Annotated in this window: 103 protein-coding genes and 3 pseudogenes (2 of these 106 only partly in view); 52 read left to right on the top strand and 54 right to left on the bottom strand. The window is 71.3% G+C overall.

Going from position 1 to position 114725, the window contains the following annotated elements; translation table 11 throughout:
- Positions 1 to 580, bottom strand: the 5' portion of a protein-coding gene (locus tag AHOG_RS21090; protein ID WP_093942890.1) for a hypothetical protein. 113 nt of this gene lie to the left of the window's left edge; only the first 580 of its 693 coding nucleotides appear in the window; the start codon lies at positions 578 to 580; its stop codon lies beyond the left edge, outside the window.
- 234 nt (positions 581 to 814) lie between these two features.
- On the opposite strand from AHOG_RS21090, the gene AHOG_RS21085 reads away from it, so the two are divergent.
- The 14 genes from AHOG_RS21085 to AHOG_RS21025 all read left to right on the top strand — a co-directional run bounded on the left by AHOG_RS21085 (position 815) and on the right by AHOG_RS21025 (position 16194).
- Positions 815 to 1033: an RNA-binding S4 domain-containing protein gene (locus AHOG_RS21085; RefSeq protein ID WP_093942889.1), complete on the top strand. Its 219-nt coding sequence runs from the start codon at positions 815 to 817 to the stop codon at positions 1031 to 1033.
- 153 nt (positions 1034 to 1186) lie between these two features.
- Entirely contained in the window at positions 1187 to 3847 is a 2661-nt protein-coding gene (locus AHOG_RS21080) for a CRISPR-associated endonuclease Cas3'' (RefSeq protein WP_157736958.1), read from the top strand.
- Positions 3834 to 4238, top strand: coding sequence for a hypothetical protein (locus AHOG_RS21075; protein ID WP_093942887.1), 405 nt, complete (start codon positions 3834 to 3836; stop codon positions 4236 to 4238). Before AHOG_RS21080 ends, AHOG_RS21075 begins: the two co-directional genes overlap by 14 nt.
- 133 nt (positions 4239 to 4371) lie before the next feature.
- The gene (casA, locus tag AHOG_RS21070; protein WP_093942886.1) at positions 4372 to 6051 is read left to right on the top strand and encodes a type I-E CRISPR-associated protein Cse1/CasA; all 1680 of its coding nucleotides are present in this window, start codon (positions 4372 to 4374) and stop codon (positions 6049 to 6051) included.
- Positions 6048 to 6710, top strand: a complete 663-nt coding sequence (casB, locus tag AHOG_RS21065) for a type I-E CRISPR-associated protein Cse2/CasB (RefSeq protein ID WP_093942885.1) — start codon at positions 6048 to 6050, stop codon at positions 6708 to 6710. The genes casA and casB overlap by 4 nt, the downstream gene beginning before the upstream one ends.
- Complete coding sequence (gene cas7e / locus AHOG_RS21060; protein ID WP_093942884.1) at positions 6711 to 7943, top strand: type I-E CRISPR-associated protein Cas7/Cse4/CasC; 1233 nt, start codon at positions 6711 to 6713, stop codon at positions 7941 to 7943. It abuts the gene before it with no gap.
- Positions 7940 to 8710: a type I-E CRISPR-associated protein Cas5/CasD gene (gene cas5e, locus AHOG_RS21055; RefSeq protein ID WP_093942883.1), complete on the top strand. Its 771-nt coding sequence runs from the start codon at positions 7940 to 7942 to the stop codon at positions 8708 to 8710. The genes cas7e and cas5e overlap by 4 nt, the downstream gene beginning before the upstream one ends.
- Entirely contained in the window at positions 8701 to 9381 is a 681-nt protein-coding gene (cas6e, locus tag AHOG_RS21050) for a type I-E CRISPR-associated protein Cas6/Cse3/CasE (RefSeq protein WP_093942882.1), read from the top strand. The genes cas5e and cas6e overlap by 10 nt, the downstream gene beginning before the upstream one ends.
- 266 nt (positions 9382 to 9647) lie before the next feature.
- On the top strand, positions 9648 to 10613 hold the full coding sequence (locus tag AHOG_RS21045; RefSeq protein ID WP_157736957.1) for an NB-ARC domain-containing protein: 966 nt from the start codon (positions 9648 to 9650) through the stop codon (positions 10611 to 10613).
- 275 nt (positions 10614 to 10888) lie between these two features.
- A complete protein-coding gene (locus tag AHOG_RS28810) occupies positions 10889 to 11254 on the top strand; it encodes a hypothetical protein (protein WP_157736956.1) in 366 nt (121 codons plus the stop codon).
- Positions 11255 to 11279: 25 nt separating this feature from the next.
- The gene (locus AHOG_RS21040; protein WP_157736955.1) at positions 11280 to 12293 is read left to right on the top strand and encodes a hypothetical protein; all 1014 of its coding nucleotides are present in this window, start codon (positions 11280 to 11282) and stop codon (positions 12291 to 12293) included.
- Between the two features lie 524 nt (positions 12294 to 12817).
- On the top strand, positions 12818 to 14005 hold the full coding sequence (locus AHOG_RS21035) for a cytochrome P450 (RefSeq protein ID WP_245856361.1): 1188 nt from the start codon (positions 12818 to 12820) through the stop codon (positions 14003 to 14005).
- 874 nt (positions 14006 to 14879) lie between these two features.
- A complete protein-coding gene (locus tag AHOG_RS28805) occupies positions 14880 to 15044 on the top strand; it encodes a hypothetical protein (RefSeq protein ID WP_157736954.1) in 165 nt (54 codons plus the stop codon).
- Positions 15016 to 16194, top strand: coding sequence for an NAD-dependent epimerase/dehydratase family protein (locus AHOG_RS21025; RefSeq protein ID WP_342746038.1), 1179 nt, complete (start codon positions 15016 to 15018; stop codon positions 16192 to 16194). Before AHOG_RS28805 ends, AHOG_RS21025 begins: the two co-directional genes overlap by 29 nt.
- 562 nt (positions 16195 to 16756) lie before the next feature.
- On the opposite strand, the gene AHOG_RS21015 is transcribed toward AHOG_RS21025, so the two are convergent.
- The 8 genes and pseudogenes from AHOG_RS21015 to AHOG_RS20985 all read right to left on the bottom strand — a co-directional run bounded on the left by AHOG_RS21015 (position 16757) and on the right by AHOG_RS20985 (position 23469).
- Positions 16757 to 17359, bottom strand: coding sequence for a GTP-binding protein (locus AHOG_RS21015; RefSeq protein ID WP_093942875.1), 603 nt, complete (start codon positions 17357 to 17359; stop codon positions 16757 to 16759).
- Positions 17340 to 17711 (bottom strand): DUF742 domain-containing protein, encoded by a 372-nt coding sequence (locus tag AHOG_RS21010; protein ID WP_093942874.1) that lies wholly within the window; start codon positions 17709 to 17711, stop codon positions 17340 to 17342. Before AHOG_RS21010 ends, AHOG_RS21015 begins: the two co-directional genes overlap by 20 nt.
- Before the next feature lie 2 nt (positions 17712 to 17713).
- Complete coding sequence (locus AHOG_RS21005; protein WP_093944665.1) at positions 17714 to 18142, bottom strand: roadblock/LC7 domain-containing protein; 429 nt, start codon at positions 18140 to 18142, stop codon at positions 17714 to 17716.
- A 32-nt stretch (positions 18143 to 18174) separates the two neighbouring features.
- A complete protein-coding gene (locus AHOG_RS21000; protein WP_093942873.1) occupies positions 18175 to 20844 on the bottom strand; it encodes a sensor histidine kinase in 2670 nt (889 codons plus the stop codon).
- Positions 20845 to 21446: 602 nt separating this feature from the next.
- Positions 21447 to 21680: an aldo/keto reductase gene (locus AHOG_RS30590; protein WP_376700076.1), complete on the bottom strand. Its 234-nt coding sequence runs from the start codon at positions 21678 to 21680 to the stop codon at positions 21447 to 21449.
- A gap of 53 nt (positions 21681 to 21733) precedes the next feature.
- Positions 21734 to 22111: pseudogene (locus AHOG_RS29175) on the bottom strand (aldo/keto reductase); the annotation flags it as partial.
- A gap of 20 nt (positions 22112 to 22131) precedes the next feature.
- A pseudogene (locus AHOG_RS30585) lies at positions 22132 to 22452 on the bottom strand (aldo/keto reductase); the annotation flags it as partial.
- Positions 22453 to 22563: 111 nt separating this feature from the next.
- Positions 22564 to 23469 (bottom strand): aldo/keto reductase, encoded by a 906-nt coding sequence (locus AHOG_RS20985; protein ID WP_245856358.1) that lies wholly within the window; start codon positions 23467 to 23469, stop codon positions 22564 to 22566.
- Positions 23470 to 24043: 574 nt separating this feature from the next.
- Between AHOG_RS20985 and AHOG_RS20980 the strand changes: the two genes are divergently transcribed.
- Positions 24044 to 25030 (top strand): hypothetical protein, encoded by a 987-nt coding sequence (locus AHOG_RS20980; protein ID WP_093942869.1) that lies wholly within the window; start codon positions 24044 to 24046, stop codon positions 25028 to 25030.
- A gap of 101 nt (positions 25031 to 25131) precedes the next feature.
- On the opposite strand, the gene AHOG_RS20975 is transcribed toward AHOG_RS20980, so the two are convergent.
- From AHOG_RS20975 to AHOG_RS20950, 6 genes are all read right to left on the bottom strand, one after another.
- Positions 25132 to 25845 (bottom strand): hypothetical protein, encoded by a 714-nt coding sequence (locus tag AHOG_RS20975; RefSeq protein ID WP_093942868.1) that lies wholly within the window; start codon positions 25843 to 25845, stop codon positions 25132 to 25134.
- Between the two features lie 312 nt (positions 25846 to 26157).
- Complete coding sequence (locus tag AHOG_RS20970) at positions 26158 to 26589, bottom strand: maltokinase N-terminal cap-like domain-containing protein (RefSeq protein ID WP_093942867.1); 432 nt, start codon at positions 26587 to 26589, stop codon at positions 26158 to 26160.
- A gap of 422 nt (positions 26590 to 27011) precedes the next feature.
- On the bottom strand, positions 27012 to 27911 hold the full coding sequence (locus tag AHOG_RS20965; protein WP_093942866.1) for a carbohydrate ABC transporter permease: 900 nt from the start codon (positions 27909 to 27911) through the stop codon (positions 27012 to 27014).
- Positions 27908 to 28852: a carbohydrate ABC transporter permease gene (locus AHOG_RS20960; protein ID WP_093942865.1), complete on the bottom strand. Its 945-nt coding sequence runs from the start codon at positions 28850 to 28852 to the stop codon at positions 27908 to 27910. The genes AHOG_RS20965 and AHOG_RS20960 overlap by 4 nt, the downstream gene beginning before the upstream one ends.
- Before the next feature lie 13 nt (positions 28853 to 28865).
- Complete coding sequence (locus AHOG_RS20955) at positions 28866 to 30236, bottom strand: ABC transporter substrate-binding protein (protein WP_093942864.1); 1371 nt, start codon at positions 30234 to 30236, stop codon at positions 28866 to 28868.
- A 56-nt stretch (positions 30237 to 30292) separates the two neighbouring features.
- Positions 30293 to 31282, bottom strand: coding sequence for a zinc-dependent alcohol dehydrogenase family protein (locus AHOG_RS20950; protein ID WP_093944664.1), 990 nt, complete (start codon positions 31280 to 31282; stop codon positions 30293 to 30295).
- A gap of 146 nt (positions 31283 to 31428) precedes the next feature.
- On the opposite strand from AHOG_RS20950, the gene AHOG_RS20945 reads away from it, so the two are divergent.
- Positions 31429 to 32418, top strand: a complete 990-nt coding sequence (locus AHOG_RS20945) for a sugar-binding transcriptional regulator (RefSeq protein ID WP_093944663.1) — start codon at positions 31429 to 31431, stop codon at positions 32416 to 32418.
- 373 nt (positions 32419 to 32791) lie between these two features.
- On the opposite strand, the gene AHOG_RS28790 is transcribed toward AHOG_RS20945, so the two are convergent.
- Together AHOG_RS28790 and AHOG_RS20940 are read right to left on the bottom strand one after the other, a co-directional pair.
- Positions 32792 to 32950, bottom strand: coding sequence for a hypothetical protein (locus AHOG_RS28790; RefSeq protein ID WP_157736953.1), 159 nt, complete (start codon positions 32948 to 32950; stop codon positions 32792 to 32794).
- 19 nt (positions 32951 to 32969) lie between these two features.
- Positions 32970 to 33557 carry an HhH-GPD-type base excision DNA repair protein gene (locus tag AHOG_RS20940; RefSeq protein WP_093944662.1) on the bottom strand — a complete coding sequence of 196 codons (588 nt, stop codon included), beginning with the start codon at positions 33555 to 33557 and terminating at the stop codon, positions 32970 to 32972.
- Positions 33558 to 34303: 746 nt separating this feature from the next.
- On the opposite strand from AHOG_RS20940, the gene AHOG_RS20935 reads away from it, so the two are divergent.
- Complete coding sequence (locus AHOG_RS20935; protein ID WP_211290467.1) at positions 34304 to 35155, top strand: hypothetical protein; 852 nt, start codon at positions 34304 to 34306, stop codon at positions 35153 to 35155.
- A 42-nt stretch (positions 35156 to 35197) separates the two neighbouring features.
- A complete protein-coding gene (locus AHOG_RS20930; protein WP_093942863.1) occupies positions 35198 to 35947 on the top strand; it encodes a hypothetical protein in 750 nt (249 codons plus the stop codon).
- 131 nt (positions 35948 to 36078) lie between these two features.
- On the opposite strand, the gene AHOG_RS20925 is transcribed toward AHOG_RS20930, so the two are convergent.
- Positions 36079 to 36681 carry a TetR/AcrR family transcriptional regulator gene (locus AHOG_RS20925; protein ID WP_093942862.1) on the bottom strand — a complete coding sequence of 201 codons (603 nt, stop codon included), beginning with the start codon at positions 36679 to 36681 and terminating at the stop codon, positions 36079 to 36081.
- A gap of 69 nt (positions 36682 to 36750) precedes the next feature.
- On the opposite strand from AHOG_RS20925, the gene AHOG_RS20920 reads away from it, so the two are divergent.
- On the top strand, positions 36751 to 38340 hold the full coding sequence (locus tag AHOG_RS20920; protein ID WP_093942861.1) for an MFS transporter: 1590 nt from the start codon (positions 36751 to 36753) through the stop codon (positions 38338 to 38340).
- Between the two features lie 155 nt (positions 38341 to 38495).
- Here AHOG_RS20920 and AHOG_RS20915 read toward each other — a convergent pair whose 3' ends face one another.
- Positions 38496 to 40133, bottom strand: a complete 1638-nt coding sequence (locus AHOG_RS20915) for an MFS transporter (protein WP_093942860.1) — start codon at positions 40131 to 40133, stop codon at positions 38496 to 38498.
- A 59-nt stretch (positions 40134 to 40192) separates the two neighbouring features.
- On the opposite strand from AHOG_RS20915, the gene AHOG_RS20910 reads away from it, so the two are divergent.
- The 4 genes from AHOG_RS20910 (at position 40193) to AHOG_RS20890 (ending at position 45372) form a co-directional block, all read left to right on the top strand.
- Positions 40193 to 40903: a TetR/AcrR family transcriptional regulator gene (locus tag AHOG_RS20910; RefSeq protein WP_211290466.1), complete on the top strand. Its 711-nt coding sequence runs from the start codon at positions 40193 to 40195 to the stop codon at positions 40901 to 40903.
- A 192-nt stretch (positions 40904 to 41095) separates the two neighbouring features.
- Positions 41096 to 41467, top strand: coding sequence for a hypothetical protein (locus AHOG_RS20905; RefSeq protein ID WP_093942858.1), 372 nt, complete (start codon positions 41096 to 41098; stop codon positions 41465 to 41467).
- Positions 41464 to 43266, top strand: a complete 1803-nt coding sequence (locus AHOG_RS20900; RefSeq protein ID WP_093942857.1) for an SGNH/GDSL hydrolase family protein — start codon at positions 41464 to 41466, stop codon at positions 43264 to 43266. The genes AHOG_RS20905 and AHOG_RS20900 overlap by 4 nt, the downstream gene beginning before the upstream one ends.
- Before the next feature lie 684 nt (positions 43267 to 43950).
- A complete protein-coding gene (locus tag AHOG_RS20890) occupies positions 43951 to 45372 on the top strand; it encodes a sugar porter family MFS transporter (protein ID WP_093942855.1) in 1422 nt (473 codons plus the stop codon).
- A 46-nt stretch (positions 45373 to 45418) separates the two neighbouring features.
- On the opposite strand, the gene AHOG_RS20885 is transcribed toward AHOG_RS20890, so the two are convergent.
- Complete coding sequence (locus AHOG_RS20885) at positions 45419 to 46021, bottom strand: CGNR zinc finger domain-containing protein (protein ID WP_245856357.1); 603 nt, start codon at positions 46019 to 46021, stop codon at positions 45419 to 45421.
- A gap of 236 nt (positions 46022 to 46257) precedes the next feature.
- Here AHOG_RS20885 and AHOG_RS20880 point away from each other — a divergent pair, with 236 nt between their 5' ends.
- The 10 genes from AHOG_RS20880 to AHOG_RS20835 all read left to right on the top strand — a co-directional run bounded on the left by AHOG_RS20880 (position 46258) and on the right by AHOG_RS20835 (position 57306).
- Positions 46258 to 47052, top strand: a complete 795-nt coding sequence (locus AHOG_RS20880) for a metallophosphoesterase (RefSeq protein ID WP_093942853.1) — start codon at positions 46258 to 46260, stop codon at positions 47050 to 47052.
- A gap of 28 nt (positions 47053 to 47080) precedes the next feature.
- The gene (locus AHOG_RS20875; protein ID WP_245856356.1) at positions 47081 to 47749 is read left to right on the top strand and encodes a LysE family translocator; all 669 of its coding nucleotides are present in this window, start codon (positions 47081 to 47083) and stop codon (positions 47747 to 47749) included.
- A 221-nt stretch (positions 47750 to 47970) separates the two neighbouring features.
- Complete coding sequence (locus AHOG_RS20870) at positions 47971 to 48963, top strand: AraC family transcriptional regulator (RefSeq protein WP_211290465.1); 993 nt, start codon at positions 47971 to 47973, stop codon at positions 48961 to 48963.
- A 124-nt stretch (positions 48964 to 49087) separates the two neighbouring features.
- Positions 49088 to 50554 carry an MFS transporter gene (locus AHOG_RS20865; RefSeq protein WP_093942851.1) on the top strand — a complete coding sequence of 489 codons (1467 nt, stop codon included), beginning with the start codon at positions 49088 to 49090 and terminating at the stop codon, positions 50552 to 50554.
- 80 nt (positions 50555 to 50634) lie between these two features.
- The gene (locus AHOG_RS20860) at positions 50635 to 51546 is read left to right on the top strand and encodes an SDR family oxidoreductase (RefSeq protein ID WP_093942850.1); all 912 of its coding nucleotides are present in this window, start codon (positions 50635 to 50637) and stop codon (positions 51544 to 51546) included.
- Between the two features lie 765 nt (positions 51547 to 52311).
- Positions 52312 to 53133, top strand: a complete 822-nt coding sequence (locus AHOG_RS20855; protein ID WP_157736952.1) for an AfsA-related hotdog domain-containing protein — start codon at positions 52312 to 52314, stop codon at positions 53131 to 53133.
- Positions 53130 to 53807 (top strand): HAD family hydrolase, encoded by a 678-nt coding sequence (locus tag AHOG_RS20850; protein ID WP_093942848.1) that lies wholly within the window; start codon positions 53130 to 53132, stop codon positions 53805 to 53807. Before AHOG_RS20855 ends, AHOG_RS20850 begins: the two co-directional genes overlap by 4 nt.
- Positions 53804 to 54094 carry a hypothetical protein gene (locus AHOG_RS20845; protein WP_157736951.1) on the top strand — a complete coding sequence of 97 codons (291 nt, stop codon included), beginning with the start codon at positions 53804 to 53806 and terminating at the stop codon, positions 54092 to 54094. Before AHOG_RS20850 ends, AHOG_RS20845 begins: the two co-directional genes overlap by 4 nt.
- Positions 54091 to 55104 (top strand): 3-oxoacyl-ACP synthase III family protein, encoded by a 1014-nt coding sequence (locus tag AHOG_RS20840; RefSeq protein ID WP_245856355.1) that lies wholly within the window; start codon positions 54091 to 54093, stop codon positions 55102 to 55104. The genes AHOG_RS20845 and AHOG_RS20840 overlap by 4 nt, the downstream gene beginning before the upstream one ends.
- 669 nt (positions 55105 to 55773) lie before the next feature.
- Positions 55774 to 57306: an FAD-dependent monooxygenase gene (locus AHOG_RS20835; protein ID WP_093942845.1), complete on the top strand. Its 1533-nt coding sequence runs from the start codon at positions 55774 to 55776 to the stop codon at positions 57304 to 57306.
- Positions 57307 to 57604: 298 nt separating this feature from the next.
- Here AHOG_RS20835 and AHOG_RS30100 read toward each other — a convergent pair whose 3' ends face one another.
- The 6 genes from AHOG_RS30100 to AHOG_RS20805 all read right to left on the bottom strand — a co-directional run bounded on the left by AHOG_RS30100 (position 57605) and on the right by AHOG_RS20805 (position 63169).
- Entirely contained in the window at positions 57605 to 57748 is a 144-nt protein-coding gene (locus tag AHOG_RS30100) for a hypothetical protein (RefSeq protein ID WP_245856354.1), read from the bottom strand.
- 255 nt (positions 57749 to 58003) lie between these two features.
- Positions 58004 to 58759 (bottom strand): AAA family ATPase, encoded by a 756-nt coding sequence (locus tag AHOG_RS20825; RefSeq protein ID WP_093942843.1) that lies wholly within the window; start codon positions 58757 to 58759, stop codon positions 58004 to 58006.
- 152 nt (positions 58760 to 58911) lie between these two features.
- Entirely contained in the window at positions 58912 to 59325 is a 414-nt protein-coding gene (locus AHOG_RS20820; RefSeq protein ID WP_093942842.1) for a hypothetical protein, read from the bottom strand.
- A gap of 242 nt (positions 59326 to 59567) precedes the next feature.
- Positions 59568 to 60581: an aldo/keto reductase gene (locus tag AHOG_RS20815; protein ID WP_245856353.1), complete on the bottom strand. Its 1014-nt coding sequence runs from the start codon at positions 60579 to 60581 to the stop codon at positions 59568 to 59570.
- A gap of 64 nt (positions 60582 to 60645) precedes the next feature.
- The gene (locus AHOG_RS20810) at positions 60646 to 61668 is read right to left on the bottom strand and encodes a phosphotriesterase family protein (protein WP_093942841.1); all 1023 of its coding nucleotides are present in this window, start codon (positions 61666 to 61668) and stop codon (positions 60646 to 60648) included.
- 28 nt (positions 61669 to 61696) lie between these two features.
- Complete coding sequence (locus AHOG_RS20805) at positions 61697 to 63169, bottom strand: MFS transporter (RefSeq protein ID WP_093942840.1); 1473 nt, start codon at positions 63167 to 63169, stop codon at positions 61697 to 61699.
- 441 nt (positions 63170 to 63610) lie between these two features.
- Between AHOG_RS20805 and AHOG_RS20800 the strand changes: the two genes are divergently transcribed.
- Both AHOG_RS20800 and AHOG_RS20795 read left to right on the top strand, forming a co-directional pair.
- Positions 63611 to 64582 carry a LysR family transcriptional regulator gene (locus tag AHOG_RS20800; protein WP_169725892.1) on the top strand — a complete coding sequence of 324 codons (972 nt, stop codon included), beginning with the start codon at positions 63611 to 63613 and terminating at the stop codon, positions 64580 to 64582.
- A gap of 347 nt (positions 64583 to 64929) precedes the next feature.
- Positions 64930 to 65388 (top strand): MarR family winged helix-turn-helix transcriptional regulator, encoded by a 459-nt coding sequence (locus AHOG_RS20795; RefSeq protein ID WP_093944659.1) that lies wholly within the window; start codon positions 64930 to 64932, stop codon positions 65386 to 65388.
- A 370-nt stretch (positions 65389 to 65758) separates the two neighbouring features.
- Here the strand turns inward: AHOG_RS20795 and AHOG_RS20790 are convergent, their stop codons facing one another.
- Complete coding sequence (locus tag AHOG_RS20790; RefSeq protein WP_157736950.1) at positions 65759 to 67069, bottom strand: alanine racemase; 1311 nt, start codon at positions 67067 to 67069, stop codon at positions 65759 to 65761.
- Between the two features lie 709 nt (positions 67070 to 67778).
- Here AHOG_RS20790 and AHOG_RS20785 point away from each other — a divergent pair.
- The 5 genes from AHOG_RS20785 (at position 67779) to AHOG_RS20755 (ending at position 74217) form a co-directional block, all read left to right on the top strand.
- Positions 67779 to 69113 (top strand): sugar kinase, encoded by a 1335-nt coding sequence (locus tag AHOG_RS20785; RefSeq protein ID WP_245856352.1) that lies wholly within the window; start codon positions 67779 to 67781, stop codon positions 69111 to 69113.
- 70 nt (positions 69114 to 69183) lie between these two features.
- Positions 69184 to 69927: an IclR family transcriptional regulator gene (locus tag AHOG_RS20780; RefSeq protein WP_093942837.1), complete on the top strand. Its 744-nt coding sequence runs from the start codon at positions 69184 to 69186 to the stop codon at positions 69925 to 69927.
- 761 nt (positions 69928 to 70688) lie between these two features.
- On the top strand, positions 70689 to 70874 hold the full coding sequence (locus tag AHOG_RS29590; protein WP_211290464.1) for a RidA family protein: 186 nt from the start codon (positions 70689 to 70691) through the stop codon (positions 70872 to 70874).
- A gap of 303 nt (positions 70875 to 71177) precedes the next feature.
- A complete protein-coding gene (locus AHOG_RS20760) occupies positions 71178 to 72467 on the top strand; it encodes a glucarate dehydratase family protein (RefSeq protein ID WP_245856351.1) in 1290 nt (429 codons plus the stop codon).
- Between the two features lie 760 nt (positions 72468 to 73227).
- Positions 73228 to 74217 carry a 2-hydroxyacid dehydrogenase gene (locus AHOG_RS20755; RefSeq protein WP_093944657.1) on the top strand — a complete coding sequence of 330 codons (990 nt, stop codon included), beginning with the start codon at positions 73228 to 73230 and terminating at the stop codon, positions 74215 to 74217.
- Positions 74218 to 74559: 342 nt separating this feature from the next.
- On the opposite strand, the gene AHOG_RS20745 is transcribed toward AHOG_RS20755, so the two are convergent.
- The 11 genes from AHOG_RS20745 to AHOG_RS20695 all read right to left on the bottom strand — a co-directional run bounded on the left by AHOG_RS20745 (position 74560) and on the right by AHOG_RS20695 (position 85651).
- Positions 74560 to 75567: an o-succinylbenzoate synthase gene (locus tag AHOG_RS20745; RefSeq protein ID WP_281258041.1), complete on the bottom strand. Its 1008-nt coding sequence runs from the start codon at positions 75565 to 75567 to the stop codon at positions 74560 to 74562.
- Between the two features lie 329 nt (positions 75568 to 75896).
- Positions 75897 to 77033, bottom strand: a complete 1137-nt coding sequence (locus AHOG_RS20740; protein WP_093942832.1) for an SRPBCC domain-containing protein — start codon at positions 77031 to 77033, stop codon at positions 75897 to 75899.
- Positions 77030 to 77365 carry an ArsR/SmtB family transcription factor gene (locus tag AHOG_RS20735; RefSeq protein WP_093944655.1) on the bottom strand — a complete coding sequence of 112 codons (336 nt, stop codon included), beginning with the start codon at positions 77363 to 77365 and terminating at the stop codon, positions 77030 to 77032. Before AHOG_RS20735 ends, AHOG_RS20740 begins: the two co-directional genes overlap by 4 nt.
- 146 nt (positions 77366 to 77511) lie before the next feature.
- Entirely contained in the window at positions 77512 to 78063 is a 552-nt protein-coding gene (locus tag AHOG_RS20730) for a DUF6886 family protein (protein WP_093942831.1), read from the bottom strand.
- A 175-nt stretch (positions 78064 to 78238) separates the two neighbouring features.
- Positions 78239 to 78955, bottom strand: coding sequence for a sulfite exporter TauE/SafE family protein (locus AHOG_RS20725; protein ID WP_093942830.1), 717 nt, complete (start codon positions 78953 to 78955; stop codon positions 78239 to 78241).
- Positions 78952 to 80109 carry an ABC transporter ATP-binding protein gene (locus tag AHOG_RS20720; protein ID WP_376700075.1) on the bottom strand — a complete coding sequence of 386 codons (1158 nt, stop codon included), beginning with the start codon at positions 80107 to 80109 and terminating at the stop codon, positions 78952 to 78954. The genes AHOG_RS20725 and AHOG_RS20720 overlap by 4 nt, the downstream gene beginning before the upstream one ends.
- Positions 80102 to 81130, bottom strand: coding sequence for an ABC transporter ATP-binding protein (locus AHOG_RS20715; RefSeq protein ID WP_093942829.1), 1029 nt, complete (start codon positions 81128 to 81130; stop codon positions 80102 to 80104). Before AHOG_RS20715 ends, AHOG_RS20720 begins: the two co-directional genes overlap by 8 nt.
- Entirely contained in the window at positions 81127 to 82089 is a 963-nt protein-coding gene (locus AHOG_RS20710) for an ABC transporter permease (protein WP_093942828.1), read from the bottom strand. Before AHOG_RS20710 ends, AHOG_RS20715 begins: the two co-directional genes overlap by 4 nt.
- Before the next feature lie 17 nt (positions 82090 to 82106).
- The gene (locus AHOG_RS20705) at positions 82107 to 83036 is read right to left on the bottom strand and encodes an ABC transporter permease (protein ID WP_093942827.1); all 930 of its coding nucleotides are present in this window, start codon (positions 83034 to 83036) and stop codon (positions 82107 to 82109) included.
- 11 nt (positions 83037 to 83047) lie between these two features.
- Positions 83048 to 84562, bottom strand: coding sequence for an ABC transporter substrate-binding protein (locus tag AHOG_RS20700; protein WP_093942826.1), 1515 nt, complete (start codon positions 84560 to 84562; stop codon positions 83048 to 83050).
- Between the two features lie 198 nt (positions 84563 to 84760).
- On the bottom strand, positions 84761 to 85651 hold the full coding sequence (locus tag AHOG_RS20695) for a LysR family transcriptional regulator (protein WP_093942825.1): 891 nt from the start codon (positions 85649 to 85651) through the stop codon (positions 84761 to 84763).
- A 113-nt stretch (positions 85652 to 85764) separates the two neighbouring features.
- Here AHOG_RS20695 and kdgD point away from each other — a divergent pair, with 113 nt between their 5' ends.
- The 3 genes from kdgD to AHOG_RS20680 all read left to right on the top strand — a co-directional run bounded on the left by kdgD (position 85765) and on the right by AHOG_RS20680 (position 89761).
- Entirely contained in the window at positions 85765 to 86685 is a 921-nt protein-coding gene (kdgD, locus tag AHOG_RS20690) for a 5-dehydro-4-deoxyglucarate dehydratase (RefSeq protein ID WP_093942824.1), read from the top strand.
- Positions 86682 to 88301 (top strand): aldehyde dehydrogenase (NADP(+)), encoded by a 1620-nt coding sequence (locus AHOG_RS20685; protein WP_093942823.1) that lies wholly within the window; start codon positions 86682 to 86684, stop codon positions 88299 to 88301. The genes kdgD and AHOG_RS20685 overlap by 4 nt, the downstream gene beginning before the upstream one ends.
- 503 nt (positions 88302 to 88804) lie before the next feature.
- Positions 88805 to 89761, top strand: a complete 957-nt coding sequence (locus AHOG_RS20680; protein ID WP_093942822.1) for a 2-hydroxyacid dehydrogenase — start codon at positions 88805 to 88807, stop codon at positions 89759 to 89761.
- Here the strand turns inward: AHOG_RS20680 and AHOG_RS20675 are convergent.
- Entirely contained in the window at positions 89718 to 90206 is a 489-nt protein-coding gene (locus AHOG_RS20675) for a hypothetical protein (protein ID WP_157736949.1), read from the bottom strand. The two genes, AHOG_RS20680 and AHOG_RS20675, sit on opposite strands and share 44 nt — an antisense overlap.
- A 161-nt stretch (positions 90207 to 90367) precedes the next feature.
- Here AHOG_RS20675 and AHOG_RS20670 point away from each other — a divergent pair, with 161 nt between their 5' ends.
- Complete coding sequence (locus AHOG_RS20670; protein ID WP_093942820.1) at positions 90368 to 90841, top strand: carboxymuconolactone decarboxylase family protein; 474 nt, start codon at positions 90368 to 90370, stop codon at positions 90839 to 90841.
- Between the two features lie 248 nt (positions 90842 to 91089).
- Here AHOG_RS20670 and AHOG_RS20665 read toward each other — a convergent pair whose 3' ends face one another.
- Together AHOG_RS20665 and AHOG_RS20660 are read right to left on the bottom strand one after the other, a co-directional pair.
- Positions 91090 to 91944, bottom strand: coding sequence for an IclR family transcriptional regulator (locus tag AHOG_RS20665; RefSeq protein WP_093942819.1), 855 nt, complete (start codon positions 91942 to 91944; stop codon positions 91090 to 91092).
- 194 nt (positions 91945 to 92138) lie between these two features.
- Positions 92139 to 92531 carry a winged helix-turn-helix transcriptional regulator gene (locus tag AHOG_RS20660; RefSeq protein WP_093942818.1) on the bottom strand — a complete coding sequence of 131 codons (393 nt, stop codon included), beginning with the start codon at positions 92529 to 92531 and terminating at the stop codon, positions 92139 to 92141.
- A gap of 50 nt (positions 92532 to 92581) precedes the next feature.
- Here AHOG_RS20660 and AHOG_RS20655 point away from each other — a divergent pair, with 50 nt between their 5' ends.
- A complete protein-coding gene (locus tag AHOG_RS20655; protein WP_093942817.1) occupies positions 92582 to 93016 on the top strand; it encodes a TIGR03618 family F420-dependent PPOX class oxidoreductase in 435 nt (144 codons plus the stop codon).
- 479 nt (positions 93017 to 93495) lie between these two features.
- Here the strand turns inward: AHOG_RS20655 and AHOG_RS20645 are convergent, their stop codons facing one another.
- The 8 genes and pseudogenes from AHOG_RS20645 to AHOG_RS20610 form a co-directional block, all read right to left on the bottom strand.
- Positions 93496 to 94320 carry a DUF1684 domain-containing protein gene (locus AHOG_RS20645; RefSeq protein WP_093942815.1) on the bottom strand — a complete coding sequence of 275 codons (825 nt, stop codon included), beginning with the start codon at positions 94318 to 94320 and terminating at the stop codon, positions 93496 to 93498.
- 353 nt (positions 94321 to 94673) lie between these two features.
- Positions 94674 to 95489: pseudogene (locus AHOG_RS20640) on the bottom strand (ATP-binding cassette domain-containing protein); the annotation flags it as partial.
- Positions 95489 to 96295: an ATP-binding cassette domain-containing protein gene (locus AHOG_RS20635; RefSeq protein ID WP_093944653.1), complete on the bottom strand. Its 807-nt coding sequence runs from the start codon at positions 96293 to 96295 to the stop codon at positions 95489 to 95491. The gene AHOG_RS20635 and the pseudogene AHOG_RS20640, both read right to left, overlap by 1 nt.
- 89 nt (positions 96296 to 96384) lie before the next feature.
- On the bottom strand, positions 96385 to 97278 hold the full coding sequence (locus AHOG_RS20630; protein ID WP_093942814.1) for an ABC transporter permease: 894 nt from the start codon (positions 97276 to 97278) through the stop codon (positions 96385 to 96387).
- A complete protein-coding gene (locus AHOG_RS20625) occupies positions 97275 to 98225 on the bottom strand; it encodes an ABC transporter permease (protein ID WP_093942813.1) in 951 nt (316 codons plus the stop codon). Before AHOG_RS20625 ends, AHOG_RS20630 begins: the two co-directional genes overlap by 4 nt.
- A 50-nt stretch (positions 98226 to 98275) precedes the next feature.
- A complete protein-coding gene (locus tag AHOG_RS20620; protein WP_093942812.1) occupies positions 98276 to 99790 on the bottom strand; it encodes an ABC transporter substrate-binding protein in 1515 nt (504 codons plus the stop codon).
- A 159-nt stretch (positions 99791 to 99949) separates the two neighbouring features.
- Positions 99950 to 100135: a hypothetical protein gene (locus AHOG_RS20615; protein ID WP_093942811.1), complete on the bottom strand. Its 186-nt coding sequence runs from the start codon at positions 100133 to 100135 to the stop codon at positions 99950 to 99952.
- Positions 100136 to 100887: 752 nt separating this feature from the next.
- On the bottom strand, positions 100888 to 101355 hold the full coding sequence (locus tag AHOG_RS20610) for an NUDIX hydrolase (RefSeq protein ID WP_093944652.1): 468 nt from the start codon (positions 101353 to 101355) through the stop codon (positions 100888 to 100890).
- A gap of 110 nt (positions 101356 to 101465) precedes the next feature.
- Between AHOG_RS20610 and AHOG_RS20605 the strand changes: the two genes are divergently transcribed.
- Positions 101466 to 102290 (top strand): MerR family transcriptional regulator, encoded by an 825-nt coding sequence (locus tag AHOG_RS20605; protein ID WP_093942810.1) that lies wholly within the window; start codon positions 101466 to 101468, stop codon positions 102288 to 102290.
- Positions 102291 to 103186: 896 nt separating this feature from the next.
- On the opposite strand, the gene AHOG_RS20595 is transcribed toward AHOG_RS20605, so the two are convergent.
- Positions 103187 to 103585, bottom strand: coding sequence for an MmcQ/YjbR family DNA-binding protein (locus AHOG_RS20595; RefSeq protein ID WP_093942808.1), 399 nt, complete (start codon positions 103583 to 103585; stop codon positions 103187 to 103189).
- A gap of 175 nt (positions 103586 to 103760) precedes the next feature.
- Here AHOG_RS20595 and AHOG_RS20590 point away from each other — a divergent pair, with 175 nt between their 5' ends.
- The gene (locus AHOG_RS20590; protein WP_157736948.1) at positions 103761 to 104210 is read left to right on the top strand and encodes a DUF2127 domain-containing protein; all 450 of its coding nucleotides are present in this window, start codon (positions 103761 to 103763) and stop codon (positions 104208 to 104210) included.
- Positions 104211 to 104255: 45 nt separating this feature from the next.
- Here AHOG_RS20590 and AHOG_RS20585 read toward each other — a convergent pair whose 3' ends face one another.
- A complete protein-coding gene (locus AHOG_RS20585) occupies positions 104256 to 105125 on the bottom strand; it encodes an MBL fold metallo-hydrolase (protein ID WP_211290463.1) in 870 nt (289 codons plus the stop codon).
- Between the two features lie 219 nt (positions 105126 to 105344).
- Here AHOG_RS20585 and AHOG_RS20580 point away from each other — a divergent pair, with 219 nt between their 5' ends.
- From AHOG_RS20580 to AHOG_RS20570, 3 genes are all read left to right on the top strand, one after another.
- A complete protein-coding gene (locus AHOG_RS20580) occupies positions 105345 to 105956 on the top strand; it encodes a class I SAM-dependent methyltransferase (protein ID WP_093942805.1) in 612 nt (203 codons plus the stop codon).
- Between the two features lie 896 nt (positions 105957 to 106852).
- Complete coding sequence (locus AHOG_RS20575) at positions 106853 to 107065, top strand: hypothetical protein (protein WP_093942804.1); 213 nt, start codon at positions 106853 to 106855, stop codon at positions 107063 to 107065.
- 123 nt (positions 107066 to 107188) lie between these two features.
- Positions 107189 to 107932: a class I SAM-dependent DNA methyltransferase gene (locus AHOG_RS20570; RefSeq protein ID WP_093942803.1), complete on the top strand. Its 744-nt coding sequence runs from the start codon at positions 107189 to 107191 to the stop codon at positions 107930 to 107932.
- Positions 107933 to 108732: 800 nt separating this feature from the next.
- Here AHOG_RS20570 and clpX read toward each other — a convergent pair.
- Positions 108733 to 110061: an ATP-dependent Clp protease ATP-binding subunit ClpX gene (gene clpX, locus AHOG_RS20565; RefSeq protein WP_093944651.1), complete on the bottom strand. Its 1329-nt coding sequence runs from the start codon at positions 110059 to 110061 to the stop codon at positions 108733 to 108735.
- Between the two features lie 132 nt (positions 110062 to 110193).
- Positions 110194 to 111399, bottom strand: a complete 1206-nt coding sequence (locus tag AHOG_RS20560) for a cytochrome P450 (RefSeq protein WP_093942802.1) — start codon at positions 111397 to 111399, stop codon at positions 110194 to 110196.
- Between the two features lie 106 nt (positions 111400 to 111505).
- Between AHOG_RS20560 and AHOG_RS20555 the strand changes: the two genes are divergently transcribed.
- Together AHOG_RS20555 and AHOG_RS28785 are read left to right on the top strand one after the other, a co-directional pair.
- On the top strand, positions 111506 to 112669 hold the full coding sequence (locus AHOG_RS20555; RefSeq protein WP_093942801.1) for a TetR/AcrR family transcriptional regulator: 1164 nt from the start codon (positions 111506 to 111508) through the stop codon (positions 112667 to 112669).
- An 868-nt stretch (positions 112670 to 113537) separates the two neighbouring features.
- Positions 113538 to 114107: an HXXEE domain-containing protein gene (locus tag AHOG_RS28785; protein ID WP_157736947.1), complete on the top strand. Its 570-nt coding sequence runs from the start codon at positions 113538 to 113540 to the stop codon at positions 114105 to 114107.
- 62 nt (positions 114108 to 114169) lie between these two features.
- Here the strand turns inward: AHOG_RS28785 and AHOG_RS20545 are convergent, their stop codons facing one another.
- Positions 114170 to 114725, bottom strand: the 3' portion of a protein-coding gene (locus AHOG_RS20545; protein WP_093942799.1) for an ArsR/SmtB family transcription factor. The gene runs 26 nt beyond the window's last position; only the last 556 of its 582 coding nucleotides appear in the window; the start codon falls outside the window, past its right edge — the gene reads right to left on this strand; the stop codon is at positions 114170 to 114172.

The following is a 114725-nucleotide window of genomic DNA, read 5'->3' as shown; positions in this document are numbered from 1 at the left end:
TTCTGACCTCGTCCGCCACCCCGAGCAGATCGTGGATGTCCGGGCCGACGCGGTCCAGGGTCGACAGAATCGGCAGGATGTCCTCGAGCAGGTGCTCGGTCAGCACCGGCAGCTTGTCGACCAGTCGGATGGCCGCCGTGACCTCCTGCGGAGAGAGCCCGTCGACGAACCGGGTCGCCATCGGCGCGAGACGCTGGGCAAGCGGCTGATAGAGCGCGAGGACCTCGGCTGCCGCCCGGGATGTCCGCGCAGCCTCGGTGACGACCGCCCCCGCCGTGCCTGCCACCCGACCTGCGTCGCCGACCGTCCCCGACGCCGCCGTGACGATGTCGTCGGCACGGCCGACGAGGGCCTCGGCCTCCGCGACGACCAGACGGGTGCGCGCGAGCAGATCGTCGGCGGACTCCACGACGGCGTCGATCCGCACGACCAGGGCTTCAACGGCCTCCACCAGCCGGAACACCCGGCCGGGCAGCGCGACGACGGCGACCGCCGAGCCTACGGCCAGGCTCGCCGTCCTGGTCACCGTCGTCCCGAGCCGATCGACGACGGCCGCCGGATCGAGTCCCCACCACTCCATCCCGCCACTGTGCACCCCACACGGCCGGCAGGCGAGCCGATACCGCCAGGCCGCCCTCGGTCGGGCTGTCGTCGGAAGGCGACGCCGCTCGTCGCGGGCACCACCACCGGCTGCCTGCTTGCGCGGGTGCTGTGCTCGGGGCAGGGCCGTGGCGGCCGGGTCGAGCGCGGGGACGAGCCGGTGGGGCGGGGGCCGTGTCGGCGGGGCCCGGGCGGTGAAGGGCATGATGAGCCCATGCGCGACGTGGAGATCCAGGACGACGGCATCCGGCTGGGCCAGTTCCTCAAGTTGGCCGACCTCGCTGCCGACGGCGGCGACGCGCGCGAGCTGCTCGGCGCGGGCGAGGTGACGGTGAACGGCGAGCCCGAGTCCCGACGCGGCCGACAGCTCCTTCCCGGCGACGTCGTCATGGTCGGCGAGGACAGGGTGCGGGTGTTCGCGCCGGGGGCGTGAGGTCCTGCTCCGTCGTGCGCGATGGCGAGAATAATTGTGAGCGCAATGACCTAATTCGGTGCAGTTCACTCTTTAGAGTTAATTTCTCCGTCGTGGGCCGAATTCTCCTGGAATCCACCCGAATTGTCGGGTCGCTCCTCTAGCTTCCTCGGCGTGATCGAGGATCATTCAGCATCGCCACCGCGATCGTCCGTTGCCCGGGACGGTGATCGCGATCTGTTGCGGGCCTGGGCCAAGTCGGCGAACGAGTCGGTACCCCACCCGCTGATCTGCCATGCCCTCGATACGGCGGCGGTCGCCTATCGACTGTATCCGCTGCTGCTCGGACCCACGGTCCAAGCCGAGATGACGGCGGCCTTCGGCCGGTTCGGCGGCCCGGGCGGCGCGGAGGAGAACGCTCGCTGCTGGGCGGCCGTCCTCAGTGGGCTTCATGACCTCGGCAAGATCGCTCCAGCGTTCCAGGCCCTGCGGATCGATCTAGCGCTCCGGTCGCATGCCGATGCACCGACGGAGCCTGCCCTGCGACGGGCGGCGCAGCCGAAAGGCGCCGTCCGAGTCGACCCGCCGCACGGCTGGGTCACCCAACTGCACCTGTCTCGGATGTTGAGGGAGGTGAAGGCGCATCGGTCGATGATCGAGGCGATCGCCTGGGGACTCGGCGGACATCATGGATACATTCCGGATGCCGCCCGTCGCGCCGAGACCGGCGCCATGATTCGGGACAACGGAGGAAGGGACGAGGAGCAGCGGGCCCGGAACCTGGTCGGGCGACTGCTCGAACTCTGGAAGCTGCCCGCGTGGGATTCGCTTCCCTGGCGCACTGAGAACTCCACGGCGGAGATCGGCCTGGCGGGCGCGGTCGGGCTGGCCGGACTCACCTCGGTCAGTGACTGGATCGCCTCGGATCGAGACAACTTCCCGTGGGTCGGCCCTGACATCGAGCTGGTCGAGTACGCGCAGGGCACCGACCCGCAGGCGGTCAGGGCAGTGACGAGGCTGGACTGGACGCCATGGCGACCACCCGAGAACACGGGCTTCACGACGCTGTTTCCCGGCACCGAGACCGAGCCGACCGTTCCTCGCCCGGTGCAGGTGGCAGCGGAGCGGCTGCTCGACGGCGTGACGGAGCCGGGCCTGCTCGTGGTGGAGGCACCCACCGGCGAAGGGAAGACCAGGCTGGGCATCCAGGCTGCGGCCGTCCTGGTACGCAGGCTTGGCTTGGCCGGCATGTACCAGGGCATGCCCACCCGGGCCACCGGCGATCAGGTCTTCACCGAACTCGACGACCTGGTCACGAATCACCAGCCCGCCATGCGGGTGCGTCTCTTACACGGCGCCGCCGATCAGCATCCGAGGATTCAGGCGCGAATCGCGGCGGCAGGCGGCCCGAAAAGGCGTCGCCGTCCCGTCGTGGTCGCGGACGTCGACCGGGATCACGAGGACGAGCCGCAGGGGGCGGTCCCGGAATGGTTCGTGCGCAACCGAGGCATCATCGCCCCCGTCGGCACCGGCACGATCGACCAGATGTTGATGGGCGTGATCCGCTCGAAGCACGTCTTCGTTCGGCTGACCGGACTGTCCAACAAGGTATTGATCCTCGATGAGGTGCACGGCTACGACCTCTACATGTCCATCCTGATCGACCGGTTGCTCCATTGGGCGGGCAGGCTGGGCGTGCCCGTGATCCTGATGTCGGCGACGCTGCCCACGAACCGGAAGAACGAGCTGATCCGAGTCTGGCGAGCGGGACGGCTCGGACTGCCTGTCGCGAAGGTCGACCTGGTGCAGGTTGCGTCCTCCTACCCGGAACTGACCTGGGCGGATGCAGGCGGGGTGCGCACCTGGAGGGACATCGAGCCCGCGTCCGGGGCGGCGAGGGTTTCGCAGCGCAACGGCAATCGCGTCATCGCGGTCGATCTCGACACGCTCCCCGACGACGACGATGTCGACGCGCGGGCGGACTGGCTGCTCGACGAGGTCAAGGCCGCGCTGGACGCGGGGCAGGACATCGGGATCGCCGTGGTGCACAACCTGGTGCGGCGAGTGAAGGCGACAGACGAGGCGCTTCACCGGGCGTTGTCCCGACGCGGCGGTCGACACGGTTTCGGCGGGCTCGAACGGATCACCATCACCAGCCATCTGACGGCGGCCGAGCGCGCCGCGGCGGAAGAGAGACTGACGGCCCGGTTCGGCCGGGCAGCCACCGAGACCGGCCCCACCATCGTGATCGGCACGCAGGTCCTCGAACAGGGCCTCGACCTCAGCTTCGACCTGATGGCGAGTGATCTCGCGCCGATCGACAGCCTGATCCAGCGTGCGGGACGGATTCGCAGGCACGAGGACCGGGGCACCGAGCCGCTGTTCGTGCGGCTGGTGGTGATGGGCGCTACCCGGACGTCGAAGGGCGTGGAGTTCCCGTCGCACACCGTGCGGATCTATCCCGCGCTGCTCCTGCTTCGCACCTGGTTGTTACTCGCCGCCCTGCCGCGTGCGCACGGCGAGCAGAGCGAACACAGGGACCGCAGCGGCCTCGGGCCGTCGGAGGGAGATCGACTCATCCACTGCCCAGCCGATCTGCGCGGCCTGGTCGACGGGCTCTACGCCGAGGAGTTCGACCAGCCGGTGCCGCCGGAACTCGCGGCGGCCTGGAAGAAGGCCACGGCTGCCGCGGCTCTGGCGCGGGACGACGCCCATCGCGCTGACAAGGTCCGTGTGCCGCAGCCCGTCGGCCAACTCGTCTTCGGCGGGTTGACGGGTAATCCGACGTCGGCGAATCAGACTCGCAAGAAGGGGCGTCCGGATGACGCAGGATGACCGGGGCCGTGCCGCGGATCGTGTGGAGCCTGCCGAGCTGCGTCTCGTGATCCTGCTCGCGGACGACGTCACCGAACCGGCCACCCGCATAGGGGAGCAGTCCGCGACCCCACTGGCGGGAGACACGCCGCTGGTCCTCCACCGGTTCGGCGAGCTGACCGAGGAGATGGAGACCGCCCTGTGGAACTCCTCCCTCCGCCTGACCCCACCGTATGAGTTCTCGGCGGCGGTCGTCGACGCACTGGCCGAGCTGCCGACGCCTGCCGCCTTCGTGGACTCCGGTTGGCTGGGTGGATACCGGGCTCTGGTCCTGCCCCCTGACGGCGTCGCCATCGGTGGTGCGCGCGTGCGGTACGAGAAAGGCCTGGGGCTGCTCGTCCGGGAGTATTAGGTGATCACCGCAGGCGGCTCAGCAGCTCGACCGGGTCTGCGAGTCCTGCGGCCCTCCTGGGTGCGGAGTCTGCCCGCGGACGCACGAATTCCTTCCGTCCGAATCTGCTCCTTGATCGATCGACAGTCTTCACATGTGGGGTGAGATGCGATTCAACCTTCTTGACGAGCCGTGGATTCCCGTCGTGACGCTGGAGGGAGCCTCCGTCGAAGTCGGCCTCGCCGATCTGTTCGGTCGGTCCGGTTCGCTGTGCAGGCTGGTCGGGGCGTCGCCGACGATGACGGCCGCCCTGTATCGACTGGTCCTGGCCGTGACACATCGAGTCTTCCGGCCTGCGACGGATGAAGACTGGGCGCAGCTGTGGGAACGTGATGACCTGCGTACCAGGCAATGGGAGGACTTTCTGGCACGCGATCGGAATTCATTCGATCTCTTCCACCCCGAGCGGCCGTTCCTGCAAAGCCGAAGTCTCTCCTCCGTCGCCCCGTCGGGTATTGCTCGGTTGGTGCCCTTTCGGGCGAGCGGCAGTAATGCCACGCTCTTCGACCACACCACCTCGGCCGACAGACTGACGCTGAGCCCGGCCGAGGCAGCCCGATGGCTGGTGACTCTGCAGTGCTACGACCCGGGCGGGCTGAAGTCGGGCGCCTATCCGAAGGCACCGAGATCCTCGGAACGGGCGCCCGCCAACAACTTCGGCTGTGTGGTGGTGGAGGGCGGCACCCTCAAGGAGACGCTGCTCCTCAATCTCCTCTCCTACGATCCCCTGATCGACCAGCCTCCCGGGACTGGAGTACAAGACCGCCCGAGCTGGGAGGACACCGAGGTCGGCGGTCCGGAGCCCGTCGAACGGACGCCGCTCGGCTGGACCGACCTGCTGACGTGGCCCTCGCGGCGGGTACTGCTGACCACCGACGGCGACCCGGACGATCCGGTGGTCGACGGCGTCGTGATCACCCCGGGAACCAGGCTGCGTCCGGTCGCCGAGGACCAGGAACACGAATGGATGGCGGCGTTGCGCAGGCCCATAGTGCGGGGCACGGCGCGGGGGAACTCCAAGCGGTATCCCGTTCGGCTGGAAGAACAACGGGGAGTCTGGCGCCATGCCGAGGAGCTGTTGCTGGCCGCCGAGCAACGTCGGAACATCGAGCAGAGCGATCGGCGACGGCCCGCCGCACTGGACGCGATCGCCCGGCGGACCGAATACGGCCTGCTGCCCGAGGATGCCGTCTTCACCCTGCGTGTCTTCGGCCAACAGCTCGACAGCAAGCAGGCCGTGGTGCAGACCTGGCTGGAGGAGTCGGTGCCCGCACCGGTCGCCCTGCTGCGCACGGAATCGGAGCGGGAACGGCTCGGTGCGGTGGTCGGCCATTCCTGCCGCCTCGCCGACGACGTGGGATTCCTGCTTCGGCGGCTGGACAAGGGATACCGCGAGGACTTCGCCGTGAAATCCCCGCCCGCGTTGGAGGTGTCCTACTGGCCGCAGCTGACCGCGCCGTTTCACACCTTCATCCTCGACCTGGGTGCGGCGATGCGGTCCGACCGGAACGGTTCCCAGGAGCATGCCGCCGTCGAAGCATGGCGTCGCGCGGTGGCCCGCGTCGCCAACGCCGCGGCCGACCGCTGGGTGTACGGCGCGGCCCGACGGGGTGCCCGAGAGCTTTCCCTGGCAGGAAAACACGACGGCCGCTTCCGCGCCGAGTTGGGGACGCGGCTCGTGCTCTACCGACGAGAGGTCGGCGCGTTCCTCTATTCCGATGATCGGCGCGAGCAGCGCACTGATCACCGCCCCGACGAGGGAGAGCCCACGTGACGACGGAGACGCAGGCCACCCGGCGTGCCAGGAATCGCGATGTATTCACCGACTCGCTGTACCTGCTGCACTCGAAGCTGAACTCCGAGAACCCTTATCTGGTGTCGGAGGCGCGTCGGGCGCTGGCCTCGCTGCGCCGGAGCCTGTCCGGCACACATCAGGCGTCGCACGCCTACCGACTGGTCTTCGACGCGCTGCCCGCGGAAGGGGAGCAGGAGGCCTGGCTCCTGGTCGGCGGCCTGTTCGGCATCCATCCGCAGCCGCGGCAGGCGCGGGGGCGCGACAGCAGCCGCACGCTGGGGATCGCCATGCGCGACCTCAAAGGGGATGGGGAGAACACCATCGACCGCCGGTTCGAGCAGCTGCTCGGGGTCGACCGGCGAAACCTCCCGCACTACCTGCGTCACATGGTCCAGTTGCTGCGCAGCAAGAAGATCGCCCTCGACTACGGGCTGCTGCTCGACGACGTGATCGTTCTCCTCGGCGAGCGCACCGAGGAGGCGACGAAGCGGCGGGTCCGCCTCGCCTGGGCGCGGGACTACCACCGGCCCCGACTCCAGCCAGCCGATCCGGAACCGGACGGTGACGTCGATCCAGCAGGCGAGCCCGCCGACAGCCCCGCCGATTCCGCAGGCTCCACCATCGACACGGAGAACTGAATGATCATCGAACTGCACCTGCTCCAGTCGTTTCCGGTGAGCAACCTCAACCGCGACGACATGGGCCAGCCCAAGACGGCCACCTTCGGCGGAGCCGTTCGGGGCCGGATCTCCAGCCAGAGTCTGAAACGTTCCGCCCGGCAGTACTTCACCCAGAACGGGCTGGCCGAGGAGGAGACCGGTGTTCGGACCAAGCGCCTCCTGCACCAGGCGGCGGCCCGGTTGACGGAGAAGAACCTCGGCCCCGAGGAACACACCAGGCTGATCGTGGCGGAAGGCCTGGCGACGCTGGGCTTCGGCATCGACCGCAGCACCCAGCTCACCGAATACCTGCTCTTCGTCGGGCGGCAGGCCTCGGAGTTCCTGGCGCAGTACTGCATCGACAAACAAGCGGAGTTGATCGCCAAGGTCGAGGAGAAGGCCGCCGCCGCGGCCAAGGCCGAGCAGAAGAAGTCGGCCGCCAAGGACGGCACACAGCCCCCCGCGAAGCCCGCCGCCAAGGCCGCGAAGATCAAGCCGTCGAAGGAACAGCTCGAAGCGGCGGCCAGGGTCCTGGACGCGCGTCGGGTCGCCGACGTCGCCCTCTTCGGGCGGATGATCGCCGACAACAAGGGTTTCAACGTCGATGCCGCCTCCCAGGTCGCACACGCCATCTCCACCCACGCGGTGGCCTCGGAGTTCGACTACTACACGGCCGTCGACGACGAGAAGCCCGGGGACGCCTCCGGCGCCGACATGATCGGCACGGTCGATTTCAACTCGGCCTGCTACTACCGGTACGCCAACGTCGACCTGGGCCAGCTCGGCACGAACCTGGGGGGCGACGGTGATCTGCTGGCCCGCACCGCCCGGGCCTGGCTGTATGCCTTCGTGCAGGCTCGGCCCAGCGGCAAGCAGAACTCGATGGCCGCGCTGACCATGCCGCACGCGTTCCTCGGCGTGGTGCGGGACAGCGGGACGTGGAACCTGGCCAACGCCTTCCTCAAGCCGGTGGACAGCCTCGATCTGATGACCGACTCCACTGAGCGGATGCTGCACCATTTCGGCTCGCTGCGCCGCTTCTACGGCGACACCGCGATTCGTTCGGTCACCGCGGCCACGGTCTCCGGCGACCTGCCGCACGTCGCCGTCGACGACGTCGCACCGAGCCTCGACGACTTCGCGAGCCGGGTGCTGACCACGGCGGGCGTCTCGCCTCGGGAGCAGCCCGAGACCTTGGTTCCGGCGCCGTGACGCTCTCGCTTGCGGTGTGCTTCGACGCGCCGATGCAGTCCTGGGGCACGAGATCCGCGTATATCAAGCGGGACACCGCCCGGGAACCGACGAAGTCCGGGGTGGTCGGCGTCGTTGCGTCCGCGATGGGGATCGACCGGGACGACCGAGCGTCGATCGCCGCACTGGCGGAGTTGAGGCTCGGCGTTCGCGTCGATCGGGAAGGACTACTGGAAGTCGACTTTCACACCGCACAGAACGTTCCGAACACCGAGGGCGGCGGGCATCGCACGGTGGTCAGCCACCGCTATCACCTGTCCGATGCACTGTTCCTGGTGGTTCTGGCGGGGGAGGGGCCCGAACAGGAGGCGCTGTTGCTGCGGGCCGAGGCGGCGCTTCGGTCTCCGGCGTGGCCGCTGTTCTTCGGCCGTAAGGCCTTCGTCCCGTCCCGGCCGCTGCTGGGCGAAGGTTCGGCGGAGGCTCCGTCCGGCTGGGGCCTGTCGGAGCGATCGCCGGCTGCGGTCCTCCACGAGCACCCGTGGCTGGAGACCGGCGTCAACCGCGCCCGGATCAGCGCTCGCCTTCACGGTGCAGGCGATCCGGATCCGCCGCCCCCGCTTCGAGCCGTGATCGACTGCGACGCCACCGACAAGAACGCCGAGATCCGCTCCGACCATCCACTGTCCTTCGCCCGGGGCGATCGCCGTTTCGCCAGCCGATCCTTCACGACGCTTCACATCCCGCTCACGCCAGCCATGATCTCGCCGGGAGACCGCCCGTGTTCCTGAGTCGACTCACCGTCGACGTGACCTCGCGGAACTTCCGCCTGGACTACGCCGACGTCCATCAGATGCACCGCACCGTGATGTCGGCCTTCCCCGACCTCGATGTCCAGCGGACCGCCCGCCAGCACTGCGGGGCGCTGTGGCGACTCGACGAGCACGAGCGCGGCTTCGTCCTGCTCGTGCAGAGCAGGCTGGAACCGAAGTGGGCGGCGCTGCCCGCCGATTACCTGGCCGCCCCGCCGGACGTCCGTTCGCTCGATCCGTTCCTACGGCTGATCGCTCCTGGTCGCAAGATCGGTTTCCGACTGGTCGGCAATCCCACTCGGGCGATTCATCCACCGGACTCCGTGTCGGGGAACAGGGGGCGCGGCAAGCCCGTGCCGCAGCGGCTGCCCGCCAAGCAGGTGGAGTGGCTGGCGCGGAAGGGCGAGCAGCACGGCTTCGTGTTGCCGGTGGGCCGCGACGGTCAGGCGGACGTCGCGCCCGCGCCTCGGCCGAGCCTGCACGGCCGAACAGACGGGAACAAGATCACCATCGAGCCCGTCCGCTTCGACGGGCATCTCGTGCCCACCGACGTCGAGGCCTTGCGTGCGGCGGTCCTCGGCGGGATCGGGCGGGCCAAGGCCTACGGGTGCGGCCTGATCAGCCTGGGGCCCGCGCGGGAGGCGGGATGAGGTGAGGCCACCGCCGGTGCCGCCGGGCTACACGTGACGGCGGCACCGGCTGGTGCGTGACCGACCACGATCCGCCGTGCTTGGCATTGTCGAATCACCATCGAATGGGTATTCGATTTCCGGGACAGCCGACGAATTCGGCCTCGGCCCGCGTGTATCGAGGACATCGTGGATTTCACCACTATGATCGATCGTCAGCGTGTCGGTGGGTGCGGCATGGTGGGCGGACGGCTTCCGGCGTGTCCGCGGGTAGCGGTGGGGGGATCATGGAGGAGGATTCCGAGCAGCAGAGCATCGGCGTGGTGAATGCCCTCGCCGGCACGGTCTTCGGCAGTGCGGTGCAGGCAGGTCCGATACACGGTGGATTTCATCTGCACACCGCTGAAAGGCCGGATCAGATCACGATTCCCCGGCAGATGCCGTTCGGATCGAGTCGCTTCACGGGCCGGGTCGAGGAACTTCGACTACTCGACGGAATGCGATCCGACAGCGCCGGTCGATTCATGACCGTCGTCTCCGGCCTGGGTGGAGTCGGGAAGACGACGCTGGCCGCCCACTGGCTGCGACAGCTCGCCGACGAGACACCGGACGGGCAGCTCTACGCCGACCTCGGCGGGTCCGGCGGCGGCGAGCCGGTCCCACCGGCCCGAGTGCTCGCGGGCTTCCTCCGGGCGCTGGGCGTCGCCGACGAACGGATTCCGGACGATCTGTCGGAGCGTGCGAGCCTGTTCCGCACGATGAGCGCCGACAAGGCCGTCGCCGTGCTGCTGGACGACGCCGCCACCGCGGCCCAGGTCCGACCGCTGCTGCCGTCCTCCGACCGGTCCGTGGTGGTGGTGACGAGCAGGGTGCGGCTCATCGGGCTCGGCATGGACGGTGCTCGTTTCGTCGATCTGTCGCCGTTGGACGACACCGGCGCCGTGGAGCTGCTGACACGCTTCGTCGGCGAGGAACGCGCTTCGGCGGAACGAGAGGCCACGGCGAAGCTCGCCCGGCAGTGCGGGGGCCTGCCCGTGGCGTTGTCGGTGGCCGGTGCGCGGTTGGCCGCCCGCCCCCGGCTCCCGGTCAGCCGCGTGGTCGACGAACTCGACGCGCACGACAGCAGACTGAGTCGGCTGTCGGTGGAGTCGGTGTCGGTGCAGACGATCTTCGACGTCGCCTATGCGAGTCTGCCCGCCGACGCCGCACGATTCGGCCCTCACCGGTGTCGACCGCCCGCGTCTCCACGATGACCGACTCGGTGGACAACTCCGTAAGGCGGTCACGTGGCGCCCGATCGTTCTCAGCCGCCAGTACGCACCCCCTGGCATGTACCCGCTTATGCAGGTGGATTGCAGATTAGCCTGTCAAGGTTAATCGAACCCGCTGAACGGCCCTGTGTCGAACGGGCATGTGGATGAACTCTAGAGGTGACCTGCCGTGGTCGACGAATCTCCCCGCCTGCGGCCGTCTGATCGTCGTACAGTGGTCTCGTGGCCAGGATGTAAAGGAGAAAAGGAAGGGTTCGATGTCGGGATTTGACGTGGTCCCCGAAGACGTGGCTTACGCGGGTAGGTGTATCGAAGAATTCGCGGAAAAGTCGTCGGCGGCGGCCAAGGAGGTCGGGGAGGTCGACGTCTCTGCCGGGGTGCCCCTTCCTGGATTGGACGATCTCGGGCTGGGGGACGGTTATGGTGCTAGCGACGCCGGTCATGTATTCGGAAGTTCGCTTGGATATGATTCGTTCGCCTGGGCTTATCAGCGGTGCGTCGCTGATGTTCGAGGGTATTTGCACGAGCTGGTGGAGTGTGCGGAGGAGACGGCTGCGGCCCTGAATGCGGTCGCCAACACCTACGAACGAGTCGACGAGGCTGGGGCGGCAGGTACTGTCTGATCTGGCTGTTATCCAGGGGGAGAGTGTGACCGAAGGAATCTTCACCGATGGGGACTTCGACGGAATTCGTCGCGAACTGCGCGGGCCGGCGAATGCGGCTCTCAATGCTATCGATCTGCTTCACCGGGTAGGAAGATTCGAGCACCTGGAGGGAGAGCTGGCTGCCGGCATCGATGCGCAAGTGCGAGATGATGGACTGAAGGCACTGCGGATATTCCGGGCTTTTTCGGGTCCCGATGTCGATGGAATGGGAGAATTTCGCAGTCATCTGCTCGGTGTCTACCGGGATTACGAGGATGCGGAGATCGAATTCCGGGAAGCCTTGAGAATTTCCGAGGATTGGCGAGGTGTGGCGGGTATTGCTGCCCGTAGGCATATCGACAAGTTGCAGAAGAGCTATGAGCAGGGCCTGATCGGCATTGGGCACATCATGTCTGGAATCGTAGCCGTACAGGACGCCATTCACGTCGCTCGGGAGGATCTGTCTCTTCTGGCGGAGTCGTTTTATGAAGCTGCGGAAGAATATCGAGAGACGCGGTCGCAGACCGATGTGAACTATGCCGGTCGGATCGCTGGTAATGGTATCGGGGGTGCCCTGACCGCGATCCTGATGGCTCCCAAGAACTTCACTATCGCCGGTGTGGCTGCCTCTGCCGTCGGCGTGGCTCTCACGGGGGAGCTCAGCAGCGCTTTGGGGTCGGTGTCTGGCGGTGATCCCGATAAGATAATCGATTCATTCTTCAGCGATGCCGACTTGATCCGGACGTCCTTGGATGAGGTGCTGGAACCTGCGCGCGAGAGTATGACTGAGAGCATCGGAGATCTGAGTCCTGTTCCACGTGTCCCGGACGCTGGTTTCGGACCCGAGTTCCAGCAGGCCGATTATGGTGTGGCCATCTTGTCAGGGCTGATCGGCGAGCCGTCGGGTAGTACGTCCACCCTTGTCGCCAGCCCTGCCGAAGACGACTCCTCTGTTGCAGAGGATTACGGTTCGGGTTCGATTCGCGACCGCCTTGCCGCGTCGCCCGAGACGGCATGATCCTGCTCCGCTATTGCGCGCCCACAGGTTCGATGCGAAGGCGATTGCGAGCGTAAGGCTCTCCGCAGGGTCGTGTGGATTCGAGAGTTCGAGGGCCGACTCTGAGGAGAGCCGACGACTGTGGTGGCGACTGTCGTTGCCTTCGTCGCGCCATCGGTCTTCTTCCGGGCCTTTCGTCGGTGGTTTGCCACGGAGGCTGCACTGCCGAGTACGGTGACGGTGAGACTCACCCGGTCCAGGAGGCCGACCACATGCTCCGGGGAGTCCGAGTCCGCGCCACCGCCGTGACGGACCTGGACGGATGCGACGACGCCGTGATTCCGCCTCGCCGTGTCACCGCGGACGGCCCTCGGCGCGCGGCGGCGTCTCGCCGCGCGCCACGCCTTCGGCCCCCGCAGGTCAGGTGTGCGCCGATTCTGACCGGACGGGTGAATTCCCTCGTGGAAATGATTACCGTTCGTGTAGCTTCCTGTTCGGATAGTGACATCTTCTCGCCTGAGACCCGCGTGTATGAAGGAGCTTCCGTGACGGCCCCTGTCCAGTTGTCCATCGAAGACGCTCGGCCGCTCCACGTGGACCCGATACTCCGGCAGCTGCAACGCCTGAGCCCCGTCCACCGGGTGCGCACCGCCTCGGGGAGCGCCGCGTGGCGGGTCACCGGCTATCGGGAGGTACGGCAGCTGCTGGAGGATCCCCGCCTGGGCAGGTCGCATCCGGACCCGGACAACGCCGCGCGCACCGGTGAGGCCGCCATGCTGGGCAGGCTTCGCGGCAGCCACGAGACCGAGAAGGCCGACCATCTCCGGATGCGCACGCTGCTGCGCCCACAGCTGGCACCCGGTCGCGTCCGGTCCTGGCGGCCGCGAGTGGAGGAGATCGCCGCCGAACTGCTCGATGAGCTGGCCACACGGCGGCGACCGGCGGACCTCAACACGGCCTTGGCGCAGCCGCTGCCCGGCAGAGTGATCGCCGAGGTGCTCGGCGTGCCGGTCGCCGACCGCGAACGGTTCCAGGCCTGGACTCACGCCGCCGGCTATGTGAAGGACCGCGACCACTCCGAGCAGGGCTTCGCACGGCTCGTCGACTACGGCCGGGAGCTGGTCGCCCGCAAGCGTCGTGAGCCTGCCGACGACGTCATCTCCCGACTCTGCGCCGCCGAGCCGGTCGACGGCGTCGAACTCGACGACGAGGCCGTCGCGGTGTTGTCCATGACCCTGCTGTTCGGCGGCGAGGCCACCGTGATGGCCATCGGCCTCGGCGTCCTCACCCTGCTGTCCCACCCCGCGCAATGGGGACTGCTGCTGGCCGAACCCGCCCTCATCCCGGCGGCGGTGGAGGAGATCCTGCGGGGAATGGACAAGGGCGGCGACGGAATCGCCCGCTACGCCCACACCGACGTCGACATCGCGGACATCACGATCCGAGCCGGGGAACTCGTCCTGCTCGACACCGGCGCCGCCAACCATGACGACACGGTCTTCGTCGACCCCGACCGGCTGGACGTCACTCGCCAGGCCGCCTCCCACCTCGCCTTCGGGCACGGCATCCACTACTGCATCGGCACGGCGCTGGCACGCCTCGAACTACAGGCCGTCCTCGGCCTGCTGATCCCGCGGTTCCCCACGCTGCGGCTGGCCGTTCCCGTCGAAGAGCTGCGCATCGATCGCGACATCCTCGCGGGCGGCCTCACCGCCCTCCCCGTCACCTGGTGATCTGGTGCCGCCTGCGACGGCCGACCGCGCAGCCGGGCGGTCGGCCCGGCGGCCGCGGGGACGCATCGCGAGCTCGGTACGCGGCCGCGACGGTGCTCGCAGGCCCAAGGCCCGGCCGCTGCTTCGGGAGCGGCCGTCGGACGACGCTCGACGACGTCTCCACCTGTTCGGCGGCGGCCGGTCCGCCGCCGTGGGGCACACACGATCTCGGGCCGTGGGCACGCGGTTCCGACGCGAACGACGATCGCGGTCGGGCGTATGACGGGCGACCGGGCGCACGGCGGGGAATCCGACCCGACTCGCGTGATCGATTCCCGTCGTCGGCGGCGGAAACCGTGGAGATCGTGCCGGTGCGGTGAATTTCGTGCCGTCGACGATTCCGCGTCGCGATCGCTCCCGCCTGTCGATCCGATGTGGACTCGACGACGTCGTCGCGCGGATCCCGGCCGACGCGCGTCGTCGAGGCGCCGTGGCGGCGGGCCGTCGACAGCCGTGGCCACGGCGTCATGCCTGCCGCCCGGTCGGACCTGGTGACCTGCGACGATCCACGAGCCGCCCGGCGACGGGCCGCCGGCTGCAGTCCTTTGTAGACGGGCATGACGTCGGGCGGGGACGGCCCGCCGGACCGGTTCCCCCGATCGAGCTGTTCTGTCACGTGCTGACGCGGAGACCGTCCGGCTCGGTCTCCTGCTGCTAGTGTTGACGCGATTCCCAGGTGACCCGGTGGTGGTGCGCAGCGTCGCGCCGCGAGAATCACCCGCCCGCGTCGGGCCGCCATGATCCGTCGATTCCGCGAAGCAGCGATCTCATGGCTCACGACGTCAACGGACATCCGTATTGTCCGCACCGGGACCCGTGCCGACGATGGTGGTGCGTGCACCGGTTCCTCGTCGTGCTGCTCACGATCTGGACGTTGATCATCGGACTCGTCGCGATGACCAGCGGTCCGACCCACAGTCTCGAGCGGGGCGCGGTGGTCTGTCGTGATCTCGACGGGGACGGCATCGTGGATGACGTCTCCTGCCGGACGATCTGGTGACGGGTGCGCGGACCTGTCGGCGTGGTCGCCGCCCGCTCCCTCCACCGCGGACCGCGCCGACGGGCCATCGTCACGACGGGATGGTGACCAGCGTCTCACTGTCTGCGGTGCTCGTGCGGATGAGGAGGGGAGCCGCCACGATCGTCTTATGGGCGGGCGATCGAAGGCTTTGGTCCTGGGCGGAACGGAATTCCTGGGAATTCACCTGGTGACGGAACTGATCGACGACGGCTGGGAGGTGACGCTGTTCAATCGCGGCGTCACCAATCCGGATCTGTTCGCGTCATCGGCCCGACTGCGTGGTGACCGGGACTCCGACGTCACCGCGCTCGCGGGGCACGAGTGGGACGTGGTCTACGACCTGACGGCGTCGCACCCCGAGCAGATCACCCGCAGCGCCGAGCACCTCGCGGGCCACTGCGGCCACTACGTCTTCATCTCCACGATCTCGGTCTACGACGGCTTCCCCGAGCCGGGCATCACCGAGGACGCCCCGCTCGCGACGATCGAGGGGCCGGTTCCCGCCGAAGTCGACGGCGACTCCTACGGGGCGCTCAAAGCACTGTGTGAGCGGCGAGTCGCCGCGCTGTTCGAGAGCCACACGATCGTCCGTCCGGCGATCATCGCCGGCCCGCACGATCCCAGCGACCGGTTCACGTACTGGGTGTCGCGACTGAGCACGCCCGGACCGCACCTCGTGCCGCCGGTCCTGGACACGCCCGTCCAGTACATCGACGCCCGTGACCTCGCCCGATGGCTGGTCGTGCTCGGCGCCACCCGGGTGCGTGGCGTCTTCAACGCCGCCGCGGCACCCGTGCGGTTCGCCGACCTCCTCGACGCCGTCGCGGAGGCGGTCGACACTCCGCTACGGCCCGTCCAGTTGACCGAGGAGCAGCTGGCCGCCGAGGAGGTGCGCCCCTGGTTCGACCTGCCGCTGTGGCTGCCGCCCGCCGAGGCGACCATGCGCGGCTTCTTCGGGATCGACTCCTCGGCGGCGGCCGAGGCAGGGCTGCGACACCGCCCGATCGGCGAGACGGCCCGGGACACGCTGACCTGGCTTCGGGGGCGGAACGCCGAGGTGCCGCTCCTCCTCGGCCTCAGCCCGGAACGGGAGGCCGAGCTGGTGGCCGAGTACGGAACCGACGCCTGATCCCCCCCGACGGCACGCGATCGAGGCCGCCGGCGTGTTCACGCCGACGCCGCTCGCCGTGGTCGGCCGCCCGAGAGCGCCGGGCCCTGGGACGGCCGCCGTGCTCGGCCCGGGGCGGTCGGACGCGCTCCGGTTCGTCCTCTGTGCCTGTCAGACCACCGGCGTCGCGGCGCGGCTGGACCCCTGTCGCGCCGACGATGTCGGTGAGTCACAGCGTCGAGCGCCGCCGCGGGCCACGTCGCCGACCGATTCGACCCGCTGACGACGGCCCCGGCGGCCAACTCGTCACATTCCTCGCCGCGGCCTGCTCCCGACGCCGTCTCGGTCGGACGCTCCTCGGTCGCCGGCGTGGTGGCGAGTGTGGTCGACGGCACTGCGTCACCCCGGCTTCGCGCAGGCGGCGACCCCGTCGGCGCTGATCGGCGGCCCATCGGGCCAGGCGTGCCGTGTCCGATGGCCGACTCCTCGACCCCGTTCGGGGCCGCGAGATCGAGGAGCCGCACGGTCGTCGTCAGCGGATCGAATCGGCGGCCCGCATGCCGCGGCGGCAGGCGCCCCCGCCTCAGCGGACGGCGATGGACCGCCTGGCGGTGTCCACGACGTGCTCCATGAGCGTGGTGAGCACCTGCTTGCCGGATTCGCGCTCGCGGGCGTCGCACAGCTGGACGGGGATGCCGGGATCGAGGTCCAACGCGTCCCGAACCTCCTCGTCGGTGTAGACGTCGGCGTCGTCGAAGCAGTTGACGCCGATGATGAAGGGAATGCGGTTGCGCTCGAAGAAGTCCACCGCCGGGAAGCAGGTGTCCAGCCGTCGCGTGTCGGCGAGCACCACGGCGCCCAGGGCGCCCATGGCCAGCTCCTTCCACATGAACCAGAACCGATCCTGGCCCGGGGTGCCGAACAGGTAGAGGATCAGTGACGGGTTGATGGTGATGCGACCGAAGTCGAGAGCCACGGTGGTGGTGGACTTGCCCTCCACACCGGACAGGTCGTCGGTGCCGACGCTCATCTCGGTGAGGTTCTCCTCGGTACGCAGCGGTGAGATCTCGCTGACCGAGCCGACCATCGTCGTCTTGCCGACCCCGAAGCCGCCGGCGATCAGGAGTTTCGCCGAGGTCACGCCGATGGTCGAGGATGGAGGTCTGTCAGAGGTCACGGAGGCCATTCAGTACCGCCTGGAGTAGGTCCATGTCGGGGGTCTCCACCGGGGGCGGAGGGTCCTGGAAGATCAGGAAGTCATGGTCGATCAGATCGCCGATCAACACCTTCGCCACCGCCAGGAGCACGTCGAGCCTGGCGGCGATCTCGGCGATCGACAGCGGACGTCGTTGGCACATCCGCACGATCTCGGCGGACTCCCGATCGAGGGTGACGGCATCGGAGTCCGGCTTGATCGCGACCACCAAGGTGATCATATTCAGCTCGTGGCGACCGCTCGGCGCACGGCCGCGGGTCATCGCGAAGGGCCGGACCAACGGACCGGCCTCCTCGTCGAACCAGGACTCGCTCCCGTCCATGATCACGGCGTCGGGTCAGGCTGTAGATCCTCCAGGGCGTCGCGGCGTGGACTCGCCGTGAGATTCGTGCCGACCTGCTGCACCATCACGTTCATCTCGTAGGCCACCATGCCCATGTCCGCGGTGTCGGCGGCGAGCAGGGCAAGGCAGGCGCCGTCGCCCGCGGCGGTCACGACCAGGTAGGCGCGGTCGAGCTCGACGACGGTCTGCCGGACCTGCCCCTTGTCGAAGTGGCTGCCCACCCCGCGTGCCAGGCTCTGGAAGGCCGACGCCATCGCCGAGAGATGCTCGCCGTCCTCGCGCGACAGGTTCTGCGAGCGTCCGATGAGCAGTCCGTCGGCGGACAGCACCACCGCCTGCTCGGCGCCCACCAGCCGCTTGACCAGGTCGTCCAGCAGCCAGTCCAGATCGTTCGTCTCGGGTTTGACCATCGTGTCCTCGTCCGCTTTCTTCATCGGCCCGTTCACAGATCGGGGTTGGTCTGGTTGTCGCGGCCCTCTTTGCTGCCTCGGACGAACGCCGACATCGCGGCCCGTGCCTCCTCGGGGGACCGCGCGGGGCGCACGTCGGTCGGCGTGGCCGCACCGGGGGCTCGGATCTCGCCGCTCAGCTGCGGCGCGAGGTTGCGCTGCTTCCGCCTGCGCGGCAGCGGGGCTCGGCGGTCCGTCGGCGACGGAGGCGTCGGCGACTGGGACGTCGCAGGCGCGGGTCCGCGTACCGGCAGGGGATCCGCACGTCGCGGATCGGGTGAGTGGCTCGGCGGATTCGGCTTCTCGGACGACATGTCCTCCTCGGGCCAGTGCACGGCCGATGTCGGGGCCTCGCCCTGCTCGGCCGAGGACACTGCTGGCACAGGCCGGTCTGGCGAGGCCTGTGGGGACCCGGTCTCCTTTGTACCCGTCGATCCGTCGTGCGCGGCGGGCGCGGCGGATAGGCCGGTCGGCGGCCCGTCGGCCGCGCGACGTCCTGGCGCGACCCGGTCCGACGATCGCGTTCGCGCGGCGGGATCGTCCTCGGTCGCCCCGCCCGCCTCCGGCCGGTCCGAGCCCGCGCGGTCCGGGTCCGACACGACGGCCGCGGTGGACACGATGGTCTCGGTGTCGTCCGGCTCGTACCTCGGCCGCCGATCGGGCCGTTGCCGAGGCACGCCGCCCGGCAGCACTCGACGCCGGGGCAGCTCGCCGCGCTCGTCCCCGTCGTCCTCCGCCGGCCGCGCCGCCATCAGCGTCGACGGCAACAGGACGATCGCGTGGACCCCGCCGTACGCGGACTCCGCGAGGGTCACGGTGACGCCGTGGCGATGCGCCAGCTGGGCCACCACGAACAGGCCGAGCCGCATCCGTTCCGACAGCGTCATGACCTCGAAGTCCGGCGGATCGTGCAGCGTCGCGTTGATCCGCTCGCGTTCCTCCTCGGGAATGCCGAGGCCCTGATCCTCGACCTCGACCACCACGCCCTTGCCGACGAGGTTGCCGCGCACCTCGACCCGCGAGTCCGGCGGCGAGAACGACGTGGCGTTGTCCACCAGCTCGGCGAGCAGGTGGATGAGGTCGGCCACCACGGCGCCCTGCATCGACACGTCGGGCAGCCGGAGCGCGTGCACCCGTGCGTAGCCCTCGGTCTCCGACACGGCACTGCGGACGATCTCATCGAGCGGCACCGGGTTGCGCCAGCGGCGTCCCGGCCGCTCGCCGCCGAGGATCACCAGGTTCTCGGCGTTGCGGCGGGCACGAGTCGCCAGGTGGTCGAGCTTGAACAGCAGTTCCAGGTGACGCGGGTCCTCCTGCTTGCTCTCGGCCTCGTCCAGCACCTCCAGCTGGCGGCGCACCACGACCTGGCTGCGGTGGGCGATGTTGAGGAACACCGCGTTCATCCCGGTCCGGGTCCTGGCCTCCTGGACGGCCGCCGCGACGGCGGCGCGCTGAGCGGAGTCGAAGGCCTCGGCGACCTCGCCGATCTCGTCCGAACTGGGGTCGGTCGCCGGGAGATCGGTCTCCGGGGAGATGTCCTCGCCCTTGCGCACCCGTTCCATCACCGCGGGCAGCCGGACCTCGGCGGACTTCAGGGTCTCGTCGCGCAGTCGGTGCAGCCTGTTGATCAACCGGTTGGACATCCGCGCGGCCACCAGCATGGCGCCGATCGCGGCGGCGAGCACCAGCACGCCCGCGATGAGCGAGTTCGCGAAGGTGCGCTCACTGCTCGCGGCGGCGAGCTCCTGCGCGTGCTGATGCTGTCCGATCCAGATGTCCAACAGCGACTCGGACACCACCCGGGCCGACTCCTGCCAGGCGTCGACGTTCAGCGGCAGTCCGGCGTCCCGCGGGTCCGCCGCGAAGGCGCCTCGATCGATGATGGCGTTCTCGACGGAGGTGAGCCGATGCCACGCCTCGCTCGCGAGCAGCTCGGCGTGCGCGGCCTGGCCTTCGGGGGTCAGCGTGGGCAGCACCTGGTCGACGCCGACGTGATAGGCGTCGACCTGTCTGCGGTACTCCTGGCTGTCCAGGACCGACATACCGCCGGAGGCGACCCCGCCGACGCCGAGGGCGTTGGACCGCGACATGCCCTCCAGCAGGTCGAACAGATCGGCCGCGGTCGCCTTCGCGCTGGCCGCCTCGGGGTCCCGCGCGGTCTGCGCGATGCCGTCGAGCACGAGCCCGCTGACGTCGATCAGCTGGTTGTAGAAGGCGTAGGCCTCCCGCTGCGGGATCGTCCCGTCGTCGACGCCCTGCCGGATGCTGGGCAGCTGCTCCAACGACTCGTTGTACCGCTCGCTCGCAGCGCCGATGGCCTCCGGATTCGCGCGGATGAGTCGTGCCTCGAGCTCGGGGCGTTCATTGAGAACGTCGTCGACCTGCCGGCGCTGTCGTTCGAGGCCGCTGAAGTCGTCGTCGCCCGCGAGCCGCAACAGGCTCAGCCTGCGCTCCTCCTCCAACGTCGTGATGAAGCGCAGTTCCGGTTCGATCGCCTCTTCGACGAGGTTCGACCACTGGCGCTCGGAGTCGCCTTGCAGCAGCAGATAGCCGGCGGCGCCGAATCCCAGGACGAGCAGTGCGATGCTGGGAATGAGCGCGATCGTCAGAACTCGGGACCGGATCGTTCGGCCTCTGCCCAGCCGCGTCGGAATTCGCGTCATTGATCAACTCCGGCTGCGCTTCGTTGGACGGCTACGGACCCTGGGGGAGCGTGGTCACTCTCCTGTGACAGCCTCGCCCGGCTGCCCATTCTGCATTACGCCGCAAGGGTGAACACCAGTAACCGTGTGAAGTGGTGGCTTTTGTCCGGCCGAACAGGACTCGTGTCGACGGCCCGCGCTATACCGATGGCCGATGAGGACGAGAAAGCCCTCCCTCGCGGACTGTCGATGCCGTTTCGGCGTCGGGCGTCAGCGCGGCTCCTCGGTTCCGGTCCCGGCTCGTCGCCGCCGGTCAGAGCGGTCGACGACTGGTCCGTGCCCACGGCGAACCGGGGTCGGACGTTCCGGGAGCGACCGGGACGAAGAATTCCTCCACCGCCGATCCCGGTGAGTCCCGCACCTCTCGCCGCGCGGTGCCGAGGGACGGTTCCGTACCCACTCCGACGAACGAGTGCGTGCGAGACGAACACGGCCGAATGACAACCAGCCCGCCCGGCGCGCGGGTGCCTGCGGACATCGATCGGCGGTCGATCGAGAGAGACGTGGGGCCCGCCGCGTCGCGGGTGCCTGTTCCCGGAACACTCGGTCGCGCGCCGGTCCGGTCAGCCGCCGACAGCGGCGAGGCGGTCGGTCTCGTCGCTGCTCAGCGTCACGTCGACCGAGGTCAGGAGCGCGCCACGCCGCTCGCGGGTGCGGGCGTTCACCACCGGCGCGACGACGCCGGGCCACGCACGCACCCAGGCCAGGGCCACCGCGGCGAGGTCCGCGCCGCGTTCCCGCGCGACGGCGGCCGACGCCTCGACCGCCTCCCCTCCCCACCCGTCGCGAGTCGGCAGGCCCGCGCGACCAGTGCGTTCGGACTCACTCCGTCGAAGCGTCGATCGGCGGTCCAGAAGCCGAGAGACCGGATCGGATCGAAGGGCAGCACGGCGAGCCCATGGCGGGCGACCACCTCGGCGAGGGCCACCTCGTCGACCCGACGCCGAACAAGGCTGTACCCGTACGGCTGGACCGCGACGCAGGCGGCCAGGCCGTCGCGAGCGGAGATCCTCATCGCCGAGGCCGCCCGGTCGGCCGCCATGAAGGCGACCGCGAACCGGCCCGCCTTGCCTGCACGGACGAGTCCGTCGTCCGCGCCCAGCAGTTCCTCCAGCGGGACACGCCGGTTCTCGAGGTCCGCCCGGCCCTCGGAGTGCTCCGGATTCGGCGGATGCACGGGGTTCCCGAAGTCTTCGAGGCAGAGCAGGTCCACGTGATCGGTGCGCAGCCGCCCAACTCGGCCTCCACCGAGGCGCGCAGGGGCGCGGCGGAGGCCGCGCCGCCGCCGGGAAGGTCGCCGACCTTCGCCGTGAGCACGACGTCGGCACGCCGGCCGCGGGCATGGAGCCGACGGCCGATGATCGAATCCGAGCCCCCGACCGCCGCGCCGTAGTGAGAGCGGGTGTCGAGCATGGTGCCGACCGCACCGACGAAGGCGTCGAGCAGGGCGAAGGACTCCGCCTCGGTCGCGCCGCGCCCGAACGCCGCGCCGCCGAGGGCGAGGGGGAACCGTCGCAGCCCGCCGAGCCCGTCGGAGTCGAACGTCGGGACCGCGGCATCGCCGGTCATGAGCGTGTCCTCTCCGGCGCGGACCGAAAGCACGACCCGCCCGCGTCCGGCCGAGGACGACGGCAGGCCGCGCGATCCGCCCGCGACGCCGTGCCCGGCGCCCCGATCGACTCAGGCGCTCGCCGCGGTGAGCACGGCGACCTCGTCCTCGTCCAAGGCCAGCGGCACCGAGGCGAGCAGCGTCGACAGCTGCTGGGGGTTGCGGGCGCTGACGACCGGGGCGACCACCGTGGGCTGCGCGCGCAGCCACGCCAACGCCACTGCCGTCACCGAGGTCCCGCGCTGCTCGGCCACCTTGTCCAGCGCGGCCGGCACGGACCGTCCCCGGTTCGAGTCCAGGTGCCGCATCGCGCCGTCGCTGCGAGGACTGTCCACCTCGACGCCGGGACGGTACTCGCCAGTCAGGAAGCCCGCGGCCGGGGAGAAGCAGGGCAGTGCGACGAGGCCGTGCCGGGCCGCGGTCTCCGCCGGCGGTCCCTCATAGGTGTCACGGGAGACGAGGTTGTCATGCGGCTGGATCGCCACGTAACGAGCCAGACCGGCACGGTCGGAGGCCGGCAGTGCCTCCTCCAACCGCTCCGCGGTGATGTCGGAGGCGGCGATGTGGCGCACCTTGCCCTCCCGGGCGAGCGCGTCCAACTCGCCGAGGAACTCCTCGACCGGCACGGACGGGTCGTCGAAGTGGGTGGAGAACGGATCCAGGTGATCGGTGGCGAGCCTGCGCGGCGACGCCTCGGCAGCGGCGCGGAGCGTCCCCGCCGCCGGCCCCTTCGCCTCGGGGTGCCAGCCGACCTTCGTCGCCGGCACGATCTCGTCGCGGTTGCCTCTGGCCGCCCTCCACCGGCCGATGATCTCCTCGGACACTCCGCCGGGGTTGCCGGGCGCCCAGACCGAATAGGCGTCGGCGGTGTCCACGAAGTCGCCGCCCGCGGCGGCGCAGGCGTCGAGCACGGCGAAGGACTGCTGCTCGTCGGCGGTCCAGTCGAAGACGTTGCCACCCAGATTGAGCGGGAACACCCGAAGGTCGGAGTCGCCGAGCCGGATCCTGGTCTCCGTGGTGGAGGTCGTCTGCCGCCGATCATGCCGAAAAGGGATGGTGACGCGAGCCGTCGGCCGACAGCGTATGCACGCGGGCTCCCGTCTCGACCGCCATCACGGCGGGCTCGGACCGGATGGACACCAGGCTCGGACCGGATGGACACCGGCCGCCCTCGGAACCGCCGCGGACGCTCGAGGGGCGCGCATCGGCATGATCACCGGACCGGTCTGCCGGGGCTCGGATCGCCGAGCTTCGAGCGGCCAGGGGTTGAGTGACTGGGTCCGAGTCGTCTGGCCCGAGTTCCCCGGACGCCAGTCGCCAGGGGCGGAGGGGATCTCGACGGCGACGGCTCGGCGCCGCCTGCCTTCCGCGCCCCGTGCCCCGCCCGCCGCCCGCCGCCCGCCGACGCTCATGATCCCCGAGATGGCCTCTTGCCCGCCCGCGCCTGCGCCGTCAAGGTGATCTCTCGCGGATGGCAGCCATCCTCGCGAAGCAGGTTCGTCGCCGGTTCGGCACCGCGTTCGTCGCCCGGCAGCCGAGAACGGTGAGGTGATGCGAGTGAACCGGGGCGACTGGCCGGTGGTGGTGACCGACCGCTGCGCGCACAGCTGCGCGGAGGCCATGGGGTTCGCCGATCCGACCGAGGCCAGAGCCTGGCTGCACGAGCAGATCCGCGTCAGGGGAACCGTCACCGACCGACTGCCCGCCTCGGTGGCGGGGCGCCGAAGCCGGTCCGGCTACTTCGTGGTCATCGAAGACGAGGTGCTGCTACCGCTGGCCGAGGACCGCGACGGCGCCCCGCAGTGGATCGCGACCTACTGCGTGCTCTTCCCCGGCAGGCGCGCGGCGGCCGTGACGCCGTCGTCCCTGCGCGGCAGGCGGCTGCTGGACGAGGTCGAACTCCTGCCGCACGCGGTCGAGCGCTTTCAGCAGTACTGCGGCGGCTCCGCCGATCCGGCGCTGGCCCGCCGGGAGTTGTACGACGTCCTCGCACCCACCGTCAGGGCGACCAGCAGGCCGCCACGCTGGTCCGGCACGAGGCCCGCCGACTTCTACCTGGTGGCGGGGGACGACGGGGAGTACGTGCTGCCGTGTCGGGTCGGCGGCGGCAGGCGGCCCTTCGACGCCACCACCTGCATCCACCGTTCCAGAGACCTGTTCGACCTCGAAGGCGATCGGCTGCTCGCACGGTGCCTGCTCGGCGCGGACACGGTCCCCGCCCGCAGCGCCGGGCGGGCGTGCATCGAGCGGGGCGGCGCGTCCGGCGCGCGGCTGGTCTGGCATCGGCCTGCCTGGGCGCCCGCCCGGCCCGCCGCCCGCTGGTGGCTGGTGCTCGCACCCCGGCTGGCGATCCCGGTGGCCTGGCAGCCGCGACACCGGTCACGGCCGCTGATCGCACTCGGCCTCGTCGACCGACGTCCCGTGCTGGTGCGGCTCCTGGAGCGGCTGCGACGTCTTCGTCGTCGAAGCTCGGCATCGTGGCGGCCACGCCCGACGGGTGGCGCGGCCGGCCGGGCCTACCGCGCCCGAAGGCGCTGACGTCGTCGAAGACCCGCCGACGGCGTCGTCGGCGGGACCAGATCGCGCATCCGGCGTCGCCCACCCTCGGCGGGCAGCACGACTCCGTCTTTCCGATGAGGTCAGCACACGGACGGCGTCGGGAGGGGCTCAGCCCCGGACGAGGCGGCGCAGAGCCGCGAGGGGGATCCGAGACAGGACGGCCGATTCGCCAGTTCGTAGGCGACCTCGTACACGGCCTTCTCCAGTCGCAGCGCCCGCAGCAGGGCGGGTCGCCCGCGTGGACCGTCCAGCACTCGGGCGTATCCCGCGCAGAAGGCGTCCTGCCGGGCCGCCGCGACGGCGAGCTCCCGACCGGCCGCATCGGCGACGGGCCCGGCCCCGCTCGTCGACGGCTCGTCGTCGCCCGACTCCCGCTCGACGGCGAGCAGGCGATGTCCGGCGGCGTAGTCGAACGACCGGAGCATCCCCGCGACGTCGCGGTGCGTGGGCCGGAGCCGCTCTCGCTCCTCGAACGGCGCCATCGGCTCGCCCTCCAAATCGATGACCACCCAGCCCCGCGCCGTGCGCAGCGGCTGGCCCAGATGGAGGTCTCCGTGGGTGCGCTGCACCCGCAGCGTCGGATTCTCCGCGCGGGCCCGCTCGAACACGGCGCGGACGTCGGCCGCGTGTTCCCGCAGCTCCGGCGTCTCGGCGAGCACGGTGTCCCACCGGTGGTGCAGCGAGTCGAAGACCGCGTCGGCGTCCGTGCCGCTCACCAGGCGTGAGCCGAAGGCCCGCCGGAGGTCGGCGTGGACGGCGGCCACCGCTCGACCGACGACGTGCGCCTCGGCCACGAAGTCCTCGACGTGGCGCCGCCGTCGCCGGTCGTCCGGATTCCGCCTGCCGCCGCTCGCGTTCTCGGCCCGGCCGGTGACCAGGGTCCAGCCGTCGACGGACCCCGGAAGGTACTCCTGAAGCAGGCCGATCGTCGCCGCGCGCCCCCGGACACGGCCCTCGATCGAGCCGAGCGGGGCGGCGATGTGCGCGCAGCCGACCCGGCCGAGGGCACGGTGGACCGTCCAGATCCGGATTCACGCCGGGTCGCAGCCTGCGGAACAGCTTCAGGATCACGCGGTCCCCGAAGACCAGCGAGGTGTTGCCTCTGCTCACCGGAGATCGCCGTTCCCGGCAGATCGCGGGGGGAGGACGACGGTCGGCTCCGCCTCGCCACGAAGGCCGCCGAGGTCGACGCCGTCCGCGATCAGGTTCAGCAGACCGGCCGTCGCGGCCGGATCGTCGACCGCGGGTCGGATCGACCAGCCGTCCACCTCGGCCGGCGGCGGCGCGGTCGTGCTCGGATCGCGGGGCGTCCTGGTGACGTCGAGCAGGACCGGGAAGTCGGCCTCCGCCCCGCCCGATCCGGTGGTCACGACCAGGTGGACCAGGCCGCGTCGCGGCGTCGGCGAAGGGATCGCGGTCGCCGCGCTGATCCGCAGCGCGGGCGGTTCGCCGCCGGGGATCCAGCGACGAGCCGCGAGCCAGGCGGGAAGAGCCGGGGCGGCCGCGGCGGCGCAGCGCGGTGCGTCGGGGACCGTCATCGCTGCTCACCATCCTGGATTCTCGGCAGGATGTGAAACCGGTCGAAGCCGTGTCCGGGCAGTGTCAGCAGGCATCGAGGAATCCGGTGGCGATCCCACCGCGCCTGCGGCCGAGCGGCGACAGCACGCCCCGCTCACCGGTGCCGTTCCGGACAAGCCGCCCGCGCCGCACGGCCCGGCGCGCGGACGTCGTGTCACCGCCTGCGGGCTCTCGTCGAGAAGCCGACGTGGACTCCTCCTCGTGGGCGGCGGCGGATCGTGCCCGCGGACGGCGGCGAACCCGAGGGCGTGCCCGCGAGGTCGAGGGCGATCGACGGCCCCGGCCGTCCGAATCGGCCCGACCAGCACCGCCCCGGGCAGGCGAGAGGCCCGGCGCCGCCCACCGCGCCGGGCCTCTCCGATCTGTCGTCGAAGGCGTCGACCTACTTGACCGCGCCCATCGACAGACCCCGGACCAGCTGCTTCTGTGCGATCCAGCCCGCGAGCACCACCGGCAGCGAGGCCAGCGTGGCCGCCGCGGAGAGCTGCGCCCAGTACAGGCCCTCACTGGTCATGAAGCCCACCAGGAACACCGGCACGGTCGCCGCCTTGGCCGCCGTCAGGTTCACCGCGAAGAAGAACTCGTTCCAGGAGAAGATCACGCAGATCAACGCCGTCGCGGCGATGCCGGGCGCGACCACGGGGAGCAGCACCCGCCGCAGCGTCTGCGGCAGCGTCGCCCCGTCCACGTGCGCGGCCTCCAGGATCTCGACCGGCACCTCCATCAGGAAGGACCGCATCATCCACACCGCGATCGGCAGGTTCATCGCCGTGTAGAGGACGGTCAACGTCCAGATGTTGTCCGCGATGCCGAAGGTCTGCGTGGTGACGTACAGGGGCACGATCACCGCCGCCGCGGGCAGCATCTTGGTGGAGATGAAGAAGAACAGCACGTCGCTGGTCTTGCGCACCGGCCGGATCGACAGGGCGTAGGCCGCCGGGACGGCCAGCACGATCACCAGCAGCGTCGACGCCGTCGTCGCCCAGAGCGAGTTCACCAGGTACGGGCCGACGCCCCGCTCGAAGACGCCCGCGTACTGCTCCAGGGTCGGCACGAAGAACAGCGTCGGCGGCGACTGGAAGGCCTCGGCCTCGGTCTTGAACCCGGTGAGCACCATCCACAGCACCGGGAAGAAGAACGCCAGACCTAACACCCAGGCCAGCGTGGTCAGCAGCACCCCGCGTACCGCGCGGCCGGTGTGCCGGGGCGGGCCGTCGGAGGAGGACGCCGAGCGGGCCGCCGATCCGGCGCGCTGTGGGGACTCACCGGCTGTGACGGTCATGCTTCCTCCCTGCCGAAGGTGCGGAAGATCATCCGCAGCGCCACGGTCGCGACGATGATCGTTCCGGCCACCACGACGACGCCGAGCGCGGCGGCCTGGCCGACGTCGAAGCCGAGGAACGCCCGCTGGTACAGATAGAACGGCAGGTTCGTGGTGTCGGTGCCAGGGCCGCCCTGGGTCATCATGTAGATCGTGTCGAAGGTGTTGACCACGTAGATCGAGCCGAGCAGCAGACCCAGCTCGATGTAGCGGCGCAGGTGCGGGATGGTGATCAGCCGGAACGTCTGCCAGGCGGTCGCGCCGTCGGTCGCCGAGGCCTCCAGCTGGTCCTTGGCCTGGCTCTGCAGACCCGCCAGCACGAGCAGCATCATGAACGGCGTCCACTGCCAGACCAGCGCCACGATGATCGAGGCCATCGGGAACTGGCTCACCCAGGCGACGCTGTCCACGCCGAAGGGGCTCAGGACGAAGTTGAGCAGCCCGAACAGCGGGTGGAAGATCGTCGTCTCCCACAGCAGCGCCCCGGCCACCGGCATGATCAGAAACGGCGTGATCAGCAGGGTCCGCACCACGCCGCGGCCCCGGAACGGCCGGTCCAGCAGCATCGCGAGGCCGATGCCCAGCAGCATCGCGATGACGACGCAGCCTGCCGTGATCAGCACGGTGTTCAACGCCGCGGTGCGGAAGGTGCTGTCGGTGAACACCGCGACGTAGTTCGCCAGCCCGACGAACTCCTGCGAGCCCGGTCGGACCAGGTTCCAGGACTGGAGCGAATAGAAGATCGTCAACAGGAAGGGCAGCTGGGTGACGATGATCGCGAAGATCAACGCAGGCAGCAGCGGTGCCCGCCGGGCCCACCCCTGCTTCCGGGTGGCGGCGCGGCGCTGCTTCGAGGTCGGTGGTCTCGGTCCGGTCGCCGTCGTGGCGTCGAGAGTGGTCATCTCGGGACGGCCCTCACTTCTGGTAGGTCTGGCCGACGGTCTCGGCATAGCGCTGCGCCTGCTCCAGCGCCTCGTCCACGGTCACCGATCCCGCGATGGCCGCCGAGATCTGCTGACCGACGCGGGTCCCGAGATCCTGGAACTCCGGAATCCGCAGGAACTGCACGCCCTCGTACGGCACGGGCGACACACTGGGATCGAGTTCGTCGGCGCTGGCCAGCGCGTTGAGCGTCGGCTCCGCGTAGGCCTCGGCCTCGGCCGCGTACTCCGGGATCTCATACGTCGACTCGCGGGCACCCGGCGGGACCCGAGGCCAGCCGAACTCCTCGCCGACCATCCGCTGGTAGTCCTTGTCGGTCATCCAGGACACGAACTCCCAGGCGAGGTCCTTGTGCTCGGAGGTCTCGGGGATCGCCAGCGCCCAGGTGAACAGCCAGCCCGAGGTGTCGGTGTCCACCACGGGCGCCGGGGCGTAGCCGCTCTCGCCGACGATGAGGCTGTCGGCGGGGTTCTCCACCGAGGCCACCATGGCCGAGGCGTCGTACCACATCGCGGCCTGACCCTGGCTGTAGCGCGTGATGCAGTCCGAGTAGCCGCTCGTCGCCGCGCCCGGCTGGCCGTGCTCGCGCACGAGGTCGACGTAGAACTGGACGGCCTCGCGCACCTCGGGGGAGGTGAGCTGCGCGTTCCACTCCTCGTCGTACCACCGGCCGCCGAAGGTGTTGATCACCGAGTTGAGCGGGGCCAGGTTCTCGCCCCAGCCCGCCAGGCCGCGCAGACAGATCCCGACCCGCCCCTCCTCCGGGGCCTTGAGGATCTCGGCGAACTCGGCGATCTCGTGCCACGTCGGTCGGGCGGGCATCTCCAGCCCGGCCTCCTCGAAGAGGTCGGCACGGTAGGCCAGGAATGAGGACTCGCCGTAGAAGGGCACCGAGTACATGTCGTCCTGATAAGACAGCGACTCGCGCACCGTGGGGATGAAGTCGTCGTGGTCGTACTCGGGGGAGGCGTCGATGGAGGGCTGAAGGTTGGTCAGCCAGCCGTTCTCCGCCCACATCTTCGTCTCGTAGTTGCTGACCATCACGACGTCGTACTCGCCGCCGCCGGTGGCCACCGACGCGGTGATCTTGGCCCGTGCCTCGTTCTCGGCGAGACTGACGAACTCCAGGTCGACGTCGGGGAACTCCTCCTCGAAGCGGGGAGAGAGCGCGATGGCGTCCTGCATCTGCGGGTTGGACACGATGGCGACGGTGAGCCTGGTGCGGCCGTCGCCGCCCGCCAGGTCGCCTGCGCCTGCGCAGCCCGCCAGCAGGGTCGTCGCGGTGAGCAGGGCCGCTGTTCTGGCTCGGCGGCGGGGATATCGCGGTGAACCGGCGGTGGACACCGATGTCCTCCTTCGCGGAAGGTCTCTCGCGGATGCCTGGCTACGTCGCCCCCGGATCAGGGAGCGATCTGGATCTTGACTCCCGTGCCCGCGCGAACCATCCCCACGGCCTCGGGAAACTCCTCAAGGGGCAGGGTGTGGCTGATGAGCCCCTCGCTGCTGACTCGCCCGGACTCCAGCAGTCGCAGGGCGGGTTCGAAGCTGTCCAGGACGGCCATCGAGCCCACGATCCTGATCTCGTCGTTGTAGATGCGGAAGGGGGACAGGCTGATCCGCGCGGTGTCGGCGGCCACGCCGAAGATCTGGAGTCTGCCGCCGCGCCGCAGCGCGTCGAAGGCATCCTCGATGGCCTTCGGCGCGCCGGTCACGTCCACCGAGGCGTCGAAGGGAGCGGCGTCCAGCTCGGCGACGCTCGTGGCGACGTGCTCGGCGCCGAACGTCGTGGCCAGCGGCAGCCGCGCCGCGTTGCGGTCCACCACCGACACCCGCGCGCCGCTGCCCGCCAGCAGCTGGGTGAGCAGCAGGCCCATCGTCCCGGCGCCGACGACGAGGATCCGCTCGCCGATCTGGGCGCCGAAGACGTCGAGGCCGTGCACCGCGCAGGAGAGCGGCTCCACCAGCGCGCCCTGGCCCATGCTCAGCGAGTCGGGCAGCCGGTAGGCGTTGACGGCGGGCACGGCCACGTACTCGGCGAAGGCGCCGTTGACGGTGTCGCCGGTGGCGCCCCAGTTCGCGCAGAGGTTGCCGCGGCCGGTTCGGCAGGGCGTGCAGTAGCCGCAGAAGAGGGAGGGGTCGACGGCCACCCGGTCGCCGACGGCGATGCCGGTGCGGACGTCGGAGCCGATCTCCACCACCTCGCCCGCGAACTCGTGCCCCGGTACCAGCGGGAACGGCGCGGGCGGGAACTCGCCGTCGGCGATGTGCAGGTCGGTTCCGCAGATGCCGCAGGCTCCGACCTTGATCACCACGTCCGCGGCGCCCGGAGTGGGATCGGGAGCCTCGCCCACCCTCAGCTTGCCCGGCTCGTCGATGATCGCTGCCCGCATGACCACTTCCTCGTATCGCTCATTTGAGCATGGATCTGCTCGTTTGTTAGGGGAGTGAATACCCTGGCGTATGCGCATGTCAACAGTTGACCGACGGGAGGGTCGATGGACCGGAGCGAAGAGAGAGGCTGCGTAGGATGACGCCGATGACCGAGCGTCCTGTGACCGTCGAGCCTGGTGACATCGGTCCCGTGGAACTGCTGCTCACGACCTCGGTGGCGCGGCGCTTCTACCTGGAGTCGCGTTCGAAGGTGCAGATCGCCGAGGAGTTCGGCATCAGCCGCTTCAAGGTGGCCCGCCTGCTGGACTCGGCCAGGGCCGCCGGCCTGGTCCGCATCGAGATCGGCAGACCCGCCGGGGTGGACGTGGAGCTGTCGGACCGGCTGCGCACCGCGTTCGGGCTGCGGACCGCCGTCGTCTCGGACGTCTCGGGACAGACCGATCAGGAACTACGGGAACACGTCGGCGCGCTGGCGGCCCGACTGCTCGGCGAGGTCGTCGAGGAGGGCGACGTGCTCGGCGTGGCGTGGGGCCGGTCGCTGCAACGGATGAGCGCGCGCTTGACCGTCCTGCCGCGCTGCACCGTCGTTCAGCTCTGCGGCGCCGTGCCCCAGCCCGACGTGGAGGATCACTCGCTGGAGCTCACCCGTCGCGCGGCGCAGGCGGGCGGTGGGACGGCGGTGACCTTCTACGCGCCGCTGGTGATGCCCGACGCCTCCAGCGCCGCCGCGCTGCGCAGTCACTCCGACGTCGCCAAGGCGATGGACCGGTGCGGCGAGCTGACCTCGGCGGTCGTCTCGGTGGGCGGCTGGGCTCCCGGCACCTCCACCGTCTACGACGTCCTGGAACCCGCCGAACGGACGGTCTTCGCCGATCGCGGCGCGGTCGCCGAGATCTGCGGAATCCTGTTGGACGTCCACGGCCGCCCGATCGACGACGGGTTGCAGTCCAGGGCGGTCGGCGTGACCTACGAGCAGCTCCATCGGACGCCGGACGTCGTCGCGCTCGCCTACGGCGCGGGCAAGGCCGCCGCGGTCCGCTCGGCGCTGCGGGGCGGCCTGATCACGACGCTGGTCACCGACGCGGCGCTGGCCGGGGAGCTGCTGGAGGAGAAGGACTGCCCTGTCGGGCGGTGACGTCGGCCCGATCGGGCAGCCCGCGTTGCCCGAGGCGTGCGGTGCGGGCTGCCCCGGCGCACGGTCGGGCCCGGCCTGATCGGGCTGCGGGCCTGACCGGGCTGCGGAGTGCGTGGTGCGCGCCGCTGTCCGCGCGGGCTCGGATCGCCGTCGTCGTTCCGGCCCCGCGCCTGCGGACCCTGCGGGAAGCAGGCACGTCCACGCCGAAGCGGGGCCGGCCCGGCCGAGCGGCACTCCTCACGGGCTGCGCCTGCCTCGGGGATCGTGAGTGCGCGGGGCGCCGCCGGGCACCTCGACACGGGCATCGAGGAGCGGCATGTCCAGGGCGGGCGGGCCGCACGCACGTCCTGTCCGCCTGCGAGCGGCCCGGCGGTCACGAACCGCCCTTCGCCGCCTGCTGGGCGGCCCGTTCGGCGGCCCACGCCTCGCCGAGGGACACGGCGTCGACGTCGGCGAGGCCGCGGCGGAAGCCTTCCTCGCCGTAGGCGCCCGCCGCCTCACGCCGGACGGCGGGCCGGACGTCGCCCTGCACGCCGAGCGCACCATGCCGATCAGGCCTCGGACGGCTTGGCCGCGGCCTTCTTCTGCCGCTTGTAGTCGCGCACCTTCTGGAAGCTGTCAGGGTCGACGATGTCGGCAACCGACCGGTACCCGTCCAGTGCGTAATCCCCGGCGACGGCCTCCCACCCCGCAGGGCGAACCCCGAGCTGCTTCGCGAGCAGCGCGACGAAGATCCGGCTCTTCTGCTTCCCGAAGCCGGGCAACGCCTGGACCCGTTTCAGCAGTTCCTTGCCCGAGTCCGCCTCGTTCCACAGACGTGCGACGTCACCGTCGTAGTGTGCCGCCACGTGCGCCGCCAGCTCCTGCAGGCGGCCGGCCATAGAGACCGGGAACCGGTGGATGGCAGGAGTCTCGCTACACAGGGCTGCGAACTCGTCCGGGTCGGCCGCCGCGATCGCGGCCGGATCAAGCGTTCCGAAGCGGTTCAACACCTTCCAGCCGCCTCGGAAGGCATGCTCGACGCCGTACTGTTGATCGAGCATCATGCCGAGGACCAGGGAAAGAGCGTTGGTCGAATTCAGGTGGTCGACCTCAGGATCGCCTGTGACGGCCACCTGTGGTGACGCGGACTCACCCATGTTCACTTCTTCTCGCACACAGCCTCCGATGGATGCGTTCTTCGCACTCAACGCTACTGCTCCGTATGGGTACGACCAGGACCGCACACGGAACGCCCGCCCACGAGTGCGACCTTCAGTAGACGACAGCCGAGTAATGCACGCTCGCTGAGCGCCGGATCCGAACGCCGTCGATTCGTGGGGGTTGATCTCAGTGGATCTCGCCGGGGTGCTCTGGGTCGCGCGGCTGATCCGCCGGTCTCCTTCAGCTCGCCGTGACGACCATGACCGTGTGGGCCTGTCCCTTTCACGCCGTGAAGTCCGCATCGAAAGGGGGAGGTCTTTCCTAGGGTGCGGTGGCGGTCTCCTCCGATAAAGACGGCGACCTCGATCAGCGTGCTCCCGGTCGTCCGTGCCCCTCCGGCGGCAAAGGAACCGTCCCCTCCCACTCGACGTGGTTCTCCCGTCCCATTCTCGACTCCCTCATGGAGGCATGTCGTGCCTTTGATCGTCGGTCTATGAACCTGAGCGGTTCCATGAAACGATCGGTGGGACAGAAGGGATGCCCACACCTTCGTCGTCATCGTCAACCGCACCGTGGCGATCCCGACCCGACAGGAAGGGGTCGACGTGGAGAACCGCGCCTCGACGAGCCCGGAGCCCGCGCAGCTGTCCGAGATCTGGGCAGGTGTTCTCGCATCGACGCCGACCCGTCTCGACCGGCCCCGCGACGTGCCGCGACCAGAGTCGGTCGAGGAGGTCGCGAGGTGGGCGGGCAGCGAGGACCTCCGCCGCACCGAGCTCGTCCACGCGCCGGTGTTCTGCTTGCTGGGACGGCCTTCCTGATCCACCAGACGATCACGGACCCCACGGGGACGAGCTGGAACATCACGATCGACGGGGAGAGCCACGACTCCTGGCCGACCTGGGTGCCGTGGCTCGCGTGGATCGGCGTCAGCGTCTGGCTGCTCATCGCCGTCGGCGTCCTCCTCCTACGACTGAGCGTCCTCCGGGACCTGCACTCCGAGAACGCGTGGATCTACGAGCACGGCGTCGCGCACTCGATCCACCGGGCGTCCGTCGACCACGACGACGGCGAAGCCGGCTGGGCGACGTACATCGCCCTCGACCACCGACTGGACGACCATCATGCGGCGAGGATCCACGACGCGTTCGAGCAGTGGCTCTCACCGGCGCGGATGCCGCCCTCGGGGTCGGGTCCCCTCTCTTCGGCCACGCTGTTCGGCCCGCAGGCCGCGGGCGGCTACTTCCTCGTCCGCCTCCCGGTCTCCACGATCGCCGGCGACACCACGGAGCACCGGTGGATGCTCGTCACCGCGCCGCGCGATGGCGAAGGCGACGTCATCGTGACGCCGGTTCCGGTGCCGAAGAAGCTGACGAGGATCCGCGCGACGCTCCGGCGGAAGGCAGCACGGCGGTCTCGGCACGAGGCACGGACCGAGAGCGCGAGGCGAGTCCGAGAACAAGCGAGCGAGGATCACCTCCCGCAAACGGTCTCGGCGACGCCGGCCGGGAGCATCCGCCGCACCGGACCCCGTGCACGGGCGCCGTCGCCGCGGTATGGACGGCGATCCCCATGCGGAATGCGGATCGTCTGAACCACGAGGGCCGGGCGCCTCCGTCTCGATATCTTGACGAGCATGAGCGATGCGCGGGAATCAGCGGCAGCGGAGTCGTGGTCCCCGCTTCGCCGCCGGACCATCGGCGTGCTCAGCGTCCTGGTGGTGCTGGCACTCATCGTGTTCGTTCCCGGCCCGGTCTTCCGGCTCATCCACTTCGACAACGCTCGCCAACTTGTCGATGAAGTCTCCACTGGGCGTGCGGAACTGCTTTCCATGCAGGACGAGTTCCGTTCCCCGATCGCGAGCCTGGGCTCCCCGGCCCGCTCGTGGACTCAGGTGTCCTGCCGGCTGTCTCCGCGTTATAGCGATGGTGACGGCGAGCAGGGTGTGGTGATGTTCTATCGGCAGGGCTGCTCGCTGGTGGCCTACGAGATCTACGCGCTGCCGCCCGATGCCGGTGGCGCGGCAGACGTCGCGGAGATTCTCGGCGGGCGCTTCGCGGGCACGCCCGCCTGCTTCAGGATCCTCTTCGACGTGCTCACACCGGACTACGGTGCCAGCGCGTCCAGCGAGTATGCGACCGCGTTGTGGTGGACGGATCCACACGGCGAACCACCGGCCGAGCAGCCGGACCGCTGCGCACTCCCCACGCCTGACGACCCCGGTGCCGCACACGTCGAGAGAGGCGTCGAGGGGCCGATGACCGCGGAGACCTACGTCGTCTACCAGGTTCGCTCACCCGTCAGCGCGGTAGACGTGGGCTGCGAACGCCGACTGTCCTGGCTCGCCCCCTGCAGAGGAGAACCGCAGGGATTCCCAGCGCTCTGAACCCGAGCCGCGACTCCCCGTGCAGCGACTTCTCGTCCTGATCGGGCCCGGCTCAGACGCCCAGGGGTATGACTTCCGCCTGCCACGAGATGACGTAGCCGACGTCATGCGATCGTTCCATGGTCAAGGCATCAGGGCTCGTCCGTCCCGCCTGCGTCCCCGCCTGCGGGCTCCGGCAGCAGCGCGCGGATGCCCGCGACGACGTCCTCGACCGGCGGCATCGAGTCCGGGTCGATCAGGCTCTGCACGATGTAGCCGGTGACCAGCGAGTAGACGACGGAGCCCAGTCCGGCGCCGAGGCGGTCGTCGATCTCGTCCGCCGCCTTCCCGAGCGTCATCGAAGCGAAGGCGGCCCGTCCCTCGCGAAAGCCCTCGGCGAGGGCGGCACGCAGGGATTCGTCGAAGTCGGCCTGGGCGAAGGCCTGCACGCTCGCCACGAGCAGGTCGCGCTCGCCGGGGATCGCGGCGAACACCTGCGCCATGAGGGTGGCGAAGCGGTGCGCGGGCTCCTCGGCGTCCGCGGCCCGGACCGCCGCCTCCACCCGGTCGCCCCATTCGCTGCTGGCCGACAGCACGGCGGCGTTCATCAGCGCGTCCTTGGAACCGAAGTGGTAGCCGATCGACCCGAGGTGGGCGCCGGAGGCCGCCGCGATGTCCCGTGCCGTGGTGGCGCTGTAGCCCTTCTCGGCGAGGCACTTCTTCGCGCCCGCCAAGAGATCGTCTCGCTGGCTCATGCCGCCATCCTAACCCGTTTGAACGGACGTACGTATTGACACAAATTTGAACGCACGTACGATCAAACTATGCCCGCTTCGACGACGACTCCACCCCGTGCGTCCGCCCGGACCTGGTGGACGCTGCCCTTCCTGCTGCTTCCCGCGCTGCTGACCTCGATGGACATCTCGATCCTCTTCGTCGCCTCTCCCGCGATCACCGAGGCGCTCAATCCCACGGCCACCCAGTGGCTCTGGATGATGGACGTCTACGGCTTCGTCATGGCCGGCCTGCTCATCACGATGGGCAGCCTCGGCGACCGCATCGGCCGCAAGCGGCTCCTGCTCATCGGTTCGCTGCTCTTCGGCGCCGCCTCCGCCGGGATCGTGTTCTCCGCCACGCCGGAACAGCTCATCGTCGCCCGCGCGCTGCTCGGCATCGGCGCCGCGACCCTGGCCCCCTCGACCCTGTCGCTGATCAGGAGCATGTTCCACGACCCACGGCAGCGGCAGGCCGCGGTCGGCGCCTGGACGGTGGCCTTCACGGGCGGTGCCGTCGCGGGGCCGATCGTCGGGGGATTCCTGCTGGAGTACTTCTGGTGGGGCTCGGTCTTCCTGATCAACATCCCGGTGATGCTCGTGCTCCTGCTGACCGGGCCCTTCCTCATCCCGGAGTCACGCGATCCCGACGCGACGGGCTTCGACATCCCCGGTGCCCTCACCTCGCTGATCGCGATCGTCAGCCTGGTCTTCGCGGTCAAGCAGTTCGTCGAGTACGGGATGGACCCGCTCGCGGGCTCGGCGCTGGCCCTGGGCCTGGTCTTCTTCGCGTTCTTCGTCCGGCGGCAGCGGCGGGCGGCCCACCCGTTGATCGACCTGAATCTGTTCCGCAGCGCGCGATTCAGCGCCGCCGCGGGCTCCAACGCCCTCGTCTCCCTCGCCGCGGCCGGCCTGGGACTGCTCGCCTTCACATTCCTGCAGACCGTCCACGGCCTGAGCCCGTTGCGGGCGGCACTCTGGACACTGCCCACCTTCGTCGGCACCCTGGCGGGCGCGACCCTGGCGACCGTCCTCGCTTCTCGTGTCCGGCCCGCGATCCTGCTCGCCTGCGGTCTCCTCGTCGCGGCCTGCGGCTTCGGGGTGGTCGGCGTCGTGGAACCGGGGACGAGCCTGGCGGTGTTCATCGGCGGCTACACCGTCCTCACCGCCGGGCTCGGCATGGTGGGAACGCTGGCGAACTCGCTGGTCCTGAGCACCGCGCCGCCGGAACGCGCCGGAGCCGCCGCGGGCATCTCCGAGACGAGCAACGAACTCGGCGCGGCCCTGGGCATCGCGGCCTTCGGCACCGTGTCCACCGCCGTCTATCGGGCCACGATGGACGGCGCGGCCGTCGAGATGACGCCCGCGGCCGGGGAGACCGTCGCCGGAGCCGTCGCCGAGGCCGCCGCCAGGGACGACGCCGCCGCCACCGTGCTGCGCGACCTCGCCTTCGGCGCCTACACCGAGGGCATCAACGCGGCGGGCCTCAGCGGTGCCGTGCTGCTCGCGCTGATGGCGGTCTTCGTCGTCGTCGCGCTGCGCCGTGTTCCCGCCGCGAGCGGCGACACGGCGACCGAGCCCGAGTCGCCGACCGCGGCGGGCCCGGCCGCCGACGTCGAGGCGCCGATCCCGCGTCGATGACCGTGGCCGGCGCGGCCGGGCGGCCCGGGCTGCGCTGTTCGACGGTGTAGGAGACGGGCGCGCCCGTCGGCGGTGCTGCCGTGCCGCCTGCGCCCGTCCTCCGGCCGCGGCGCCATCCGGCCGGCTGCCCAGCCGTCGCTCCCGCCGCGGCGGTGTCAGCCGCGGGCCGCCCGGCCCCGGTCGCCCGCCGCTGTGTCGTCGGAGTCCCCTGCGCCGGCGGAGTCCGCTGTGTCGTCGGAGTCCGCTGTGTCGTCGGAGTCCGCCGAGGGCGCGGCGCCCGCGGGCGGCTGACCTCGGAGCAGCATGGACACGAGGACGGCGAGCACGCCGAGAACGGCAGCCGACGTCGTCGTGGCCGCGGCCATGCCGTCGGTGAAGGCCTGCCGGGCCAGTTCGAGCAGCGGCGGTCCGACCTCCGAGGGCAGCTGCTCGATCACGCCGACGGCGGCGCCGAGGCCGGATTCGACGACCGACGCGGCCTCCGAGGGCAGCCCCTCGGGCAGTCCGTCCTGGACGCCCGCCCGATAGACCAGCGCGCCGACGGAGCCGAGCACGGCGATGCCGACGGCGGCGCCCAGCTCGTTGGCCGTCTCGGCGAGGGCGGAGGCCGCGCCGGATCGCTCGGGACTGACCGAGGCCACGACGACGTCGGTGGCCAGCGTCGTGATGGGGCTGATGCCGCCCGCGGCCAGGACGGCGCCGACGATGAGCTGCGGCAGGCTGCCCTCGTCGGGGAGCAGAGCGACCACGACCATCCCGGCGGCGGCCAGCAGGGCGCCGACGCCGAAGATCGGGCCGGGACCGATCCGGCTCGCCAGCACGGAGGTGGTCGCCGCGCCCGCCGTGATGGCGACGGCGATCGGCAGCAGCCACAGCGCCGAGGTCAGCGGGGTGAAGCCCAGCACGAGCTGGAGATGCTGACTGAGGAACATCGTGAGCCCGGCCAGTGACAGCATCGCCAGCATGCCCGCGACCACGGCGCCGCTGAACCGGCGGTCGCGGAAGAGGGAGACGTCCATGAGCGGGCTCGCGATCCCGCGCTGACGACGCAGGAACACCACCGCCGCCAGGATGCCGACGGCGGCGGCGACGACGCTGCCCGTCGTGATCGCGAGCGCCTCGGCGGCCGACTTGACCGCCCAGACGACGGGCAGGATCGCGGCGAAGGAGAGCACGACGCTGGGCAGGTCCATCGGCTCGGGGCGCGCGTGTCGATACTCCGGGATCACCAGCGGCGCCACGGTGAGCAGCACCAGGATCACCGGCACGTTGATGAGGAAGACCGACCCCCAGGGGAAGAACTCCAGCAGGGCGCCGCCGACGATGGGCCCCGCCGCCACACCCCCGGCCAGCGCGGTGGTCCAGACGGCGATCGCGCGGGTGCGTTCGCGAGGGTCCTCGAACATGTTCCGGATCAGCGAGAGCGTGGAGGGCATCAGGGTGGCGCCGCCCACTCCCATCAGCGCGCGTCCCAGGATCAGCAGGGCAGGCGTCGTGGCGAAGGCGGCCAGCAGTGACGCGGCGGCGAAGGCGGCGGCGCCGATCAGCAGCAGTCGCCTGCGGCCCATCCGATCGCCGATGCCGCCCATCAGGATCAGCAGGCCGGCGAGCAGGAAGCCGTAGACGTCCAGGATCCACAGCAGCTCGCCGGAGGTGGGTGCCAGATCCTCGGCGATGGCGGGGATCGCCATGTACAGGATCGAGATGTCCATCGAGGTCAGCAGGACGGGCAGGATCAGGACGGCGAGCCCCAGCCTGCGTCTGGGGGCGGTCGTCGGGGTGTTCTGGTGCATCGGGCTCCTCGTGCGTACACCGTACTCATCGGATGGGTACACCGTACGCCGGCGTTAGGATGGCCCGCAATGAGGAGGGCGGTGCACGCACGATGGGCAGGACGGCGCGAGACCGGCAGGGGCTCAGCAGAGGACGGATCGTCGCGGCGGCCATCGAGATCGCCGATGCCGAGGGCCTGGACGCGGTGTCGATGCGGCGCATCGCCGATCACCTCGGCTCCGGCACGATGTCGCTGTATCGCCACGTCTCCGGCAAGGACGACCTGACCGTGGCCATGACCGACGCCGTGACCAGCGCGTACGCCTACCCGGACGCCGACGGGCTCGACTGGCGGAGTCGGATGCACCTGCTGGCCCGCCACGACTGGGACATGTACGAGGCCCATCCCTGGCTGCTGTTCGCCGACATGACCGCGACGCCGCCGTTCGGCCCGGCCGGGCTCCGGGCGATGGAATGGGCGCTGGCGGCGCTGGAGCCGCTGGGACTCTCCCTTGAGGAGTCCGCGCGCGCCATCATGACCGTCAACAAGTTCCTCCAGGGCAGCGCGCGGTCCGAACTGAGCGAGCGGGCCGATGCGGGGCGTGCCGACGCCGACCCCGGCTCCCGATGGCAGGAGCGGCTGACGAGCGTGGACCTGACGGACCATCCCCGGCTGCGCGAACTCGCGACCCTCCAGCGGGTCGGCGCGGGCAGGTCGTGGTTCGAGTCCGGTCTCGAACTGATCCTGGACGGGATCGAGGCGCGGAGCCGGGCCGTCGCGGACGGCTGAGCAGGCACGGCAGCGCGTCCGGCGGCGAGTGCCGGACCTCGGGCACGCGATCGGAGTACGGCGGATGCTCCGGGCGTCCACCCGGTTCGTCTCATCGGCTTGCGACGCCGCGCAAACAGGTGCATGACCTTGTCGGTCGATCGACCGCGCGAGAAGACTTGATCTCGCGCAGCGCCGTCGAGGGGAGTGCCGATGTCCGATCGAATCGTGTCGCTGATCCGGACCGTGATCCCGGTGTGGTGGGGATCGCTCCTCGCCTGGCTCGTCGGCCTCGGCCTGCCCGACGGCGTCGCCGAGGTCGCAGCCGACCTGGGCCCGTTACTCGTCGGCCTCACCATCGCGGGCTGGTACGCCGTCGCCCGCTGGCTGGAGTCCCGACTGCCGCGCTGGCTGGTGCGGCTGCTCTTCGGTTCGAGCAGCACCCCGTCCTACGCCGCGCCCTCGGCGGGCTCGGCGACACCGGCGAGTCCCGCGCCTTCGGCGGGCTCGGCGACACCGGCCGCTCCCGATCCTGCCGCGGAGCAGGCGCGCGACGGGCGCGGCGGAGACGGCGGTGCGGCATGAGCACCCCTGCCGAGCAGGAACTCGACATCGCGGGCGGCGTGCTGCGACCGGGCCTGTGGGAATGGCGGCGCAGACGGATGCTCGCCGCCGACGAACCGGTGCGCATCGTCTGGATCGGCTCCTCCACCGCGGGTGGAGAGGGCGCCCGGACCCAGGAGGGCACGGCGGCGGCCCTGGTCGGCCGGGCCCTCGGCGAGGCGGGCACGCACTATCCGGTCACCGGCATCGGCGGATGGGCGATGCTCGGCCATCCCGAGGTCGTCTTCGCCGACCTCGCGATGCGGTCGGTGAAGCTGGTCGCGGGCGACGAGATCCGCCGGATGCTGCCGGACTGCGATCGGATCACGGTGCACTTCATGCAGGGCGTCGGCGCCACCGAGTTCACGGTGTGGATCGACGACAGCGCCTACCCGGTCCGCCCGGACGTCGCGGGCTCGTCCCGACGGGCCGACGGCAGCTGGGTCTCGCCGCCCCTGCCGCGCGGCGACCACGCCGTCCGGATCAACACGCGGGGCGCGGTCATCGTCAACGGCGCCTACGCGCATCGCGGCACCCACGATCGCGGCATCGAGTCCTACAACGCGGGCCGGGGCGGCACCCGCGCGTCGTCCTACGCCCGGTCGCCGGAGCTGGGCCAGATGTGCCACCGGATCGGACGGCTCGATCCCGCGCTGATCGTGATCGTCGTCGGCAGCAACGACTATTCCGTCGGCGTGCCGCCCGCCGACTACCGGGCCCAGGTCGTCGACCTCGCCGCCCGGCTGCGGACGGCCTGTCCCCGCAGGCCGTCGATCCTGCTGGTCCAGGCGGCGCGTCGATCCGACACTCAGAACCCGCTGTATCCGTGGTCGGCGTATCGCGATCAGCTGCGGCAGATCGCCGAGCTGGTCGACGACGTCGACTTCCTCGACGTCTCGCCGCACTGGCCGATCGGACTCGACGCCGACGGGCTGGGACTGCTGATGCCCGACCGCGTCCACATCGGTCCCGCCGGACATCGCTGGCTGGCCGAGCTGGTCAGCACGGCGCTCAGCGCGTCGATCACCGCTGCCTCGGCCCCTGTCCTTCCGGAGGAGCCCATGCCCGGTGTCGACCCGGCGACCCTGCCCGACGTGATCTCGGCCTGGCGGGCGAGCACTGTGACGGGCGGCGCGGGAACGCCGATCACCCGCTGGGCGCCGCATGCGGGCCGTGAACGAGCCGCCCTGGTGCAGGAGTCGGCGGCCTCGCGGCCCCTGCTGCGCACGAACGGGCCGGGCCGACAGCCCTATGTCGAGTGCGCTCGGACGCCCGGCCGATGGCTGCGCACCGAGGACTGGACGGCCGACCAGCCGCTGCCGATCACCGTGCTCACGGTCGTGCGGCAGCCGACGGACTTCCTGGGCAACGTCTACAGCGGCCGGGCCGGCCGGTATGTGTGGCTCGGTCACATCACCGGCCAGGACGCCGACGGCCACCAGACCACGGGGGCGGGCGGCACGAGCCCGCCCGCCGCGGCGCCGGTCTGGACCGGCGGGTCACCCGGCTGGCAGCTCATGGCGCAGGTCCACGACGGCACCGCCTCGCGACACCACGTCTACGGACTGCCGCCGGAGGCGTTCGTGGGCGGCACGATCACCGGACTGCCGGGGTTCACGCTGGCGAACAGCTCGACGGGCGGAAGCGCCCACTGCCACGACGTCGACGTCGCCGAGGTCGTCGTCATCGGTCGGGCGCTGACGACGACGGAGGTCGAGCGGGCGTTCGCCTGGCTGGCTCGCCGCTACCGCCTCGACCACTCCGGCCGCAGCCTGAGCTGATCCTCGCCGGTTGACACGGGGGGCCGGACGGGCCGCCCGATACGCGACGATCGGCGGGCGACCGCCGCCGGACCGAGGCGGTCGCCGCCGGTCTCGGCGAGCCCTGTCCGTCGGATCGCTCCATCGGTCAGCCCGTCCGCCCGCGCGGCCTTCGCCCCGGTCGGCGTCCGTCCGTCGCCGGGGGACGCCGTGTTGCCGGCGACGCCGCGCCGGCGGCGGACGCCGTGCCCCGCCGGGGACACGGCGTGGGATGCGTTCGAGCGCCTGCCGCCGGGGAACCGGGCGTGATCGGAGGGCGAGCTACGCCGAGCGAGGGCACGAGCTGAGCGAGCAGGACGACCGCAGGTTCCACGGGCGTTGGCGAAGCATTGCACTTCCAGGCGATGACCCACCCGAATGATTCGATCGTCGGTCGACTCGAGTCACGTCTTTGACCATTTCGTGTCGCTTTTTCGTGCGGATCGATGGACGTGTCCACCTATCTGATGAATGCGGCCTGCGGCGCCTTCTCGAATGGGCACTCCACGGCCGCCGATCTTCGTCGTACCCCGCTGTCACGCGGGCTCCCTTCTGTTGCCGCCCGCAGCGCGCTCGGTGACGATGAGCGACGGACCGCTGCTCAGTGCCGCGGCGGCGGGGTCGTCGGGGTCGGACCGCGCCGGATCGACTTTCAGGAGACGTTGAATGGCACAGGGTTTCTCCCGTGAACCGGGCACCGAGGGGCCGCTGTCGGGGATCTCTCCCGAAGGGCACCGTAAGGTCTGGCGATGGGGATTCATGATCGCCATCGGCGGATTCCTCTTCGGGTATGACACCGGAGTCGTCTCCGGTGCGTTGTTGTTCATCCGACCGGAGTTCGATCTGAGCTCCTTCGAGCAGGGCAGCGTGGTCAGCATCCTGCTCATCGGGGCGATCGTGGGCGCGTTGGGTGCCGGGCGCACCGCCGACCGCCTGGGGCGTCGGTTGACGCTCGGCCTCGAAGGGCTCATCTTCGTGGTCGGAACCCTGATCGCGACCCTCGCCGTCGACTACGAGATGCTGCTGATCGCCAGGCTCGTGCTCGGCGTCGCCGTCGGCGCGGCGTCGGCGACCGTGCCGGTCTACCTCTCCGAGGTCTCGCCCGCCGAGATCAGGGGGCGCATCCTCAGTCTCAACCAGGTCATGATCACCACGGGCATCCTGACGTCCTACCTGGTCGATCTCGCCTTCTCCTCCACGGAGAACTGGCGGGCGATGTTCGGCACCGGACTGGTCCCGGCGGTGGCGCTGATGCTGGGCGCACTGCTGCTGCCCGAGTCGCCGCAGTGGCTGATCCGGCACGGCCGGGCGGACAAGGCCAGAAAGCTGATCATCTCGATCGCCGACGAGGAGAGCGCGGACCGGCTGATCGATCGCGTCGAACACCACGACCAGGCCGAGGAGCATCCGGAGAGCACGCACGGCCGACAGGGCTGGCGGCTCCTGTTGGACGCCTCGGTGCGGCCCGCGCTGCTCGTCGGTCTGACGCTGGCCGCCGTCCAGCAGTTCGGCGGCATCAACACGATCATCTACTACGCGCCGACGATCATCGAGCAGACCGGCCTGACCGCGTCGAACTCCATCTTCTACTCGGTGTTCATCGGCTTGATCAACTTCGTGATGACCCTGGTCGCACTGCGGTTGATCGATCGGACCGGACGTCGCGTGCTGCTGCTGGTGTCCCTGGCGGTCATGTTCGTCTCGCTCATCCTGCTCGGGCTGAGTTTCGCCCTGGGCCTGAGCCCGGTGCTGTCGCTGGTGTTCATGGTGCTCTACATCGCCGCGTTCGCCTGCGGCATGGGGCCGGTCTTCTGGGTGTTGATCGGCGAGATCTTCCCGCCGTCGGTACGGGCGGTGGGGTCGAGCGCGTCGACGATGGTCAACTGGCTGTCGAACTTCATCGTGGGGCTGACCTTCCTGCCGCTGGTGGACGCGATCGGGCAGGGGCAGGCGTTCTGGATCTTCGCCGTGGTCTGCGCCCTCGGTCTCTGGTTCGTCGCGCGGCGCGTCCCCGAGACGTCGGGGCGGGAGTTCGACGAGGTCGACACGGCACTGCGCGCGCGATTCCGGCGGGGCGACCGGCGCTGAGGCGACGTCCCGGCGCGGCCGGGGAGGGTCGGCTGCCCGGCCGCCGTCAGGACGTCGTGTCGGTGGCGTGCCTGCGCTGGTAGTGCCGGGCCGCGCGTGCGCGATTACTGCACGAGGGCTTGCAGAACTCCTGCCGTCCGTGGGACTGGAGGAAGTAGCGGACGCAGCGCGGCGCCGTGCAGGCACGCAGCCTCTCCCGGTCGGGCCCGGTGAGGAAGTCGATCGCGGATCGCGCGAGCGCCGCCGTCAGCCCGCTCACGGCGTCGGGTTCGATCGAGCGAGACCTCACCGCGGGCGGCCCGTCGTCGGGCCAGGCCAGGACCGGTGCGACGGGCGCGAGTGCCGCCGCGGCGTTGACTCGCTCGACCGCCTCGGCCACCGGAAGCAGCCGGTGGGCGTCGGCGCGGGAGGGCGCGGGGACGCAGCGGGCGAGCAGCGATCTCGTCGCGGCACGCAGGGCGACGACCGCCGCTCGTGCCTGCTCGTCGGTGGGGACGCTCGCCGCGTCGACGCCGTCGGGCAGCAGGTCCCGGTGTTCGACGAGCCAGGCTGCCAGGCCCGCGGGATCGGCAAGGTCGTCGGCCACCCCTCCCGCGCCGTCGTGGCGAATGGTGGCGGCGAGCCGTAGTGCGAGCCGTCCGTTCGGCACCGTTCCGCTCCCTCCTCGCATGGTCGACGCCTCATCATCCGGCTCCGTCGACGTCCGCGTCTCGGCGGGCCCGACCGCGGCGTGACGTGGCTGCGTCGATCCGGCGTGGTCTTGCCGACGTCCTACCGCCTAGTCTACGGTCCCTAACGTCAAATTCGAAATTAAGCGTTAGAAGGGCGGTCGGTGGGCGTCGCGTCGGCGTGCTCCCACCGGCCACGAGCGAAGGACGACCCGCCATGGTGTTACTGGCCCACCTCAGCGACCTGCACGTCGACGAGACCGACCGCGCCGCGCGACGAGTGCGGCGCGTGATGGACCACCTCCGCAGCCTGCCTCGACCGGTCGACGCGGTGCTGGTCACCGGCGACGTGACCGAGCGCGGCACGGAGGCGGAGTACGCGCGGGCGGCCGAGCTGCTCCACGCCGCCGTGCCGGTGCTGCTCTGCCCGGGCAACCATGACGAGCGGTCCGCGTTCCGCCGCTTCCTGCTCGACGGCCGGGCGGGCCGCGCGACCTGCGGCGACACGGGCCGCGAACAGGCGCATGCCGCGACCGAGACGGTCGGACCGATCAACCAGGTGCATCGAATCGGGCACAGCGCGATCGTGCTGCTCGACTCGACCATCCCCGGCAGCGGCGAGGGAGTGCTCACGCCCGAGACACTCGACTGGCTCGACACGACCCTCGCGGACCTCGGACGGACCACTCCCGTGCTCCTGGCCCTCCACCACCCGCCGGTCGACCTGCATCACCCGCTGCCCGACCGATACCCGCTGCGCGAGCGCGGCGCGCTCGCCCGCCTCCTCATCCGACACCCGGAGATCGTCGGTGTCCTCGGGGGACACGCGCACACCGCCGCGGTGTCGACCTTCGTCGACAGACCCGTGCTGCTCGCCCCCGCGGTGACCTGGACGCTGCGCATGCCCTGGGAGGGCGACGATCCGGCCGACCGGACGGCCCCGCCCGCGCTGGCCTTCCACATCCTCGACGAGAACGCGCGGCTGACCACGCACTTCCGCGTCGTCCCGTGACCGACGCCGGATTCCACGCTCGGCGGCCGTGCCCTCCGCGCGAGGCCACGCCGTCGGGCGTCTCCGCCGGGCGACGGCGATGACGCCGCACCTCGTCGGCGGCTTCGCCCTGGCCCTGCTGCCGTTGGTCGTGACACCCGGCGCGAGCCTCGCGCTGCTCACGCGCCAGGTCACCACCGCGGGCCGCAGGGCAGGGTGGGCGGTGATCCTGGGGACGGCGACCGGCATCTACCTGCATGCCTGCTGCGCCCTGCTCGGGCTGTCGGCGATCGTCATGAACTCCGACCGCCTCTTCGACCTGATCACGCTGCTCGGCGCGTTCTACCTGACCGGCCTGGGCCTCTGGAGCTGGCGGCAGGCCGGACGTACCCGGCAGCCCGCCCCGGGCACGGCGAGGGAGACGCCGACGCGCTCGGCCTACCTCACGGCCGTGCTCGCCAACGTGCTCAACCCCAAGGCGGCTCTGATCCCGCTCACCCTGGCCCCGCAGTTCCTCGACCCGACGGGGTCCGTCGCCGCGCAGCTCGCCGTCCTGGCCACCACCCATGTCCTGCTGACGGCCTGCTGGCTCCTCGCCTGGACGCTGATCCTCGGCGGCGGCGGCCGTGTGTTCCGCTCCCCTCGGGTGCTCGTCTCGCTGAACCGGACCGCGGCGGTGGTGCTGATAGCGCTGGGAGTCTGGACGGCGCTGCGCTGAGCGAGCGTCGACGTCGTCGTCCGGGGCGGGCACCGGGACGAAGGCCGCCTACACGAAGGAGCTCCACCGGCCGGCGGAGTCGGCCGCACACAGGTGCGGAGGAGACGGGGCGAGGAGCGCCTCGCAGGCGCGGCGATCGTGCGGACGAACTGCCGGGGCGTCCACCGCCTGCGACTATCGTCGATCCTGAACGACCGCCGCCGAGCATGAGGAAGGCGACCGTGTCCGCACCGGCCGGAAGTCAACAGACGGACCTCCTGAGCACGCTGCTCCAACCCATCCGCCTGACCGGCGTCTTCTCCAGTCGATGGTCGCTGACGGAGCCGTGGTCCATCGAAGGCGACGCCGAACCGCACTGCGCGGTGCTGCACTACGTCGCGGAGGGATCCTGCTGGATCAGCGCCGACGGCATCGAGCCCACCCTGCTGACCGCGGGGGACCTGGCCGTGTTCCCGACCGGCACGGCTCATCGCTTCGCCGACCGGCCGGACCGGCCGGGCGTCGCACTGCGCACCCTGCTGGCCGACCGACTCCCGGGCACCACCGACAGCATCGAGTTCGGCGGCGACGGGTCCCGCAGCCGCATCCTCTGCGCGGGCCTGCACCACGACGCGGGCGGATCCTCGCCCCTGTATCACGCGCTGCCGAGGATGACGGTCCTGCGCCGCGCGCAGCTCGAAGCCGAACCGCTGCTGCGCGCCGCCGTCGACACGCTCGACGCCCGGCGCGATCTCGGCGCGGGCGACGGCCCTGGTGCGGCGGCGGTCACCCTGCGCGTCTTCGAGATGGTCTTCGTCCTGGCCCTGCGGCCGCTGCTGACCGCGATGACCGAGCGCCCCGAGATGCTCGCCGCGCTGGCGAACCCGGCCGTCAGCCGTGCGCTGACCGCCATGCACACCAGGTACGCCGAGCCGTGGACGCTGCGATCGCTGGCGGCCGAGGCGAATCTGTCCCGATCCACCTTCGCCGGGCTCTTTCGGGAACTCGTCGGCGAAGGACCGGCCACCCACCTGACCGCCTGCCGGATGCGAGCGGCGGCCCGGCTGCTGGTCGACACCGATGTGCCGCAGAGCGCCGTGCCGGGGCGGGTCGGATACCAGAGCGCCGTCGGATTCCACCGTGCGTTCCGGCGGCACTTCGGCACCACGCCCGGCGAGTACCGGCTGCGCTCCCGCGTCGCGGCGGGGACGGCCGCCCGGACGATCGGACACTGATTCCGGTCGATCGTCGAATGACCGCCGCCGCCCGGGACGGCACCGTGGGGACGTCGACCCACCACGGTTCCAGGGAGGACTCCGGCCGGCGCCGCGTACTCGGCGGGCGGCGGTCGGGCACATCATGAACGTTCCCATCGTTGATCCCGGGCAGACCGGCACCGGGGCCGATCAGCGCGCCGCCCGGCGGGCCCTGATCCTGTTGGCCTGCACGCAGTTCCTGCTGCTCCTGGATACCTCGATCATCAACGTCGCGGTCCCGTCGATCGGTGACGAACTCGACATCGGGGCGGCCGACCTGCCCTGGATCGCGAACGCCTACCTGGTGACCTTCGGCGGACTGCTGCTGCTCAGCGGTCGCGCCGCCGACCTGGTCTCCCGACGCGGACTGTTCGTCACCGGCCTGGTCGTCCTGGTGATCGGCTCCGCGGCGGGAGCCCTCGCGGGCGACGCGGGCTGGCTGATCGCGGCGCGTGCCGCGCAGGGCGTGGGCGCCGCACTCGCCGCCTCGGCGGCGTTCGCGCTTCTGTTGAGCCTGTTCCCCGACGGGCCGGCGCGTCATCGGGCCCTCGGTCTGTTCGCCGCCATGGCCGGCGTCGGCGGCGCCGCAGGGACCGTGCTCGGCGGGGTCCTCACCAGCTGGCTGGGCTGGCGCTCGACCTTCGTGCTGAGCGTGCTCGCGGGCGCCGTGCTGGCGGCGGCCGCCGTACGGATGCCGCGCGTGGACCGTGCGCCGGGGCGGGGTGCCCGGTTCGGCGTCACCGCCGCGCTGTCCAGCACCGCGGCACTGGGATCGACCGCCTATGCGCTGGTCAACACCGGAGTGCACGGCTGGACCGCGCCGAGCACGCTGGCGCCCGCCGCCGCGGCCGTCGCGCTGTTGATCGTCTTCGTGATCGCGGAACGGCGCGCCGAGACCCCGCTGGTGCCGCCGACACTCCTGCGCAGGCGGGCGGTGATCACCGCCAACCTGCTCGCCTGCCTCGCGCAGTTCGCCTACTTCCCGATGTTCTTCCTGGTCAGCGTGTACCTCCAGACCGTGCTCGGCTATTCGGCCGTCCTCGGCGGGCTGGGGCTGCTGCCTCTGTCGTTGACGGTCGTCCTCGTCGCGGCAGGCACCGGAAGGCTGATCGGGCGGTACGGCGTCCGCGCCGTGCTCATCGCGGGGTGGCTGCTGACCGCGGCGGGCCTCGGCTGGCTCGCGCTGCTCTCCGTCGACGGCTCGTTCGCCGCCGACGTGCTGCCGCCCAGCCTGCTGCTGGGCGTCGCGCTGCCGTTGGTCACGGTCACCAGCTCCGTGGCGGCGACCGCTCAGGCCCGGCCAGCGGAGATCGGACTGGCCTCGGGTCTGATCAACACCAGTCAGCAGTTCGGCGCGGTCCTCGGCCTCGCGGTGCTCTCCGGAGTGGCCACCGCGCGGACCCTCGCCGTGGGCGGTCCGGCCGACCCGGCCGCCCTGACGAACGGCTTCGCCGTCGCGTTCCTCGTCGCCGCCGTGCTGGCCGTGCTCGCGGCCTGCTACGCGCTCACCCTTCGGACCGGCGCACCGCACGGGGACGAGTCCACGCCGGGGCCCGCGCCCACGTCCTGACAGCGTGTCCGCTCACCCCGGCATCCGAACCGCCGGAGCACCGGCGACGTCATCCATTTACCACGAAAGGCCATCACCGCATGTCTGACGACCGCCGCCACCTCGTCATCGGGGCGCACGGCTTCCAAGGGGCCGCCGTGGCACGGCGACTGCTCGCCGACGGGCACCAGGTCCGGGGGCTGACCAGGACGGGCGCGCGTCCCGCTCCCGGCGCCCCGCGGCTGCCCGTCGTCCTCGCGGACCTCGCCGACGCCGCCGCGGTCCACCGGGCGTTCGAGGGCATCACCCATGTCTCGCTGGTGCTGCCGCTGGTCTACCAACCGGAGCTGGTGGCAGGCTACGTCCGCACCGTCATCGACGCGGCGCGCGAGGCCGGGATCGAACGGCTGGTGTACAACGCCAACACCGCGATCCCCGACGCCGTCACCCCCTACCCCGCCTACGAGACGCGACGGGCCGCCGAGACGGCCCTGCGAGACAGCGGCCTGCCACTTGTCGTCCTGCGCCCGCCCGTGTACCTGGACAACCTGTTCAGCCCCTTCGCCGGACCGCGACTGTTCGACCGCGGCACGCTGGTCTATCCCCTGGCCGCCGATCGTCGGGTGTCCTGGCTGTCGCACGCCGACCTCGGCGCGGCCACGGTCGCCGCGCTGCACCGCCCCGGCCTCGACGGACTGGTACTGCCGCTCGGAGGACCCGCGGTGACCGGCGACGAACTGGCCGCGGCCGTCGGCGCCGGACTGGGCCGCGAGGTGTCCTATCAGGCCGCCGACCCGGCCGACTTCGAGGCAGACCTGCGCCGCGTGATCGGCGGACCCGCGGCCGAGGGCGTCGCGGGCCTCTACCGATGGGCGGCTTCCTCCGACGATCCGGACTCGCACGTCGCCGACCACACGCAGGTCGAACGGCTGCTGGGCATCCGGCTGTCGTCGATCGGCGAGTGGGCCTCGGCGCAGCCGTGGGAGGTCTGGAGCGCCGCGGTCGCCGACTGATCACGCACGGAGCCCTCTTCTCGGCGCCCGCCGTCCGTCGGCGGGCGCTGCTCGTCTTCTCCGCCGGCGCTCGTCGGCGCGTGTGGGCGGCCGGTGTCGCCGCCGTTCGGCGGTGGTGGCGCAGCTGTTCGGCGGTGGTGGCGCAGCTGTTCGACGACGGTCGGTCTCGTCGCCGTCCGCTGTTGCCCGGTGCCCGGTGCCCGGTGCCCGGTGCCCGGTCTCGTCGCCGTCCCGGGGTGGCCGCCGCCGCGTCACATGACCCACACCCGCCGCCTCGGCCAGCGCGCCGCTCGACCCGCCGATACGACGTCCGCCGTTCGGAGCAGTGTCTTCGGTCGAGTGGGCTATGCCGCGAACGCATCACGAGCGAGGTCATCTGGCACTGCCGCGCCCGCCCGATCCCCGGCATGATCAGAGGTACCGGGCAATGACGCCGGTCGGGTGACGGTCGTTCCTCATCGAGGAACGCGGACCGCTCCCGAACTGTTCACGGATCGGCGGGCCACCGCGTGGTGGCGGCCGGACACCCGGCCGCGCGGAGCGCGTCGATCCGACTGGGGTGCGGCTGTCGAGGCATGCGGTCTTCTCGCGTCGTCGACGGCCGCTGATGGACCGCTGACGTCCGTACGGCGCCGAGGCTCCCCGACGGACCACGCCGGTCCGGCGCGGTTCCCCGGGCTTCGTTCCGTGCGTGGACGAGACGATTCGTCACCGATGCACTCCACACGGTGGATCGGCGATGTGACGTGTCAAGGAGTGGAAGAGATGGCCGATTCCGCATACGACCCTGCCCGAGATTCCGCGATCACCGATGATCCGGCGACCGCCGCGCGCCGCGAGGCCTGCGTCGTCGGTGACCGATTCGTCGCGCTCACGCAGATCGAGGAAGTACAGACCGTCAGCCAGTTCGTGGCGTCGCTGCGGCGCGGCGGACCCGTCCCCGAACGGGTCCTCGCCGTGCAGGGCGTGTCGCAGTTCGAGCTCGACTACCTGCGGGAGGAGCTGAACAAGCGACAGGCCGAGGACACCGAGATCGTGCCGCCGGTCTCGCCCCGGCTGGGCCGGGACGTCGTCCACAAGCAGCGCGAGCCCAACGTCCTGCTCGCCGATCTGACCCGCACCGGCCCCGAGGCCTACACCGCCGGATTGTGGCTGCACGCCGACAACGAACTGTTCGGCGATCACCAGACCGGCCAGCATGTGCAGGGACTCGTCATCATCGAGGCGATGCGGCAGATGTTCATCGCCGTCTTCGAGACCGCCTACGGCAGGCACAACGCCGACCGGGACTTCTACGTGGTGTGGGACTCGATCGACGTCACCTTCCTGTCGTTCCTCTTCCCCCTGCCCGCCTCCATCCACTGCGAGATCCTCGAAGAGGACCTCTCCGACGTGTCGCGGGCGGGCTATCGGATGCGGATGCGGGTCCTGCAGAACGAGGTCTGCGCCGCCGACGCCACCGTGCGTTTCGGCGGCTACGACCAGAGCCGCATCGAGGCGGCCGAGACCAGACGCGCGCGCCGTGCCGTGCACGAGTTCCTGCGCGCTCGGTCGGCGGCGGCCGAGCCCGCGGGGGTGACCGCGTGACCGGGCGGATCGCGGCCGTCTACGACGTCGACGAGACGCTGCTGTCGGTCAAGAGCATGGTGGACTTCCTGCGGTTCTACCTCGCGGAGACCGAGATCCCGCCGGATTCCGATCAGGCTCGGCGGCTCGCGGAGTTCCAGACCGCGCTGGCCGAGGATCGTGAACCGCGTGAACTGCTCAATCGACGCTATTACCGCGTCTACACCGGGGAGCGGGCCGCCCGGCTCGCCGAACTGGGCCGCCGGTGGTTCGCCCGGCGCCGCGCGGGCGACGGGTTCGTGAACACCGCCGTCGTCGCCGGGCTGATCCGGCACCGGCTGGCGGGCCACGTCATCGTCGCGGTGTCCGGGTCCTTCGGCGCCTGTCTGGAGCCGCTGCGGGCGGCGCTGGGCATCGACCACGTGCTGTGCACCGAACCCGTGCTCGACTCGGACGGCAGGCACACCGGGGAGATCGTGCGCAGCCTGATCGGCGCGGGCAAACCGGCCGCGCTCCGGGAACTGGCGGCGGCCGAGGGGATCTCGCTGCCGTTGAGCTTCGGCTACGCCGACCACATCAGCGATGTGCCGCTGCTGAACCTGGTCGGACACCCGGTCGCGGTGCATCCGGACGCGAAGCTCGCCGAGCATGCCGACCAGGCGGGTTGGGCACGACTGCGACCCGCCCGGCGATGACCACAGGCCCGCTCTGCGCCTGCGGATGCGCCGTGGCCGCCTGGTCGCTGGGCCCGTCCCGGCCCGGCGGCGTGCGTCGGCGAACACGCATCGGTCGGAAACCCGCCGCGGTGCCGTCCGCGCCGGATGCCGACGGAGCGGCGCAGGCCGCGTCCCGCGCGGTGCCGCGTCCGCCCGCCGCCGTCCCCGCCGTCCTCCCCGAGCGGCGGCACCCTTTCGTTCCCCACGACTACGGGCTCGATCCGCTCGCCTTCGACGAACTCGATGAGCTGGAGGACCACCGATGACCATGACCCTGCCCGCGCCCAGCCTGCCCGACGCCCTCACGACGGGGATCGGAACGCTGGGCTGGGGCGCCTACCTGCCGGAACGGCTCGTCACCAATGAGGAGGTCGCCCACCCCGCCGGGGTGGACGCGGGGTGGATCGAGCGCAAGACCGGGATCAGACACCGTCGCCGCGCCGCTCCGCACGAGGCCGCCTCCGATCTGGCTACCGATGCCGCGCGCACGGCACTGGCCCAGGCGGGGGTGCGGGCCGAGGACCTCACCGCGATCGTGCTGGCCACGTCGACCCCGGATCATCCGCAGCCGCCCACCGCCTGCCTGGTTCAGGAGCGGCTCGGCGCCGTCTCCGCCGCCGCCTTCGATCTCAACGCGGTGTGCAGCGGGTTCGTCTTCGCCCTCGGCGTCGGGCGCGACATGCTCGCGGCCGCCGGTGGTCTCGTGCTCGTCATCGGCGTCGACGTCTACTCCCGCATCCTGGATCCCGCCGACCGCAAGACCGCCGTGCTCTTCGGCGACGGCGCGGGCGCCGCCGTCCTCGGCTCGGTGACCGGCGACCGGGGAGTGCGGTCGGTCCGACTGCTCAGCTCCGGAACGGAGAGCCAGCTCATCCGGGTGCCTGCGGGCGGAAGCCGGATTCCCGCGTCGGTGGACTCAGTACGCGCGGGTCAGCACTGGTTCACCATGGATGGACGGGGCGTCCGCTCCTTCGTGGCCGAGCGGGTGCCCTCGGCTCTGGCGGACTTCCTCGCCGACGCCGGGGTCGCGCCCGCCGAGGTGCGTCATCTGGTGACGCACCAGGCCAACGGCCGGATGATCGACGAGCTGTTCCCCCGGCTGGGCCTGCCGTCGGCGGTCGTCCATCAGAGCGTCCAGCGTTATGGCAACACCGGTGCGGCGTCCATCCCGATCACCCTCGCCGAGGCGGCGCCCGAGATCGCCGAGGGCGACCTGGTACTGCTGGCGGGCTTCGGCGGCGGCATGGCGATGGGATTCGCGCTGCTGCGGTGGTGACCGACGGCGCGGGCGGCGCCGGGGATGGTCGGTGCCGGTTCCCGACGCGGTCCGGCCGCCGGTCGGTGCGGCGGCCCGCCTTCGACCGACCGGTCGGGCCGCGCGGCTCGCACGTCCCGCGCGGGCGGCGGTTCAGCCGCCGGGCGGCAAGGCGGGTGCTCATCGGCCTCGTCGGGCCTCGTCGGCTGCCGCCTGCCGTCCGACGACCCGAAGCCCGATGAACGTCGGCCGGTGCCCGCCGGTCTCCGGCGTCCGGCGTGCATCCCGCCGTGCCGGACGCCCGACGCCGCCTCTCCTCGTCACGACCGACCGGTCGGGGAGCGGCGACGTACCGCCCAGGTCGTCCTGCCCGCCGTCCCGAAAGATGCCCGTCCCGTCGGCGGCGTGAGGGCATTCCGGGACGCCGTCGCAGCCAGGACGCCGCGAAGCCGGGGCGTCCCCGGGATCGGGGCTCTCCGCGGCGTGACGCCCCGGCCCGGTCCGCCTTCCACTCGGCAGGAAAACGAGGACCCGGGCGGCGGAGGTCTTCGGCGCCGGGCACGGGGGACGACGGGCGCCCCGAGGCGCGAACCGCGCAGACCACCGACGTCACGACACCACCGACGTCACGACACACGGACGAAGGCAAGGCACACGTCGCCGGCCCGGTCGGCGGGAAGGAGATCCACGATGGACGACCAGGAACGTCCCGAGGTGTTGCTGATCGGCGCGGGCCCCAGCGGCCTGCTCACGGCCTGCGAGCTGCTCCGCCGGGGCGTCCGCGTGCGGCTCGTCGACGCGGCGCCCGCCCCCGTCGCCTATTCGAAGGCCCTGTTGCTGTGGCCGCGCACCGTCGACGTCTTCGAGGGTCTCGGCGCGGGCCCGGCGGTGGAGAAGTACAGCGTCCGGATCAACTCGTTCCGCTACTACTCCTCCCGGCGGCAGCTCGCCGACGTCCGGTTCCCGCCGGAGCTGGCCGCCAGGGCGCTGCCCCAGCGCTACACCGAGGACATCCTTCGGGAGACGCTGGCCGGGCTGGGCGGGCGGATCGAGTACGGCGTGCGGCTGCTGGCGCTGGATCGGCTGGACTTCTCCGGCGACCCGACCGCCACCGACGGCGTCACCGCCGTCCTGGAGCACGCCGACGGCACGGTGGAGCGCTGCACGGCCGACTGGCTCGTCGGCGCGGACGGGGCGGGCAGCGCGGTGCGCGCGCAGCTCGGGCTCGCCTTCACCGGCTCCACCTATGCCAGCCGTTTCGTCCTCGGTGACGCGCGGGTGGCCGGTGACCTGGCGCCGGACGAGGCGCACTACTTCCAGTCGCCCTCGGGGGTCCTGGTGGTGGTCGCACTGCCCGACGGGCTGTTCCGCTTCTTCGCCAGTGCGCCGCCGGAGCAGCAGACCGGAGAGGTGGACCTGCCGCTGATCCAACGACTCGTCGACGAACGCGGCCCCGGCGGCATCCGGCTCGTCGATCCGCAATGGCTCAGCGGATTCCGGGTGCATCGAAGGCAGGCCGACCGCTTCCAGCTCGGCCGGGTGTTCCTGGTGGGCGACGCCGCTCACGTGCACAGCCCGGCGGGGGGACAGGGCCTCAACACCGGACTTCAGGACGGCCACAACCTGGCGTGGAAGCTCGCCTCGGTGATCCGAGGCGACGCGCCGCCGACGCTGCTCGCCAGCTACGGGCCGGAGCGGCACGCGGTGGCGGCGCAGGTCGTGCGCGACACCGACATCCAGACGCAGGCCTGGATGGCCCGCAACCCGGCGGTGGTGGCCGGGCGCGACCTGCTGTTCCGCGCGGCGGACCGGATCGGCCTGATCGAGCGCGGCTATCTGCCGATCATGGCGGGCAGGCGGTGGCGTTACCGGCCCGAGGAGTCCACGGCGCTGCTGCGCCCGTCGGCGGGCGAGGACCGCGGCGCGCTGCGGGTCGGCACCGCGGCCGGGCCGATCCTGTCGTCGCCGCACGACGAGGAGCGAGACCTCCGCTGGACGCTGCTGACCGAGGGCGTGTCGTGCCCGAGCCCGGCGCCGTCGGTGCGGGTGCTGCCCGCGCGTGGCGTGTGGTCGCGACTGCCCGGCTGTGCCAGGACGGCCTTCGTGCTGCTGCGCCCGGACGGCGTGGTCGCGGCGCGCGGCAGGGCGTCGGAGCTGGACGCGGCGTGCCGGTGGGCGGCGGCGCTGCTCGGCGAGTCGGGGCGGGTGGCGGCGGCTGGGTGAGGTGCGGTCGGGAATGGCGAGTCGGGAATGGCGAGTCGGGAATGGCGCGTCGGGAATGGCGCGTCGGGAATGGCGACGTCGACTTCGGCGAAGCGACGTGCGCTCAACCCGGTGGTCACCTCGGCAGCGGAACGCTGAGGTGGCCGTCGGATGACGGGGCCGGGCGCCGTCGGCACGCCGAGCGCGCGCCACGGCGCCGGCCGCGATCCCCGAGGGACCGTGCGTTCTGCTCCGCCTTCTCCGCCTGCGCGGGTCCCCGCCGCCGGATTCCCGTCCTCGCGCCGTCCTGTTCCGTGCCTCAGACGACGGCGGGCTCGTCGCCCTCGTCGATCTCGTCGAGAGCGGTGGCCATGGCGGGGTCGTGCCAGACGATGCGCGCGTCGATGTGGTGGTCCGAGTGGCGGAAACCCAGCAGGGCGTTCTCTGGCCGCCCCAGGGTCATGCGGCAGGAGCGGTCGGCGGAGACCAGTTCGGCATGGTCGGGAAAGGCGAACCCCCAGGCCGCGATGCGGGCGTCGGCCCGCTCGCCGTACTCCTGGACGACCGCGAACAGTCGTGGTGCCTCGTCGGCGACGATCCGGGCGAGGATGCGAGCGAACGTCTCTCGTCGCGGAGCGGGCGAGGGACGGTTGTCAGCTCCGGAGGGTTGTTCTCCCCATGAGAGATGTCGAACTCCCTTGGCGCTACGCGCCCGCCCTCATTCTTCGAACAGATGCCGCAGGAATCCCGCAGGCTGTGCGAGAAAGGCTCGGGTCAGGGTCACCGGCTCGGCCTCGTCGTAGCCCACCTCGTCGATCTCGCCGTCCGAGTCGATCTGGAGGATCCGCGCACCGGGCACGGCCGGCAGGATCGGTGAGTGCGTCGCGATGAGGAACTGACAGCCCTGCCTGGTCAGGTCGCTGATGCGCGTGATCAGCGCCAGCGTGCCGCGCACCGACAGCGCGGCCTCCGGCTCGTCTAAGACGTAGAGGCCGTCGGGTCCGAAGCGGTGGGTCACCACGTCGAGGAACGACTCGCCGTGCGAACGCTCGTGCAGCGGCACCCCGCCGTAGGCGTTCCCGACCCCGAGACGCTCGATCTCCGAGGCGACGTTGTAGAAGCTCTCGGCGCGCAGGAAGAACCCGGTGCGCGGCTTTCTGGTTCCCCAGCGCAGATTCAGGTGATCGCCCAGTGACGATTCGCTCGCCCGGGTGGCGAAGCGGAACGACTGGGTGCCGCCCTCGGCATTGAACCCGGCCGCGACGGCGACCGCCTCGACGAGGGTGGACTTCCCCGTCCCGTTGTCGCCGACCAGGAACGTCACGCTCGGATGCAGAGCCAGTTCACGGCGGCGGGTGAGGTGCCGGACGACGGGGAGGGTGAAGGGGTAGCGGCCGGTGTCCGACGCCGGGTCGATCTCGATGTGCTGGATGAACCCGCCCGTGCTGGTGCGGGCGGTTCCGTTACGGCTCACCGGTTGTCGCTCCCTGCCTGCGTCGCGTCGAGTCGGTGTTCCTCCGCCGAGGCGGGCGGTGCGGGAGTCCTCCCTCGCCGGAGCAGCGTAGTGCGCCGGTCGCCCGACTGGGGGAGGGGAGGGCGACCGGCGCGATCGGAGGCGATGCGGGGTCAGCGGCCCGCGATCACCCCGCTGGTGTGCCACGCGGCCGTCGCGTCGCGCACGGTCTGGCCTGCGGCGACTCCGCGTGCCGCCGCCGCGCGGTTCACCGAGGACACCACGCCGTGGTGCCACGTGTCGTCGGCGTCGCCGATCCGCGCCGTGTCGTTGTCGACGACCGCGCAGGCGGTCTCGGCCGCGTCGAGCAGGTCAAGGGCCGCCGCCCCCGCGCGGTCCTTGCCCATGCCCGCGTCGTTGAAGAAGATCAGGCCGGGCAGGAACCGGGTTCCCCATTCCGCCGAGCTGCTGCCCCCGTGCGAGCCGGTGACCGCCACCGCCCCCCGATCGTCCACGCTCAGGGAACTCACCGAGTCCACCAGCACCACCGGCGATCCGGTGGCGTCCTGCACCGTCGTTCGAAGCATCGGGCGTCCTCCCTGTCCGGCGGCAGCCGGGTGTCGTGGATGGAGCGGACTACAAGGCCTGCTCGGGCGGTGTCGTGCGCACCATTCGGTGCGATCGGGACTCGTCCCCGAGGAAACGCGCCGAGCGCCCGCCGCCGTGCCGTCGCCGATACGCGGCGACGGCACGCGCGCCGCGGCGGCCCGTCGAACCCCGGCGCGGGCGTCGGGCCGGACGAGCGGCATCCGCCGCCCGGCGGGCCGGATCAGAAGCGGGTGCCGACCGGCGCGGGCAGCCCGTCCAGCTCGGCCAGGTCGCCGGGGGTGAGTTCGATGCCCAGCGCGCCGAGGTTCTCGGTGAGGTGCCCCACCACGGTGCAGCCGGGGATCGCGACGAGGCCCGGGTCCTGGGCCAGCACCCAGGCCAGCGCCACCTGCGAGGGCGCGGCGTCGTGCCGCTTCGCCACCGCCTCGACACCCGCCAGGATGCGGAGGTTCTGCTGTAGTGCGCCGTCCTGGAACCGGGGCATGGCCGCGCGGAAGTCGGTGTCCGACAGCGTGCTCGTCTCCCGCACCGCCCCCGCGAGGAAGCCCCGACCCAGCGGGGAGAACGCGATGAAGCCGACGCCGTGAGCCGTGCACCAGGGCAGCACCTCGGCCAGGGTGTCCCGCGACCACAGCGACAGCTCCGACTGGAGGGTGGCGATCGGCGCGACGGCCGCCGCCCGCTCGAGATCGGCGACCCCCGCCTCCGACAGTCCGATGTGGACCGCCTTGCCCTCGGCCTGGAGCTCCGCCATGGCACCCCAGCTCTCCTCGATCGGCACCTCGGGATCGACGCGGTGCAGCTGGTACAGGTCGACGTGATCCACCCCGAGCCTGCTGAGGCTGCCGTCGATCGAGGCCCGGATGTGCTCCGGAGTCCCGTTCGGCGTGACCTTGACGGTCCTCGGGTACAGCGTCATGTCGGGCACCAGCCCGCACTTGGTGGCCAGCGTGACCTCGTCGCGCCTGCCCCGCAGAGCCTTGCCCACCAGGACCTCGTTGGTGAACGGCCCGTAGAGGTCGGCGGTGTCGATCAGCGTGACGCCGTTGTCGACGGCCGCCTGGATGACGCGCACCGACTCCGCGTCGTCTCGCGAGCTCTCGTCGTAGACCCAGCTCATTCCCATGCAGCCCAGGCCGAGGGCGGTGACCTCTAGGCCGCTGCGCCCCAGCGCGCGACGGTGGGCGGGCGATCCGGCGACGGGAACGGTCGGCGTGCTGCTGTCAGCGTTCACGATTGTCCTCTCACTTCGGTGCCGCGTGCCGCGGCGGACTGGGCGTCGAGGGTGAGTACCGCCGTCACGGTGTGTCGGGGACCGCGGTCACCAGGCCGGGCGCGGGGGTCGGTACGGAAGGCGACCCGCCCGCGAAGATGCGGCGCGGATTCTCGACGAGCATCGTGTGGACGTCGGAGTCGGTGACCCCCAGCCGACGTAAGGCGGGGATGACGTCGTCGTGGATGTGGGTGTACTCCCATCGGGGGAACAGCTCGGGCCGTCTCTCCGGTGCGAGATAGTCGATGAAGCAGCAGGTGTCATGGGAGAGCACCATCCGATCGGCATGGCCGCGCCGGGCCAGCTCGGCGACCACGGCGATCCGCTGCTCCAGGGAGGCGATCGGGTCCATGCCGAAGCGGTCCATGCCCAGATAGCAGCCGCCGTCGACCAGCCGCAGCAGGTAGTCGACGTCCTCGGTGTCCCCGGAATGCCCGATGATCACTCGGGAGGGGTCGACGCCCTCGGCGACCAGCAGGTCCAGGACCTGACCGCCGTTGCCGACCACCGAGTTCGTGTGGGTCGTGATGGGCACCCCGGTGGCGCGCTGTGCCTGCGCCGCGGCGCGCAGGATCTCCTCGGTGGCGGGCGACAGCTCCGCGTCCTCGTGCGCGGCCTTGATCACCGCGGCCCGGACGCCGGTGTCGCCGATGCCCTCGGTGATGTCCCGGATGAACATCTCCGTCATCGGGTCCGGGCCGCCGAAGAGGGTGCCGGGGCCCTGATAGAAGAAGTACGGCGGAATCTCACGGTAGGCGTAGACCCCGGTGGCGACCAGGATGTTCACCGGGCTCTGGGCCGCGATCCTGGCGATCCGCGGGATGTAGCGTCCCTGCCCGATGGCCGTCACGTCGACCAGCGTGCGCACACCGCGCTCGTAGGCGGCCCGCAGCCGCGCGACGGCGTCGGCGACCCGCTCCTCCTCATCCCAGTCGAGCCGATAGTTCTGCTGAAGTTCGGAGCTGAGCACGAAGACGTGTTCGTGCATCAGCGTGGGGCCCAGCTCCGCCACGGGCACGGACCCGCGAGCGGTGGGAACTGTGGACACGTCGCCTCCAGATCGGGTAGGTCTCGACTCAGTGCGAGCCGACGGCGCCGGCGCCCGGTGCGCGGCGTGGCGGCGCCGCCGGGGTCGTCGCCGCGGTGGGATCGACCGCGGTGGGGCTGACCGCGGTGGGGTCGACCGCGGTGCGGCGGGTCGCGGTGGGGCCCGTCGCTGTGGCGCCGGTCGCGGTGGCGCCGGTCGTCGACGGGGCGGAGGAGCCGATCGGGGGGCGCGCGGCGGCCGCCGGATCGGTCGCGTCGCCGCGAGTCGGACCGGGGCGGGCGGCCTTCTTCCCGGCACCCGATGAGCGGAACCGGTCGACCACCCAGACCGTCACGGCGACGGCGATCATGGCGGCGGCCACCGCACACGCCCCGAGCCAGCCCCCGTGCTGGAAGGCGAGCGCGCCGAGCGCGGTGCCCGCGGAGCCGCCGACGAAATAGCTGGTCATGTACACGGTGGTGAGGCGTGCGGGGGCCTGTGCGGCGAGCCGGTAGACCTCGCTCTGGTTGAGCAGGTGAACGCCCTGGATGCCGAAGTCCATCAGCACGATGCCGAGCAGCAGCGGCACCACGTGGCCGCCGCCCGCATAGACCAGGCCGAACGAGGCCAGTGTCAGCACCAGCAGACTGATCGTCGCGGGCGCCTGGAGGCCCCGGTCCGCGAGCCGTCCGACCCGCGCCGCCGCCAGCACGCCGCCCAGCCCCGCGAGTCCGAGCAGGCCGATGCCGGTCTCGCTCCAGTGATACGGCGGGCCCGCGGTGAGGAACGCCGCCGAGGTCCAGATCGCGTTGAAGGCGCCGTAACACAGCGCGCCGTAGAGCGAGCGGCGGCGGAGCACCGGCTCGGTGGCGACGAGCTTCCGCAGCGAACCGAGCAGCCGGAGGTAGCCGACGGTGGAGTCGGCGGGGCGGTCCGGCAGCGCGCGATGCAGGGCGAGGCCGCTGAGCAGCATCAGCACGGCCGCGACCGCGAAGACCATGCGCCAGCCCGCGAGGTCGGCCAGCAGTCCGGAGACCGTCCTGGAGAGCAGCACTCCCGTGAGCATCCCGGTCATCAGGGTGCCGACGACCCGGCCGCGCCGCTCCCCGCTGAGCACGGCGACGTAGGCCACCAGGACCTGGACCAACACCGTGGTCACGCCGACGGCCGTCGCCGCGACGGTGAGCACCGCGAGCCCCGGGGCCAGCGTCATGGCCACCAGTCCCGCCGCGGTGAGGACGGTCAGCACCACGACGAGCCTGCGTCGGCGCAGCACGTCGGCCAGCGGAAGCAGCAGAAGCAGGCCGAGCGCATAGCCGACGTGCATGGCCGAGAGCGAGGACCCGGCCTCGCTCACTCCGGCGTCGAACTCACGGCCGATGGTGTCGAGCAGGGGTTGCAGGTAGTAGAGGTTGCCGACCGTCACGCCGCAGATGACGGTCAGCAGCCACAGCATGGGGATCGGTGGGGCGGCGGTGGCCGCCCCTGTGCCCGGCGGGCGCGCTCGACGATCGTCTGCCATCGCAGCATCCTGACTACTATAAGAACCTTGATTCGAATCAGAACCTATGTCAGTTCTGAGGAGTGGTCAACCCGTCATCGAGCGGCGACGGCATGTCGAGGGCGCCCGGCTCGTGGGACGGACCTCGCGGTGAACGGCGGAGTCGGGGTCGCGGTCGCCGGACGCCGTCGTGGAAAGTCTGGTTACCTGCGGTAGTGATACCGCGTTGTGCGGAGGCTACGCGGCGGTAACAACGGAGAACACCCCGGCGTGATCGTTGCCGTCGTCCATTCCAGGTCGTCGGGAAGGCGGGACGCGGGATTATCGACGCCGACGATTGCCGTGTCAATCGGCCGGTCCGGCGGTCGGTGCCAACAGTGCGGTGGCGGAAAACGCGCCGGGAAGTCAGTCGCCGCGAGTATTGTGACGTTACCGTGGCAACTACTGGCGGAAGGAGTTCTGGTGGATCTGGAGACGCGGCATCTGAAACTGCTGCAGATAGTCGCCGAGGAAGGCAGTTTTCGGCGGGCCGCGCAGCGGTTGGGGGCCTCGCAGCCCGCTTTGTCACGACAGATCTCGCGGCTGGAACGATCGTTGGGTGCCAGCCTGCTCGACCGGGCGGCCAGCGGCGTCCGGCTCACCCGGGCCGGACAGCTCGTCGTCGAGGCGTCCAGGAAGGTGCACTCCGAGATGGGCAGTCTACTGACCAGCCTCGGAGCACTGATCGGGCGCGGTGCTCAGCCGCTGCGCCTGGTCGCTTCACTGAACCCCTCGGTGACGGTCGCCCGGCTGATGGCCGACGGGCATCAGCTCGAGATCTTGCGCCATTCCGACGCCGACGCGCTCGACCTGCTCGATCGAGGTCGGGCTGATCTGGCCCTGGTGATCGAAGATCCGACGTCGCGATTCCAGCCGAAAGGCGGCCTCGGAATGGCGACGATCACGAGGACGCCATTATGGCTGTGTGCGCGGCATGGCAGGCCGGAGTCGGCGGCCGATTCGGTGGCCGTGGCTGGTCTGCGCAATGCGCCGTGGATTCTGCCGGAAGCCGGCTCGATGAGATCGATCGTGGAGAACATCTGTCTGGCGGCGGGATATCTTCCGGACCCGATTCTCGTCGGAGACGACGACGTCATGTTATCGGGATTGGCGGCCGGCGTCGGCATCGCATTGCGCGGACCGTTATTCGGATTAGCCGCCGATCTCGACTTCGCCACTCGGCCGCTGCAAGACGAGGTGGTGGAGCATAAAATCTGTGTGTGGCGGCGCGATCGAGTGCCGGAAAGTCTGGTGGAAACGGTGGTGGACGCCCTGCAACAGCAGCATCTCACCCTTGCTCGCCGCCATCCGGAGTATCGCGACTGGCTGGAGAGGCATCCCGAGGCCGTGCCCGAGTACTCCGCTCGGGTGCCTGCGCAGGCCGCGGCCCGGTGAGCGCGGCGGTGGTGCGGACGGCGGGTCCGCATCGGTCCATGTCGGGACGAGCCTCCGACACGGATTCACGCGCGTCCGAGGAAAGCGGCGACGGCGCCTCGTCTCGGCGACGCTCCGGTCATGGTCGGGACGACTCCGTGCCGTCGACTCGCCGCCTCGCGCGTCGATGTGACGACTCCTCAAGGCGGACTCGCGTCCCGATCGAGACCTGCTTCGAGGATGGTCGGGATTCGTCCGGTTCGCTGCTACGAAGGTCGCATTGCCCCGTACACAGGTATTCGTGCCCTGGCATTTCACCGAGCTCGAATGCTCATCACGGTCCTGTGTTCGGCTACTACACTGGTGACATGACACTGTCGATCAGCGACCGGATCGGACATCATCTGAAGCGGGTCGATCAGGAGCTGATCGCCGCCAAGAGCGCGGTCCTCAACCCGCACGGTCTGACCGTTCCGCAGTACACCGTCCTGCTCGCCCTCTTCCAGGAGCCCGGACTGTCCGGTGCGGCGCTGGCGCGGCGGTGCCTGGTCACGCCGCAGACGATGTCGACGGTCATCGCCACCCTGGAGGGCAAGGGACTCGTGGACCGGCAGAACCACCCGGTGCACACCCACGTGCAGGAGGTGCGACTGAGCCGCAAGGGCCGCACCGTGCTGGCCAAGGCCGACGAGGCCGCCGTCGAGGTCGAGCGAGCCCTGTCCGGCCGCTTCACCGCCGAGGAGAGCGCCCTGCTGCTGGAGTTCCTCGGCCGCTGCTCGGACGCGCTGGGCGAGGTCCGCAGGCCCTCGCGCGGCCCGGCACGATGACGCGGGTCCGGTGACGCCAGTCGGTTGAGACTGCCGCCATCGTGCTCGACGGTTCAGGCCGGTGGGGTCTGGACGAAGACACGAGGTCAGCGTGACGTCGACTCCGGTGGGGGAGCAGACGCCACGCTGACTCAGGCGGACGGCTCAGCCGGGACTCGCCGCCGCGATGTCGCCGCCGTGAACGGCAGCGACCCGCCGACCGCGGGCGAACCGAACAGAGTGCGCCGCCGAGCGACGGCGAGACGACGGCCACCGTCGCGGTCGAGGGGCGATCCACCAGGTACCGGGCGAGCGTGGTGCGACGGCCGAGGCGCCCGCGGCGAACATCGGCACCGCGCCGGACACCGGCACGTCCTGTCGAGTCGAGGGATCAGAAGTAGCAGCGGGCCACCGAGACGACGGTGTCGTCGTCCGTCGCGATGACGGCGGTGAGCCAGCGATCGTGTGCGGTGCACGGGTGGGAGACGCCCAGCCGGACCAGGTCCGAGGGACCGAGCCGGGCGTCGGCGGGCACGGTGACGAAGGCATGCTGATCGTTCAGGGCGGTCACCGTCCAGCCCTCGACGGAGCGCGCCGATCGACCCGCATGGTCCCGTACCTCCAGCGGCACCGGCATTCCCTGGTCGAAATTGAGGTCGCGCCGCCCGGCGCCGAGGATCGCCAGGCCGGGTTCCGGCCTGCTCAACACCGGTGCCCAGACCTCGATGGACGGTCGCAGCCGTGCCACGGAGTCGGTGGCGGTGCCGCCGCCGTCCAACGGCGACCGCGCCTCGTAGACGCCGTTGTCGTGAGTGAGATACGCACCCGGCCTGGCGATCAGCCGCACCGGACGCTCCCCCGCGAGTCCGCCGAGTTCCGCCGCCACCACGTCGAAGTAGAAGCTGCCGCCCGCCGAGATCACGTGCTCGGCGAGCCGTGCGTCGGCTCGCGGCAGCACCAGTTCCATGGCTCGGCGCAGAGAACGCAGATACTCGGCGACGGCCGTCAGACTCGCCTCGTCGCGCGAGTGACTCACCGAACCCTCGTAGCCCGCGACCCCGGCCAACGCCAGCCGACCCGCCGAGGCGACCGCGTCGCGCACCGCGGCCACGGTGTCCAGACTGCGGCAGCCCGCCCGGCCGCCCGCATGCCCGACCTCGATCAGCACCGGCAGCGGCCGCGAGCAGGCGGAGCCCTCCAGCGCCTCGGCCAGCACCGCCACACCCGCCACCGAGTCGACGTAGCAGTAGAAGTCCCTGGCCTCGTCCGCCGCCAGCCACTCGACGACCTGGCGGGCGAAGTCGCGGTCCACCAGTTCGTTGGCCAACAGGATGCGGCGATGGCCCGCCGCCATGAACACCCGCGCCTGATACGGATTGGCGACGGTGACCCCCCACGCGCCCTCGCGCAGCGCGTACTCGGCGAGCTCGGGAGAGGTGGTCGTCTTGAGGTGCGGTGCCAGCGACATGCCGTGCTCGGCGGTGTAACGGGCCATCAGCGCGGCGTTGTGACGCAGCGCGGACTCCCGCAGCACCAGCTGCGGCCAGGCGAATCCGGCGTCGAACAGGTTTCCGCCCCGGCCGCCGAACTCGTCGAGAGTCCGTGCGGCGGCGTCGGCGGGCATCCCCTTGAACCGCCAGCCGATCGGTCCGTCCGCGATCAGCTCGGGCGTCGGGACAGGCAAGTCGGAGTTCGTGGTCACGTCGTCTCCTCCGGTCACGCGATGGACTCCCGCAGCAGGGCGTCGGTCGCCCCGCGCACGGCGTTCGGTTCGGAACAGTGGCACGAGATCAACCGGGGTGTGCGGCCGCGCGGCGGCACCGGGACCGAAGACGACGCGCGGAACCTCGTCCCCGGCGATCGTGGACGCGCCCGTGTCGTGGCCGACGCCCGCCGGCCCGTCGGTCGATCTGCCACCGTCAGCACACCGGCGACGGCATCGACGAAGGCGTGTCGACGTCGGGCTCCCTGGCGTGGTCGACGAGGTGCGACTCGGCGACCTCCACGCCCGAGCCCGGCGAGGAACGCGTCGAGCGGGTCTCGCCGTACCCTCGCGCGCCGCCGCGCGGCGGGCGACGGTGAGCGTCGCGCTCGACGGGACGTCGGGGTCGGTCCCGCTGTAGGACATGGTTGCGGCCCTCCGGAGCGATCCCGATCGGCGGGCGGCCCGACCAATCACCGCTGAGGGCTCGGCCGGAACACGGTGACTCCGCACCCCAACGGCAGCGTTGCGTAATATGCAACGATCGTTGCGTATTCTGGCGGACGGGTAGTAGTGTTCGTTCGCGACGAGGTCGACGGCTCGACGCGGTCGACCTCGTCGACGTGATCCGGTTCGGCGGAGGCGACACCCGGGAGATCGGCGCCGCCGATCAGGGGCCGTACCCGCCAGAAGTGATCAGGAGCTGCGCATGTCGACATCGCCGCCGGAGCCGAGGGCCGTCTGCCTGGGCGAGTCGATGATCGTGTTGGTCCCCGATGAGGCCGGCCCGCTGGAGCACAGCCGGGTGTTCCATCGTTCGGCGGGCGGAGCCGAGTCCAATGTGGCGGGCACGCTCGCGGGTTTGGGTGTCACCACGAGTTGGGTCTCCCGTCTCGGCGCGGACGGCTTCGGCCGTTACGTGCTCACCGACATCGCGGCCAGAGGGGTGGACGTCTCCGGCGTCGAGCTGGACCCGCTACGGCCCACCGGCCTCTACGTCAAGGAGCGGGACACGTCGACGGGCCGCACCGGTCCCGGCTCCGTGGCCGTCGGGGTCGAGCACGGCGGCGGGCAGGCGGACCGCCCGGGGGACGGGTCCGTCGTCGAGGGACACGGTGCGGCGGGAATCGGTGCAGGCATCGGTGCCGCTGCTGGTGCGGGTGCCGAGGTCGGTGACGTCGTCGGCTCGCCGCGCCGCGGGACGGACACGGCGACAACCGGCAGGGCGACAGTCGACCCGGCCGACGGCGTCCTCGGTGAAGACACCCCGCGCCCCGCGACCGAGGACGCCGGCGAAGGCCGTCGCGAGCGCGGCTGCCCCGGGGCAGCCGGGCCGGGCGACGTCTCCCGCCGACGAATGCACTACTACCGCACGGGCTCCGCGGCCTCCGCCATGGCGCCCGAGCTGCTCGACGGCGACCGGCGACACGCTCTGTTCGCCGCGGCGGACCTGGTGCACGTCACCGGGATCACCGCCGGAATCTCCGACTCCGCGGCGGAACTGCTGTTCACCCTGTTGCGGCGGCCTCGGGCGGGCACACTGATCAGTTTCGACCTGAACTGGCGGCCGATTCTCTGGCACGACCGCGATCCCTCGACTCTCGCGCGCCTCTGCGCTCTCGCCGACATCGTCCTACTCGGCGCCGACGAGGCCGAGGCCGTGTTCGGGACCGCCGATCCCGAACGCCTACGAGACCTCCTGCCCGAACCCCGAACGGTGCTCGTCAAGGACGACGCGCACGAGGCCGTGGCACTGGACCGAGACGGCACGCGCACCACGGTGGCGGCCCTGCGCGTCGACGTCGTCGACCCGGTCGGCGCCGGCGACGGTTTCGCCGCGGGTTACCTCGCCGCCACGCTGCGGGGCATGACTCCGCAGCGGTGCCTGCGTCTTGGCCACCTCTGCGCGGCGCTGGCGTTGACCGTACAAGACGACCACGCGCCGCCCCCGGACCCCGCGACGGTCGAGACGTTGCTGACCTGCACCGATCAGGAATGGCTGCGGGTACGAGTCGGCGCGGACGGCATCCGGACCCCGTCCTGACGGCGGTAGCGTACGGGCTCCTCCGCTGAGAGGGCCGGATCAGACGAGCACGTCACGAGGAGCGGAAGAAGTGAGCCAGAGCCTGACCAAGGCATTGCGCATCCTCGTCGAACTCGGCGATCAGGCGCGGACGCTCACCGAGCTGGCCGAACGTCTCGACGTGCACAAGACCACGGTGCTGCGGCTGCTGCGGACCATGGAGGACGAGAGATTCGTCTTCCGCGACGAGCACCATCGCTATCACCTGGGATCGCGGCTCTTCGGACTGTCCAGCCTCGCGTTGGAACAGCGTCAGGTGCGCGGCATCGCCGGTCCGCACCTCGCCGAGCTGAACCGGCGCACCGGCCAGACCGTCCACCTCGCCACCTTCGAGGGCGGCGAGGTGGTCTACGTCGACAAGTACGACTCGCGTCATCCGGTGCGGATGTACTCCCGTATCGGGCTGCGGGCGCCCTTGAACTGTGCCGCGGTGGCCAAGGTGATCCTGGCGGGAATGCCCTCGACCCAGCGTCGACAGGTCGTCGACACGATCGACTTCGTCCGCTTCACCGAGCGCACCATCACCGACGCCGCTGCGTTGCACGCCGAACTGGACCGCGTCGCCGAACAAGGCCACGCTGTCGACCGGGCGGAGCACGAGTCGTTCATCAACTGCATCGGCGCGCCCGTGCACGACGCGGGCGGCCAGGTCGCGGCGGCCGTGTCGGTCTCCGTACCCGACATCCTCCTGAGCTACGAACAGGTCCTGGAACTGCTGCCCGATCTGTTGACCACCGCCGCGGCCATCTCCCACGACTGCGGCTTCCATCGCTGACCGTCGAACCGGGTACCGTCCGCGCTGCCACGATCGCACGCCCGCCGGACCCGCCCAACGCGGTCACGACGGCACGGCCCACGCGATCATGTGGTCACACGGTCACGCAACTACGCGATCACGCGATCAGGTGGCGATCCGGTCACGGCTGCACGACCGCTCGGCCACGACCGCTCGGCCCACGCGGCCACAACCGACCAGACCGCGACGTACGTGCCGCACCGATCGGTGATCACGTCCGACCGAGCCGGCCACCTCGGCCGCCGCGCCGCTCCGCTCCGTTCGTCCGGGAGCCCCGGCCGTGCCGGCTAGTCGACGGCCTCGAATCTCCAAGCGTCCCGCACGCCTGGCCGCCCGCCGGGTAGACACCGGCCCCGATGCCGCGCGCCGACACCCGTTCTCGACGCCGGATCGCCCACGTCGAGATCGCCCACGTCGAGATCGCCCGTGTCGAGATCGCCCACGTCGAGACCGCTCGTGTCGTGACCGGCCGTGTCGTGACCGCGTCGGGGCCGGGCCGGGGCCGGTCGAGAGGAACCCTTGTTCATGCCGCAGTCCAAGACCACCGTTCGCACCGGCCACGCTCCGTACCCGCCCACACCGTCTTGCCACGTGCCCGCAAAGGCCCGATCCCCCAAGCCCTGCGCAGAGACCGGTCGATCCGGACAGCGACGCCTACGCCTCGCCCGGTGAAGTCGGGCACTGGCCGTCAGGGCGCTCGGCGACATCCAGGCCGTCCTGACGGTGGACGGGGCGTCTCGGTGGCGGGTGGCGCCCCAGCCCCGGGCTGTCCGAACAGCCGAGACGAGCTCACCGCGAAGAGCGAGGCTTACGGCGAGTTCGGCTCCGCCCGTGTCACCGAGGAAGCGCTGCCCGCGAGGACGACGGTGTTCACGGCCCTGCCCCGTGACGGGATGCTGGTCGAGATCGACGCGATGGCTGTATGAACTTTTGATCGTCTCCTTCCTGTTCGCGGACAGGGTCGAGTCGGGACCGGGCGGCGACTGCTGCGGTAGCGGGCAAGGGTCCGGCGGCACGCGCCGGCCTCGCATGGTGTCGGCCTCGCCGCTTCCCCCGCGCTCCCGTCGCGCTGTGTTGCGATCCGCGGCGGGCTTCCGCTCGGCACCGTCCGAGCCTGGTTGTCTTCGATTATGTCTGACGTCTACCCATGTGGACACCTTCTGGTTAGACTGCGCCGGTATCCATCGATCGCCGACGATCGCCGTCGGTCGACTCCTCGGAGGAGCCTGGTGCCCGAGAGCGTGACCACCGAGCCGCATCGCATCCGCGAGATCCGGGTGACCCCGGTCGCCTTCCGCGATCTGCCGCTGCTCAACGTCGTCGGCGTACACGAACCCTTCGCGCTGCGAGCCATCATCGAGATCGTGACCGACTCCGGGCTTGTCGGACTCGGTGAGACCTACGGCGACGCGGGACACCTGGACCGACTTCGGCTGGCGGCCGCACAGCTCATCGACGTCGACGTCTGGGACGTCAACGAGATCGCCCGTCGCGTCCAGGTGACGCTGGCCGCCGACACGTCCAAGACGGGCCACGGCATGAGCGGGATGGTGACCGGTAGCAGCACCGCCGACCGGGTTCTGTCTCCTTTCGAGGTCGCCTGTCTGGACATTCAGGGGCATGCGATCGGCCGTCCGGTCAGTGATCTGCTCGGGGGTGCCGTACGGGACCGCGTCGACTACAGCGCCTACCTGTTCTACAAGTGGGCGGGCCACCCCGGTGCCGAGGAAGATCACTGGGGCGCCGCCCTCGCTCCGGACCAGCTCGTCGCCCAGGCCCGTCGAATGATCGACGAGTACGGCTTCAGCGCCATCAAGCTCAAGGGCGGGGTGTTCCCGCCCGACGAGGAGATCGAGGCGATCCGGGCACTGCGTCGTGCCTTTCCCGACCACCCGTTACGCATCGATCCGAACGGCGCCTGGACCGTGCGGACGTCCATCCGTGTCGGCAAGGAGTTGGACGGGGTCCTGGAGTATCTGGAGGATCCGACCCCCGGTGTCGACGGCATGGCCGAGGTGGCCAGGGAGGTCTCGATGCCGTTGGCGACGAACATGTGCGTCGTCGCCTTCGACCACGTCAAGCCGGCGGTGGCACAGGATGCCGTCGGCGTGGTCCTCTCGGATCACCACTTCTGGGGAGGCCTTGGCAGGTCGCGCGTGCTCGCCGGCATCTGTGACACCTTCGGACTGGGTCTGTCGATGCACTCGAACTCGCACCTGGGCATCAGCCTCGCCGCGATGACCCATCTGGCGGCGGCCACGCCCAATCTCAGCTATGCCTGCGATACGCACTGGCCTTGGAAGGCCGCCGACGAGGACGTGGTGGTGCCCGGCGCGCTGCGCTTCGAGCAGGGTGCGGTGCCCGTGCCCACGGGGCCCGGCCTCGGCGTCGAGCTGGATCGCGACGCGCTCGCCAGGCTGCACGAGCAGTACCTGAGCAGCGGGATTCGGGAGCGCGACGACACCGGCTACATGCGCCGGGCTCAGCCCGACTTCGACCCCACGGCTCCGCGCTGGTGACGGTGCGACCGTCTTGGCGTCCGATCCCGCGAATCGAGGACCGTCGGGTCCGGACGGGGCTTCTCGATCGGGCCGCGTTCGGCTCAGGCGACTGTGGGGCGGTCGTCAGCGGCTCGGCGATCAGCGGGGCGGTCGTCCGATGGCTCACACCGGCCGGACGGCGCTGACCGGTGCCGTGCCGCGGCCCCCGTCGGTCGACCGGGCGCGGAGCGTGTCCCGAGGCATGGTCGGCTTCCCCGGTGTGCCGGGCGGACACGGGCGGCCGGACGAGAGGTGCGCCGGCGAGTACGCCGACCGTGGTGACTATGGCGACCATGGTGACTATGGCGGCAACGGCGAGCGCGGCCGATGCGACCTGCTCGGTGGACAGCGTGAGCATCGTCGGGGCGGTGACCATCGCGGCCGCGGTGAGCGAGTGAATGACCATGACATCGACTATCGAACATGTGTTCTATTTAGGCAAGATATCGATCGAGTGGTCTGTGCTGTGCCCGAGCCCGGACGAGGGCGACGAGACGGCAGTACGGAAGAGACGGCGGCGGGAGAACGGCAGCGCACGAGATCCCCGTGCACCAGTCCGCCGTGCACAGAACCGCCGTGCACCAGTCCGCCGTGAAAGGTCCGTGGTGCGCAAGACCGCAGGCGACAAGACCTCAGGCGACAAGACCGCGGGGCCGCACAGCGGAGCGCCTGCCGCAGGCGCGCGACCAGACGGTGGCCTGCCACCGGAGACGACCGAGAAGAAGAGGACCCTGTGGCGATGAAGATCGTCCTGACCGATCCGGTGCTGACTCGGTTCTTCACCGCCGAGCTCACCGCCGCGGGCACCGACGGCCACGACTGGCGACTGATGGCCGGCCGACCGGACGCCGAGGTCGCCGAGGAACTCGTCGACGCCGACGTGCTGGTGGCCGCCAGGATGACACCCGCGATGGCCGAACACGCCGAGCGGCTGCGGTTGGTGCACGTCACCGGTGCGGGTTACGACCGCATCCCCTTGGACGTGCTCGCGCCCGGCGTGACCGTCTGCAACACCTTCCATCACGGCCGTTCCATCGCCGAGCACGTGGTGATGGTGACGATGATGCTCTCCCGCCGCGTGCTGCCGGTCGAACGCCGGTTCCGCTCCGGTCGATGGGAGTCGGTCGTGCTGGATTCCTCGGTACCGCTGGGGCTCGGCCTCGCGGGCCGCACCATCGGTGTGATCGGGCTGGGCGAGATCGGGCGGCAGGTGGTGCGGGCGACGACGGCGTTGGGCATGCGTGCCCGCGCTGTCCGCCGCGACCCGCGGGCCCCGCTGCCCGCCGATCTGCGGCTCGATCGGGTCGACGGCGACGACGAACTCGACGCCCTGCTCGAAGCCTCCGACGTCGTGGTCGTCACCGTGCCCCTGTCGGCCGCCACCACGGGCCTGATCGACGCCGATCGCCTCGCCGTGATGCGGCCCTCCGCGCTGCTGGTCAACGTGGCGCGCGGTCCGATCGTCGACGAGGACGCCCTGTACGAGGCACTGGCGCAGCGGCGGATCGGCGGTGCGGCACTGGACGTGTGGTGGTCGCATCCCAAGGACGGCGTCGGCACACGGGGACACTCGAGGCCGTTTCACACCCTGGACAACGTGGTCCTCACGCCGCACCACTCCGGACACACCGCCGAGACCTTCGGTGGTCGAGCGGCCGACATCGCCGCGAACATCGGGCGGCTGGCGGCCGGGGAGCCGTTGACGAACGTGGTCCGCGCGGGTCGTTGACGCCGGTCGGTTCACGCCGGACTGTTCGTGCCGGCGCAGGGGTCGTTCCGGGGAATCGCGAAGGCCGGTGGTTCCTCGCCGTCCTCCGGCATGCGGTGCAGCTCCTGGAATGCGGGAGCCTCGTCGAAGGCGCTCCCGTCGGTACGCACCGTGCGGCCGCCGCCGCCACGACCACCACCACGTCCGTGACCACCACGAGCGGCGGGAACCTCCGTCCGGCCGGTCATCCCCGTCGACTCGTCTACGCCGTGGGTCCCCGGCCGCGACGGGCCCGACGTCGATCGGGATCACGCTCGGCTGCCTGCGAGCCGCGACCCGCCACACGCGGGCGGCGGGTCGCCGTCAGTCCCGCAGCGTCGCCTGTCGGTCGGCCAGGGCGGCGCGGACGCGGCGAAGGCGATCCCGCCACCAGCGCACCCGCTCGGGATCGGTCGACTCGTATTCGGCCAGTGCCGTCGGGTCAGGGGCCACGGGGGTGCGCGGCACGGGCAGGACGCCGTGGACCGGACGCAGCGAGGACGCCTCGTCGACGACGTCCCCGCCGAGCAGGGACACCGTGCCGAGGCCGCACGCGAGATCCAGCGTGGGCAGCGCTCCTGCCAGGGCGAGCTGCGCGCCGAGCCCGACGCTGGTCTCCAACGCGGAGGACACGACACAGGGCAGGCCTGCCGACTCGGCGACGCGCAGCGCGCGGCGGACCCCGCCGAGCGGCGTGCACTTGAGCACGGCGATGTCGGCGGCTCCCGCGACGGCCACCCGCAGCGGGTCCTCCGCCCGGCGGATCGACTCGTCGGCGGCGATGGGCACGGTCACCTGGCGTCGCACGGCCGCCAGCTCCTCGATGGTCCGGCAGGGCTGTTCGACGTACTCGAGGCCGGCCGCGGCCGCGTCGAGCAGCCGGATCTGGGACACCGCGGTGTCGACGTCCCAGACCGCGTTGGCGTCCACCCGGATCGCCCCGTCGGGCCCGAGGGCCTCACGCACCGCCCGTACCCGAGCCAGATCCTCGTGGGAGGAGCCGGGATGATCGGCGATCTTGATCTTCGCCGTCTGGCAGCCTGCCGCCGCGACGATCTCCTTGGCACGTTCGGGACCGACGGCGGGCACCGTGCAGTTGACGGGTATTCGATCGCGAACGGGCTCCGGCCAGCCGTCGGTGCACTGTTCGATCGCGGTGGCCAGCCAGGCGGCGGACTCGTGGTCGTCGTATTCCGGGAACGGGCAGAACTCGCCCCACCCGGCAGGGCCTTCGAAGAGCATCCCCTCCCGCACGGTGATGCCGCGGAAGCGGGTCCGCATCGGGACGGCGTAGACGTGAGCGTTGTCGAAGTCGATCTCGGTGCTGGTCACCTGGTGGCTTCCTCGGTTCGGCGACGGCGGCGGGCCGCGGACCTCGCCGGCCTGATGTCGCGCCGGGACCCGGTGGCCACATCGACAGTCTGTTGAGGACGGACTATGTGAACGGTAAAGCACACGGTCTCGACCGACCTCAGGACGGCAGGGGCCAGGCGTATCACTCCGACGAGCCGACGTCGTCCCGACCGTCCCGACGCCGGTCCGTCAGAATGCCGAGCCTAGTGACCGACGCGTCGCGGCGGTCGCGGGGCGGCGGTGCGGGCTCGCGTCGGCGCCGAGCACGATGCCCCCGAGTCGCCGCCGCCGGGACGCGCGGGACGCGGTCACCGCAGCACGCGGTAGACCAGGTGATGGGCCGCGGGCGTCGACGTCGACTCGAGCAGCTCCAGTCGTAGTGCGGCGCCCCCCGAGGCCGGGAACAACGGGGTGCCGGAGCCGAACGTCACCGGGGCGACGTGCAGGGAGAGGACGTCGACGAGCCCAGCGCGCAGGAACTCGTTCGCCAGGGCGCCCCCGCCCATGATCACGACGTCCTTGGCGCCTGCGACGGCCCGCGCCGCGAGCAGCGCCTGTTCGAGTCCCTCCGTGACGAAGGTGAACCGGTCGGCCAATCGCACCTGTGCAGGCACCGAGTGGGTCACCACGAACACCGGCGGCGCTGCCGACTGGTCGCGCTTTCCGCCGTAACCGAGGTCGTCCCGCCAACCATGGGGACCGTTGACGAAGTCGAAGGTGCGTCGCCCCATGATCACCGCGCCGGTGCGGGCGACGATGTCCGCGATCAGTTCGGCGGTCGCCGCGGTCTGCTTGCGCAACACCCAGTCGTGCAGGACCTCGCCCCCGATGCCCGCGCCGTGCTCCAGGTCCGCCCCGGGCGCGGCGACGTAGCCGTCCAGGGACATGGTGATGTCCACGACGACCCGACCCTCGGCGGTCGGCGAGGCCTGCCCCGGGGTGTTCGCGCCCGACAGGGCCTCGGCGAGCCGATCCATCGAATCGCGGACGCCGTGCTCCATGCCTGCCTCGATCGCGGCGTCGCGTGCCTGGACCGAGGGGAACACCGACCGGGTGCGCAGTCGGGTGCGCCCGCCGAGGTCCTCCAGCTCGGTGGTCTCCAGGCTCACCTGACCGGGTGCTCCGTCGAACTCGAAGGTCTTGACGATCCTGGTGTTCGCCGTGACCGTGTGGAAGACGCCTCGGAAGGCGTACTCCTGTCCCGTCGTGTCGCGGTGGACGTAGCGGTAGGCGCCCGCCGGGCGTGCGTCGTACTCCTCGACCCGCAGATCGAGTTCACGAGGGCCGAGCCACCGGGCGACCAGCTCGGACTCCGTCGAGGCGCGGAAGACCCGGGCGGGTGTGGCCCGGAAGACCCGGGCGGGTGTGGCCCGGAACTCGCGGACCACGTCGATGAACGGGCTGCCGGGCTCGGCGGAGATGGTCGTGGGCTCACTGCTCGTCATTCCTGCTCCTCAAGGCTGTCCAGTACGGCGTCGAGCAGACGGTGGCGTCGCTCGACGATCAGGCGGTAGGTGTCGATCCAGCTCGTCAGCGCCTCCAACGCGGCCGGATCGAGGTGACACGGGCGGCGTTGACCCTCGCGGCTTCGGGTGATCAGCCCGGCGGCCTCCAACACCTGGATGTGTCGGGAGACGGCCTGCTTGGTGATCGGGAACGGCTCGGCGAGTTCGTTCACCGTCGCGTCACCTCGGGACAGCCGGGCGATCAGCGCCCGGCGCACGGGATCGCCCAACGCCGTGAACGCCCGGTTCAGCCGCTCCTCCTCGACGGACATCATTGTCAACCAATCTGTTGTTCAACAGAAAGGTTGACTATAAGAGGCGAGGGAATCCGGCGCAACCCCTCGGCGCGGTGGCGGACATCCTGACCGGGCAGCGATGGGGCCGGTCAGCCGCGCCGCGCCTGCGGAGTCACGGTCGATCAGTCGTCCGCGTCACCCCGCCGCGGGGCGGCATTGCGCAGTCGGATGCCGCTGAAGCCGAGAGTGCTTCGCACGACCGCGTCCCAGAAGCCCCACAGGTCGTCGAGCACCCGAAGCTGGATGCCCGCGGCGCGATGCAGCTCGAGGAGATTCCCGACCGGCTCCGGCGGGCCCAGCGGCTCCACGGCCTCGACCGCGACCATCGCGCTCGGAGCGGGCTCCCCGAAGGGGCGGAAGGGCTGCGCGTCGAAGCGATAGGCGTACAGGTCGACGCTGAGGAACGCCGCGACCTGCCGGTACTCGATCACGTGGACCCGGTCGCCGCCGCCCGGACCGAGGATGCGGTCCCGGTCCGCGGCCGAGGTCGTGGGCAGCCTCCACGCCATCGCACGAGGACACGCGCGGGGAAACCAGTAGTCCGGGGCGCAGGCCGCGTCCACCGCCCAGACGTAGGCCTCCGCCTGGCGCGCCGTCGCGGCGACATGAGGAACGAACCTCGTGATCGACGGATTCTCGGAGAAGTGCAGTACCTGTCCCGGCTCGGGTCGCATACCGAGGATCCAACGCGGCCGTGGTCCTCGGCGCCGCCGGATCCTCCCGGTCGGAGAAGACGGCAGGCGGCGCCGGCCGAGCCTGGGCGGGTCCCGGTCGCGCGAGTCGCGGGCCGCTCGATGCGGCCCACGACCACCGCCGAGGCGGCGCGCGATCAGACGACGCGACCCGCGATCAGACGAACTGCTGGACGATCAGGATCACCGCCCCCACCACCGACACCGTCAACACGACGTAGCGGACGCGGCGCACGTCGAGTCGCCGGGCCAGCGGGCGGGACACCAGCATCCCCAGCGCGGCGGCGGGCAGCAGCAGCGCGGTGTGACCGACGACCTCACCGGTGACCTGCCCGGCCACGGTCAGCGCGAGGAGGCTCATCACCGAGCCGACCAGGAAGAACGCCCCCATCGTGCCCCGCAGCGCGGGCCCGACCTTGCTCTGCCACACCAGCGCCATCGGGGGTCCGCCGATGGAGGTCGCGGTGCCCATCAACCCGGAGGCGGCCCCGGCCGCCACGACCGCCGTCCTGGTGGGACGGGGCGCGAACCCCCGCACCGTGCAGTAGACGCCGAACAGCACGACGGCGGCCAGGAACAGGCTCAGCGCCCGCGTCGGCAGCACGGCCACCAGCGCCGCCCCCGCGACCACTCCCGGCACCCGACCCAGCAGCGCCCAGCCGGCGCCCCGCAGATCGAGGTGCTCGCGCTCTAATACCACCGTGGCGGCGGTGACCCCGGTGGCCAGCAGCATCACTCCCGCCGGGACCAGCGCGGGCTCGACCAGCGCCATCACCGGCCCGGCCAGCATTCCCAGGCCGAAGCCGATGGACGCCTGGAGGAAGGCGCCGACCAGCACGACCACGCCGAGCAGGGCCAGCTCCCAGCCGCTCACGAGTGCATGGGCGCACCCGAGGCGTCCAGGGGAAAGTGACAGAGGCCGAGGTGCTCGACGTGAGGTGCGCCCGCCGCGGCCGGGGCCGCTGTGGAACCCGTGGCCGGCGTCGCCGTGCCTGCCGCCGCCGGGCCGCTCGACCCGGTGCCGCTCGCCCCCGCGCCGCTCGGTTTCGGTTCCGCCGTGACCGCCGCGGGCTCCACCTCCGCACAGCGCGCCACCGCATACGGACACCGCGTGCGGAACCGACACCCGGACGGCGGATTCAGCGGCGAGGGCACCTCGCCCTCCAACAGGATGCGCCTGCGGCTCCGCCCCTCCGCCCGGTCGAGCGTGGGCGCGGCGGACATCAGCGCCGCCGTGTACGGATGCAGCGGGCGATCGAAGACGTCCTCGGTCGGTCCCTGTTCGACGACCTTCCCGAGATACATCACCGACACCCGGTCGGCGACGTGCCGCACCACCGACAGGTCATGGGAGATGAAGACGTACGAGACGCCGAGCTGCTGTCGCAGATCGGTCAGCAGGTTCAACACCTGGGCCTGCACCGACAGGTCCAGCGCGGACACCGGCTCGTCGCAGACGATGATCTCCGGGTCGAGCGCGAGAGCCCTGGCGATGCCGATCCGCTGGCGCTGCCCGCCGGAGAACTCCTGCGGATAGCGCTCGGCGTCGCCCTCCCGCAGCCCGACGAGGTCGAGCAGCTCGCGGACCCGCGCGGCGCGGGCGGCGGCCGTCGGCATCACGTCCCGGTGCGTGCGCCACGGCTCGGCGATGATGTCGGCGGCCGTCATCCGGGCGTTGAGCGAGGCGTACGGGTCCTGGAAGACCATCTGCACCCGGCGACGCCACGCCAGCAGCTCCCGACCCTTCAACGCGAAGGGATCGACGCCGTCGAACCGGATCTCGCCGGAGTCCGGCCGCTCGAGGAGCAGCAGGACCCGCGCGAGCGTGGACTTGCCGCACCCGGACTCGCCGACGAGACCGAGGGTCTCGCCTCGGTTCAATTGCAGGTCGACGCCGTCCAACGCCGTCAGCCGGTTGTGCCCCGCGTTGTTGCGGGCGACGCGGAAGGTCTTGGTGACTCCGGTCGCCGAGAGCAGCGGGCCTCGGTCCGCGGCCCAGCGGCGGGGGAGGGTGACGGTCTCAGACACTGGCGAGCTCCTCCGAGAAGTGGCACGCGGCGGCGCGGCCGGGGCCGGTGGGGGCGAGCACCGGGCGTTCCTCGACGCAGCGGTCCCGGGCCATCGGGCAGCGCGCCTGGAACACGCAGCCGGTGGGCACGTCGCTGAGCTGCGGTGGGCTGCCCGGCACCGACGGAAGTCGCTCCCCCTTGGCGACCCGCTCCGGGACGGAGTCGAGCAGGCCGCGGGTGTACGGGTGGCGCGGACGGGCGAAGACCTCGCTCACCAGCCCGGTCTCGACGACGCGGCCCGCGTACATGATCGCGACGTCGTCGGCGTGCTCGGCGACCACCGCGAGATCGTGCGTGATCAGCACGACCGCCATGTCCTGCTGGGACTGGAGGTCCCTGAGCAGCCGCATGATCTGGGCCTGCACCGTGACGTCGAGCGCGGTGGTCGGCTCGTCGGCGATCAGCACCGACGGGTTCAACGCGACGGCCATCGCGATCAGCAGGCGTTGCCGCATGCCGCCGGAGAACTGGTGCGGATACGAGCGCGCGCGGACGTGTGGTTCCGGGATGCCGACGAGCTCCATCAGCTCCACGGCCTTCTGCCGGGCCTCGCGCCGGGACGCGCCCTGATGGATGCGGAACGGCTCGCCGAGCTGGGCGCCGACGGTCTGCACCGGGTTCATCGCGGTCAACGCGTCCTGGAAGACGATCGACAGCGTCGGACCGGCCAGCCTCCGCCTGCCGCGTCGGTCGAGCCCGACGACGTCGGTGCCCGCGACGCGAACCGAGCCGCCGCTGACCTCGGCGACCGGATCGAGGAGGCCGACGATCGCCTGGGCGGTGATGGACTTCCCGCAGCCGGACTCGCCGAGCAGGGCCAGCGTCCGCCCGGAGTGGGCGGCGAAGCTGACCTCGTCGACGGCGCGGACCTCGCCCGCGGCGGTGCGCAGGTCGACGCACAGTCGATCGACCTCCAGCGCCGCGGCGCCCGTCCTGGGCTGCGGGCGGTCGGGAGACGCGGAACGGCTCGGGACGCTCATGCGGTGACCTCCGGGGCGGCGGGTCCGGCACCACGCCTGCGGCGCGGCAGGGTGAGCCGCCACCGCTGACCCGGGTCGGTGGCGAGGCGGACCCAGGCGGCGAGGATGGTGGCGGAGACGGTGGTGATCACGATCGCGATGCCGGGCAGCACGGCGATCCACCAGGCCGTCTGGAGATACTGTCTGCCCTGGGCGACCATCAGGCCCCAGCTGACGTCGGGCGGCTGAATGCCGATGCCCAGGAAGCTCAGCGACGACTCCGTGAGCATCACGAAGCAGAAGTCCAGGGTCGCGACGGTGAGCAGGGTGGGCAGGGCGATCGGTGCGACGTGTCGGAGGAGGGTCGGCCCGGTCCTGGTGCCGAAGGTGCGCGCGGCGTCGACGAAGAGCCTGCTCTTCAACTCCGCCGCCTCGGCGCGGGCGGTACGCAGATAGACGGGGATGCGTGCCACGGCGAGGATGGCCACGATGTTGGCCGCGCTGGGTTCGAACACGTACAGCACCACCACCGCGAGCAGCAGCGAGGGGAAGCTGAGGATGACGTCGGCGACGCGCATCGAGACGTTCTCCCGCCAGCCGCCGCTGTAACCGGCCCACATGCCCCACGCGGAGCCGATCAGCAGTGAGAGCAGGACCGCGGGGACGGCGACGGAGAGGGTGGTGCTGCCCGCCTCGATCAGGCGGGCCAGCACGCTGCGGCCGAGGACGTCGGTGCCGAGCAGACCGAAGAAGCCGTGGTCGAAGGACGGCGGGCGCAGCGAGTCACCGAGGTCCTGGCGCACGGCTCGATCGCCGAGGAACAGCGGCGACGTGGCCGAGACCAGCACGATCCCGCCGAGCAGCACGGCGGCGACGGCGGCGAAGCGGTCCCGCCCGAGCAGGGTCCACCATCGGGTGCGGCGCCGGGCGTGGGGCGCGGCCGCGCCGTCCCGGGCCTGGTCGTCGAGAGACTCGGTCATCGAGAGTGGCTCCTTCCTCAGGCGGGGACGGTCTGGCGGACGCGGTTGTCGAGCAGGGCGTAGCAGACGTCGATCAGGATGTTCAGGACGAAGATCGTGACGGCGGTCAGCAGCACCGCGGTCTGGAGGACGGCGAAGTCGCGCTGCAGGATCGAGTCGATCATCAGTTTGCCGATGCCCGGCCAGCCGAAGATCGTCTCGACGACCACGGCCCCGTTGACCAGGCCGATGGTGAGATCACCGGCCACGGTCAGTGCGGGCACCGACGCGTTGCGCAGGGCGTGACCGAACACCACCCTCGGTTCACTGGCGCCCTTGCTGCGGGCCACCTTCACGTACGGCGCGGCCAGCGCGGCGACCATCGCGCCCCGCACCACCTGCACCAGCACGCCGAAGGGGCGGATGAGCAGCGTCGCGATCGGCAGGATCCACACCTCGATGCCGCCGTCGACGCCCGAGGTGGGCAGCCACTCCAGTCCGACGCCGAGGATCAGCACGCCCATGATGGCGAACCAGAAGTCCGGGATGCTGGCGGCGGTCATCGACAGGAAGCTGGCCGAACGGTCGGCGGGGGAGTTCGGCCGGTAGGCGGCCAGGCTGCCCAGCAGCACGGCGCCGACGATCGCGATGAGCATCGTGACGGCGGCGAGCTGGAGCGTGGCGGGGAACGCCGCGAGCACCATGTCGCCCGCAGGCTGCCCCGTGCGCAGCGAGACGCCGAAGTCGAAGCGGAGCACCTGGCCGAGGTAGTCCCAGAGCTGGACGTGGATCGGCTGGTCGAACCCGTTGGCGGCGGCGAACTCGGCACGCTGTTCGGCCGTCGCGCTGACCGGCAGATAGAGGTTGGTCGGATCGCCGGTGAGCCGGGCGAGGAGGAAGACGCCGAAGACGACGACCACCAGCGGGACGGCGCTGGAGATGATGCGCTTGCGCAGGAACGTCAGCATGGTGAGTCCTCTCAGCGCTCGGGCCGGACGTCGGCGAGCCGCAGCTCGTCACCGGTGGCGGAGTTCGGCTCGTAGGAGACCCGAGGGGAGATGCCCAGCAGCCCCTGCATGTGCGCGAGGTAGGCGTACTGCGCCAGAGACTCGTTCTGTTCGGCGAAGACCCCCGCGAAGGCGTCCTGCCGGTCGTCGTCGGCGGCCTGATCCGCCTCGGCGATCCGCTCGTCCAGCTCCGGGGTGCCGAAGGTCGACTGTGGACCGTCGGAGAGCAGGTACTGGCTCGTGGTGAATCCGGCGTCGCCAGCCTGGTTGCCGTGCATGATCAGCAGTGCGACGGGACCGACGTCCTCGGGGAAGGGACGGAGCTGATACTCCAGATGGGCGGCGGTGTCGGCCATCTGGATGCGCACCGACAGGCCGACCTGGGACAGCTGGTACTGGAGGGCCTCGGCCGTCTCGGCCACCTTGGGGAACTGGCCGTTGCGAGCGATCAACGTGATCTCGCGATCGACCGGGACTCCGTCGGCCGCGGCCTCCTCGACCAGTGCGCGGGCCGTGTCCGGATCGGCCTCGCCGACGGTGAGATCGGCGTTGTGGCCGACCACGCCTTCCGGGACCAGCTGCGCGGCGGGCAGGGCCTGGCCGTCGAAGAGCGCGTCGACGATGCCGTGGCGGTCGATGGCCAGGTCGATCGCACGCCGCACCCGGATGTCGTCCAGCGGCGCCTCCCGCCCGTCGAGCCGCAGCGCCGTCGTCTCGTTGTTCGGGTACGGCAGCGAGTTCTCCGGCGTGGCGTCCTCGGGGTTGAGCCCGGTGGCGAGGTCGGCCTCGTCGGTGGCGATCATCGCGGCGCGGACGCTGGACTCCGTCCGCCAGACGTAGCGGACTCGGGAGAAGGACGGCGCCTCGCCCCAGTAGTCCTCGTGGCGGTGCAGGGTGATGGACACGCCGGTGTCCCAGGCCGCGACGGCGTACGGGCCCGTGCCGACCGGCTCCCGCACCTTGGCCTCGGTGCTGGTGGTGCGCGGGACGACCTCGATGAAGCTCAGTCGTAGGGGGAGGATCGGATCGGGCGTCTCGGTGGTGATGGTGAAGGTCGTGTCGTCGACGACCTCCAAGCCCAGCTCCTGATCGCCGAAGACGTAGCCGTCCACATTGCACGCGAGCGCGGAGTTGTTGACCGCCCGGTCGATCGAGAACGCGGCGTCCTCGGCGGTGAAGGCGGCGCCGTCGTGGAAGGAGACGTCGTCGCGGACGTCCATCCGCCATTCCGTGTCGGAGACCTGTTCCCACGCGGTGGCCAGCAGCGGTTCCAGTTCACCGGTCGTCGGATCGCGTTCGATGAGCGGCTCGCTGATGTTCGATCGCGTGACCACGCCGGTGGACGTCAACGACGCCTCGCAGGGCTCGAGTGTGGGCGGCTCCTGGTCGAGGACGATGCGCAGGGAGTCCCCGGCCTCGCCCGCGTCGCCCGTGCTGTCGCTGTTGGCCACGGTGCAGGCGGTCGTGGCGGCACACGCGACCAACATCGCGGCGAGACCGCTCCTCGCTCGAAGCCGTCCTGAGTGGACGGGGCGGTGCACGGAAGACAACATCGTCTCTCCGAGAGTCGTGGTGGGTGCTGATCGGGCCGATCTGGCGCCAGAGTGTCTACAAACGCGCACTTGGTCTGTATGGGTAGACAGACCGTAGGCCTGCCGCCCAACAGCGTCAAGAGTTCGGCGAGATCAGGGAGCCGTCAGCCGCAGCAGCGCGTCCAACGCCGGATCGTCGTGATCGGTCCGCCAGACGCAGTGCGCCTCCACCAGGTCGGGCGCGAGCCCCGCGATCTCGGTGAACGCCAGATTCGGCAGGCGCAGCCGCGAGGACGACCGAGGCACGAGCGCGACGCCGAGGCCGGCGTCCACCAGCGCCAACAGGCTCTGCACCTGACCGACTCGCTGCACATAACGGGGCTCCACACCCGCGTTGCGGAATACCGTGATGATGAGTTCGTGCAGGTAGCGTGCCTCGACGGGGCTGTAGGCGATGACGGCGTGCTCGGCGACGTCGGCGAGCCGGGGCGGACGGCCCAGGCGGGTCAGCGGATGATCGCCGGGGCAGGCCAGGATCAGGCTCTCGGTGTGCACCCGCCGCACGCTCAGCACGTCGGTCGGCGTCACGCCCCTGGCGAGACCGACGCTCAGCTCCCCGGCGAGCAGCGCCTCGACCTGGTCCTTGGTCACCATCTCGGTGAGGGACAGCCGAACGGCGGGCAGATGCACGGCGGCCGTCTTGATCCAGCTGCCGAGCACCGTCTGGGCGGAGACGGCGGTGAACCCGATGCGCAGCACACCCGTGGTGCCCTCGGCGGCGTGCTGGGCGGCCAGCGGCGCGGCCTCGACCAGGCTCAGGATGCGACGCGCCTCGGTCAGGAAGGCCTCGCCCGCCTGCGTGGGGATCACGGCCCGCGCGGTGCGGACCAGCAGCTCCACCCCGAGTGAGCGCTCCAACTTCTGCACCTGTCGGCTCAGCGGCGGCTGGGTCATCCGCAGTCGTGCCGCGGCCCGGCCGAAATGAGCCTCCTCGACCACGGCGACGAAGCCCCGAAGCTGATCCAACGTGAACGGCGCGGCCACCCGGCCTCCTCTCGATGCGCCGAAGGTATCAACCGATGCGTAAATCGTGTTAGACAGGTATTGGTCGAACTCCTTAGCCTCGGCGGGAGTCCCTCGACACTGGAGCCTGAGCCATGACGCTGTTCACCCCAGAGGATCTGCGGTCCGTCCTCGGGACTGGCCTGCTGACCTTCCCGGTCACGCACGCGACACCTGACTTCGCCTTCGACGAGGACGGCTACCGCGAGCACGTGGCCTGGCTCGGCACCTTCGCCGCCTCGGGCGTCTTCGCCGCGGGCGGCACCGGCGAGTTCTTCTCCCTCATCCCCGACGAGGTGGCCCGAATCGTGCGCGCGGCCGTCGCGGCCACGCCCGACGGCAGGCCCGTGATCGCCCCGGCCGGCTACGGCACCGCCCAGGCCGTCGCGATGGCCCGCGACGCCGAGGCCGCGGGCGCGCACGGCGTGTTCCTGCTGCCGCCGTATCTGACGGAGCTGTCCCAGGACGGCCTCGTCGCCCACGTCAAGGCCGTCTGCGAGGCCACGTCGCTGGGCGTGGTGGTCTACCACCGCGCGAACGCGGCCTTCGGCTACGACGCGGTGCGCAGGCTCGCCGACGAGTGCCCCAACTTCATCGGCTTCAAGGACGGCATCGGCGACGTCGATCTGATGACGCGCATCTACGCGGGCCTCGGCGACCGCCTGCTGTCCATCGGCGGCCTGCCCACGGCGGAGACCTACGCCCTGCCGTACCTGGAGATGGGCGTCACCACCTACTCCTCGGCCATCTTCAACTTCGTGCCGGAGTTCGCCGTCGAGTTCTACGACGCGGTGCGGGCGCGGGACGCCGCGACGGTCTACCGCAAGCTCAACGAGTTCGTCCTGCCCTACCTCGAGATTCGCAACCGGCGCGCCGGCTACGCGGTCTCCATCGTCAAGGCGGGGCTCACCGCCGTCGGCCGCGGCGCGGGCCCGGTCCGACCGCCGTTGACGGACCTGACCGCCGCCGAACTCGACGACCTGACCGCACTCGTGACGAAGGTGATCAAGGCATGACCGCTACCAAGCCCGCGGCCCGGATTCCGGCCCTCACCGGCGCGATGCTGATCGGCGCCCAGGACGTGCACGGCGAGCACGGCGAGGTGCGGGGCGTCGACCCGCGCACCGGCCAGGCCCTGGAACCCGCCTACGGCCTGGGCGGGACGCCGGAGGTGGAGCGCGCCACCCGGCTGGCGCAGCAGGCGTTCCCGGTCTACCGCGCGACCACGCCCGAGGCGCGGGCGGCCTTCCTGGACAGCGCCGCGGGCAACATCGAGGCCCTCGGCGACGTGCTCGTCGGACGGGTCGTCGCCGAGAGCGGCATCCCGGAGGCGCGGGTGCGCGGCGAACTCGCCCGTACCACCAACCAGCTGCGCCTGTTCGCCGCCACCGTACGGGCGGGCGACTGGCTCGGCGCCCGGCTGGACACCCCCGACCCGACCCGCGCGCCGCTGCCCAAGCCGGACCTGCGCCAGCGCAAGATCCCGCTCGGCCCGGTCGCGGTGTTCGCCGCGAGCAACTTCCCGCTGGCCTTCTCCGTCGCGGGCGGCGACACCGCCTCGGCGCTGGCAGCGGGCGCCCCGGTCGTGGTGAAGGCCCACAGCAGCCACCCCGGTACCTCCGAGCTGGTCGGCCGCGCGGTGCGTGCGGCGGTGGCGGAGCACGGCCTGCCCGAGGGCACCTTCTCACTGCTCTTCGGCGCGGGCCGCGAACTCGGCACCGCCCTGGTCCAGGATCCGAGGATCGCGGCGGTCGGCTTCACCGGCTCCCGTTCCGGCGGCCTGGCACTCGTCGAGGCCGCCGCCCGACGAGCGGTGCCCATCCCGGTCTACGCGGAGATGTCCAGCGTCAATCCCGTCGTGCTGCTGCCGGGCGCGCTGGCCGAGAAGGGCGTCGCGCTCGGCGCCGAGTACATCGCCTCGGTGACCACCGGAGCGGGCCAGCTCTGCACCAGCCCGGGCCTGGTGTTCGCCGTGGACGCCGATGCGGCGGCGACGGACTCCTTCCTGGCGGCGGCGACGGCCGCGGTCCGGCAGGCGCCCGCCGCGGCGATGCTCACCGCCGGGATCGCCCGTGCCTACCGGGAGGGCGTCGACCGGCTGTCGGCCCGGCCCGGCGTCACCGCAGCGGCCGAGGGCGGAACCGACGAGTCGATCGACGCCTGCGGACGGGTGGGCCTCTACGTCACCGACGGGGCGACCTTCCTCGCCGACGAGTCCCTGCGTGACGAGATCTTCGGCGCCACCTCGCTGGTCGTCCGGGTGCGCGATCTCGACCAGCTCCGCGAGATCCTCGACGGACTGGAGGGCCAGCTGACCGCCACCGTGCACGCGGCGGAGTCGGATCACCCGGCGGCGGCCACGCTGTTGCCGACCCTGGAGCTGCTCGCGGGCCGCGTGCTGTTCGGCGGCTGGCCGACCGGCGTCGAGGTCGGCCACGCGGTCGTGCACGGCGGGCCGTTCCCGGCGACCTCCGCGCCGGCCACCACCTCGGTCGGCACCAGGGCGATCGAGCGGTTCCTGCGCCCGGTCAGCTACCAGAACGTGCCCGACGCCCTGCTGCCCTCGGAGCTGCGGGCCGACAATCCGCTGGGCATCCGGCGCCGCGTCGACGGCGAGCCCGGCCGGATCTGACACCCGCCGTCGGGGCGGAGTCGGCGACGACGGCGCCCCGGCACGCGGGTCCGCGAACCCGGACCGGTCCCGATGTGTCTTCCCTCGGGACCGGCCCGCGTCGACCCGTCGCAGGCCCGTGCGGCGGTGCCGGACCGGTTCGTCTCCGGTGCAGGTGCCTGACAGACAGCCGAAGGCGGGGGCGAGGGGCAGCCCGACCGTGCTCCGGCCGGCAGCCGGAAGGAAGAACGACGCCGCGCCTGTGCACCAGCCGTGCTCGCATCGATCGGCGCTGCCCGCGCCGGTTCCCGTCGGGTAAGGCAGCCTGGCATCGTCGTCGGCGACCACGGCGGAGTCCACGCCGCGCCGAGGGTCGTGCGGCCCTCGCTCGCGCCGGGGCCGACACTGCCGGCATGAGCACGGCCGTCGCGGGGCGTCGAGCCATCCCCGGCTCGGCGACCTCGGTCGCCGACGGACGCCCACCCGCCCGATGCCACGGCACGACAAGGACGTAGGAGCAGCAGATGACCACCTCCGCACCCCGCACGGTCCTCCAGGTCAGCCCGTTGCTGCCCTCGCTCACCGAGGCCCTGGCCGCCCACCACCACACCGTCGTGCTCGCCGAACAGCCCGACCCCGCCGCCTACCTCGCCCAGCACGGTGACGAGGTCGTCGCGGCCGTCACCACCGCGCGCGTCGGGGTCGACCACGCCCTGATGGACGCCCTGCCCCGACTCGGAGCGATCGTCCACTTCGGAGTCGGCTACGACACCACCGACGTCGTCCGGGCCAGGGCACGGGGCATCGACGTCTCCAACACCCCCGACGTGCTCACCGACTGCGTGGCCGACCTCGCCGTCGGCGCCACGATCGACGTGATGCGCGGGCTCTCCTCGGCCGACCGCTTCCTGCGGCGCGGCGACTGGACACACGGCCCGTTCCCGCTCACCAGCAAGGTCAGCGGCAAGCGGATCGGCATCCTGGGACTCGGCCGGATCGGGCAGGCCGTCGCCCGGCGGCTGACGGGCTTCGACGTCGAGCTGAGCTACCACTCGCGTCGCCCCGTCCCGGAACTGCCGTACCGACACGTCGACTCCGCCGTCACGCTCGCCGAACAGTCCGACGTCCTCATCGTCACGGCCTCGGGCGGAGCGGGCACGAAGGGCCTGGTGTCGTCGGAGGTCATCGCCGCCCTCGGGCCGACCGGATACCTGGTCAACGTGGCCCGAGGCAGCGTCGTCGACGAGCCCGCGCTCGTCGACGCGCTGGTGTCGGGCCGCCTCGCGGGCGCGGCGCTGGACGTCTTCGTCGACGAGCCGAACGTGCCTGCCGAACTGACGTCGCTGGACACGGTGGTGCTGCTGCCGCACATCGCCAGCGGCACCGTCGAGACCCGCGAGGCGATGGGCGCCCTGGCCTTCCGCAATCTCGACCGGTTCATGACCGACGGCACGCTGCTGACCCCGGTGCCGCGCGACTGACGTACACCAGCACGGCCGCGCGGGAGCGTCGACGCCGGGCGCGGCGCCCGCCGCTGCTCAGTGGCGGGATGTGCCGGGCGCTGCCGCGGAATTCGAGGGGCCACGGCCGCGCGGGAGCGGCCCGCCGATCGACACACGACCGGATGAGCACGTCGGCGGACGTCGCGGCGAGCACGCCGCCGAGGCGGTTCCGGCTCGGCGGCCGCGGGCTGCCGGTGACGAAACCGCTCTCGGCCGCTGCCTCCTCGGCGTTCAGCTCCTCCAAGGCGACCTGGACGGCACCCATCGCCGATCCGGCCTTCACCGCGAGGCGAGCCTGTGAGATCGGCCGGGTCAGCGCGTGGCGTCGGTGATCCCGAGCCGCCTGCTCCGCCGCCTGGATGTTCCGGACGGCGGCGGCGAGACGGCCTTGGAGACGGTCGGCCTCGGTGGACAGGAGTTCCACGGCACCGGACGTGATCTCGTGGCCGCGCCGGCGAGCTCGAGGCATCGCCCGCGTCGTGCGACGTCACACCCGAGAGACGCACGTCACCTCCTCGAGTGTCATATCCGGTCGGGCCGCCGTGTCAAAGAGGTGTCAGCACGGACGAACACCTGGAGCACACCATGAACGCTCGCTTGGATCTCCTCGGCAACGCGGCCTCGGCCAAGGCCCTGCGGCACATCCGCGGGGCAGGCCAGGCCGTCGCCGACTCGACCCTGCCCGCCACGACGGAAGAGCTCGTGAAGATCCGCATCAGTCAGATCAACGGCTGCGGCTTCTGCACCGACATGCACACCAAGGAGGCCGCGCACGCGGGCGAGACCACCCAGCGACTTCACCTGGTCGCGGTCTGGCGGGAGGCGACCGTCTTCACCGACGCCGAGCGTGCCGCCCTCGACCTGGCGGAGCAGGGCACCCGCGTGGCCGACGCGCACCGCGGCGTCACGGACGAGGTCTGGGCCAAGGCCGCCGAGTACTTCGACGAAGACCAGCTCGCGGCCCTGACCCTGTTGATCGCCTTCATGAACGCGGTGAACCGGATGAACGTCATCGTCCAGCAGCCCGCAGGCGGCTATCAGCTCGGTCAGTTCGGCTGACGACGGTCTGCCCGGCCGCATCCGCCGGTGCCGTGCCGTTCCCCATGCCACGCCGGACGGTGCGCCCGCGCGGGGCGGCCGAGAGCCGTCACGGGCCGGATGCGCTCGGGCGGCGGCGAGTTCGGCTCCACGCGGACGGAGCCGCACCGGGGACCGTCAACGCATCGGTCGGCGCGATCGCCCGGCCGATGCGCCGCGCCGACGATCGGACACGGTGCCGGGTCGGCACGTCGGCGGGGCCCTCGACCTCAGATGCCGCCCGCGATGCCCAGGGCCACCGACGTCGCCGAGCGTTCCATCTCCTCGCGGGCCCGTCGCATCGCCGCCACGATGTCGGCCTCGCGCGCGGGAGTGAGTCGAGCCAGCGGGACGGAGCAGCTGATGGCGTCCAGCGGCGGGCTCGCGTAGCGCATCGGCAGGGCGACGCAGTGCAGGCCGACGCTGTTCTCCTGCTGGTCGACGGCATATCCGCGTTCCCGGGTGCGGGCGAGGTCGTCGACCAGGTCCGTCCGGTCGGTCAGGGTGTGCGGGGTCAGTGCGGCCAGCGTCGGCGGCAGGTGTGCGGCCAGCTCCTCGTCGGGGCGCTCGGCCAGCAGTGCCTTGCCCAGCGACGTCGAATAGGCGGGCAGTCTGCGACCCACCCGGCTGTACGGGCGCAGATACTGGCCGGACTCGCGGGTGGCGAGGTACACGACGTCGGTGCCGTCGAGTCTGCCGAAGTGGAAAGTCTCGTCGAGCTGCTCGCCCAGGTGGTCGAGTACCGGCTTGGCGATCCGAAGATACGGATCGGTGTCCAGATAGCTCGTCCCGGCGATCAACGCGCGGATGCCGATGCCGTACATCGTCCCGGACGTGTCGGTGCGCACCCAGCCGTACTTCGCCAGCGTGCGCAGCAGGGCGTAACAGCTGCTCCGGGGCATGCCCAGCGCCTCGCTCAACTCGCGAAGCCGCGCCGGTCGGTTCTGCCGCGCCGCCAGCAGTTCGAGCAGTTCGAGGGTGCGGGCGGCCGACTTCACGTCGCGCACCCCACCGGGTCGTTCGCCGGGCTCGGGCGTGCCCTCGGCCTGCCGTGCCTCATCGGGAAGGTCGGCCGGTGCAGCCATGACGAGCCTCCTGTTCACGACTGATCCACCCGTGACGGTGCGGACCCCGAACGGACTGCCGAACGGTCGAACAACGTTACCTCTGAGTACCGGCACGCCGGGCAGGGCGGCTGCACGGCAGGCAGCGGATCGCGCACCGGGCGCGGGCAGGCCCGCCGTCCGACGGCCCCGCTTCCCTTCGGGTGGTGAGCCCGTCAAGCCCCCGCGGCGGCGGGATCCGAGCGGGCGTCAGACCTCTCCTGCGCGGCCAGGATCGCCGCGCCGTTGTCCTCCGACCACTGGGTCAACACCCGAATCGGCTCGATCAACGTCTGACCGAGATCGGTCAGCGCGTACTCGACCCTCGGCGGCACCTCGCGAAACGCCCGTCGTTCAACGAGGCCGTGCCGGGCGAGCCTGCGCACCGTCTCGGTGAGCACCTTCTTGGAGATCCCGCCGATCAGGTCGATCAGCACGCCGTGCCGCCGGGGGCCCCGGCTCAGTGCGTAGAGCACGACCACCGCCCACTTGTCGGCGATGATCTCCACGGCCAGCCGCGCCGGGCAGTCGGCGAGGAAGACGTCGCCGGAGGTGTCGAAGTCGCCCACACCAGGCAGGTTACCCAGCGGTTCCCACGATGGTTCCTACGCTCGCGGGCATGACGAACCTCGTGCTTCCGGAAAGCACTCACCGCCTGTTCGACCGAGCCCTCAACGTCGTCTTCATCACCGTCGACCCCGACGGGTCGCCGCAGGCCAGCCTGATGTGGGTGTCACGCGACGGCGACGAACTCGTGTTCGGCGTCGAGAGCAGCAGGCGCAAGGTGCGCAACCTGCGTCGTGATCCGCGGGTCACGCTGGTGATCGAGGACGAGGAGGACTCGCCGGTCGGTCTGCGACAGCATCTGGTGGTCCGCGGCACGGTGCGGTTCGAGGGGCCAGGCATCGCTCAGGAGTTCGCCGCCCTGATGGACCGGCAGGCTCGGCGGTACTACGGCACCGACTATCCCCACGCCAACAGAGACTCCGACACCACGCTGATCGGGCGGATCACCCCGACCCGCATCGGCGGCATCGGCCCGTGGGCGGGCTGACCCGCGTCGGCCGTCGCGCCGGAGGGCCGACGGAGCACACGACGCCGACGACCTGAGCGCGGTCCGCTCCGTCGACGGTGAAGGACGCCGGTAGTCCGCAGTGGACGGACCGTGTCTCGGCATCGGGCGCCGCCGTCTCGGATCTCGCCGCGGCGCGGCGGGTTCGGCGGCCCGACCCCCGGCCGCGCCGAGTCCGACATCGCTTCCGTCCGCAATGGACGAGACCGCACTCGCCTGCTGAGGCCGCGGACGTCGAGTCCGGACGAACGATCCGGCAGCGATCTCCCGGTCCGGCCGTCACCCCCGCCACGCATGCACCTCATCCAAGTGCCTCGGCGACGGGCGGCCGGCGCGTCGAGGAGGTCGCGGGCCGGGACCACCCCGTCGTCGTGCGCGACGACCGGCGGGGAGACGTCGTCATCGCGGTGTCGACGTCTCCCGGGCAGCCCGACTCGTGAGGGGGACGCCCCGCCCGTCGCTCAGCCGGGCTGCGACGTCCGCAGCCGAACCCGCTGCTCGCCCGCCGTCACCGCCGTCGCCAGCCGGTGTCCCGGGGGCGGCAGCGGGCAGTTGAAGTGGGCGGAGAACGCACACGGCGGCAGGTATGCCCGGTTGAAGTCCAATCGCACCGGCACGGCCTCGCCCGGCGCCGAGTCCGGCAGGGCGACGCGAAGGAAGCGGCCGGGCTGGTAGGTGCTCACCCCGGTCGTCTCGTCGGCGAACACGAGCAGCAGCAGACCGCCGGAGAGCATCGGCGTGGTGGTGTACTCCCGGCCTGCCACGGTGAACCGCAGTTCGCCGGGCACGTTCGTCGGAGTGGGCGAGTCCTCCAGCATCTTCTCGTAGTCCACCGTGGTGGCCGCCGCGAAGCGGGTGAACGTGCCGGTGAGCTGCCACCGGGGCGCGAAGTCGAAGGCGTCGACGTCCTCGAAGTCCGCGATCGCCGCTGCCTGCGGATCGAACCGGCGGATGCCGAGCTGATCGCCGCGACGGACCACCGTCGCGCTGCCGCCGGGGAAGTCCAGCCACGGCGAGGGAGCGCCGTCGAGATGGGAGACGGGAGTCTCGCCTGCCACGGGCTCGTCGGCGACGCGCACCTCCTCGTCGGCCGTCGCGGTGAGCCAGACGCGATCGTCCCGCACCGTCCAGACGCCCGGCAGCTCATCGAACACGGAGTCCGTCTCGGGCCAGTAGGTGTCCACGAGCGCGAGGTTTCCCCGCGGGCCCGTGAGCGACCGGCGACGTCCCGCGCGCCAGTCCTGCCAGGACCGGTTGGCGTCCAGGTCGCTGATCGTCTCCGTCATGTCGTGCTCCGTTCCTCGTCGGCCGGTGTGCCCGGCGCGATGGTGTCGGTGCGGGATCGTGCCTGGTGCTCGGCTGCCGCCCGGGCGGTGCCCGCCGTGTCGGTGCCGTCCGCCGAGGTGCTGCCCGCCGCAGTGCCTTCCGAAGCAGTGCCTTCCGAAGCAGTGCCCTCCGCCTCAGTGCCCTCCGCCTCAGTGCCCTCCCCCTCAGTGCCCTCCGCCTCAGTGCCCTCCGCCGAGGACGCCGAACCGGTGTCCTCCGCCGGCGTCGAGCCCGCGCCGTCGGAGGACCGGTCGCCCGTGATCTCACTCGCCGTCGCACCCTGCCCCGTGTCGGTGAGACCGCCGAGCACCCCGGCGGGCAGCCGAGGGATCGCCGCGAGGAGACGCCGCGTGTAGTCCTGTTCCGGCGCCGAGTACACCCGTTCCGTCGGGCCGCTCTCCACCACCCTGCCCTGATGCAGCACCAGTACCCGAGGACACAGTCGCCCTACCACGGCCAGATCGTGCGAGACCAGCACCAGCGTCATGGCGTGCTCGGCCGCCAGGCCCGCCAGCAGATCGAGGATCTGGGCTCGCACGGAGACGTCCAGCGCGCTGACCGGCTCGTCGCCGACCAGCACCCGGGGGCGCGGCGCCAGCGCCCGGGCGATGGCGATCCGCTGCCGCTGGCCGCCGGAGAACTCGTGCGGGTAGCGATCGGCCGCGTCCGGGCCGAGGCCCACCTCGGCGAGCACCTCACGCACCCGCTCGGCACGGTCGCCGGGGATGCGCAGGCTGCGCAGCGGCTCGGCCACGATCTCCGACACCGGCATCCTCGGGTTCAGCGAGCCACGCGGGTCCTGGAACACCACCTGCACATCCCGGCGGAACGCGCGCAGACCACGTCGGTCCGATCCGAGCGGAGCGCCGCGGTACCGCAGCTCGCCCGCGTCGGGCCGGTCCAGGGCCAGCAGCAGCCGCAGCAGCGTCGACTTGCCCGCGCCGGACTCGCCGACGATGCCCAACGCCTCGCCTTCGCGGACCGTGAGGTCCACATCGGACAGCGCGGTCCTGGTGGACGCCGTCGCCGACCGGCCGGTCCGCGACACGCGGAACCGCCTGGTGAGTCCGCGTGCCTCCCACAGCACGCCCGCCTGGGACGATGCCGACGGCTCCCACGATTCGGTCATCATCCTGCCTCCCATCCCGGATCTCCCGGCAGCCTGCCCGCCGCCACCGCCGAAGTCAGCAGCTCGCGCGTGTAAGGGTGCCTCGGGGCCGCGAGGACCGGCTCGACCTCACCCTGTTCCACGACGGCCCCGTCACGCATCACGGCGATCCGATCGCCGACCGAGGCGATCACGGGCAGGTCATGACTGATGAACAGGAGCCCGGCGCCCTCGCTCGCCACCGACTCGGTGATCAGCTCCAGTATCTCGGCCTGCACGGTGACGTCGAGTGCCGTGGTCGGCTCGTCGGCGATGAGCAGCCGAGGACGACATGCCAGGGCCACGGCGAGCGCCACCCGCTGACGCTGTCCGCCGGAGAGCTGATGCGGATACGCGCGCGCCGACTCGGCCGGGTCCGGCAGCCGCACGCGGCGGCACAGCTCCACCGCCTCGGCCTCGGCCTCCCTCCTGCCGAGGCCCCGATGTCCGCGCAGCGGACCCGCGATCTGCCTGCCCACCCGCATCAGCGGGTCCAACGCGGTCAGCGGCTCCTGGAAGACCATCGCCACCCCGGCTCCCCGCACCCGCGTCATCTCCCGCTCCGGCAGCCCCAGCAGCTCGACGCCGTCCAGCCGAACCGAACCGGAGACGGTCATCCCCTCGGGCAGCAGACCGGCCACGGCCAGCGCGGTCAGCGACTTGCCGGAGCCGGACTCGCCGACGATCCCGAGCCGCTCGCCTGCGGCGAGATCCAGATCGACGCCCGCGATCAGCTCCGTCCCGTCGCGCCGCCGCACCGTCAGCCCCCGCACCTCGAGCAGCCTCATCGTCCCGTTCTCCTGCCCGTCCGAATGACGAACGCCGATCGTCGTGTCCGCCGGCCCGACATCGTGTGCCGTCGCGTCACGTCGCCCGCTCATCGGGCCAGCTCCGGATCGGCGTACTCGCGCAGCCCGTCGCCGAGCAGGTTCAGCCCCAGCACCGTGATCACGATCGCCAGTCCGGGGAACACCGCGGGCCACAGCGTGACACCCAGCACCGCCTGCGCGTCTCGAAGCATCTGGCCCCAGGACGGATTGGGCGGCGGCGAGCCGAGTCCGAGATAGGACAGCGCCGCCTCGGCGACCACCGCGAGGCCGAACTCCAAGGAGAGCTGCACCAGCAGGATCGGATAGATGTTGGGCAGCACGTGACGCAGCAGGATGCCGATGCGGCCGGTGCCCGACGCCGTCGCCGCAAGGACATAGTCCTGCACGAGGACCCGACGCGCGGCGATGCGCGTCAACCGGGCGACCACGGCCGAGGTCGCCAGGCCGATCGCCAGTACGGCGGTCGTCGTGGACGCCCCTCGCACGGCCACCAGCACCATCGCCAGCAGCAGCGTGGGGAACGCGATGAGCACGTCGATCCCGTGCACCACGGCGTCGTCGGCCTTCCTCGGCGCGAGCGCGGCCATCAGGCCCAGGGTGACGCCGAGCACGGCCGCGATCAGCACCGACGCCGTTCCGATGCCCAACGCGAGGCGGGCGCCGACGAGAAACTGGCTGAACACGTCGCGTCCGAGCCGATCGGTGCCCATCCAATGGGTCGCGCTCGGCGTCTCCAGCCGCCCGCCCGCCCCGGTGGCGTCGTGGTCGAACGGCGTCCACACCAGCGAGATCAGCGCGGCGAGGACGACGAGGCCGACCAGCACGGCGCCGGCGACCAGGGTCGGGCCGCGCCTGCGACGGGTGCGGGCCCGGACGCGGGCGGCGGCGACCCGTGCGGTGGGCTCCGCCGGGCCGGGAGCCGAACGCAGCGCCGGGCTCATCGGGCCGCTCGCAGTCTCGGGTCGAGCGCCCGCTGCGCCACGTCGACCAGGAAGCCGACCACCAGCACCACCGCCGTCATCAGGAACACGGTGGCCTGCACCTTGACCAGGTCACGGTTTCCCACGTCGGTCAACAACATCCTTCCCAGTCCCGGCAGGGTGAAGACGCTCTCCACGATCACGGCGCCGAGCAGCGAGCCGGCCAGCTGCACACCGAGGACCGACAGCACGGGCACGCAGGCGTTGCGCAGCCCGTGCCGCCACAGGGCCTGCGCGCGTGTCTGCCCGACCGACCGTGCCGTGCGCAGGAAGTCCTGATGAATCACGTCGAGCGTGGCGGAGCGGACGTAACGCAGCAGCGCGGCGGCCTGCGCCACCGCGAGCGTGATCACCGGCAGCACCAGCGACCGCACCGCCTCACCCGGCTCGGCCCAGCCCGCGACGGGGAAACCACCCGGCGGTGCCCAGCCGAGGTTCAGGGCGAACACCGCCACCAGCAGGATGCCGATCCAGAAGATCGGCACCGCCACGCCGAGCTGGCTGATCGCCGAGACCACCACGCCGACCGGGCTGCGGTGGCGCAGGGCCGCCCACACGCCCAGCGGCACGGCGATCACGACCGACAGGACGAAGGCCGACAGCCCCAGCGGCGCCGTCACCGCCATCCGATCGAGGATCTCCGGTCCGACCGGCCCTCCGCCGACATAGGACTGACCGAGGTCGCCGGTCAACAGGTCGCCCAGCCAGTGCAGGTAGCGGATCGGGGCGGGCCGGTCGGTGCCGAGCATGCTGCTCAGCTCGGCCACCTGCTCCTCGGTGGCCTCCACGCCGAGGATGGTGCGCGCCGGATCGCCGGGCAGCAGGGAGAGCAGCAGGAACGTCAACGCGCTCGCCGCGAGCAGCGAGCCCGCCAGCAGCAGCACCCGCCGCAGCACGTATCGCATCATCGGCGGCGGACCGTCCTTCGAGCGCCGGGGTGTGGAGACGACGTCAACGATCAGCCCGCCTTGGTGATCTCAGGCAGGTACAGGCTGTCGGCCAGCGCCGTCTCCGGGTATCCCGTGACGCCCTGACGGGCGACGCGCATCAGCGGGTTGAGGAACAGCCAGTCGCTGGCCGCCTCCTCGGAGATCCGCGTCCCGACCTGCCGGAGCAGTTCGACGCGCTCCTCCTCGGTCTCCGCGACGTCGGCCTGCGCGACCCACTCCCGCACCTGCGGATCGTCGTAACGCCAGTAGAAGTCGGGATTGGCGTACCAGAAGACGTCGTGCGGGTTGACGTGGTTCTGGATGGTCAGGTCGTAGTCGACCTGCGTGAAGACCTTGTCGTACCAGGTCGCGCCCTCGATGGCGTTGAGCTCCACGGTCACGCCCACCTCGGCGAGCTGGTCCTGCACGAGCTGGGCGACGGTGAGCAGCCTGTCCTCGGACGGGACGTCCAGGCTCAGGGTGAGCCCGTCGGAGTGCCCCGCCTCGGCGAGCAGCTCCCTCGCCAGCTCCGGATCATGGGCCACGTTGGCGGTCAGGTCCTCGTACCAGGGGTCGGTGGGCGGGATGCCGCTGCCGATCAGCTGCCCGTAGCCGTCCCACACCGCGTCCAGCACGGCCTGGTGGTCGATCGCGGCCCGCAGCGCGCGGCGGACCCGCGAGTCGGTCAGCGGTTCCCGCTCGTTGTTGAAGGCCAGCAGCGTCTTGGTGTTCGAGGCGCCCTCGGTGACCACGAACTGCGGGTTGCCCTCGAACGCGGCCAGCAGCTCCGGCGACGGCACCGAGGCGATCAGGTCCAGCTGGCCGCCTTGCAGCGCGTTGCTCATCGCGGTGGCGTCGTCGAAGTAGCGGAACACCACGGAGGCCGACGCGGCGGGCTCACCCCAGTAGTCGGCGTAGCGGCTCAGCGTGATGCTATCGCCGCGCTTCCACTCGTCGAAGACGAACGGGCCGGTGCCCACCGCCGTGTCCGCGAAGTCGGTGGCGCCCTCCTGGAAGATCAGCCCGGCGGAGGTCGTCAGGCCGAACAGGAACTCGTTGCTGCGCTCCTCGAGCGTGATCGCCACGGTGTCGGGATCGTCCGCAGTCACGGAGCTGATGCCCGCCAGGCTCTGCTTCTTCGGGTTGACCGAGTCGGGGGCGATGGTGCGTTCGATGCTCCACACGACGTCGTCGGCGCTGAACTCCGTGCCGTCGTGGAAGGTCACGTCCGAGGCCAGCTGGAAGGTGTAGTCGAGTCCGTCCTCGGAGACGTCCCAGGACTCGGCGAGCGCGGGCACGATCTCGCCCTGATCGTCGAGGGCGACGAGGCCTTCGTAGACGTTGCGCAGCAGCACCTCCGAGAGCCCGGAGGAGCCGCCGACGTTGGAGTCCAGGCTGGTCGGCTCGTTCTGCGAGCCGATGACCACGACGGCCTCCGGATCGGGTTCGCCGGTGGAGGCCGCGCCGCCGCCTCCGCCGCCGCAGGCGGCGGCGAGCAGCAAAGGTGGGACGGCCAGGGCGGTGTACAGCGCGCTGCGGCGCATGGCGGCGCTCCTTGTCGCGGGAGGTGGTGTCGTGGGAATGCCGGACACGGGGAACCGGCAGGGGAGTGGTCGTCCGAACAGGACGGACGGCGACCAGGTGTGTCGGTCGGGCCGGGTGCGGGAGAGGGCTCGGCGGTGGCTGCCCGCGGTCGCCGTCGATCAGTGCGGGAGCCTCGCCGCGACGGGCAGGCGGGCCCGTCGCACGGCGGCGGAGCCGGGGCGGGGAACCGGCGTGTCCTCGGGCTCGGGCAGGGCGGGCGGATCGCCTCGGTCGGGGAGACCGGGCAGGGTCAGCGCGGGCCCGCGCCGGAGATCGCGGCCCTCAGGCGACAGGCACTGCTGCACACCCGCAGCAGATCGACGTGTCGCCGCGACACGGCATAGAAGTGTTCGCCCACGCCGCGAGTATGCCCGGCCGCCTGCGCGGCCGTCGCTCCTTGTAATGAGAATGACATTCTCGCTGGTCGAATGCCCTAGTTAGGGTGGCTAAAGGTTGCCGCGTCGGCACTCGGTGTGACGATCGCTCGGTCGGATGCGCGGTGCCGCAAGCCGTCCGAGGCGGCCGCGAGCCGAGGAAGTCGTCTCGGCACAGTGCGTCGCCCCGGTCGGTCGCCGTTGCCACATCGGCGGTGATCCGGCTCGGCGCGGTACCCGGCACCCGCCCGAGGCGCCCGTGACCGTCCGGGTCGGGCCTCACCCATCGGAGTGGCCGCGGTGTGGGTCCGCCGCAACTCTGTGGTTCCGGTGTCGAGTTTCAGACGTCGAATTCCGGGCGGCTGGTTCCGGTGTCCGGCTTCGAGGGACGAGGCTCGGGCGTTCGGCCACGAGCGTTCGGTCACCGGTGTCGAGCGTCGGACGTCGTGTTCAGGCCGAGTGCGGACGCCGATCGATCCCGCCGGCGGGAAGCGCACGCACACGGGCTCGACGGCGGGTGTCCTCCCAGAGGTGCTGTCGCCGTCGCCGAGTGCCCCGTCTGCCGCCGCGCCCACCGTCCAGCCGTGAGCCGCCGTCGAACAGCTCTCGGCCTGACCCCCGAGGACCCGAGGCCCGAGGACGGCGTCGAGCCGCCGACCGCGCCTGGACCCCGACGGCGGGCGTCATGGCCGGAGCCGCTCCGCGAGCCGGTCCAGGAACGGCCGTTGGCCCGACACGATCCGTTCCGCGGCGGCCACCAGGCCGAACCACCCGACGCGGTCGATCTCCGGGAACCGGCGTACTCGGCCCGATCGGGGCGGCCACTCCAGCTCGAAGGTCCCCGGCGTCACTCGATCGGGATCGAGGTCGCCCTGCACCGCCCAGGCGGTCACGACCTTCCCACCCGACTGCCGGACGTCGCCGAGGGGCAGCAGCGGACCCTCCGGCACGGGCAGTCCCAACTCCTCCAGGAACTCGCGTCGCGCCGCGTCCTCGGGAGCCTCCTCCGGCGAGTACTCGCCCTTGGGCAGCGACCAGGCGCCCGCGTCGCGGCGAGCCCAGAACGGCCCGCCGGGATGGGCCAGCAGCACCTCGACGTGCGGTCCCGGGGCGCGGAACAGGAGGAGTCCCGCGCTGCGTCTGCCCGTCATCTCGTCGAGTCTGCGCTCCGCGTCGTCGGGCCGCGCGGCCGACGACGGCCTGGTGCCCGACACTCGCGCGTGACTCTCACACCGTGTCAGGCCCTATCCCTGAGGTCGTCATGTTCAGTATCGGAGACTTCGCCAGGCTCGGCCGCGTGTCGGTGCGGATGCTGCGGCACTACGACGCGATCGGGCTGCTTCGGCCCGACCACGTCGACGAGTTCAGCGGCTATCGCTACTACCGCGTCGCCGCACTCGCCAGGCTCAACCGCCTCGTGGCCCTGAAGGATCTGGGGTTCACACTGGCTCAGGTGGCGTCGATCCTCGACGAGAGGATCGACGTGAGCGAGCTGCACGGCATGCTGCGGCTGCGTCGTGCGGAGCTGGCGGCGGCGGTGGCGGCGGACACGGCGCGGCTGGCCGGAATCGAGGCGAGGCTCTCCATGATCGAGGAGGAGGGACGCATGTCCACCGACGAGATAGTGGTGCGGCAGGTACCCGCGGTCCGGGTGGCCGAACTGACCGCGGTGGCGGAGAGCTATGCCGCGCCGGACATCGGACCGGTCGTGGGACCGCTGTTCGACGAGCTGTACCACCGGATCGAAGCGGAGGGGCTGCGGCCGACCGGGCCGGGCATCGCCCATTACGAGCCGTTCGGCGAGCGGGTGCGGGTGCATGCGAGCTGCCCGGTGGCCGGGGCAGAACCGCGGTCCGCCGCGCCCGGAGCGCTCGCGGTGGTAGACCTGCCCGCCGTCGAGGCCGCGACCATGGTGCATCACGGCTCCATGACCGAGGCCGATGCCGTGGTGCAGAAGATCGCTCGCTGGATCGAGGCGGCCGGGAGGACGGGCACCGGATACGCCCGCGAGGTGTACCTGGAGACTTCGGAGGACGAGTCCACCTGGGTCACCGAGTTCCAGGAGCCGCTGGCAGATCAGGACTGAGGCCTGCCCGCGGGCGGTCGGATCGGCCTGCCCGCGGGGCGGGTGGCGAGCGTGGTGCCTGCGGTCGTGTTCAGCGGGGACTCGCCCGGAGGCGGGTCCCCGCTCGCCGGGGTCGGCTGCCCGCGCCGAGACGGCTTTCTCCTGCCCGCGCGGGACGTCCCTCGGCCGTCGAGACCTGCGCGCCGTGAGGATCGGCGCCGTCAGCGCGCGGGGCCCGTCCGCCGAGCCGGGCCGTGTCGTCGTGAAGATCGCGTCGAGCGGCGGGCGAGCGGGCGGGGCCGAGCCCGAATCGACCGCCCCCACGGGTCCGCCGCGCCTCGGCTCCGGAGGCGACGGTCGTTCGTCGGTGTCGCCTCGGGCCGCAGGTGTCGCCTCGGGCCGCGGGTGTCGGCGAGACCGTCGGAGCGGCGTCGCAGGCGGCGTGGGAATCGATCCGCTTCGGGATCGCCGTGTCGAGACGGTGCCGGCCGGGCGGCTGTTCCCACTCGTCGCGGATCCTCTTGGTCGACCGCTCGTCCTGGTCGACGGCTCGCCCCGGTGAACATCGAGCCGATCGGTCGGCGGGTGTCCTCCTCGCGGCGCGGTGGCGGCCGGACTCGTCCCGAGATTCGGCGACCGGGCGTGTCGTCGCCGTTGCGGTCGGCGTGGCATGCCGAGCATGCGTTCCACCCGATCGATATCTTGTCGATCTAGAACATCTGTTCGATAGTCGTGTCATGGATCTCTACTCGCTCGCCGCGCTCAGCGTTCTCGTCGGCATGACACTGGCCGTGTTCCCGCACCGACGCCGGCGTGGGCTGCTCCGTACCGGGCCGGGACAACGGCGATCCCGTCGGCGATCGACGATGCCCGAGCTGAACGGCCTCATGCCCGCCCCTGCCGTCGAGCCCTCGCCCTCACTCCGTGCTCGGCAGCGGGGGCGCGTCCTCGCCGAGAACGGTGCGGAGTCGGTCCCGGTCGGCCTTGCGCAGCCCTGCCACGACCCGCCGGTAGGAGTGGACGGTCATCTCCACCAGTTCGTCGTCGCAGACCGTGCCGTCCAAGAGGATCGTGTTCCAGTGACGCTTGTCCGTGTGGTAGCCGGGCGTCACGCTCGGGAACTGGGCACGCAGCTCCAGTGCGAGAGCCGGATCGCACTTCAGCGTGATCCGGGCGGGTTCGTCGGTCGGGCCCTCGGCCAGGATCGCGAACGACTTCTCCGCGACCTTGTAGACCAGCGCATCGGGGCCGTAGGGCCTGCTCTCGGTCGACTCGGGAAACCACAACGCGATGTCGGTGAACTCCTGCGGGGTCATGTCGGACGGCCCTTCGGCGACGGCGGAGCTTCAGCGGGTCGCGCGGCACGGACCGCACGCGCGAGGAGTCTACGAGCGGACCGACACCTTCGGTCGAGCATCGTCCGGGCTAGCCCGCCTGCTGGGTCGGGCGTCACGGCATCGCCCGCTCGGCCCGCGTCTCGGCGGCTGCCCGTTGCGAGATCGCCGTGCGCCCGGCGGCCGGTGCTCCGGCATCCTGCTGCTCATCCCGGCCGCGACGGTGCATCGGCTCGTGGCCGAGGTGCCGGCCCGCGGCGTGCCGGGTCCGCCGAACTCGACAGTCGCCACACACTTCGTCAGTGGCGCCGACGCGGTCGACTCGGGGTCCCGGACCGTCACCGTCCTCCTGCTCGCGGTGCACGGGGTGGTCAAGGTCCTTCTCGTGGTCGCACTGCTGCGCCGGGTCCTGCCCGCTTACCCGGCGGGGATCGTGGGCCTCGGCGTCTTCACCGGCTACGAGATTCGCACGGTCCAGGCGGGACCGGTCGCGCCCGCGGTCCTGTCGGTGATCGACCTCGTCGTCATCGTGATGCTCGTCCGTGACCTCCGACTGGTTCGCGCCGGGCACGCGAGTGCTCGGCCCCGTCGAGCGTCGTACCCGTGAGTCATGGCGGGGAATCGCGGAACGCTCGGACGAGCCGTGGGCCGCTCAGACGAGTGCCCGGTCGTCGCGGTTGTGGATGACGAAGTCGTCGAAGCGATGGACTCCGGGACGACCGTCGATCTCGACGACGGCACGGCGTACCGCGTGCAGCTGCTCGACGGTCAGCTCCAAGGGCGGCTCCTCGGGCTGATAGGTGGTGCCGCGTGGATAGTCGACTCCGGGCGTGGTGGTCATCTCGATGTGACAGCCGAGGAGGTGGGACACGGCGTGGCGTGAGCAGAACTCCACCAGTCGATCGATCGTCGCCGCGAAGGCGGGCCAGTCCTCGACGTAGAGGCGGCCTGGGTAGACGGTGTCTCCGGTGAACAGCAGGCCGGTCCGGCGATCGTGGAACACGGCCGCGGACGCGTGGTGGCCTGGCCCGGGGATGACCTCCAGCAAGCGATCACCGAGATCGAATTCGGCGGTGTCCGTCGGCCAGTCCCGCAGGCCGAAGAAGTCGGCGACGTCCTCCGGTCGCGACCCGAGGATCGTCGTGTTCGGACGGCCGACGAACTGCGCATCGCCCGCGAGATGGTCGCCGTGGCCGTGGGTGTGTGCCACGACGAGTCCGTAGTCGGGTCGGGTCGACAGTCGGTCGGCGAGCAGGTCGTCGACCACCTGACGAAGAGGGAGGTGTCGGGGGTCCTCGGTCGCCCCGGTGTCCAGGAGCAGGGCGCGCTCGGTGCCGAGGAGCAGGAACAGGAACGGGGCCTCGAAGTGCACCGGCATGTTCTGGCGCAGGAGGACGGTGTGCTCGTCATAGGCGTGTACCTGGATCTCCGGCGCCGGATCATGCTTCGGCGACGGCCAACCCGCATGCCAGGCGACGTCGAGAACTCCGCCGTCCGACGTGGCCTTCATGGCGGTGCTCATCGACTGAGGCTATCCGGTGCGGCACCGGTGCGGTCGCCTTCCGTCGGGCCGCTTCACCGGTCGTGCACGCCTCGCGAGCCTGCGGGGCGTCGACGAGGCAGGACCGCGGCGACCGTCGTGTGACGGCTGCGACCTGACCCGACCACGGCCGCCGATCAAACCCGTCTCCGCCGAGCACCGCGCGTCGGTCGTCCCGAATCGTCTCTTACGCTCAACCCGATGAGCACGGAGACGGCACGCGTGGCGTACGGCAGGCGAGCGGCGGAGTACATCGCCCGGTTCGGATCGGTCGACTCCATTCCCACGGTGTACCGCGACCTCATCGAGGCGTGGGGACGGGCCGTCGACGGTCCGGCGATCGACGTGGGCTGCGGGCCCGGACAGTGGACCGCGCTTCTCCACGAGCTGGGCGTCGACGTGCGCGGTGTCGACCCGGTTCCCGAGTTCGTCGCCGACGCCCGTGTCCGGTTCCCGCACCTGCGTTTCGACCTCGGTGAGGCGGCGGCACTCGACGTCGACGATGCGGGACTCGGCGGCATCCTCGCGTGGTACTCGTTGATCCACGTGCGTCCGGAGCGGGTCGGAGAGGTGCTTGCCGAGTTCGCGCGGGTGCTGCGTCCTGGCGGGAGCCTGCTGGTGGGCTTCTTCACCGGCGAGGAACTGATCGAGTTCGACCACGCGGTCACGCCCGCCTACTTCTGGCCCGTGGACGACCTGCGGGCCGTCGTCGAGGACGCGGGCTTCACGGTCACCTCGACGCGGACCCGCACCGATCCGCCCGCACGCCCGCACGGCGACCTGATCGCACACCGTGCCCGCCAGTCGTACTGACCACAGAGGTCAGGCGTCGAGACGACACGTTGGTCGATGATCTCGACACGGACGAGTCCTCCGGTTCGGTGTGGATCACCCATCTGCACCACGTCCTGGAGTCCTTCGTGTCCGACCGTGACCCCCGCGCACTCCGATGGAAAGACCATGTCGAGCACGGTCCATCGTGGGCGATCGGTCGCCGCTGCGTCGGGAGCCGAAGGGTTCCAGGTCTCGCCGACCACCGCTGTCCCGGTCATCGCCATCCCGCCCGCCGCTGTCCGGCTACCCGCGTCGTCGCCCGTCGTATCGGCCGCCTATCGCGTCCGACCGGGTAGGGATGGAAGCAGACGTCGATGTGCACACCGTCGACACGCCGATCACGGCTCGTGGGCTCGGCCCCGTGGGACGCGCCCTGGCCACCGTCCTCACGGCCGCCGGTCACGATGCCACCGTGTGGAACCGCACCGCAGGCAAGGCGGCCGCGCCACCCGCCCCGGCTCCCACCCGCCCCGGCTCCCACCCGCCCCGGCCCCCCCCCGCCCCGGCTCCCACCCGCCCCGGCTCCCACCCGCCCCGGCTCCCGCCCCGGCTCCCGCCCCGGCTCCCGCCCCGGCTCCCGCCCGAACCCGGCTTCGCCTGCACCCCAGACCGTCGCCACCCCGCCACCCCCGATGAGGTCGGGTCGGCCGACACCTGATGAACGTGCCCGCAGACCCGGCCCGGCGTGGTCGTCTCCGTATGCAGCGGGCAGCGCACCCCCGGCAACGCCCCGCGTCGCACTCTCGATTGCGTGCACCGCGGTGCCGGCGGCCGGCTGCCGCCGTCGGACGATCGATCCTCCCGCTCAAGGCAGGCAAGGACTGGGCCGCCGCCGCGAAGATCGCACACCGTCTTCCAGTCCGGGGACGATGAGCATGGCGCGCAAGGTTCGTCGCCATGCCTGGCTGCGGCTGCGGCTGCGGCTGCCGCTGATCCTCTGGCTGACCGTGGTGTGGGCGCATCACGGCCAGAACGCCAGAACGCCAGAACGCCAGAACGCCAGAACGCCGGGACGCACCGACGCGGCCCGCGTTCCGGCCTCGGCCTTGGCCTCACCGAACTGCTGGGCGAACGCCGGACGGACCTGACCACGGCGTCGAACCGATCGGCCGGCCGGTCGACGCCGCCCGAAACCACCGGACGTTCTGCCGTCGGCTCCGTCGATCGATAATCGTTGGCACGGGCTCCACACCTCGTGCCAACCTTCCCGAGTGGTCGATCACCAGTTCGCCGATGCCGATCTCGCCGCCCTCTACGACCGGCAGTACACCTGGGAGCGCAGAGCCGACTTCGGCTTCTACCTGCCGTTGGTGATGTCCGCCGATTCGGTGCTCGACGTCGGCTGCGGGACCGGCGCCCTGCTGCACCGGGCGCGGGAGGAGGGCCACACCGGCCGACTCTGCGGGCTCGACCCGGCCGCCGGGATGCTGGCCCAGGCTCGTACCCGCGCGGACATCGAGTGGATCGAGGGCGATCTCACGGCGAGGCCGTGGGCGGGCGAGTTCGATCTCGTCGTCATGTCCGGCCATGCCTTCCAGGTGTTCGTCACCGACGACGAGCTCCGCGGCTCGCTGGCCGCGATCCGATCGGCGCTGACCGATGACGGCCTGTTCGCCTTCGAGACGCGCAATCCCGCCGCCCGCGCCTGGGAACGGTGGACCGCCGAGCACGTCCGGGAGATCACCGGGCCGACCGGCGCGACGATCCGGATGTGGAACCAGGTCGACACCCCGGTGGACGGCCGAACCGTCAGTTTCACCACCACCTTCGTCGCCTCCGATCGCGAACGGCCGGAGACGAGCCGCAGCACGCTGCGCTTCCTCGACGTCGACGAACTGGCGGGTTTCCTGACCGGGGCAGGCCTGACCGTCGAGGAGCAGTTCGGCGACTGGGACCGCGGCCCGATCACCGAGGAGAGCATCGAGATCATCACCTTCGCGCGCCGCGCTTCCTGATCGAGTCGGCGTCGGCCGTCGTCTCGCTGCGAGGGCTCGGGGTGTCGGTCGAGACACATCAGTCGGCGGTGCCTTCCACGCTTCGACCGCCGTCGCCGAGCCGACGGCCCGGCCCTGCCCTGTTCGGTGCTGTGGTGGAGTCGTCCGCGCGCCGCTGTGCCGATCACCCGGATGTCTCCGGGCGTCGATCCTCGATCAACCATCGGCGGCGGCCGCCGCCGCAGCCGGCTCGCCGCAGCCGGCGTGACCGTCTCGGCTGGGACGCCGCCTGCGGCGCGGTCACACACCCGTGGTGTACACCCGCGCGGTCGGCAGGCTCCGGCAGCTCGGCATCGGGCCTGCCTTCGGCCCGACTCGCCGAGGCGGCCTCAAGTCCGATCGTCCGCCGCCTGCGGCACCCTCGTCCCGCCCCGCCGACCTGGGCCGCAGGTCGATCGCTCGTCGACCTCGCCCGTCCCGTCTGCCTCGCGAGCGTCGCCCGATGATCGGTGGTGTCGGTCCGCTGAGTCCGCTGAATCTGCTGTGTCGATCTGACCAACCGCCGCGTCGGCCCGTCGGGCCTGCTGGATGCGTCGTGCTTGCTGGGCATGTCGAGCTTGCTAGACGTGTGGGGCTTGCTGGGCGTGTCGTGCTTGCTGGACATGTGGGGCTTGCTGGATGCGTCGGGTGTGCTGGGCGTGTCGGGCCTGCTGGATGCGTCGAGTCCGCTGCACCTGTCGAGTCCGCTGCACCCGTCGAGTCTGTCGAGCCCGTTGGACCCGCCGAGCCGATCCGACATCGACCTGGTCGCCTGCCTTGCATCACGCCGAGCGCTCGCGCATCCCACCGGGGACATCCGGCGACGCACTCGATCGGCGGCGCGCATCAGCCTTGTCGAGCACGGCGTCCCGGGTGATCACGACACGCGACACGTCGGTTCGGCTCGGCACCTCGTACATCGGGTCGAGCAGCACCTCCTCCAGGACGGCCCGTGCCGCCCTGGCACCGGTGCCGCGGCGCAGCGCCTGCTCGGCGACCGCGTGCACGGCGCCCTCGGTGAACTCGAGCAGCACTCCATCGAGGGCGAAGAGCCTGCGGTACTGGCTGATCAGGGCGTTTCGCGGCACGGTGAGCGCTCGGGCCAGGGCAGGCACGTCCAGTGGTTCGAGCATCGACACCACCGGGAGTCTGCCGACGAACTCGGGGATCAGACCGAACTCCTGGAGATCGGCGGGCAGCACCTCGGTGCGGGCCTCCGCCCACACCCGCCGTGAGCGGCTGCCGACGTCGAAGCCGAAGCCGCCGCCGCCGGACCGCGCCTGGATGATCCGGTCCAGCCCGGCGAAGGCCCCGCCGAGGATGAACAGCACGTTGCTCAGGTCGAGCGGGATGCGCCCCGCCCCCGCCCCGGGTGCACCATGGAGGGGAACCTCGACGGTCCGACCTGACAACATGCTCAGGAGGGCGTGCTGGACGCCTTCGCCGGAGACGTCTCGGGTGCTCGACGGATGCGAGCCCCGTCGAGCGATCTTGTCCACCTCGTCGAGGTAGATGATGCCGGTCTCCGCCCGCGCGACGTCGTGATCGGCGGCCCGAAGCAGCGCGGCGGCCATGGACTCCACGTCCTCGCCGACGTAGCCCGCCGCGGTGAGGGCGGTGGCGTCGGCCATGGCGAACGGCACGTCGAGCACCCGGGCGAGCGTCTGGGCGAGGTAGGTCTTCCCGCTGCCGGTGGGGCCGATCAACAGGACGTCGGACTTGCCGAGTTCGACGGTGTCGTCGGGAACGGCATGGCGACCGACGGGCACCGACCTCGCCGCGAGCCGCCGGTAGTGATGACAGACCGCGATCGAGAGCACTCGCTTGGCCTGGTCCTGCCCGATCACGTACTCGTCGAGTAGCGCGTGAACCTCCATCGGCCGCGGCAGCGCCCCCGTCGGCCGGGTCGCCGGCTCGGCGTACGCGGCGGCCTCGACATCGGGCTCGGGCTCGGGCGACGTCACATCGTCGTCGGCCAACAGTTCCGTGCACTGCTCGACGCAGCCGTCGCAGATCGCCACGCCCACCGGGCCCGCGAGGAGGCGCCGGACCTGCCGACGACTCCTGCCGCAGAACGAGCAGGTCGGGCGACGCTCGTCGGTCTCGGACACTCGGATGCGTCTCCTGAAGTCGGCGGGTCGGTGCGGGCGGCGGGCGGCGGGCGGCACGAATCGTCGTGGGTCGGCGCCGCGCGTCAGGCAGGCGACGGTGATCACGATCCGCGTGTCGTCACCTTTGTCGGATCACAGCGTCACGGGCAGGGCGGCGAGCCGCCAGCTGCCCGGGTCGGGCACACGCTGCGGCTCGCCGGCCGGTGCGAGCCGGGGGAACCGCCGTAGCAGCGCGCCGAGCGCGACCTGTGTCTGCACCCGCGCGATCGCCGCCCCCAGACAGAAGTGCGGACCGTGCAGGAAACCGAGGTGGCCCGCCGGGCCCGGCGGGCGTCGGAGGTCGAGCCGGTGCGGATCGACGAACACGGCGGGATCGCGGTTGACGGCCGCCAACGCCGCCGTGACCCGGTCGCCCTTGCTGATCAGCGTGCCGTCGATCTCGACGTCCTCCCTGGCCTGCCGGGGTATCGCCAGCAGCTGGGGGCCGCACCAGCGGATCAGCTCCTCGACGGCGCCGGGCAGCAGCGCCTCGTCGGCGCGGAGCGCGGCGAGCTGCTCGGGATGGTCGAAGAGGGCGGCCACGGCGTTGGCGATCAGGTGCGTCGGCGTCTGGCCCGCGAGGACGACGTTCCAGATGAGCGTGACCAGCTCGACGTCGTCGAGCCGTTCGCCGTCCTCGGACTGGGCACGCAGCAGATCGGAGATCAGATCGTCGGCGGGCTCGGCGCGTCGGGCCGCGACCGCGGCCTTCGCGCCCCGCACGATCCCGGGAACCGCCTCGGCGAGCCCGGCCCCGTCACCTGCGGCGATGATCGCGCCGTACTCCTCCCACCGGGGTCGGTCGGGCTCCGGGATGCCCACCAGCTCGCAGATCACCGCCATCGGCAGTGCTCGGGTGAAGTGCCGTCGCAGGTCCACTCGGCCGTCCTCGACGTGGTCCGGCAGCGCGTCCAGCAACCGGTCGACGATGCGGGCGATCCCGGGGCGGAACGCCCTCGCGCGGCGGGCGGTGAACGCGGGTGCCACCAGAGCACGCAGCCGATGATGCTCCCGTCCCTCCAGTTCCTGCATGGTGCGCAGGTAGGGCAGGTACTCCTCGGCCACCGCCGGGCGGCGGGCGAAGCCTCCCGCATTGAGTTCGAACCGAGGGTCGCTCAGCACCGACCTGGCCTCGCCGTGTCGTAACAGCGCCCACATCGCGCCGAGGCCGGGAATGAGGAGTCGCGCCAGCGGCGATCGCTCGCGAGCAGTCCCGTAGTGACCCCATGGATCTCGCAGTACCTCAGGATTCGACAGGTCGATCTCGGGCACGCGGCCTTCCATGCCGACGGCGGTCATACACGCTCCCAGTTCAGATGTTCTCACCAGATGTTCTCATCATATACATGCCGTCGGTATCTTGAGCGGGACGTACGGACGGCGGATCGTCGGGACGAGGAGCACGATGGCCAGGCTCAACCGGGCGGAGACGCAGGAGCGCAACCGGGCCAGGGTGCTGGCGGCGGCGCGGGCGGAGTTCGCCGATCACGGGTTCCGTGACACGAAGGTCGACGCCATCGCCGAGCGAGCCGAACTCACCCGAGGCGCCGTCTACTCGAACTTCCCCGGCAAACGGGCTCTCTACTTCGCGGTCCTGGCCGAGACCGCCGGGCAGCAGCTCGAGCCGTCCTATCGGGAGCCGGGCCGCACACCACGGGAGGCGCTCGGCGCCCTGGCACGTGCCTGGGTCACCAGGCTTCCGCTCGCCGACACCGAGGAGTCGCACGGCGCGGCGCGACTCGGGACGGAGCTGCTGTCCGAGGTCCTGGGGGAACGGCGGACTCGCCTGCCCTTCGCACAGCTCCTCCAACTGGACGCGCTCCTGCTGGGGCTGGCCCTGGAGAACCTCACGCGACCGCACCCCACGCCGAGGGACGACCTCGCTCGCCTGCCGACGTCGTGGCGAGCGTGGCCGGGCAGGCTGGTCCGCGTCGCCGAGACCGTGCTCACGACCCTGCACGGCGCGAGTCAGCTGGCCGCGGCGGCTCCCGGCTTCCTCGAACCCTTCAACGTCGTCAAGGCCTGCGAGCAGGCCGTGGACCTCGATCTCGACGACGGTTGGACGGTTCCGCCGTTCCTCACGCAGGCCGAGGCGGTCGACGCCGCGTGGACTCCGCAGGCGGCGACCGACCTCGTCCGGGACGCCCCCGCGGTGTTCGACGACGGGGTGGTGGCCGTGCTGGGCCTGCATCGCCTCGCCGCCGCCGAGGACGCCGTGCGTGCCCTGCCCGCCGGATCTCGTGTCACGGCCGTGCTGGTGACCAGCGAGCCCGGCGAGCTCGCGCCGCTGGCCCGGCTGGTGCTGGCGGACCTGGCGGGCTGTCTCCGGCAGGCCTTCCCCGAGTCGGCATGGCCCCGCCTCCAGGTGGTGCTCGACGAGTCCGGCGCGCTGGCCTCGGCGGCAGGCGTTCCCGCGGTCAGCGACGGGACCGAGGTCGCCGTCCGCGTCGAAGCAGGCCGGATCGTGGCCCGTGCCGACGGCCGAGGCGCCTGCCACGTCGTCGCCTCCTCCGACGGCTCGATGCCGGGGGGACCCGACGTCGGGAGCGGCCCCCGGCGCCGCCCCTGAGCCTGCGACGCAGGGCGCCGATCACCCGCCCCGCCCTGCTGCCTCGCCGTGCCCCTGATCGGCCGCGGCCGCGGCCCGTCGCCGCCGGAGATCGGTCGCGCCCGAGACCCGCGTCCCCGCCGGGGCGGGATGTCGACCGCGGTCCGGGGTAGTAGCGCCTGCCGATCACGATGGCGGCCGTGATGAGCGGTCCGGAACGGACGACGGCCCCGTCGCGAAGCACCCCTTCTTCGCCTGCTCACGTCACGTTTCGCGCCGCCGCGGTCCTCGGAAGCACCTCTACCGCGGATGACTCGACGGCCGCTGCCATCAAGGCGGTCTCGCGGGCGCCCGCCGCCCGGAGGCGCCGACTCGAGGCGGAGCACCGCCCCGCTTGCGCCTGCGGCGTTGCGCGGTGCGGCGCCGAGCCGGCCGGCCGCGTCCCGACTCGTCTTCGGTGTCGCCGCCCTTGACGTCGACGAGCAGCAGCGGCGCGGCCGTGACGGCCTCGCGAGTCGTCGACGCCTGTCATGCGCCGGGTGCGACCAGCGGCGCCACCGGGTCGGAGTGCGGTTCCACACCATGGGCGGGCGCCCGGCGCGCAGGAACGCCTCGGCCGACGCCGTGCCCATCCCATCGAGGCCGAACACGGCCACCGCCGGAGTGTGCCGCATCGTTCCGCGGAGGTCGCCATGAACGAGGTGCCTTCCTGTTCCGCCGTAGGCGATCCGCTGCGTCGACCTGGGAACGGAACCGACGTCGAGGTGACTCACGTGGCCGGCTCGGTCTCGTGGTTGGCGAACGAGGATCAACGGACGCGAGCCCGACCGAGCATCGGGCGCGACCTCCTGTCTCGGCCGCCGAAGGGCAGGCCCCTTACCCTGGGTGGGTGGGGGATCACGACGTCGACGTGCGCGGCGCCGGGGCGTCGGCAGCCGAGGTCTCGGCATCCGAGGGGAGTCCGCCGCGGGTGTCCGCCGGCAGGCTCGCCTGGTGTTGGGCGTGGGCCGTCGTGTCGTTCGCGCTGCACAACGCCGAGGAGTGGCTGGGTGACCTGCCTGCCTGGTCGGTCGCGCAGCCCGCGCTGCCGTGGTCGGTTCCCGTCGAGTCGTCGGCGGCCTTCGGCCTCGCCGTCGCGATGCTCACCGTCGCGGTGGCCCTGGCGGGCGTCGTGGCGGTGGTGACTCGTGCGTCGTGGAGCGCGGAGACGCTGTCCTGTTTCGCGATCGTGCTGCTGATCAACGTCGTGTCGCACGTGGCGCTGAGCCTCGCGACCTGGAGTCTCATGCCGGGCGTCCTCACCGGTGTGGCGCTGCTCCTGCCCGCGGCGCTGGTGATCCTCCGCGTCCTGCCGCGCGTCCGGCTGAACCTGCCGACGACGCTGTGGACGGCGGCCGCCGCCGTCGCGGCGACGCTCGGCGCCCTATGGGTGGCCGGTGCGATCGCCGGGGCGGGGTGACGGTTCTTCCGGATCTCGGCCGCCGTCCGAGCGGCGGTCCGCCGGTGGGCGCGGCTCCGCCTCTACTCCGCCATCCGGTGCAGGATGAAGACGCCGTTGATCAGCGGTCGGTCTCGGCGTTCGTGGTCGGTGGTGATGTACTCGTGGAGGACGGCGTGAATCCGGGCGTCCAGCTCGTCGACCTCCGCCGGGGACAGGTGCAGCGCGAATCGCTCGTAGGCCTGGAGCGACTCGGGGCCCGCCTCGTTGAGTTCCTGGTGGAATGCCTCGATCGGCGCGCCGACGGCGTCCGTGCCGCTGAGCGGTCCCTCCAGCCACCACACCGCGCCGTCGTAGGTGTAGGGCTTCTCCAGTGCCCCGCTCGCTCCGGTGCGCACGGGTGCCTGCGCCAACAGGCCTGCCGCGACGAGCTGTCGGACGTGATAGAGCACCGTGCCGGGGTCTCGGCCGAGGCGGTCGGCGAGCTCCTTGTTCGTCAGCTCGTGTTGGCCGCACAGCCGAAGGATGCGCAGCCGCAGCGGATGCGACAGCGCCTTGATCTCCTCGGGCGTCGCCTTGCGACGCTGCCGAATCGGCGGGGCGGGTGTACCGGGGTCGTCCGAGTTCTCGCGCGGCGGC

The sequence above is a fragment of the Actinoalloteichus hoggarensis genome (assembly GCF_002234535.1).
GTDB lineage: Bacteria > Actinomycetota > Actinomycetes > Mycobacteriales > Pseudonocardiaceae > Actinoalloteichus_A > Actinoalloteichus_A hoggarensis.
Note: the sequence above shows the minus strand (reverse complement) of the source record. Positions and strands in the feature narration are given on the sequence as shown.

What these genes read in the sequence shown, in the direction of transcription:
- AHOG_RS21085 (WP_093942889.1), top strand. Translation starts at nt 815, where the DNA reads ATGCGCGACGTGGAGATCCAGGACGACGGCATCCGGCTGGGCCAGTTC.
- AHOG_RS21075 (WP_093942887.1), top strand. Translation starts at nt 3,834, where the DNA reads ATGACGCAGGATGACCGGGGCCGTGCCGCGGATCGTGTGGAGCCTGCC.
- casA (WP_093942886.1), top strand. Translation starts at nt 4,372, where the DNA reads ATGTGGGGTGAGATGCGATTCAACCTTCTTGACGAGCCGTGGATTCCC.
- cas7e (WP_093942884.1), top strand. Translation starts at nt 6,711, where the DNA reads ATGATCATCGAACTGCACCTGCTCCAGTCGTTTCCGGTGAGCAACCTC.
- AHOG_RS21045 (WP_157736957.1), top strand. Translation starts at nt 9,648, where the DNA reads ATGGAGGAGGATTCCGAGCAGCAGAGCATCGGCGTGGTGAATGCCCTC.
- AHOG_RS28810 (WP_157736956.1), top strand. Translation starts at nt 10,889, where the DNA reads ATGTCGGGATTTGACGTGGTCCCCGAAGACGTGGCTTACGCGGGTAGG.
- AHOG_RS21025 (WP_342746038.1), top strand. Translation starts at nt 15,016, where the DNA reads ATGACGTCTCCTGCCGGACGATCTGGTGACGGGTGCGCGGACCTGTCG.
- AHOG_RS21015 (WP_093942875.1), bottom strand. Translation starts at nt 17,359, where the DNA reads ATGGCCTCCGTGACCTCTGACAGACCTCCATCCTCGACCATCGGCGTG.
- AHOG_RS21010 (WP_093942874.1), bottom strand. Translation starts at nt 17,711, where the DNA reads ATGGACGGGAGCGAGTCCTGGTTCGACGAGGAGGCCGGTCCGTTGGTC.
- AHOG_RS21005 (WP_093944665.1), bottom strand. Translation starts at nt 18,142, where the DNA reads ATGGTCAAACCCGAGACGAACGATCTGGACTGGCTGCTGGACGACCTG.
- AHOG_RS21000 (WP_093942873.1), bottom strand. Translation starts at nt 20,844, where the DNA reads ATGACGCGAATTCCGACGCGGCTGGGCAGAGGCCGAACGATCCGGTCC.
- AHOG_RS20980 (WP_093942869.1), top strand. Translation starts at nt 24,044, where the DNA reads ATGCGAGTGAACCGGGGCGACTGGCCGGTGGTGGTGACCGACCGCTGC.
- AHOG_RS20970 (WP_093942867.1), bottom strand. Translation starts at nt 26,589, where the DNA reads ATGACGGTCCCCGACGCACCGCGCTGCGCCGCCGCGGCCGCCCCGGCT.
- AHOG_RS20965 (WP_093942866.1), bottom strand. Translation starts at nt 27,911, where the DNA reads ATGACCGTCACAGCCGGTGAGTCCCCACAGCGCGCCGGATCGGCGGCC.
- AHOG_RS20960 (WP_093942865.1), bottom strand. Translation starts at nt 28,852, where the DNA reads ATGACCACTCTCGACGCCACGACGGCGACCGGACCGAGACCACCGACC.
- AHOG_RS20950 (WP_093944664.1), bottom strand. Translation starts at nt 31,282, where the DNA reads ATGCGGGCAGCGATCATCGACGAGCCGGGCAAGCTGAGGGTGGGCGAG.
- AHOG_RS20945 (WP_093944663.1), top strand. Translation starts at nt 31,429, where the DNA reads ATGACCGAGCGTCCTGTGACCGTCGAGCCTGGTGACATCGGTCCCGTG.
- AHOG_RS20940 (WP_093944662.1), bottom strand. Translation starts at nt 33,557, where the DNA reads ATGGGTGAGTCCGCGTCACCACAGGTGGCCGTCACAGGCGATCCTGAG.
- AHOG_RS20930 (WP_093942863.1), top strand. Translation starts at nt 35,198, where the DNA reads ATGAGCGATGCGCGGGAATCAGCGGCAGCGGAGTCGTGGTCCCCGCTT.
- AHOG_RS20925 (WP_093942862.1), bottom strand. Translation starts at nt 36,681, where the DNA reads ATGAGCCAGCGAGACGATCTCTTGGCGGGCGCGAAGAAGTGCCTCGCC.
- AHOG_RS20920 (WP_093942861.1), top strand. Translation starts at nt 36,751, where the DNA reads ATGCCCGCTTCGACGACGACTCCACCCCGTGCGTCCGCCCGGACCTGG.
- AHOG_RS20915 (WP_093942860.1), bottom strand. Translation starts at nt 40,133, where the DNA reads ATGCACCAGAACACCCCGACGACCGCCCCCAGACGCAGGCTGGGGCTC.
- AHOG_RS20910 (WP_211290466.1), top strand. Translation starts at nt 40,193, where the DNA reads ATGGCCCGCAATGAGGAGGGCGGTGCACGCACGATGGGCAGGACGGCG.
- AHOG_RS20905 (WP_093942858.1), top strand. Translation starts at nt 41,096, where the DNA reads ATGTCCGATCGAATCGTGTCGCTGATCCGGACCGTGATCCCGGTGTGG.
- AHOG_RS20900 (WP_093942857.1), top strand. Translation starts at nt 41,464, where the DNA reads ATGAGCACCCCTGCCGAGCAGGAACTCGACATCGCGGGCGGCGTGCTG.
- AHOG_RS20890 (WP_093942855.1), top strand. Translation starts at nt 43,951, where the DNA reads ATGGCACAGGGTTTCTCCCGTGAACCGGGCACCGAGGGGCCGCTGTCG.
- AHOG_RS20880 (WP_093942853.1), top strand. Translation starts at nt 46,258, where the DNA reads ATGGTGTTACTGGCCCACCTCAGCGACCTGCACGTCGACGAGACCGAC.
- AHOG_RS20865 (WP_093942851.1), top strand. Translation starts at nt 49,088, where the DNA reads ATGAACGTTCCCATCGTTGATCCCGGGCAGACCGGCACCGGGGCCGAT.
- AHOG_RS20860 (WP_093942850.1), top strand. Translation starts at nt 50,635, where the DNA reads ATGTCTGACGACCGCCGCCACCTCGTCATCGGGGCGCACGGCTTCCAA.
- AHOG_RS20855 (WP_157736952.1), top strand. Translation starts at nt 52,312, where the DNA reads ATGGCCGATTCCGCATACGACCCTGCCCGAGATTCCGCGATCACCGAT.
- AHOG_RS20845 (WP_157736951.1), top strand. Translation starts at nt 53,804, where the DNA reads ATGACCACAGGCCCGCTCTGCGCCTGCGGATGCGCCGTGGCCGCCTGG.
- AHOG_RS20840 (WP_245856355.1), top strand. Translation starts at nt 54,091, where the DNA reads ATGACCATGACCCTGCCCGCGCCCAGCCTGCCCGACGCCCTCACGACG.
- AHOG_RS20835 (WP_093942845.1), top strand. Translation starts at nt 55,774, where the DNA reads ATGGACGACCAGGAACGTCCCGAGGTGTTGCTGATCGGCGCGGGCCCC.
- AHOG_RS30100 (WP_245856354.1), bottom strand. Translation starts at nt 57,748, where the DNA reads ATGACCCTGGGGCGGCCAGAGAACGCCCTGCTGGGTTTCCGCCACTCG.
- AHOG_RS20820 (WP_093942842.1), bottom strand. Translation starts at nt 59,325, where the DNA reads ATGCTTCGAACGACGGTGCAGGACGCCACCGGATCGCCGGTGGTGCTG.
- AHOG_RS20805 (WP_093942840.1), bottom strand. Translation starts at nt 63,169, where the DNA reads ATGGCAGACGATCGTCGAGCGCGCCCGCCGGGCACAGGGGCGGCCACC.
- AHOG_RS20795 (WP_093944659.1), top strand. Translation starts at nt 64,930, where the DNA reads ATGACACTGTCGATCAGCGACCGGATCGGACATCATCTGAAGCGGGTC.
- AHOG_RS20785 (WP_245856352.1), top strand. Translation starts at nt 67,779, where the DNA reads ATGTCGACATCGCCGCCGGAGCCGAGGGCCGTCTGCCTGGGCGAGTCG.
- AHOG_RS20755 (WP_093944657.1), top strand. Translation starts at nt 73,228, where the DNA reads ATGAAGATCGTCCTGACCGATCCGGTGCTGACTCGGTTCTTCACCGCC.
- AHOG_RS20740 (WP_093942832.1), bottom strand. Translation starts at nt 77,033, where the DNA reads ATGACGAGCAGTGAGCCCACGACCATCTCCGCCGAGCCCGGCAGCCCG.
- AHOG_RS20735 (WP_093944655.1), bottom strand. Translation starts at nt 77,365, where the DNA reads ATGTCCGTCGAGGAGGAGCGGCTGAACCGGGCGTTCACGGCGTTGGGC.
- AHOG_RS20730 (WP_093942831.1), bottom strand. Translation starts at nt 78,063, where the DNA reads ATGCGACCCGAGCCGGGACAGGTACTGCACTTCTCCGAGAATCCGTCG.
- AHOG_RS20715 (WP_093942829.1), bottom strand. Translation starts at nt 81,130, where the DNA reads ATGAGCGTCCCGAGCCGTTCCGCGTCTCCCGACCGCCCGCAGCCCAGG.
- AHOG_RS20710 (WP_093942828.1), bottom strand. Translation starts at nt 82,089, where the DNA reads ATGACCGAGTCTCTCGACGACCAGGCCCGGGACGGCGCGGCCGCGCCC.
- AHOG_RS20705 (WP_093942827.1), bottom strand. Translation starts at nt 83,036, where the DNA reads ATGCTGACGTTCCTGCGCAAGCGCATCATCTCCAGCGCCGTCCCGCTG.
- AHOG_RS20700 (WP_093942826.1), bottom strand. Translation starts at nt 84,562, where the DNA reads ATGTTGGTCGCGTGTGCCGCCACGACCGCCTGCACCGTGGCCAACAGC.
- kdgD (WP_093942824.1), top strand. Translation starts at nt 85,765, where the DNA reads ATGACGCTGTTCACCCCAGAGGATCTGCGGTCCGTCCTCGGGACTGGC.
- AHOG_RS20685 (WP_093942823.1), top strand. Translation starts at nt 86,682, where the DNA reads ATGACCGCTACCAAGCCCGCGGCCCGGATTCCGGCCCTCACCGGCGCG.
- AHOG_RS20680 (WP_093942822.1), top strand. Translation starts at nt 88,805, where the DNA reads ATGACCACCTCCGCACCCCGCACGGTCCTCCAGGTCAGCCCGTTGCTG.
- AHOG_RS20670 (WP_093942820.1), top strand. Translation starts at nt 90,368, where the DNA reads ATGAACGCTCGCTTGGATCTCCTCGGCAACGCGGCCTCGGCCAAGGCC.
- AHOG_RS20665 (WP_093942819.1), bottom strand. Translation starts at nt 91,944, where the DNA reads ATGGCTGCACCGGCCGACCTTCCCGATGAGGCACGGCAGGCCGAGGGC.
- AHOG_RS20655 (WP_093942817.1), top strand. Translation starts at nt 92,582, where the DNA reads ATGACGAACCTCGTGCTTCCGGAAAGCACTCACCGCCTGTTCGACCGA.
- AHOG_RS20645 (WP_093942815.1), bottom strand. Translation starts at nt 94,320, where the DNA reads ATGACGGAGACGATCAGCGACCTGGACGCCAACCGGTCCTGGCAGGAC.
- AHOG_RS20635 (WP_093944653.1), bottom strand. Translation starts at nt 96,295, where the DNA reads ATGAGGCTGCTCGAGGTGCGGGGGCTGACGGTGCGGCGGCGCGACGGG.
- AHOG_RS20630 (WP_093942814.1), bottom strand. Translation starts at nt 97,278, where the DNA reads ATGAGCCCGGCGCTGCGTTCGGCTCCCGGCCCGGCGGAGCCCACCGCA.
- AHOG_RS20625 (WP_093942813.1), bottom strand. Translation starts at nt 98,225, where the DNA reads ATGATGCGATACGTGCTGCGGCGGGTGCTGCTGCTGGCGGGCTCGCTG.
- AHOG_RS20620 (WP_093942812.1), bottom strand. Translation starts at nt 99,790, where the DNA reads ATGCGCCGCAGCGCGCTGTACACCGCCCTGGCCGTCCCACCTTTGCTG.
- AHOG_RS20610 (WP_093944652.1), bottom strand. Translation starts at nt 101,355, where the DNA reads ATGACGGGCAGACGCAGCGCGGGACTCCTCCTGTTCCGCGCCCCGGGA.
- AHOG_RS20605 (WP_093942810.1), top strand. Translation starts at nt 101,466, where the DNA reads ATGTTCAGTATCGGAGACTTCGCCAGGCTCGGCCGCGTGTCGGTGCGG.
- AHOG_RS20595 (WP_093942808.1), bottom strand. Translation starts at nt 103,585, where the DNA reads ATGACCCCGCAGGAGTTCACCGACATCGCGTTGTGGTTTCCCGAGTCG.
- AHOG_RS20585 (WP_211290463.1), bottom strand. Translation starts at nt 105,125, where the DNA reads ATGAGCACCGCCATGAAGGCCACGTCGGACGGCGGAGTTCTCGACGTC.
- AHOG_RS20580 (WP_093942805.1), top strand. Translation starts at nt 105,345, where the DNA reads ATGAGCACGGAGACGGCACGCGTGGCGTACGGCAGGCGAGCGGCGGAG.
- AHOG_RS20575 (WP_093942804.1), top strand. Translation starts at nt 106,853, where the DNA reads ATGGCGCGCAAGGTTCGTCGCCATGCCTGGCTGCGGCTGCGGCTGCGG.
- AHOG_RS20560 (WP_093942802.1), bottom strand. Translation starts at nt 111,399, where the DNA reads ATGACCGCCGTCGGCATGGAAGGCCGCGTGCCCGAGATCGACCTGTCG.
- AHOG_RS20555 (WP_093942801.1), top strand. Translation starts at nt 111,506, where the DNA reads ATGGCCAGGCTCAACCGGGCGGAGACGCAGGAGCGCAACCGGGCCAGG.